The 115,343-nt window shown below is 69.0% G+C and carries 74 protein-coding genes and 1 pseudogene (1 of these 75 running past the window's edge); 41 read left to right on the top strand and 34 right to left on the bottom strand.

All coding sequences use genetic code 11. From position 1 onward, the window contains the following. Positions 1 to 1,528: the 3' portion of a DASS family sodium-coupled anion symporter gene (locus ACQ4L4_RS07645; RefSeq protein WP_431103637.1), read on the top strand. Its footprint begins 11 nt before the window's first position; the window shows 1,528 of its 1,539 coding nt (coding positions 12-1,539); its start codon lies beyond the left edge, outside the window; the stop codon is at positions 1,526 to 1,528. Between the two features lie 3 nt (positions 1,529 to 1,531). Continuing rightward, positions 1,532 to 2,629 carry an Ldh family oxidoreductase gene (locus ACQ4L4_RS07640; RefSeq protein ID WP_431103636.1) on the top strand — a complete coding sequence of 366 codons (1,098 nt, stop codon included), beginning with the start codon at positions 1,532 to 1,534 and terminating at the stop codon, positions 2,627 to 2,629. Positions 2,630 to 2,745: 116 nt separating this feature from the next. Here the strand turns inward: ACQ4L4_RS07640 and ACQ4L4_RS07635 are convergent, their stop codons facing one another. From ACQ4L4_RS07635 to ACQ4L4_RS07590, 10 genes are all read right to left on the bottom strand, one after another. Further along, complete coding sequence (locus ACQ4L4_RS07635) at positions 2,746 to 3,696, bottom strand: LysR family transcriptional regulator (RefSeq protein ID WP_431103635.1); 951 nt, start codon at positions 3,694 to 3,696, stop codon at positions 2,746 to 2,748. A gap of 15 nt (positions 3,697 to 3,711) precedes the next feature. Next, a complete protein-coding gene (locus ACQ4L4_RS07630) occupies positions 3,712 to 4,473 on the bottom strand; it encodes a FadR/GntR family transcriptional regulator (RefSeq protein WP_431103633.1) in 762 nt (253 codons plus the stop codon). Between the two features lie 75 nt (positions 4,474 to 4,548). Further along, the gene (locus tag ACQ4L4_RS07625) at positions 4,549 to 5,502 is read right to left on the bottom strand and encodes a glycoside hydrolase family 43 protein (RefSeq protein WP_431103632.1); all 954 of its coding nucleotides are present in this window, start codon (positions 5,500 to 5,502) and stop codon (positions 4,549 to 4,551) included. 99 nt (positions 5,503 to 5,601) lie between these two features. After that, complete coding sequence (locus ACQ4L4_RS07620) at positions 5,602 to 6,978, bottom strand: extracellular solute-binding protein (protein ID WP_431103631.1); 1,377 nt, start codon at positions 6,976 to 6,978, stop codon at positions 5,602 to 5,604. Further along, positions 6,978 to 7,814, bottom strand: coding sequence for a carbohydrate ABC transporter permease (locus tag ACQ4L4_RS07615; RefSeq protein ID WP_377155035.1), 837 nt, complete (start codon positions 7,812 to 7,814; stop codon positions 6,978 to 6,980). Before ACQ4L4_RS07615 ends, ACQ4L4_RS07620 begins: the two co-directional genes overlap by 1 nt. Continuing rightward, a complete protein-coding gene (locus tag ACQ4L4_RS07610; RefSeq protein ID WP_431103630.1) occupies positions 7,811 to 8,716 on the bottom strand; it encodes a carbohydrate ABC transporter permease in 906 nt (301 codons plus the stop codon). Before ACQ4L4_RS07610 ends, ACQ4L4_RS07615 begins: the two co-directional genes overlap by 4 nt. Then, complete coding sequence (locus tag ACQ4L4_RS07605) at positions 8,713 to 9,834, bottom strand: ABC transporter ATP-binding protein (RefSeq protein ID WP_431103629.1); 1,122 nt, start codon at positions 9,832 to 9,834, stop codon at positions 8,713 to 8,715. The genes ACQ4L4_RS07610 and ACQ4L4_RS07605 overlap by 4 nt, the downstream gene beginning before the upstream one ends. A 75-nt stretch (positions 9,835 to 9,909) precedes the next feature. Then, complete coding sequence (locus ACQ4L4_RS07600) at positions 9,910 to 10,923, bottom strand: arabinan endo-1,5-alpha-L-arabinosidase (protein ID WP_431103628.1); 1,014 nt, start codon at positions 10,921 to 10,923, stop codon at positions 9,910 to 9,912. Between the two features lie 16 nt (positions 10,924 to 10,939). Beyond that, entirely contained in the window at positions 10,940 to 12,388 is a 1,449-nt protein-coding gene (locus tag ACQ4L4_RS07595) for an aldehyde dehydrogenase family protein (RefSeq protein ID WP_431103627.1), read from the bottom strand. 68 nt (positions 12,389 to 12,456) lie between these two features. Then, on the bottom strand, positions 12,457 to 13,386 hold the full coding sequence (locus tag ACQ4L4_RS07590) for a dihydrodipicolinate synthase family protein (RefSeq protein WP_431103626.1): 930 nt from the start codon (positions 13,384 to 13,386) through the stop codon (positions 12,457 to 12,459). Between the two features lie 215 nt (positions 13,387 to 13,601). On the opposite strand from ACQ4L4_RS07590, the gene ACQ4L4_RS07585 reads away from it, so the two are divergent. The 3 genes from ACQ4L4_RS07585 to ACQ4L4_RS07575 are packed head-to-tail and all read left to right on the top strand — an operon-like array spanning position 13,602 to position 16,413. Beyond that, a complete protein-coding gene (locus tag ACQ4L4_RS07585) occupies positions 13,602 to 14,354 on the top strand; it encodes an SDR family NAD(P)-dependent oxidoreductase (RefSeq protein WP_431103625.1) in 753 nt (250 codons plus the stop codon). Beyond that, positions 14,351 to 15,298: an SMP-30/gluconolactonase/LRE family protein gene (locus ACQ4L4_RS07580; protein ID WP_431103624.1), complete on the top strand. Its 948-nt coding sequence runs from the start codon at positions 14,351 to 14,353 to the stop codon at positions 15,296 to 15,298. The genes ACQ4L4_RS07585 and ACQ4L4_RS07580 overlap by 4 nt, the downstream gene beginning before the upstream one ends. Next, complete coding sequence (locus tag ACQ4L4_RS07575) at positions 15,295 to 16,413, top strand: aldose epimerase family protein (RefSeq protein WP_431103623.1); 1,119 nt, start codon at positions 15,295 to 15,297, stop codon at positions 16,411 to 16,413. Before ACQ4L4_RS07580 ends, ACQ4L4_RS07575 begins: the two co-directional genes overlap by 4 nt. 123 nt (positions 16,414 to 16,536) lie before the next feature. On the opposite strand, the gene ACQ4L4_RS07570 is transcribed toward ACQ4L4_RS07575, so the two are convergent. After that, positions 16,537 to 17,172: a TetR/AcrR family transcriptional regulator C-terminal domain-containing protein gene (locus tag ACQ4L4_RS07570; RefSeq protein ID WP_431103622.1), complete on the bottom strand. Its 636-nt coding sequence runs from the start codon at positions 17,170 to 17,172 to the stop codon at positions 16,537 to 16,539. 137 nt (positions 17,173 to 17,309) lie between these two features. Here ACQ4L4_RS07570 and ACQ4L4_RS07565 point away from each other — a divergent pair, with 137 nt between their 5' ends. The 5 genes from ACQ4L4_RS07565 (at position 17,310) to ACQ4L4_RS07545 (ending at position 27,212) form a co-directional block, all read left to right on the top strand. Beyond that, positions 17,310 to 18,506 carry an efflux RND transporter periplasmic adaptor subunit gene (locus ACQ4L4_RS07565; protein ID WP_431103621.1) on the top strand — a complete coding sequence of 399 codons (1,197 nt, stop codon included), beginning with the start codon at positions 17,310 to 17,312 and terminating at the stop codon, positions 18,504 to 18,506. Positions 18,507 to 18,526: 20 nt separating this feature from the next. Next, positions 18,527 to 21,694 (top strand): efflux RND transporter permease subunit, encoded by a 3,168-nt coding sequence (locus ACQ4L4_RS07560; RefSeq protein ID WP_431103620.1) that lies wholly within the window; start codon positions 18,527 to 18,529, stop codon positions 21,692 to 21,694. 1 nt (position 21,695) lies between these two features. Then, entirely contained in the window at positions 21,696 to 23,132 is a 1,437-nt protein-coding gene (gene adeC / locus ACQ4L4_RS07555; RefSeq protein ID WP_431103618.1) for an AdeC/AdeK/OprM family multidrug efflux complex outer membrane factor, read from the top strand. Positions 23,133 to 23,421: 289 nt separating this feature from the next. Further along, a complete protein-coding gene (locus ACQ4L4_RS07550; RefSeq protein WP_431103616.1) occupies positions 23,422 to 24,780 on the top strand; it encodes a patatin-like phospholipase family protein in 1,359 nt (452 codons plus the stop codon). 329 nt (positions 24,781 to 25,109) lie between these two features. After that, entirely contained in the window at positions 25,110 to 27,212 is a 2,103-nt protein-coding gene (locus ACQ4L4_RS07545; protein ID WP_431103615.1) for a LamG-like jellyroll fold domain-containing protein, read from the top strand. A 104-nt stretch (positions 27,213 to 27,316) separates the two neighbouring features. Here ACQ4L4_RS07545 and ACQ4L4_RS07540 read toward each other — a convergent pair whose 3' ends face one another. Genes ACQ4L4_RS07540 through ACQ4L4_RS07530 form a run of 3 tightly spaced genes read right to left on the bottom strand, consistent with a single transcriptional unit; the run spans position 27,317 to position 30,228 of the window. Further along, positions 27,317 to 28,045, bottom strand: coding sequence for an IclR family transcriptional regulator (locus tag ACQ4L4_RS07540; RefSeq protein ID WP_431103614.1), 729 nt, complete (start codon positions 28,043 to 28,045; stop codon positions 27,317 to 27,319). A 60-nt stretch (positions 28,046 to 28,105) separates the two neighbouring features. Then, entirely contained in the window at positions 28,106 to 29,317 is a 1,212-nt protein-coding gene (locus ACQ4L4_RS07535) for a mandelate racemase/muconate lactonizing enzyme family protein (protein WP_431103612.1), read from the bottom strand. After that, complete coding sequence (locus ACQ4L4_RS07530; protein WP_431103610.1) at positions 29,314 to 30,228, bottom strand: dihydrodipicolinate synthase family protein; 915 nt, start codon at positions 30,226 to 30,228, stop codon at positions 29,314 to 29,316. Before ACQ4L4_RS07530 ends, ACQ4L4_RS07535 begins: the two co-directional genes overlap by 4 nt. A gap of 348 nt (positions 30,229 to 30,576) precedes the next feature. Between ACQ4L4_RS07530 and ACQ4L4_RS07525 the strand changes: the two genes are divergently transcribed. From ACQ4L4_RS07525 to ACQ4L4_RS07495, 7 genes are all read left to right on the top strand, one after another. Further along, on the top strand, positions 30,577 to 33,384 hold the full coding sequence (locus ACQ4L4_RS07525) for a TonB-dependent receptor (protein ID WP_431103609.1): 2,808 nt from the start codon (positions 30,577 to 30,579) through the stop codon (positions 33,382 to 33,384). 13 nt (positions 33,385 to 33,397) lie between these two features. Next, on the top strand, positions 33,398 to 34,144 hold the full coding sequence (locus ACQ4L4_RS07520; RefSeq protein WP_431103608.1) for an SDR family NAD(P)-dependent oxidoreductase: 747 nt from the start codon (positions 33,398 to 33,400) through the stop codon (positions 34,142 to 34,144). Next, positions 34,128 to 35,117, top strand: coding sequence for a 2-dehydro-3-deoxygalactonokinase (locus tag ACQ4L4_RS07515; protein WP_431103607.1), 990 nt, complete (start codon positions 34,128 to 34,130; stop codon positions 35,115 to 35,117). The genes ACQ4L4_RS07520 and ACQ4L4_RS07515 overlap by 17 nt, the downstream gene beginning before the upstream one ends. A 7-nt stretch (positions 35,118 to 35,124) precedes the next feature. Then, on the top strand, positions 35,125 to 36,462 hold the full coding sequence (locus ACQ4L4_RS07510) for a mandelate racemase/muconate lactonizing enzyme family protein (protein ID WP_431103606.1): 1,338 nt from the start codon (positions 35,125 to 35,127) through the stop codon (positions 36,460 to 36,462). 5 nt (positions 36,463 to 36,467) lie between these two features. Then, positions 36,468 to 37,730: an MFS transporter gene (locus ACQ4L4_RS07505; protein ID WP_431103605.1), complete on the top strand. Its 1,263-nt coding sequence runs from the start codon at positions 36,468 to 36,470 to the stop codon at positions 37,728 to 37,730. Positions 37,731 to 37,837: 107 nt separating this feature from the next. Continuing rightward, a complete protein-coding gene (locus ACQ4L4_RS07500) occupies positions 37,838 to 39,394 on the top strand; it encodes a 2-dehydro-3-deoxy-6-phosphogalactonate aldolase (protein WP_431103604.1) in 1,557 nt (518 codons plus the stop codon). Positions 39,395 to 39,512: 118 nt separating this feature from the next. Next, positions 39,513 to 40,517 (top strand): alpha/beta hydrolase, encoded by a 1,005-nt coding sequence (locus ACQ4L4_RS07495; protein WP_431103603.1) that lies wholly within the window; start codon positions 39,513 to 39,515, stop codon positions 40,515 to 40,517. On the opposite strand, the gene ACQ4L4_RS07490 is transcribed toward ACQ4L4_RS07495, so the two are convergent. Further along, positions 40,483 to 41,100 carry a mechanosensitive ion channel domain-containing protein gene (locus ACQ4L4_RS07490; RefSeq protein WP_431103602.1) on the bottom strand — a complete coding sequence of 206 codons (618 nt, stop codon included), beginning with the start codon at positions 41,098 to 41,100 and terminating at the stop codon, positions 40,483 to 40,485. The two genes, ACQ4L4_RS07495 and ACQ4L4_RS07490, sit on opposite strands and share 35 nt — an antisense overlap. A 233-nt stretch (positions 41,101 to 41,333) precedes the next feature. Here ACQ4L4_RS07490 and ACQ4L4_RS07485 point away from each other — a divergent pair, with 233 nt between their 5' ends. Beyond that, entirely contained in the window at positions 41,334 to 41,627 is a 294-nt protein-coding gene (locus ACQ4L4_RS07485; RefSeq protein ID WP_377155051.1) for a hypothetical protein, read from the top strand. A gap of 89 nt (positions 41,628 to 41,716) precedes the next feature. Here the strand turns inward: ACQ4L4_RS07485 and ACQ4L4_RS07480 are convergent, their stop codons facing one another. The 3 genes from ACQ4L4_RS07480 to ACQ4L4_RS07470 all read right to left on the bottom strand — a co-directional run bounded on the left by ACQ4L4_RS07480 (position 41,717) and on the right by ACQ4L4_RS07470 (position 44,792). Then, on the bottom strand, positions 41,717 to 43,456 hold the full coding sequence (locus ACQ4L4_RS07480) for a cyclic peptide export ABC transporter (protein ID WP_431103601.1): 1,740 nt from the start codon (positions 43,454 to 43,456) through the stop codon (positions 41,717 to 41,719). A 104-nt stretch (positions 43,457 to 43,560) separates the two neighbouring features. Next, positions 43,561 to 43,875: a contact-dependent growth inhibition system immunity protein gene (locus ACQ4L4_RS07475; RefSeq protein WP_431103600.1), complete on the bottom strand. Its 315-nt coding sequence runs from the start codon at positions 43,873 to 43,875 to the stop codon at positions 43,561 to 43,563. A gap of 2 nt (positions 43,876 to 43,877) precedes the next feature. After that, the gene (locus ACQ4L4_RS07470) at positions 43,878 to 44,792 is read right to left on the bottom strand and encodes an RNase A-like domain-containing protein (RefSeq protein WP_377155053.1); all 915 of its coding nucleotides are present in this window, start codon (positions 44,790 to 44,792) and stop codon (positions 43,878 to 43,880) included. A gap of 281 nt (positions 44,793 to 45,073) precedes the next feature. Between ACQ4L4_RS07470 and ACQ4L4_RS07465 the strand changes: the two genes are divergently transcribed. From ACQ4L4_RS07465 to ACQ4L4_RS07440, 6 genes are all read left to right on the top strand, one after another. Beyond that, on the top strand, positions 45,074 to 46,012 hold the full coding sequence (locus ACQ4L4_RS07465) for an alpha/beta hydrolase (protein ID WP_431103598.1): 939 nt from the start codon (positions 45,074 to 45,076) through the stop codon (positions 46,010 to 46,012). Positions 46,013 to 46,120: 108 nt separating this feature from the next. Continuing rightward, positions 46,121 to 47,317 (top strand): GNAT family N-acetyltransferase, encoded by a 1,197-nt coding sequence (locus ACQ4L4_RS07460; RefSeq protein WP_431103597.1) that lies wholly within the window; start codon positions 46,121 to 46,123, stop codon positions 47,315 to 47,317. Positions 47,318 to 47,324: 7 nt separating this feature from the next. Further along, entirely contained in the window at positions 47,325 to 48,632 is a 1,308-nt protein-coding gene (locus ACQ4L4_RS07455; RefSeq protein WP_431103596.1) for a lysine N(6)-hydroxylase/L-ornithine N(5)-oxygenase family protein, read from the top strand. A gap of 210 nt (positions 48,633 to 48,842) precedes the next feature. Then, entirely contained in the window at positions 48,843 to 51,179 is a 2,337-nt protein-coding gene (locus tag ACQ4L4_RS07450) for a TonB-dependent siderophore receptor (RefSeq protein ID WP_431103595.1), read from the top strand. A gap of 259 nt (positions 51,180 to 51,438) precedes the next feature. Next, on the top strand, positions 51,439 to 51,624 hold the full coding sequence (locus ACQ4L4_RS07445; protein ID WP_431103594.1) for a hypothetical protein: 186 nt from the start codon (positions 51,439 to 51,441) through the stop codon (positions 51,622 to 51,624). 100 nt (positions 51,625 to 51,724) lie between these two features. Continuing rightward, positions 51,725 to 52,039: a hypothetical protein gene (locus ACQ4L4_RS07440; protein ID WP_431103592.1), complete on the top strand. Its 315-nt coding sequence runs from the start codon at positions 51,725 to 51,727 to the stop codon at positions 52,037 to 52,039. Between the two features lie 311 nt (positions 52,040 to 52,350). Here ACQ4L4_RS07440 and ACQ4L4_RS07435 read toward each other — a convergent pair whose 3' ends face one another. The 3 genes from ACQ4L4_RS07435 to ACQ4L4_RS07425 all read right to left on the bottom strand — a co-directional run bounded on the left by ACQ4L4_RS07435 (position 52,351) and on the right by ACQ4L4_RS07425 (position 57,758). After that, positions 52,351 to 55,317 carry a KAP family NTPase gene (locus ACQ4L4_RS07435; RefSeq protein ID WP_431103591.1) on the bottom strand — a complete coding sequence of 989 codons (2,967 nt, stop codon included), beginning with the start codon at positions 55,315 to 55,317 and terminating at the stop codon, positions 52,351 to 52,353. 927 nt (positions 55,318 to 56,244) lie between these two features. Beyond that, the gene (locus ACQ4L4_RS07430) at positions 56,245 to 56,799 is read right to left on the bottom strand and encodes a DUF6933 domain-containing protein (RefSeq protein WP_431103589.1); all 555 of its coding nucleotides are present in this window, start codon (positions 56,797 to 56,799) and stop codon (positions 56,245 to 56,247) included. A gap of 41 nt (positions 56,800 to 56,840) precedes the next feature. Next, the gene (locus ACQ4L4_RS07425; protein ID WP_377155064.1) at positions 56,841 to 57,758 is read right to left on the bottom strand and encodes a LysR family transcriptional regulator; all 918 of its coding nucleotides are present in this window, start codon (positions 57,756 to 57,758) and stop codon (positions 56,841 to 56,843) included. A 189-nt stretch (positions 57,759 to 57,947) separates the two neighbouring features. Here ACQ4L4_RS07425 and ACQ4L4_RS07420 point away from each other — a divergent pair, with 189 nt between their 5' ends. The 8 genes from ACQ4L4_RS07420 to ACQ4L4_RS07385 all read left to right on the top strand — a co-directional run bounded on the left by ACQ4L4_RS07420 (position 57,948) and on the right by ACQ4L4_RS07385 (position 65,879). Then, the gene (locus ACQ4L4_RS07420) at positions 57,948 to 58,871 is read left to right on the top strand and encodes a dihydrodipicolinate synthase family protein (protein ID WP_431103588.1); all 924 of its coding nucleotides are present in this window, start codon (positions 57,948 to 57,950) and stop codon (positions 58,869 to 58,871) included. Between the two features lie 167 nt (positions 58,872 to 59,038). Continuing rightward, positions 59,039 to 60,142: a porin gene (locus ACQ4L4_RS07415; protein ID WP_431103587.1), complete on the top strand. Its 1,104-nt coding sequence runs from the start codon at positions 59,039 to 59,041 to the stop codon at positions 60,140 to 60,142. A gap of 108 nt (positions 60,143 to 60,250) precedes the next feature. After that, on the top strand, positions 60,251 to 61,222 hold the full coding sequence (locus ACQ4L4_RS07410) for a Bug family tripartite tricarboxylate transporter substrate binding protein (protein WP_431103585.1): 972 nt from the start codon (positions 60,251 to 60,253) through the stop codon (positions 61,220 to 61,222). 649 nt (positions 61,223 to 61,871) lie between these two features. Beyond that, complete coding sequence (locus ACQ4L4_RS07405) at positions 61,872 to 63,065, top strand: elongation factor Tu (protein ID WP_431103583.1); 1,194 nt, start codon at positions 61,872 to 61,874, stop codon at positions 63,063 to 63,065. Between the two features lie 188 nt (positions 63,066 to 63,253). Further along, a complete protein-coding gene (locus ACQ4L4_RS07400) occupies positions 63,254 to 64,135 on the top strand; it encodes a hypothetical protein (RefSeq protein WP_431103582.1) in 882 nt (293 codons plus the stop codon). Positions 64,136 to 64,340: 205 nt separating this feature from the next. Continuing rightward, positions 64,341 to 64,823 carry a GreA/GreB family elongation factor gene (locus tag ACQ4L4_RS07395; protein WP_431103580.1) on the top strand — a complete coding sequence of 161 codons (483 nt, stop codon included), beginning with the start codon at positions 64,341 to 64,343 and terminating at the stop codon, positions 64,821 to 64,823. Beyond that, entirely contained in the window at positions 64,823 to 65,500 is a 678-nt protein-coding gene (locus ACQ4L4_RS07390; protein WP_431103579.1) for a glutathione S-transferase, read from the top strand. Before ACQ4L4_RS07395 ends, ACQ4L4_RS07390 begins: the two co-directional genes overlap by 1 nt. Continuing rightward, positions 65,475 to 65,879: a suppressor of fused domain protein gene (locus ACQ4L4_RS07385; RefSeq protein ID WP_431103578.1), complete on the top strand. Its 405-nt coding sequence runs from the start codon at positions 65,475 to 65,477 to the stop codon at positions 65,877 to 65,879. The genes ACQ4L4_RS07390 and ACQ4L4_RS07385 overlap by 26 nt, the downstream gene beginning before the upstream one ends. A 231-nt stretch (positions 65,880 to 66,110) precedes the next feature. On the opposite strand, the gene ACQ4L4_RS07380 is transcribed toward ACQ4L4_RS07385, so the two are convergent. Then, positions 66,111 to 67,559, bottom strand: a complete 1,449-nt coding sequence (locus ACQ4L4_RS07380; protein WP_431103577.1) for an IS1182 family transposase — start codon at positions 67,557 to 67,559, stop codon at positions 66,111 to 66,113. Positions 67,560 to 67,831: 272 nt separating this feature from the next. Further along, positions 67,832 to 68,047, bottom strand: coding sequence for a WYL domain-containing protein (locus tag ACQ4L4_RS07375; RefSeq protein ID WP_431103576.1), 216 nt, complete (start codon positions 68,045 to 68,047; stop codon positions 67,832 to 67,834). 155 nt (positions 68,048 to 68,202) lie between these two features. Here ACQ4L4_RS07375 and ACQ4L4_RS07370 point away from each other — a divergent pair. Continuing rightward, positions 68,203 to 68,295 (top strand): annotated as a pseudogene (locus tag ACQ4L4_RS07370) (integrase); the annotation flags it as partial. Positions 68,296 to 68,483: 188 nt separating this feature from the next. On the opposite strand, the gene ACQ4L4_RS07365 reads toward ACQ4L4_RS07370, so the two are convergent. Then, positions 68,484 to 68,939, bottom strand: a complete 456-nt coding sequence (locus tag ACQ4L4_RS07365) for a hypothetical protein (protein WP_431105040.1) — start codon at positions 68,937 to 68,939, stop codon at positions 68,484 to 68,486. Between the two features lie 6 nt (positions 68,940 to 68,945). Further along, positions 68,946 to 69,488: a hypothetical protein gene (locus tag ACQ4L4_RS07360; RefSeq protein WP_431103575.1), complete on the bottom strand. Its 543-nt coding sequence runs from the start codon at positions 69,486 to 69,488 to the stop codon at positions 68,946 to 68,948. A gap of 139 nt (positions 69,489 to 69,627) precedes the next feature. On the opposite strand from ACQ4L4_RS07360, the gene ACQ4L4_RS07355 reads away from it, so the two are divergent. After that, complete coding sequence (locus ACQ4L4_RS07355; protein ID WP_431103574.1) at positions 69,628 to 70,221, top strand: hypothetical protein; 594 nt, start codon at positions 69,628 to 69,630, stop codon at positions 70,219 to 70,221. 39 nt (positions 70,222 to 70,260) lie between these two features. On the opposite strand, the gene ACQ4L4_RS07350 is transcribed toward ACQ4L4_RS07355, so the two are convergent. The 9 genes from ACQ4L4_RS07350 to ACQ4L4_RS07310 all read right to left on the bottom strand — a co-directional run bounded on the left by ACQ4L4_RS07350 (position 70,261) and on the right by ACQ4L4_RS07310 (position 108,040). Continuing rightward, the gene (locus tag ACQ4L4_RS07350; protein WP_431103573.1) at positions 70,261 to 70,476 is read right to left on the bottom strand and encodes a putative motility protein; all 216 of its coding nucleotides are present in this window, start codon (positions 70,474 to 70,476) and stop codon (positions 70,261 to 70,263) included. A 43-nt stretch (positions 70,477 to 70,519) separates the two neighbouring features. Beyond that, complete coding sequence (locus ACQ4L4_RS07345; RefSeq protein ID WP_431103572.1) at positions 70,520 to 82,822, bottom strand: amino acid adenylation domain-containing protein; 12,303 nt, start codon at positions 82,820 to 82,822, stop codon at positions 70,520 to 70,522. Beyond that, positions 82,823 to 96,910, bottom strand: coding sequence for an amino acid adenylation domain-containing protein (locus ACQ4L4_RS07340; protein ID WP_431103571.1), 14,088 nt, complete (start codon positions 96,908 to 96,910; stop codon positions 82,823 to 82,825). A 25-nt stretch (positions 96,911 to 96,935) separates the two neighbouring features. Further along, complete coding sequence (locus ACQ4L4_RS07335; RefSeq protein WP_431103570.1) at positions 96,936 to 100,568, bottom strand: AMP-binding protein; 3,633 nt, start codon at positions 100,566 to 100,568, stop codon at positions 96,936 to 96,938. Between the two features lie 4 nt (positions 100,569 to 100,572). After that, positions 100,573 to 105,759 carry a condensation domain-containing protein gene (locus ACQ4L4_RS07330; protein ID WP_431103569.1) on the bottom strand — a complete coding sequence of 1,729 codons (5,187 nt, stop codon included), beginning with the start codon at positions 105,757 to 105,759 and terminating at the stop codon, positions 100,573 to 100,575. 62 nt (positions 105,760 to 105,821) lie between these two features. Beyond that, positions 105,822 to 106,574 carry a thioesterase II family protein gene (locus ACQ4L4_RS07325; RefSeq protein WP_431103568.1) on the bottom strand — a complete coding sequence of 251 codons (753 nt, stop codon included), beginning with the start codon at positions 106,572 to 106,574 and terminating at the stop codon, positions 105,822 to 105,824. 14 nt (positions 106,575 to 106,588) lie between these two features. Beyond that, positions 106,589 to 106,837 (bottom strand): MbtH family protein, encoded by a 249-nt coding sequence (locus tag ACQ4L4_RS07320; RefSeq protein WP_431103567.1) that lies wholly within the window; start codon positions 106,835 to 106,837, stop codon positions 106,589 to 106,591. Positions 106,838 to 107,089: 252 nt separating this feature from the next. Continuing rightward, positions 107,090 to 107,353, bottom strand: coding sequence for a DUF4880 domain-containing protein (locus ACQ4L4_RS07315; protein ID WP_431103565.1), 264 nt, complete (start codon positions 107,351 to 107,353; stop codon positions 107,090 to 107,092). Positions 107,354 to 107,515: 162 nt separating this feature from the next. Further along, a complete protein-coding gene (locus ACQ4L4_RS07310) occupies positions 107,516 to 108,040 on the bottom strand; it encodes a sigma-70 family RNA polymerase sigma factor (protein ID WP_377155081.1) in 525 nt (174 codons plus the stop codon). Between the two features lie 115 nt (positions 108,041 to 108,155). Between ACQ4L4_RS07310 and ACQ4L4_RS07305 the strand changes: the two genes are divergently transcribed. From ACQ4L4_RS07305 to ACQ4L4_RS07275, 7 genes are all read left to right on the top strand, one after another. After that, positions 108,156 to 108,968 (top strand): 4'-phosphopantetheinyl transferase family protein, encoded by an 813-nt coding sequence (locus ACQ4L4_RS07305; RefSeq protein WP_431103564.1) that lies wholly within the window; start codon positions 108,156 to 108,158, stop codon positions 108,966 to 108,968. Positions 108,969 to 109,155: 187 nt separating this feature from the next. Beyond that, on the top strand, positions 109,156 to 109,446 hold the full coding sequence (locus tag ACQ4L4_RS07300; protein ID WP_431103563.1) for a hypothetical protein: 291 nt from the start codon (positions 109,156 to 109,158) through the stop codon (positions 109,444 to 109,446). Then, positions 109,436 to 109,708: a hypothetical protein gene (locus tag ACQ4L4_RS07295; protein WP_377155084.1), complete on the top strand. Its 273-nt coding sequence runs from the start codon at positions 109,436 to 109,438 to the stop codon at positions 109,706 to 109,708. Before ACQ4L4_RS07300 ends, ACQ4L4_RS07295 begins: the two co-directional genes overlap by 11 nt. Then, entirely contained in the window at positions 109,705 to 111,276 is a 1,572-nt protein-coding gene (locus ACQ4L4_RS07290) for a PepSY-associated TM helix domain-containing protein (protein WP_431103562.1), read from the top strand. Before ACQ4L4_RS07295 ends, ACQ4L4_RS07290 begins: the two co-directional genes overlap by 4 nt. A gap of 38 nt (positions 111,277 to 111,314) precedes the next feature. Further along, the gene (locus ACQ4L4_RS07285) at positions 111,315 to 111,620 is read left to right on the top strand and encodes an NIPSNAP family protein (protein ID WP_431103561.1); all 306 of its coding nucleotides are present in this window, start codon (positions 111,315 to 111,317) and stop codon (positions 111,618 to 111,620) included. A gap of 256 nt (positions 111,621 to 111,876) precedes the next feature. Then, positions 111,877 to 113,523: a lectin gene (locus ACQ4L4_RS07280; RefSeq protein WP_431103560.1), complete on the top strand. Its 1,647-nt coding sequence runs from the start codon at positions 111,877 to 111,879 to the stop codon at positions 113,521 to 113,523. A 126-nt stretch (positions 113,524 to 113,649) separates the two neighbouring features. Next, positions 113,650 to 115,323: a hypothetical protein gene (locus tag ACQ4L4_RS07275; protein ID WP_431103559.1), complete on the top strand. Its 1,674-nt coding sequence runs from the start codon at positions 113,650 to 113,652 to the stop codon at positions 115,321 to 115,323. Positions 115,324 to 115,343 lie beyond the last annotated feature (20 nt).

The following is a 115,343-nucleotide window of genomic DNA, read 5'->3' as shown; positions in this document are numbered from 1 at the left end:
GGTCAATTCACTTCCAACGGCTTCCGACGCTGGCGCGCCCCCGCCACCTTGGTTCAAGCGGGCGATCAAGCCGCTTGGACTGGTTGTCGCACCGCTTGCATTGGCGGCAGTGCTGTTGATGCCCGCGCCGGCTGGTCTGCCAATGGCAGGCCAGATCATGTTGGCGATCCTGGCTTTCGCGGTCCTTGTGTGGATGACGGAGGCCCTGGACTACGCGGTGAGCGCTGTCGTGATCGGCGCGTTGATGGTTCTCCTCCTTTCTCTGGCACCGGATGTCACCAGACCGGCCGCCGCGGCGATGGGAACAGGCGCCTCGCTCGCGTTGGCCCTGTCCGGGTTCTCCAATGGCGCAGTGGCCCTGGTGGCAGCAGCCTGTTTCATCGCCGCGGCCATGACCGTGACAGGCCTGGATCGGCGCATCGCACTGATCGTGCTGTCCAAGGTAGATGCCAAGACCAACCACGTGGTGATCGGCGCAATGGTCGTGGGATTCCTGCTGTCGTTCATCGTTCCAAGCACCACAGCACGCGTGGCGTGCCTCGTGCCGATCATGACCGGGTTCATCCTTGCGTTCAAAGTCGACAAGAGAAGTCGCTTCGCAGGACTGCTCGTCATGACGGCGGCGCAGACGGCCAGCGTATGGAATGTTGGCATCAAGACCGCGGCGGCGCAGAACATGGTCGCCGTTGGCTTCATTGAAAGGCAATTCCAGACGACGATCACCTGGACGGAGTGGTTCATCGCCGGTGCGCCGTTTTCAGCTCTTTTGAGCATCGCGGTGTACTTCATCATGACCCGCATGATGAAGCCGGAGCTTCAGGAGATCGTCGGCGGGCGCGCGACAATCCGTGCGCAGCTCGACAGCATCGGACCGATGACCGTCAAGGAATGGAAGCTCCTGGCGATCGTGTTGACCCTGGTTGGTCTCTGGTCCACCGAGAAGGTGCTTCACGAGATCGACACTGCGTCGACCACGATTGCCGCGATCGCTCTGATGATGATGCCGCCGCTCGGTGTCATGACTTGGAAGGAGTCGCAACGTGGTTTCCCTTGGGGCACGGTCGTCCTGTTCGCCGTCGGCATCAGTGTCGGGACGGCCTTGCTGCGTACGGAGGCAGCAGGATGGCTGGCCGATCTGATCGTGCAGGGCCTTGGGCTGCAGGCCGCGACACCGTTCGTCATCTTGATGTTGATGTCGCTTTTCCTGATCGTCATCCATCTGGGTTTCGCGAGTGCTACGGCTCTGGCGTCGACGATGATTCCGATCATCCTCAGCGTACTGCTCGCGATACAGACCCCCGGCATGAATGTCATCGGCATGACGATGCTGCTGCAGTTCGTGATCAGCTTTGGATTCATTCTCCCGGTCAACGCGCCTCAGAACATATTTGCGTATGGCACGGAGACCTTCGAGGCACGAGATTTCATCAGGACGGGCTTGGCCATCACCGTGGCGGCGCTCTCTCTGCTGGCCTTGTTCGGACTGACCTACTGGCGGTGGATGGGCTACATGACCCTCGGGAGCTGATCGATGACTCGAATCCTTGTTCACGCCAGCGAATCACTCGCGAAGGAGATCCTCGCGATGCGGGGTGCCACGGAGGCAATCGCTGCGGACGTCGCTGAACATCTGATCCTTGCGGAGCGATCTGGACATGCCAGTCATGGCCTGTCCATCCTGCCGAGCTACATCAAGGCCATCGAGGCCGGCACGCTGAGCCCTGCGGCCTCCCCGACCCGGATCCATGAAGACCAGATGCTGTTGGCCTTCGAGGGCCACCGGGGATATGGACAGCATGCTGCGAAGGTCGCAGTGAAGGCCGCGATCGAGAAGGCATCAAGAGCGGGCTCGTGCTTCTTGACATTGCGGGACAGCTATCACCTCGGACGCGCCGGCCACTACGGGGAGATGGCAGCCAAGGCGGGACTGATCTATCTTTCCTTCGTCAACATCGTGGGCCGCCCGCCCACGGTTGCGCCATACGGCGGGGCCGATGCCAGGCTCAGTACCAATCCCATCTGTTTTGCCGCACCCATCGCCGACGGGCGCTCGCCATTCCTGCTTGATTACGCGACCAGCGGCATCGCGGCGAACAAGGTCCGCCTGATGGCGGCCAACGATGAGCCGGTGCCGCCAGGCTTGCTGATCGATGGCAGGGGGGCACCGACGCGGGATGCATCGGCCTTGTTCGCGGACCCGCCAGGCGCGCTTCTGCCGTTTGGTGGTCATAAAGGATATGCGCTAGGTTTCTTGGCTGAGTTGCTTGCCGGAGTCCTGAGCGGCGGTGGGACCATCGCGCCGAGAAACGTGAGGGACGGTGGACTGCGCAACAATCTCTTCGCCATCCTGTTCGACCCGACAGCGTTTGGCGACAGGGGGTGGCAGATGACGGAAGCCGCCGCATTTTCTGATTACGCGATCGAGGGACCACGGGCCGAATCCTGTAGCGAACTTCTGGTTCCGGGCGCTCCGGAATCCGAGGCTCAGCGCAATAGCCACAGGCTTGTCGTCATGACAACGGCTGCGTGGGAGTTGTTTGCCTCCTGCGCTCGAGATGCCGGCCTTGACCCTGGAACATGCTTGGCGCCGCCGGATCCAGTCGGCCAAAGTCCCATGGCTGCCGAATGAGGGGCGGTTTCACGTTTGAACCGCAACACCTGGGCGGAGTCGAGGCCGATAGGGCTCGCCATCTGGCGCCGCCCCTGACGAGGTGCCGCCGGCATCACGCATTGCCTTGGCGCTGATCAGAGGCCGTAGAGCTCCTTCGCCACGCCCTGCACCTCCCGCAGCAGCGCCCGCGCGCCCGGCGACAGCAGGTGCCCCTCGCGGGTGATGATGCCGAACGGGTCCATGCTGCACGGCAGCTCGATCGGCAGGATCGCCAGCGCCCCCAGGGACGCGTAGTAGCGCGCGACCTCGGCCGGCATCACGTGCAGCGAGTCCGTCTGCTGCAGCAGCGCGGTGATCACCAGCAGCGCCGTCGTGTCGACGGCGTTGGCCGGCGGATCGATGGCCGCGCGACGGAACATCTGCTCCCAGCGGTGGCGCAGCACGCTGCCCGGCGGCGGCAGGATCCACGCCTGCGTCGCGAGGTCCGACAGGGTCAGGTCGTCGCGGCTCAGCAGCGGGTGTCCCAGGCGCGCCACCGCGCAGGCGGGCTCGCCGCTGAGTTCCTCGTACTGCAGGCCGGGGCCGCTGTCTTCCTCCAGGATGCGCCCGATCATGAAGTCCAGCGTGCCGCGCTGCAGCTGATCGAGCAGCACCTTGCTCGTCTCCAGCTGCACGCCGATGCGCAGCAGCGGCGCGCTGGCCTTCACGCGCGCGATCGCGCGCGGCAGCAGCGACATGCCCGGCGTCATGATGACGCCGACCTCGACCTGGCCGGTCAGGCCTTTCTTCAGCGCGACGATGTCTTCGTGCGCGGCCGCCAGGCTGGTCAGCGCCATGCGGGCATGACGGATCATGGTCTCGCCGAACAGCGTGGGCTCCATGCCGCGGGGCAGGCGTTCGAAGAGCCGGACCTCGAGCATGTCCTCCAGGTCCTTGAGCTGCTTGGACGCCGCGGGCTGGGTCATGCACAGCGCCTCGGAGGCGCGGTGGATGTTGCGGTGCTCGTCCAGCGCGATGAGCAGCAGCAGCTGCCGCGTCTTCAGCCGCGCGCGCAGGAACCAGTTGGGATTGGGGGCGTCGTCCATCGGGTCCAGGTTCGCTCAGGCGAGATCCACGATGCCCTTGGCGGACAGCACGTTGCTCAGGTCGTCGCCGGTCTCCTGCAACTGGACCAGCGTCGCCTGTCGCGCGCCCAGCGGGTCGCGGTTGCGGATCGCCGTCAGGATCGCCTCGTGGCGGGGCAGCGACAAGGCGTGCGTGTTGGGCAGCTGGCTGCTCAGCAGGATCGACTCCCGCAGCGCGAGCGACAGCATGTTGCCGATGTAGGCCATCAGGTCGTTGTTGGTGGCCTCGGCGATGTGGCGGTGGAAGGCCAGGTCGGGCTCGAGCAGCTGCTCGGTGTCGGTCGCCGCGGCCATGCCGTCGAACGCCTCCTCGATGCGGTGCAGCTGGTCGGAGGTCGCGGCCTTGGCGGCCAGCGCGGCGGCCGCCGGCTCGAAGACGCGCCTCACCTCCATGAGGGTGTTCAGGAACTCCTGCTGGGGCTTGGACTGGATCAGCCAGTACAGGACGTCCGGATCGAGCAGGTGCCACTCGTTGCGCGGCCGCACGATCGCGCCGGCGCGCTGGCGCGAGACGACCAATCCCTTGGCCACCAGCACGCGCACCGCCTCGCGCAGCACGGGACGGCTGATCTCGTAGCGGTCGAGCAGTTGCTGCTCGCCGGGCAGCCGGTCGCCGGGCTGGAGTCCGCCCGAGACGATGGCCAGCCCGAGCTCGCTGACGATGCGACCGTGCTGGCTCTTGCCCTCGGCGCGGCGGGCGCGGGGGCTGTAGGTCGAATGGTCGGCGCGGGTCTTCATATCGGGCGGCAGGCTATCACGGGCGGTCGAGCCCGGAACTTGCGACAAATCCCCCCCTCGCGGGCAGCCGGGTCCTCATGCGTTCTCCCACGGTACCGGTCCGTCCGGCAGCGGCTGATCGAAGTCCGGCAGGCCGTCCGCGCGCCAGCGGAAGGGCTGCACGCGCGCGTGCCGATTGGGATCGTGCAGGGGATCGCCGACGATGTCGCGGTAGTTGCGGGCGTGATAGACGAGCAGGTCCGTCTGCCCGTCGGGGGTCGTGGTGAAACTGTTGTGCCCCGGTCCGTACTGCCCGTTGGCGCTGGCGAAGACCGGCGTCGGCGACTTGTGCCAGACCGAAGGATCCAGCAGGTCCGCCACTGCATCGGCCCACAGCAGACCCATGCAGTAGTTCGCGTCGGTCGCGGCCGCGGAGTAGGTGATGAGCACGCGGCCATGCCGCTGCAGCACCGCCGGTCCCTCGTTGACCGAGAAGCCGATGCGCTCCCAGGGCAGCAGCGGCTCGCTGATCCGAGTCGGCGCGCTCTTCAGCGTCCAGGCATCCGCCAGCGTCGCCAGGTAGAGGTTGGTCTTGCCGTCCCGGGCCGTGTCCGCCTCGGCCCAGCACAGGTACTGCTCGCCGGCGTGGCGGAAGGTGGTCGCATCGAGCGCGAAATCGTCCAGCGGCGTGCGGATCTGTCCCCGTTCGACCCATTCGCCGCGCGTCGGATCGTCGTGGAGGTTCTCCAGCACATGCATGCGGATCTTCCAGATGTCGTCGCGCTCGCCGCCGGCGAAGTAGATCAGCCAGCGGCCGTCGACGCGATGCAGCTCCGGCGCCCAGATGTGCCAGCTCGCCGGGCCGTGCGCATGGCGCGTCCAGACGATCTTCGGTTCGGCGTGCGGGAGGTCGCCGATGCGCGCGGCGCCGCGCAGCTCGATCGCATCGAAGCCGGGCACCGACGCGGTGAACCAGTAGCGGCCGTCGTGCAGCGACAGGTGCGGATCGGCGCGTTGGGGAATGAGCGGGTTGGACCAGTTCAGCGACATGGCATCGGCGCGCGCGGCGCGGTCAGGAGGGAGGAAGGACGATCACGTTCCGGGACACCGGCGGGCGACTCATCTGGCGACTCATCTCGGCGCTTCATCTCAGCGCCTCACCTTCTTCAGCGCCTTGTTCACCTGCTTCTCGACGTCGGCCTGCACCTCGGCGACCGGCTTGCCGGAGATCAGCAGGTTGCTGACGTCCTCGCCGATCAGCAGCTCGATCGCGCGCTGCGTGGGCACGTTGCCGGGCATCGCGGCGCCGGTGCGCGTGATCTCGGTGAGGTTCTCGCGGAAGGGCAAGGCGCGGAAGGCCTCGCTCTGCGCAACCGAACGCCGCACCGGCAGATGCCCCGTGCGCGCCCACTCGGCGCTGTGCGTCCAGATGAAGCGCAGCAGCTTCAACGCGGCCGCGTGCTGTTCCGGCGTCGCGGCGCCGCCCTTGAGCAGCGCCCAGCTGTGCCCGTCGGCGAAGACCGCCGGCCGCTGGTACAGCTGCGGGAACGGCACGACCGTGTAGCCGCCCCGCAGCGCCGATCCGGGGCGCTTCGCCTCGCGCAGGAACTGGTCGATCGTCCAGGTGCCGACCACCACCACGCCCGCCTCGCCGTTCAGGAAGGCCTGGTTGGCCGCGCCGTAGTCGAGATCGGGCTTCACGTGGCCCTCGGCGTACAGCCGCTGCATCAGCGTCAGCGCATTGACGACCTGCGGCTGATGCATGTCGATGCGGCGGCCGTCGTCGCTGAAGAGCCGCGTGTCCTGCTGCGCGATCAGCGTCTGGAAGGTACGGTTGGTCGCCGCCGTCTCCTTCACGATCGCCCAGGCGAAGAACGGCTTGCCGGTCCGCTGCTTGAATTGCCGGGCCATCGCCAGCAGCTCGTCCGGGGAATGCGGCAACCGGGGTCTGCCGTCCGCGCCCATCAATCCCGCCTGGCCCATCAGCGTCGTGTTGACGTGCCACAGCCAGGCCCAGGTGTCGAACGGCAGCGCGTAGATCTGGCCGTTCAGCGTCACGCCGCGGCGGGCGTGATCGGTGAAGTCGTTCACGTCGATGCCCAGCCCGGGCAACTCGGCGTCCAGGGGCTCGACCAGCCGCCGGCGCACGTAGTCGCCCAGCGCCGATTCGTGCATCACCGCCACCGTCGGGATGTCCTTGGCGACCAGGCGGGCCGTCAACTGGTCGTAGTACGGCGCCCATTCCGCCACCTGCGTCTTCACCCGGATGCCATCGGTGTTGGTCGCGTTGAATTCGTTGATCAGCGCGGTGACGATCCCGCATTCGCCGACACCCTGGCTCGTTTCCTTGACCGCGCCGAACTTCGCGTCGCAGCTGCCGAAGAAGCGCATCAAGGTGATCTCGGTCCTGGGCGGGACGGGGGCCTCGGCGTCGTGCTTGCCGCATGCGGCGAGCAGCGTCGCGCAGGTCGCGAGCGCCGTGAGCGCCTTGAGCACCTTGAGCCCGATGAGCAGGGACTTGTTCATCACGAGCGCCCCGTGCCGGCCACGGCGGTGACCAGATGCTTCTGGAAGAAGAGATAGATCATGAGCACCGGCGCGCCGGCGAAGACCGCCTGCGCCATCAGGAAGCCCAGTCCCTCGGACTGCGCGAAGTTGGTCTGCGTCGACGCCAGCCCGCGCGTCAGCGTGTACATCTCGGGCTGGGTCGCGATGACCAGCGGCCAGAGGTAGTCGTTCCAGCAGGCCAGGAAGGTGAAGATGCCCAGCGTCGCCTGCGCCGGCAGCGTCAGCGGCAGCACGACGCGCAGGAAGGTCTTGAAGCGCGAGGCGTTGTCGAGCAGCGCGGCCTCCTCCAGGTCGATCGGCACGGCCTTGAAGTACTGCGTCATCAGGAACACCCCGAACGGGGCCGCCAGGCCCGGCAGCGCGAGCCCGGCGATGCTGTTCTGCAGGCCCCAGTCGGAGAACAGCCGGTGCAGCGGTATGAAGACGCTCTGCGACGGCACGGCCAGGCCGAACAGGACCAGCGCGAACAGCGCGCGGCGGCCCGGGAACTCGCAGCGCGCGAAGCCGTAGCCCGCCAGCGACGACAGCACCAGCACGCCCAGCGTCTGCAGCGCGGCCACCAGCGCGCTGTTGCCGAGCCAGCGGAACACCTGCGAGGTCTGCAGGATGTCCGCGTAGTTGGCGAGCGTGTACGGCGGCGCCAGGAAGACGTCGGTGCGGACCATCAGCAGCTCGTTGGGCTTGAACGACAAGGCCAGCACCCACAACAGCGGCAGCATCCACAACGCGGCCAGCAGGACCAGGGCGGCCATGACCGCGCGGTCGAACCAGCCCTTGCGCAGCATCGGGGTCATCGGCCGCCTCCCTGCACGGCGTCGCGCCGTTCCAGCCACATCTGCACGGAGACTCCCACCAGCATGACCCCCAGCAGCACCTGGGACGCCGCCGTCGCATAGCCCAGCGAGAGCTGCATGAAGGCCTGCTCGTAGATGAACTGCACGATCGGCCGCGTCGTGTTGTTGGGGCCGCCGTTGGTCATCAGCATGATCTGCGGGAAGACCTGGAACTGGCGGATCACCTCGATCACCGCGACCAGGGCCACGGTGCGCCGCAGCGCCGGCAGGGTCACGTGCGTCAGCGTGCGCCAGCGGCCGGCGTTGTCCAGCGCGGCCGCCTCGTAGACGTCCGACGGGATCTGCTGCAGCGCCGACAGGAACAGCATCATCGGCAGGCCGACGATCCACCACACGGTCACCAGCGCCAGCGTCGGCAGCGCGAGCGCCTCGCTGGTCAGCCACGGCAGGGACGGCAGGCCGATCGCGGCGCTGCCCTGCGCGACGAGGCCGCGCTCCGGCATCAGCGCGAGCTGCCACACCAGCGTGATCAGCGTCACCGAGAACACGCTCGCGCAGAAGAACACCGCGCGCAGGAAGGCCGCCAGCCGGCCCGGCCGGTTCAGGGCCAGCGCCAGCATCAGCGACAGGACGACGAAGACCGGCACGCTGATCAGCACGAAGCGGATCGTGTTCCAGACGACCTGGTGGAAGACGTCGTCCTCGATCAGCTCGCGGTAGTTCTGCCAGCCGATGAAGAAGCTGTCGTTGGACAGCAGGTCATGGTCGTGGAAGCTGATGAACCAGCCCTTGGCCAGCGGCCAGAGGAGCAGCAGCACGTAGACCGCGACGAAGGGCAGCACGAACAGCGCATGCGCCGGACGCGACGCGCGCCATCCGACGGACGGGGACGCGGTGCTCATGCCGGGGTTCCCTGTGGCGCGGACGCTTCCGCGCGGGGCGTCGCATGGTGGGCGCGGCCCTGTGCGTCGAAGAGATGGGCCTCCTCCATCGCCAGCGACAGCTGGACGGACTCGCCCACGGCGGGCGACACGCCCGCGACGGTCGCCACGGTCGCGATCGCCCGCGAGCCGTCGACCAGCCGCACGTGCGCCAGCGTGCGCTCGCCGAGGAACTCGACCATCTCCACCTGCGCCGCCAGCGGGCCGCGCGCCGCGGTGACCAGGTGCTCCGGCCGCACGCCCAGCGTCAGCTCGCTGCCGGGCACGGCGTCGGCGACCTGCGTCACGACCTCGTGACCGCCGGGCAGTTCGACGACGGCCCGGCCCTGCCGATCGGCCAGGCGGCGCACCGGCACGAAGTTCATGCCCGGCGTGCCGATGAAGCCGGCGACGAAACGCGTCGCCGGGCGACGGTACAACTCCGACGGCGACGCGACCTGCTCGATGCGTCCGGCGTTCATGACCACGATGCGCGTGGCCAGCGTCATCGCCTCGATCTGGTCGTGCGTGACGAAGATCATCGTCGCGCCCAGCCGGCGGTGCAGTTGCGCCAGCTCCAGCCGCGTGCGTCCGCGCAGCGCGGCATCGAGGTTGGACAGCGGTTCGTCGAAGAGGAAGATCGCCGGTTCCTTGACGACCGCGCGGCCGATCGCGACGCGCTGCCGCTGGCCGCCGGACAGCTGGCCCGGCTTGCGCGCCAGCAGCGTGTCGAGCTCCAGCATCCGCGCCGCCTCCTGGATGCGCCGGCCGATCTCGTCCTCGGGCAGCCGGATGTTGCGCAGGCCGAAGGCCAGGTTCTCGCGCACCGTCATGTGCGGATACAGCGCGTAGTGTTGGAACACCATCGCCAGCCGGCGCTGACCCGGCGCGGCGTGGGTGACGTCCTGGCCGCCGATCCGGATGCGGCCGGCGGTGACCTCCTCCAGCCCGGCGATCATGCGCAGCAGGCTGGTCTTGCCGCAACCGGACGGGCCGAGGAAAACGATGAACTCGCCCGGCGCCACGTCGAGCGACAGGTCGGGGATGACCTGCACCGCGCCATAGCGCTTGCCGATCTGCTCCAGCGTGAGAGCTGCCAAGGGAATGTCTCCTGATGCTTCTGGGTTCGCCGGGGATCTTCTCGGATCTTCTCCGGCGGCGGTGGCGGCGCGGGTCTACAGGCCCGGCCAGCCGTCCTCGGTCCAGCGGAGTTCGCCGAACCGCAACTTGGGCTTGCCGCCGTCCTCCGCGTCATAGGCGTGCCGGACGATCCAGCGGCCGACCACGTCCTGGTGCCCGGGCCCGATCCAGCGGCCCGCGCCCTGCTCCACCGGCGTGCCGCCGCCGACCATCAGGTCGCGCCCATCGCGGTCCAGGAACGGCCCTTGCGCCGATCGCGCCCGGCCGACGCGGATGTTGTACGTGCTGGCCAGGCCGCGGCAGCAGAAGTCGTGCGAGACGAACAGGTAGACCCAGTCGCCGTGCCGCACGAGGGTCGGCGCCTCGATCGGCCCTCCGGCGCCGGCGCCGGCCTTGACGGGACCGCGGGCGATGAAGCGCGTCGGTCCGGTCGGGCGCATCGTCGCGGGATCGAACTCGACGACACGGATCCCGCCCCAGAACGAGCCGTAGCTGAGCCACAGCCGACCGTCGCCGCCGGCGTCCGCGACATCGATGAACAGATCGGGATCGATCGCGTTGAAGTCGTCGCGCTCGACGCTCGCGACGACGAGGCCGTCGTCGCGCCACGGCCCGTCGAGCGACGCGCTGCTCGTCAGCCCGATCGCCGAGCGGTTCCTGCCGAAGGTCGAGATCGAGTACAGCAGCCAGTACCGCCCCTTCAACGCGAAGACCTTGGGCGCCCAGACGTCCAGTCCGCGATGCGCGGGCACCGCCTCGGCCCACCAGGCCGGGGCTTGCGTCAGCACTGGCGCGAGGCGTCGCCAGCGGCGGCCATCCTCGGAGCGCAGGTGCTGGATGCCCTGGCCCGTCGCGAAGACGTGGAAGACACCGTCGCGCTCGATCAGCGTCGGATCGTGCGCGCCCGCGGGATCTTCCATCGCCGCCGCGGCGTCCGCCGGGGACGGGCCGGGCGGCACGGCGTTCGAACACGCCGCCGCCAGGGCGACGAGCCAGGCCGCGCCGGCCGACAGGGCCAGGCGCGCGAGGCGATGCGGGATCGGCGTCATCGCGAGCTCGGCGCCATCAGCCGGGGAAGGTGTAGGCGGTCTTGACCGTCGTGTAGAACTCGCGGGCATGGCTGCCCTGCTCGCGCGGGCCGTAGCTCGATCCCTTCGTGCCGCCGAAGGGCACGTGGTAGTCGACGCCCGCCGTGGGCAGGTTGACCATCACCATCCCGGCCTGCGCATGCAGCTTGAAGTGGGCCGCGTGTTTCAGCGAGCGGGTGCAGAGGCCGGCGGACAGGCCGAACTCGGTGTCGTTGGCCAGCGCCAGCGCCTCGTCGTAGTCGCGCGCGCGGACCACGTTGGCGACCGGGCCGAACACCTCCTCTCGGTTGATCGTCATGGCGTTCGTCGTGCCGGTGATCAGCGCGGGCACCTGATAGAAGCCGGGGGTCTCGCGCTCGACGACCTCGCCGCCGAAGGCGAGCGTGCCGCCTTCCTGCTTCGCGATGGCGACGTAGCGCAGGTTCTGGTCGAGCTGGCGCTGGTCGACGACCGGTCCGATGTCGGTGCCGGCCTTCAGCGCATGGTCGACCTTGAGCGTCTTCATCTTCGCCACGACGGCCTCGACGAAACGGTCGTGGATGCCGTCGGTGACGATGAGGCGGCTCGACGCGGTGCAGCGCTGACCGGTCGAGAAGAAGGCGCTCTGCACGGCCGCGTTGACGGCCACGTCGAGCTCCGCGTCGTCGAGCACGATCAGCGGGTTCTTGCCGCCCATCTCGGCCTGCACCTTGGCCTGGCGCGCGGCGCAGGCGGCGATGAGGCGGCGGCCGGTGGCGACCGAGCCGGTGAAGCTCAGCGCCCTGACGCGGGGCGAATCGACCAGCGTCTGCCCGACCTGCGAGCCCGCGCCCATCACCAGGTTGAAGGCGCCCCGGGGCAGCGCGGTGCGCGACAGGATCTCGGCGAGGGTCCAGGCGCAGCCCGGGACCAGCTCGGCCGGCTTGAAGACGACCGTGTTGCCGTAGGCCAGCGCGGGCGCGATCTTCCAGGCGGGAATCGCGATCGGGAAATTCCACGGCGCGATCAGGCCCACGACGCCGACCGGCTGGCGGAGCACGTCCACCGACACGCCGGGTCGCACCGACGGCAGCGTCTCGCCGCCGCAGCGCAGCGCCTCGGCGGCGAAGAACTTGAAGATCATCGCGGCGCGATGCGTCTCGCCCAGGCCCTCGGCCAGGGTCTTGCCTTCCTCGCGGGACAGCAGGCGGCCGATCTCGTCGCGCCGGGCGAGCAGTTCGTTGCCGACCGCGTCCAGCACATCGAAGCGCTGCTGCGGCGTGGTGGACGCCCAGGCGGGGAACGCCGCCTGCGCGGCGGCGATCGCCGCCTCGGTCTGCGCCGCATCGGCTTGCGCGTACAGGCCGATCACGTCACCGGTGTCGGACGGGTTGATGTTGGGACGCTGGTCGACACCGGCGACCCATTCGCCGCCGATGTAGTTCTGGAATTGGGGGATCTGGCTCATGACGGGCCTCGGGGGTTGGAGTCGGAGCCGACTCGGGAGCGGACTCGGGGTGGGACTGCGGAACGGACTCAGCGCGCCCAGCGCAGCACCAGCGGATCGAGGCGCCGGGCCGCGTCCAGCAGACCGGCGCGGACATGCGGGTTCATCGTCGGGAACGGATGACGCGGCAGGTCGCAGGCGATCACGCCGCCCTCCTTCATCATCGCCTTCGCGGTCAGGATGCCGCCCTGGCGGTTCTCGTAGTTGATCAGCGGCAGCCAGCGGCCGTATTCGGCCACGGCGGTCTCGCGATCGCCCGCGGCGTAGGCATCGACGATGCGGCGGATGCCGTCGGGGAAGGCGCCACCCGTCATCGCGCCGGTCGCTCCGGCGTCCAGGTCGGCCAGCAGCGTGATGGCTTCCTCGCCGTCCCACGGGCCTTCGATCGTGTCGCCGCCCAGCGCGATCAGTTCGCGCAGCTTGCTGGCGGCGCCGGCGGTCTCGATCTTGAAGTAGCGGACCTGCTCGATCTCCCGGGCCATCCTCGCCAGGAAGGGCGCGGGCAGCGGCGTGCCCGACATCGGCGCGTCCTGGATCATCACCGGGATGTCGATCGCATCGGAGAGGCGCGCGTAGAACTCGTGGATGCCGGCCTCGCCCACGCGCAGCGTCGCGCCGTGGTACGGCGGCATCACCATCACCATCGCCGCGCCCATCTCCTGCGCCATCCGGCTGCGCTCGGCGCAGATCTGGGTGCTGTAGTGCGTGGTCGTGACGATGACCGGCACGCGGCCGGCCACATGCTCGAGGATGGTCCGCGCCAGCACCGCGCGCTCGTCGTCGCCCAGCACGAACTGTTCCGAGAAATTGGCCAGGATGCACAGCCCCGTCGAGCCGGCGTCGATCATGAAGTCGACGCAACGCTTCTGGCTCTCCAGGTCGAGGCCGCCCTGCTCGTTGAACGTCGTGGGCACGACCGGGAACACGCCCTTGTAAGGTCGGGGAAAGCTCAGGCTCATGTTGTCTCCAGGAGGCTTCGTGTTTCTTGTGGATCGAATTAAAGTATTACTTTATTTGGAGTCATATTCGTGCAAACCCGCACCGTCCCGAGATTGACTTGGCAAATAGTCAGACTTATAGAATTGACTCCCTTGCCGCCGGGAGACCAGGACGGACGACCGGCGGCACCGACACGAAGAGGCGCGACACTCGCGCCCGCATCCACGGAGACGACATGACCAGCGCCATCTATCCCAGCCTGCGCGACCAGCGCGTGCTCATCACCGGCGGGGCGACCGGCATCGGCGCGACGCTGGTGGAGCGCTTCGCCGCGCAGGGCGCGCGGGTGGGCTTCATCGACATCGCGGCGGACGCCGGCCGGGCGCTGGCGGCAAAGCTGCCGGGCAGCGCCTTCGTCGCCGCCGACCTGACCGACATCGCGCAACTGCGCGCCGCGATCGCGACGCTGCGGGAGCAGCTCGGCGGTCCGTTCAAGGCGCTGCTGAACAACGCCGCCAACGACAAGCGCCATGCGCTGGAGGACGTCACGCCGGAGTTCTGGGACCAGGCGATCGCCGTCAACATCCGGCACCAGTTCTTCGCCGCGCAGGCGGTGGCGCCGGACATGAAGGCACTGGGCGGTGGATCGATCATCAATTTCGGCTCGTTCAGCTGGATGCTCATGCAGGGCGGCATGGCGGCGTACACGACCTCCAAGGCCGGGGTGCAGGGGCTGACCCGCTCGCTGGCGCGCGACCTGGGGCCCTTCAACATCCGCGTCAACACGCTGGTGCCGGGCTGGGTGATGACCGAGAAGCAGCTCAAGCTGTGGGTCAATGACGAGACGAAGCAGGAGATCGACGCCAACCAGTGCCTGAAGCAGCCGCTGATGCCGGACCACGTCGCGGCGATGGCGCTGTTCCTCGCGGCGGACGACAGCGCGATGTGCAGCGCGCAGGACTACATCGTCGACGGAGGCTGGGCGTGAGCGCGCCGGCGTCGTTGGCGTCCACGACCACGACCGCGACCGCGACCGTGACGTCCACCGCCAAGGTCCACGTCGACTGCCGGGACCGGCTCGGCGAATGCGCGCTCTGGTGCGACCGCGAGCAGGCGCTGTACTGGACCGACATCGACAGTCACCGCCTGTCGCGCTGGCAGGCGAGCGCGTCGCCGACGGGCGACGTCACGCAGTGGTCGATGCCGGAGGCGCTGGGCAGCTTCGCGCTGTGCGAGGCCCCGGGCCGGCTGCTGCTCGGGCTGGCGTCCGGCGTGGCGCTGTTCGACCTCGCCACCGGCGAGATCGGCCCGCTCACGCCGGTCGAGGCGGACGAGCCGCGCACCCGCATCAACGACGGCCGCTGCGATCCGCAGGGGCGCTTCGTGTTCGGCATGTTCAATCCGCACGGCGCCGCGGTCGGCGGGTATTACCGCGCGGAGACGGCCGGCGTCGGCATCGGGCGGGGGCTGAAGGTCGAGCGGCTGCCGTTGCCGCCGGGGATCGTCGGCAACTCGCTGAGCTTCAGCCCGGACGGCGGCACGCTGTACTACACCGACTCGCCGACGCGCACGATCTGGGCCCTGCCCTATCACGCCGACGGCCGGCTGGGCGAGCGGCGCGTCTTCGCGCAGTGGCCGATGGACGGCGGCGAACCGGACGGCGCGGCGGTCGATTCGGACGGCGGGCTGTGGTCCGCCGCCTGGGGCGACGGCGTCGTGGTCCGCTGCGATGCGCAAGGGCGCGAGACGCTGCGGCTGGCCTTGCCCGCGTCGCAGCCGACCTGCCCGGTCTTCGGCGGTCCGGCGCTGGACCGGCTGTTCGTCACCACCGCGCGCAAAGACTGCGAGCATGAGCCGCTGGCCGGCGCGGTCTTCGAGCTCGATGCGCACGGCCATCGCGGCCGCGCGCCCTACCGGTTCCGCACGCCATGACAGCGATGCAACGCAAGGTCTACGGTCACCTGCCCGACGGGCGCCCGGTTCACGAGTACACGATGGACAACGGCCGCGGACTGCGGCTGTCGGCGATCACCTATGGCGGGATCGTCACACGGCTGGAGGTCCCCGATGCCCGCGGTCAACTCGCCAACGTCGTGCTGGGGCTGCCGACGCTCGAGGACTACGTGCTGCGCAATCCGCATTTCGGCGTGATCGTGGGCCGCTATGGCAACCGGATCGCGAATGCGGCCTTCAGGATCGATGGCGAACGGCATGCGCTGCCGGCCAACGACGGCGCCAATTGCCTGCACGGCGGGCCGCGCGGCTTCGGGCTGCAGTTGTGGCGCGCGGAGGCGGAGAGCGACGACTGCCTGCGTTTCGAGCTGGACAGCCCGGACGGCGATCAAGGCTTTCCGGGACGGCTGCGTGCGGTGGTGCGGTACCGGCTGGTCGAGGACATGGGCTGGCAAGTCGAGTACGAGGCGACGACCGACCGGCCGACGGTGGTGAACCTGACACACCACGACTACTTCAACCTCGCGGGCCATGGGTCGGCGCTCGAGCACGAGCTGCAGATCGCCGGCAGCCGCTATTGCGAGATCGACGCCGCGTCGATTCCGACGTCGATCGCGCCGGTGGCCGGCACGCCCTTCGACTTCCGGGAATCGCAGACCATCGCGTCGCGCCTGCGTCAGGGGCATCCGCAGTTGCGCCACGGGAAGGGCTACGACCACCACTGGGTACTCGATGGCCCTGTCGACGGCCCTGTCGACGGCCTTGTCGACGCTCCTGTCGACGCCAGTGCCGACAGCCGTGCCGACGGCCAGGCTCATCTGGCGGCGCGACTGCGCGATCCGGTGTCGGGGCGTTGGATGGAAGTCCTGACGACCGAGCCCGGCGTGCAGTTCTATTCGGGCAACTTCCTCGACGGCAGTCTGCTCGGCAGCGGCGGGGAGTTCATCCGGCAGGGAGACGGGCTCTGCCTCGAAACCCAGCACGCCCCCGATTCGCCCAACCGCGCGGTCAGCGCGGAGTGGCCGTCGACGGTCCTGCGGCCGGGCGAGGTCTACCGGAGCCGGACCTTGCATCGCTTCGGCGCGACTCCGTAGTCAATCGCCGGCGCGCCGTCCGGCTTGGCGTTTCAGCCGCCGGAGCGGTTGGCGCTCCGGCCCGCCGGCCAGAGGTCAGCGCTTCGACGTGCCGGCAGACATCAGCGTTCCGGCCTGCCGGCATCAGCGTTCTGGCCTGCCGGCCAGCAGCACGTCCGTGGCGTAGGCCCGGAGAAACGCGTCCACCGCGCGTTGGGCGGAACGCTTGATCTGCGCCCGACTCAGCGGCGGCAGATCGCGGTGAAACCAGCGGTGATACTGCTCCGCGTTGACCAGCCCGCCGAACTGCTGGGCCAGGATCGCCGGATCCTCGCGGCGCAGTTCGCCGAGCGCCACCGCCTGCCGGAACATGTCCGTCACCACCGCCAGGCCGCGCTTCGGGCCGGCCTCGTAGAACAGCCGGCCGATGTCGGAGTGTCCCGCCGCGCCCAGCACCATGCGGTGCGCCGCCACCGACTCGTCGCTGGTCAGGAAGCCCACCAGCTTCTCCGCGAACCGCAGCAGCGTCGCCTCGAGATCCCCGCCGCGGTACTCGGCGATCTCGGCCAGCGCCGCGGCCATGTGCCGGTCGCCCGTCGCCGCGGTCACGGCGAGGAACAGCTCCTCCTTCGACGCGAAGTAGCCGTAGATCGTCGACTTCGATCCGCCGATGCGCTTGACGATCTCCGCCATCGAGGCGCGCTCGTACCCGAACTCCAGGAACACCTGCGAGGCCGTCTCCAGGATCGCCTCGCGGCGGGCTTCTGTGCGCACTTTCACGACAACTCCTTAACCGTACCAAGCGGTCTATTTTTCCTTGACACCCATGAACTGTCAAACCAATAATCCGCCCGTCAATACCGAACCGTTCGGTACATTTTCAAGAACACCGCCCTTGCTCGACCTGGAGTCCCGTCATGCGCATCCGCCCTGATCCCTTCCTGCCCACGGCGCTGCTGGCCGCCGCCGCGGCGCTGGCCCTCACCGCCTGCGGCGAGCCTCCCGGCCGGCCCGCCATGGGCGCGGGCGGGCCCCCGCAGGTCAGCGTCACGACCGTGACGACGCAGCGCCTGGCGCTGACGACCGAGCTGCCCGGCCGCGTCACGGCGGCGCTCGTCGCCGAGGTGCGGCCGCAGGTCGGCGGCCTGGTGCAGGAGCGCCGCTTCAAGGAAGGCGGCGAGGTCAAGGCCGGCGAGCTGCTCTACCAGATCGACCCGGCGACCTACCGCGCCAGCGTCGACAACGCGCAGGCCACGCTGGACAAGGCGGAAGCCACGCTCGTGTCGGCGCGGCTGAAGGCCGGCCGCTACAAGGAGCTGTCCGCGATCAAGGCCGTCAGCCAGCAGGACGCCGACGACGCCGAAGCCAGCCTGCTGCAGGCGCAGGCCGACGTCGGCGCGGCCCGCGCAGCGCTGCAGACGCAGCGCATCAACCTGGCCTACACCCGCATCACCGCGCCGATCGGCGGCCGCATCGGCCGCTCCACGGTGACGCCGGGCGCGCTGGTCACCGCCAACCAGGCCGCCGCGATGGCCACGGTGCAGCAGCTCGACCCGATCTACGTCGACGTCACCCAGTCCAGCGGCGCGCTGCTGGCGCTCAAGCGCTCGCTCGAGAACGGCCGCCTCAAGAGCGGCACGGCCGCCGTGCGCCTGGTGCTCGAGGACGGCAGCGTCTATCCGCAGGCCGGCACGCTGCAGTTCTCCGAGGTGACGGTGGACCCGAACACCGCCGCCGTGACGCTGCGCGCGTCGTTCCCGAACCCGCGCGGCGACCTGCTGCCCGGCATGTACGCCAAGGCAGTGATCGAGGAAGGCGTGATCGACCAGGCCGTGCTGGTGCCGCAGCCGGCCGTCAGCCGCGACAGCACCGGCAAGCCGGTCGCCTTCGTCGTGGACGGCAACGGCCGGCTCGCGCAGCGCGCGCTGACGACGGAACGGGCCATCGGCGACCAGTGGCTGGTCGGCAGCGGCCTGAAGGCCGGCGACCGGCTGGTCGTCGAAGGCCAGCAGAAGGCGCGCCCCGGTGAGCCGGTCGAGGTCAGGACCGCGACCGCTCCCACCGCGCCCACCGTCAAGACCGCCTCGGCCAGCGCCGCCGCGGGCGCGAACTGAGCATCGGACGGAGACCCTTCATGGCTCGCTTTTTCATCGACCGGCCGATCTTCGCCTGGGTCCTGGCCATCATCACGATGCTGGCCGGCACCGTGGCGGTGCTGACCCTGCCCATCGCCCAGTACCCCTCCATCGCCCCGCCCGCCATCGCCATCACGGCCAACTACCCCGGCGCCTCGTCCAGGACGCTCGAGGACACCGTGACGCAGGTCATCGAGCAGAAGATGAAGGGACTGGACCGCCTGTCCTACATCGCCTCGACCAGCGAGTCCACCGGCAGCGTGACGATCACGCTGACCTTCGAGACCGGCACCGATCCCGACACCGCGCAGGTGCAGGTCCAGAACAAGCTGGCCCTGGCGACGCCGCTGCTGCCGCAGGAGGTGCAGCAGCAAGGCCTGCAGGTCGCCAAGTCGGCCAACAACTTCCTCAACGTGCTGGCCTTCATCTCCGAGGACGGCAGGCTCAACGGCTCGGACCTGTCCGACTATGTCGCCGCCAACGTGCAGGACCCGATCAGCCGGGTCGAGGGCGTCGGCGACACGACGCTGTTCGGCTCGCAATACGCGATGCGGATCTGGCTGGACCCGGACAAGCTCAACAGCTTCAAGCTGACGCCGCTGGACGTGAAGACCGCGGTGCAGGCGCAGAACGCGCAGGTCTCGGCCGGCCAACTGGGCGGCCTGCCCGCGGTGCCGGGCCAGCAGCTCAACGCCACCATCACCGCGCAGACGCGGCTGAAGACGGCCGAGGAGTTCGAGGCCATCCTGCTGCGCACGCAGACCGACGGCTCCGCGGTGCGGCTGCGCGACGTCGCCCGCGTCGAACTCGGCAGCGAGAGCTATGCGACCGTGGCGCGCTTCAACGGCAAGCCGGCCGCCGGTCTGGCGATCAAGCTGGCCACGGGCGCCAACGCGCTGGACACGGTCAAGGGCATCGACGCGCGGCTGGAGGAACTGAGCCGGTTCTTCCCGCCCGGCGTGAAGGTCATCAAGCCCTACGACACCACGCCCTTCGTGCGCATCTCCATCGAGGAAGTGATCAAGACCCTGATCGAGGCCGTGGTGCTGGTCTTCCTGGTGATGTACCTGTTCCTGCAGAACTTCCGCGCCACGCTGATCCCCACGATCGCGGTGCCGGTGGTGCTGATGGGGACCTTCGGCGTGCTGGCGGTGTTCGGCTACTCGCTCAACACGCTGACGATGCTGGCGATGGTGCTGGCGATCGGCCTGCTGGTGGACGACGCCATCGTCGTGGTCGAGAACGTCGAGCGCGTGATGAGCGAGGAAGGCCTCTCGCCGCTGGAGGCGACGCGCAAGTCCATGGGCCAGATCACCGGCGCGCTGGTCGGCGTGGCGCTGGTGCTGGCGGCGGTGTTCGTGCCGATGGCCTTCTTCGGCGGCTCCACCGGCGTGATCTACCGCCAGTTCACGGTGACCATCGTGTCGGCGATGACGCTGTCGGTGCTGGTGGCGATGATCCTGACGCCGGCGCTGTGCGCGACGCTGCTCAAGCCCGCGGCCAAGGGCCATGCGCTGGCCACGACCGGCTTCTTCGGCGCATTCAACCGCGCCTTCGATCGCGGCAACCGCCGTTACCAGGGCATCGTGCACCACATGCTGGGCCGCGGCTGGCGCTACATGGCGGGCTACGCGGTGCTGGTGGTCGTCGTGGGCGTCGTCTTCAGCAAGATCCCGGCCGGCTTCCTGCCCGATGAGGACCAGGGCACGCTGTTCACGCTGGTGCAGCTGCCCCCCGGCGCCACGCAGGCCAAGACCCTGGAGGTGCTGCAGCAGGTCGACCACCACTTCCTGGTCGAGCAGAAGGACGCGGTCGACTCGATCTTCTCGGTGGCGGGCTTCAGCTTCGCGGGCAGCGGCCAGAACGCGGGCTTCGCCTTCGTCAAGCTCAAGCCCTGGGGTGAGCGCGTGCGGCCGGAACTGAAGGCCGCGGCGGTGGCCAACCGCGCGATGGCGACGCTGTCGCGGATCCGCAATGCCACGGTCTTCGCGATCGTGCCGCCGGCGGTGTCGGAGCTCGGCAACGCCAGCGGTTTCGACCTGATGCTGCAGGACCGGGCCAACCTCGGCCACGCGGCGCTGATGCAGGCGCGCAACCAGCTGCTGGGCGCGTTGTCCAAGGAACCCGGCCTGGTGGCGGTGCGGCCCAACGGCATGGAGGACACGCCGGAGTTCCGGCTCGACATCGACGAACACAAGGTCGGCGCGCTCGGCCTGTCGATGAGCGACGTCAACGCGACCTTCTCCACCGCCTGGGGCAGCAACTACGTCAACGACTTCCTCGACCGCGGCCGCGTGAAGAAGGTCTTCCTGCAATCAGACGCGCCGTTCCGGATGCTGCCCGGCGACATCGACCACTGGTTCGTTCGCAACGCCGGCGGGACGATGGTGCCGTTCAGCGCGTTCGCCACCGCCGGCTGGACTTCCGGTTCACCGCGCCTGGAGCGCTACAACGGCGTGCCCTCGGTCGAGATCCTGGGCATGGCGCTGCCCGGCACGCTGTCCAGCGGCCAGGCGCTGGCGCTGGTCGAGCGCCACGCCGCCGAACTGCCCGCGGGCATCGGCTACGAGTGGACCGGCGTGTCGCGGCAGGAGCGCGAGGCCGGCGGCCACGCGACGCTGCTGTACGCGGTGTCGATCCTGGTGGTCTTCCTCTGCCTGGCGGCGCTGTACGAGAGCTGGTCCATCCCGTTCTCGGTGATCCTGGTCGTGCCGCTGGGCGTGCTGGGCACGCTGATCGGCGCGGTGCTGACGTGGAAGATGAACGACGTCTACTTCCAGGTGGGCCTGCTGACCACGGTGGGCCTGGCGTCGAAGAACGCGATCCTGATCGTCGAATTCGCCAGGGAGCTGCACGCCAAGGGCCTGTCCGCGCTCGACGCCGCGATCACCGCGGCCCGCATGCGGCTGCGTCCGATCCTGATGACCTCGCTGGCCTTCATCCTCGGCGTGCTGCCGCTGATGATCAGCAAGGGCGCCGGCGCCGGCGCGCAGAACGCGCTGGGCACCGCCGTCGTCGGCGGCATGGTGTCCGGCACGGTGCTGGCGATCTTCTTCGTGCCGCTGTTCTTCGTCGTCGTGCAAAGGCTGTCGGAGCGCGGGAAGCCCCGAACGTCCCCCGCCGCCGCGACCGCCGACACCCCTCCCCTGTTGAACGAGGGCCACTGACATGTCCCGCTTGATCTCTCCTTCCTCGCGGCCTTCCCTGGCCGACCTCGCGGCAGTGACCGCGGCATTGACCGCGGCCCTGCTCCTCGCCGGCTGCGTCAACCTGGCGCCGCGCTACGAGCGGCCCGCCGCGCCGGTGCCCGAGCGCTTCCCGCAGGCGCCGGCGGACGGCGCTCCGGCTGCCGACGTCGGCTGGCGGACCTTCTTCGCCGACGCGAAGCTGCGGGACCTGATCGGGCTCGCGCTCGACAACAACCGGGATCTGCGCGTCGCGGTGCTCAACATCACGCAGGCCCGCGCGCAGTACCGCATCCAGGACGCGGCCACGCTGCCCGCCGTGACCGCGAACGGCAGCGGCACGGCCACCCGCACGCCGGCCGCCCTTTCCGGCACCGGCGCGGCATTGACCAGCCATCAGTACAGCGCGACGCTGGGCGTCAGCGCCTACGAGCTGGACCTGTTCGGCCGCGTGCGCAACCTGAGCACGCAGGCGCTGGAGCAGTACCTGTCCACCGAAGAGGCGCGGCGAAGCACGCAGATCTCGCTGGTGGCGGAGGTGGCCACCGCCTACCTGACCTGGGCCGCCGACCTGGAGCGCCTGGCGCTGGCGCAAGAGACGCTGCGCAGCCAGAGCGACACCTATGCGCTGACGCGGCGGCGCTTCGAGCTCGGCAGCGCGTCGGCGCTGACGCTGCGGCAGGTGCAGACCAGCGTCGACAGCGCCCGCGTCGACGTGGCGCGCTACGCCGGACAGATCGCCCAGGACCGTAACGCGCTGGCGCTGCTGCTGGGCACGCCGGTGCCCGACGCGCTGGCCCCGGGTGCGCTGGGGGACGCGCTCAACGCGCTGCCCGAGCTGCCCGCCGGGCTGCCGTCGGACCTGATGCTGCGCCGGCCCGACCTGCTGCAGTCCGAGCACCAGCTCAAGGCGGCCACGGCCAACATCGGCGCCGCGCGGGCCGCCTTCTATCCGCGGATCAGCCTGACGGCCTCGGCGGGCAGCGGCAGCGCCGACCTGTCGGGCCTGTTCAAGGGCGGCTCGGGCACCTGGACCTTTTTGCCGCAGATCAGCCTGCCGATCTTCGACGCGGGCAGCAACCGGGCCTCGCTCGACAGCGCCGTCGCCGGACGCGACATCGCGGTGGCGCAGTACGAGCAGGCGATCCAATCGGCCTTCCGCGAGGTCGCCGACGCGCTGGTGCAGCGCGACGCGCTGAGCGGCCAACTGGAGGCCCAGCAGTCGCTGGTCGAGGCCAGCGGCGAAGCGCTGAAGCTGTCCGACGCCCGCTTCGTCCGAGGCGTCGACAGCTACCTGGACGTGCTGGATGCGCAGCGCACCTGGTACGGCGCGCGGCAGACGCTGATCGGCACGCGGCTGTCCCGCCTGACCAACGGCGTGACGCTTTACAAGGCGCTGGGCGGCGGCTGGAACGGTTGAGCGATCGAGGAAGCGGCGGTCTGGAAAGAGGCGCTCCGGAACATGGGAGACTGCGCCGCGTGGTGACGCCTGCCGCGCTCCCGACCGGGGGCGTGACGGCGCGAATGGGCGTCTGGCAGGGGCGTCTGGATCTTGGCGGTTGGACACCGCGTCAAGGATGCACGGGGTGGGGAGTCGACGATTGAAAAGATTGAAGCAGCTGTTTGCGCGGTCCACGGGTCATCGGCATTCCGGCCGGTTCCGGGACCACGAGCCGGGACGGCGAAAGGCCGGTCTCCTGGCCGCCTTGATGACCGTCGCGGCGCTGGCGGGTTGTTCGACTTATCGCCCGTGGATCAACGCGGGCCTGCCCCCGGCGGCGGACGGCGCGTTGCCCGTCGCGCGGCCCTCGCCGAGCCGCCCCGTGGCGCCGGTGGTGGCCGCGGTCACGCTGTCGGGCGGCGGCGCGCGGGCGGCCGCCTTCGGCCTGGGTGTCCTGCGCGAGCTGAAGGCCACGTCGTTCCGCATCGACGGTGAACCGACCACGCTGCTGGACCAGGTCGCGCTGGTCAGCGGCGTCTCCGGCGGCAGCATCCTGGCCGCGCACTTCGCGGCCTTCGGCGACGAGACGCTGACGCGCTTCGAGCCCGACTTCCTGATGGTGCCCTTCGAGGCGGGGCTGATCCGCCAGGCCTTCGCGCCGACGCGGCTGTATCACCTCACCTCGCCGTGGTACGGCCGCAGCCACATCCTGGCGCAGCGGCTCGACGAGCTCTATCGCGGCCGCACCTTCGGCGACCTGAAATCGCGCCCCGGCGCGCCGGACCTGATGGTGACCGCCACCGACCTCACCACCGGCGCGCCCTTCGACTTCACGCCGGAGCAATTCGGCCTGATCTGCTCCGACCTGGATCGCACGCCGCTGTCGTTCGCGGTCGCGGCCTCGTCGGCGGTGCCCCTCCTGCTCTCGCCGATCACCTTGCAGAACCACGCCGGCGACTGCGCGCCCGGGCCGCTGCCGCCGCGGGGCTCGACGATGGTCGACAACGACTACCGCACCCGGTTGCTGGCGCTCAGCGCGCAGAGCTATCGCGACGCCAAGGAGCGGCCCTTCATCCACCTGGTGGACGGCGGCGTCTCGGACAACACCGGCGCGCGGCTGATGCTGGACCGTCTGCTGGCCGGCGGCTCCATCGCGTCGTCCTTCCCGGACGCGCCGCCCGGCTCGATCCACCGGATGATCCTGATCACGGTGAACTCGGAACGCGACCTGGCCGAGCGCATCGACGCCAGCGACCGCATCCCCTCGACCGGGCAGGTCATCGAGACGCTGGTCTTCGGCGCCGGCGCGCGGGAGACGCAGGTCACGCTGGCCATGCTCAACGACGACGACCGCCGCTGGCGGGCCGAACTGATGCGCACGCGCGGCACGCCGGGCAGCCCCTTCGCGGCGGACGCGGAACTCCACATCATCAGCGTGAGCCTGCATGACGTGCCGGACGACAAGATCCGGCACAGCCTGCTGCGCGTGCCCACGGCGTTCACGATCGAGGGGCGCGACGTGCAGGAGCTGCAGAAGGCGGGCGCCGAGGCGCTGCGGTCGACGCCCGCGTTCAGGCGCCTGAAGGACAGCCTGGATCGCCTGTCGCAGCGCGCGGCGCCCGGTTGAGCCGCACGCCGCCGGCGTCGTGGCACACGCCGGAGATGTCGAGGCGTCCTCGCGGGGACAGGTGTTGCGCGGTGCCGACGCGAACGGTCACAGAGTGAAACCGCCCGCGAGCTGACAACGATGTCAAGCCAAGATGAGGCACGTGCCCATGGGCACTCTCTTCGAAGCAACTTCTCGTCGACGCAGGCATTTCCATCGTGATGAATCTCGACCTTGACGCGTGGCTCGCGTCGACCAGCTCCCGCCGCCAATGGATACAGCGGGCCCTTGTGACCGGCGGATCGGCGCTCGGTTTGAGCGCTTGCGGCTCAGGCGGTTCCGAGGAGTCCATGGCGTCGACCGGCACCAACACCGGCAGCGGCACGGGCGCGACCGGCGGTATCGGCGGTACCGGCGGTACCGGCTCGACGAGCACCGGGACGACAGCCACCCCGCGCGTGTTCACGCATCCGGGCCTGCTCAACACCGAGGCCGACTTCAGCCGCATGAGGACGCAGCTCGCGGCGGGGCGCGAACCGTGGGTGGGCGGCCTTCGGGCGCTGACCTCGAGCAGTCGCGCGCAACTGGGCCGCGACCCGCAGCCGGTCGCCACCGCCATCCGCGGCGGCGACGGCGAGAACTTCCGCGCGATGGTGGAGGATGTCCAGCGCGCCTACCAGCTGGCGCTGCGCTGGAAGGTCACGGGCGATACCGCCTATGCCGACCAGGCCGCGCGCTACGTCAACGCATGGGTCTCGACGATGACCTCGCTGACCGGCAACGGCGACCGCTTCCTCGCCGCCGGGATCTACGGCTACCAGTGGGCCAACGCCGCCGAGATCCTGCGCACCTACGGTGGCTGGAGCGCCGTGGACCGCGCCGCCTGCCAGCAGTGGCTGCTGACCCATTTCTATCCGCTGACCAGCAGCTTCCTGAAGGACCACAACGGCTCGAACGTCACCAACCACTGGGCCAACTGGGACCTCGTGTGCCTGGTCGGCATGCTGGCCATCGGGGTCTTCGCGGACCGCGCGGACGTCTACCAGGAGGCGCTCGACTACTTCAACCGCGGACGCGGCAACGGCGCGTCGCAGCACATGGTCTACGCACGCCATCCCGGCCACCTGGGGCAATGGCAGGAAAGCGGCCGGGACCAGGGGCACGCGACGCTGAGCCTGGGCATGGCCGGCTACCTGTGCGAGATGGCCTGGAACCAGGGCGACGATCTGTACGGCATGGACGACAACCGCCTGCTCGCCGGCGCGGAGTACGTCGCGAAGTCCAACCTGAAGGACGCCGCGGGCGCGTTCTACACGCTGCCGTTCTACGTCTACAGCAACCGCCAGGGGACCTTCACCGCCGTCTCCGACGGGGGGCGGCCGAACGGCCGGCCGTGCTGGGAACCGATCTTCAACCACTACGTCAAGCGCAAGGGTCTCGCGGCACCGTGGGTCAGCGCGCTGGCGGCGCAATTGCGCCCGGAAGGCAACACCTGGCTCGGCGACGACCTCAGCTTCGGCACGCTGACGTTCTCGCGGGACGCGGAGGTGTCGCGCGTCCAGCCCACCGGGGTGCAGGCGATCGTGCGCGGCGGCGCGGCGCAGTTGTCCTGGTGGGGCAGCGCGGACGCGGCGTCGCACGCGGTCCTGCGCGCGGCCGTCGGGGCCAGCGCGTTCACGGAGCTCGGCCGTATCCAGGCCGGCGACCTGAACACGTGGACCGACACCGCCGTGACCCAGGGCCGGTGGCAGTATCAGATCCGCGCGCTGGACGGCGCCGGAGCGACCTTGTCGACCTCGGCCCCCTCGATCGTCGACCTGGACGCCCCGCTGCTGTTGAGCTTGCCGCTGGACGACGGCCAGGGCACGGTCGCCCGCGACGTCGGCGAACGCCAGTTGGCCGGCGCCCTCAAGGGCGGCGCGTCCTGGGGCGACGGCCGCAAGACCGGCACCCAGGCGTTGGCGCTGGATGGCGCCTCCGGTCACCTGGAGCTGCCCGCGGGCGTGCTGGCCGGTGTGGGCGACCTCACGATCGCCGGCTGGGTCTGGTGGAACGGCGTGAACAAGGGGAACGCGCGCGTCTTCGACTTCGGCTCGACCGACATCACCTATCTGGCGCTCCTGGTGAGCGCCGACGCGATGCGGGTCAGCGTGACCAACACCAGCTACTTCGGCGAACAGACCGTGTCGACGGGGCCGCTCGCCAAGGGCCGCTGGGTCCACCTGGCCATGACGCTCAAGGACAGGACCTGCACGCTCCACGTCGACGGCGCCGCGGCGGCCTCGATCGCGACGATGGATCTCGCGCCCTACCAGCTCGGCAGGACGACGCAGAACTGGCTGGGGCGCGCGCAGTACGGGCAGGATCCCTACTTCAACGGGCGGCTGCAGGACTTCAGGATCTTCGGCGGCGCGCTCACTGCGGAACAGGTGCGGACGATCGCGCAGGGATGATCCGGGTGCGCGGGCCATCCGGCGGCTGAGCCGCCGAGCTCGATCAAGCGGCTGAGCCGCCGAGCGCGGTCCGGCCGCTCAGACGCCGAGCTCAGACGCCGAGCTCAACCGCCGAGCTCGGTCGCGGCCTGCCGCAGCGCCTCGACCAGCGGCGGCGTCGAGCCGTCCGGGATCCAGCCCGACAGCGCGATGCCCACGTGCGCCGGATCCCCCGAGGTGACGGCAACCACGTGGTGGTCGCGGTCGTCGGCGACATGCACGCGCGCATACCCCTGCGCACGGGTCTCGCCGATCTTCTCCATCAGCTGCGGCAGACCGCCGGGGAAGTTGGGGATCTCGGCGACCTCGGCATAGATCTCGGCGATGCGCTCGTCGTCCAGCTCGGACAACAGCACCATGCCGATGCCGCTGATCGACGCCGGCAGCAGGCCGATCCGGCCCAGCCCCCGCGAGGCCTCGATGCCGGGCGGCGCATGGAACAGGTAGCTGACGCTGTCGTTCCACAACACCCCCAGCGCCACCGTGTGGCCGAAGCGTCGCAGCCCCTCCAGCAGCGGCAGCGCGCGGCGCATCAGGCCCGACGCGAACAGGCTCTGCGCCGCCAGCACATGCATGCCGGGGCCCGACGTGTACTTGCGGTTGGAGGTCTGCCGCGCGATGCCCAGGTAGGTCAGCGTCTTCAGCAGCCGGTTGACCTTGGTCGGGTCCAGCCCGATGCGGCGGGCCAGCTCGCGGCAGCCCACCGGCTCCGGCGCGGTGGCCAGCGCCTGCAGCGTGGCGATGCCGTCGATGAGGCTCTGGTTCGGCTGTGCGCCAAGTAGCGACGATTGCATACGGTGATCGGAGTTCCGGGTCGAGGACGGCTGGAGAGACTGCGCAAAGGGCGGGCGGTGTCAGGTCACGAGCTCGGCATGCGCCATGAACGCCGGTGACGGCGACACGCCCAGCCCCGGCCCCGACGGCGGCCAATAGCGGCCGTCATGGTAGGTCATGTCGGTCGTGAGCAGCCGCAGGCAGCGTTCGAAGATGGAGTGCTGCCACTCATGCTTCCAGAACCGTCCCGCCACGCAGGACGCGTGCAGGCTCGCCGCCAGGAAGATGCCCACGCCGATCGTGGCATGCGGGGCCAGCTCCGCCCCGCCCGCCTCCCCCATCGCGGCGATGCGCAGGAACTGCGTGACGCCCGTGTGTCCCATCTCCGGCTGGAGATAACGCACCGACGCGGGCTCGAGCCGATGCCGCGCCTCGTAGGCGGTGCCCCACTCCTCGCCCGCGGCCACCGGCACCGGGCTCGCGGCGCACACCGCGCGCAGGCCGGCGATGTCCTCGGGCTTCACCGGCGCCTCGATGAACCGCGGCCGGCAGGGCGCCAGACGCTCCGCGAGCGCGATCGCCTCCGGCGCGTCGAACTTCCAGTGGAGATCCACCATCAGGTCCACGTCGTCGCCGAGCGCCTCGCGCAAGGCGTTGAACTCCTCGGCGATGCCCTCGTGGCTGACCACCCCCGCGAACTTGAACGACCGCACGCCGCGGCGATGCCAGTCCAGCGCCATGGCGACACGGGCCTCGATCGTCGCGCCGGGCAGGCCCGACAGGTAGCCCGGCACCTCCTCGCGCCGCACCGGGCCGAGCAGCGCGCGCAGCGGCACGCCGCGCGCCTGCGCGCGCAGGTCCCACAGCGCGATGTCCAGCGCCGCGATCGCGTCGACGTAGTGCCCGCCGAAACTGCCGCGCACGCGCATCAGTCCGTAGAGCTCGTCCCACAGCGCCTCGACGTCCTCCGGGTCGCGTCCGTCGAGCACCGGCGCCAGCAGGTCGTTGACGATCTCGCAGGTCGCGCGCGGCGCGCAGATGCCGTAGGTCTCGCCCCAGCCGACGCAGCCGTTGGCGGCCGTCACCTTGACCACCACCGAGCGGTCCACCGTCGGGTAGATCGCGCCGTTGCCGCGCCGCACGATGTAGCCGCGCGCGTTGACCGATTCGCCGGGACCCAGGGGCCCGAGGTAGGGCGTCGTGCGCGGCACGGTGACGATGTAGGTCTCGACGCGCGCGACGCGCCAGTCGCCGCGCGCCGGCTGCCCGCCCGCTTCGACCGCGACGCTCATGCGTGCCTCGCGAAATCGATGAGCCCGGCGTCCTGCAGCCGGGCCAGCAACGCGTCGAGCTCCAGATGGTCGTGGCGATCCATGCCCGGCCCCGGCGCCCGCACATGCGCCGATTCGATCAGGCCGCGCCGCCGCAGCACCGCCTTCGTCAGGTGCCAGCGGAAGTTGGCCTGCATGCTGAGCAGCGGCAGGGTGTGCTCGAACAGATCGCGGGCCTGGCGGACCTCGCCGGCATTGAAGTGACGGACCATGGCGACGTGCAGCTCGGTGATTTCGCTGGCGGGCATCGTGCCACGGCTGCCGCGCGCCAGCTCGTCGATCACATAGCGCGCGCCCGCGCCGCCGAAGACCGCGTCCAGCGCATCCCCGGCCAGTTCGCCCAGCTGCGTGATGCGCTGGCCCGAGGGCGCCGCCTCCTCCTTCACGTAGCGGATGCCGTCGACCTCGCGCGCCAGCTGCGCGACCTGGGGCAAGGGCAGCCCGATGCCCATCGGCGCCGGCGCGTTCTGCACCATGATGTCCAGCCCCGAGGCCTCATGCACGTCGCGGTAGAAGCGCGCCATGCCGCCCAGGTCGTCCGCGAGCGCCTTGGGCGTCAGGATCATCGCGGCCACCGCGCCTGCCTTCGCGCCGGCCTGCGCATACGCCATCGCGTCCTCCGTCGAGGCCGCGCTCGCGCCGATCACCAGCGGCCGCCGGCCGCCCATCCACTCGCCCAGCCGCGCGGTCATGTGCAGCCGCTCCTCCCGGCTCAGCAGGTCGTACTCGCTGGCCAGGCCGGGGAAGACCACCGCCGCGGCGCCGGCGTCGATGACGTAGTCCAGCACGCGCCGCGTGCCGGGCTCGTCGATCGCGCCGGTGTCGGAAAAGATGGTCGGAAGGATGGGCATCACGCCCTGCAGTTCGGTCATGTCGTCTCCTGGAGGCCTTGTCGCCGTCTCCGCGGCCCGCCCCCTTGGCTCGGCCGCGAACGCGAACAGTTGTTGCTGTATCAGCATAACAAGTGTTGCTACCAAAGCATCATCAAGCGCCGACATTTCATGGAAATCCCCAAGGTCCCCCAATGAGAATCAGGCATCCGCTCGGGGTAAACGCCATCTCGTGCGCATTGCGATCGCTATTTTGTTGCTTTAATATACACATCAACAGAGACGGCGCAGCGCGATCTGCCCGCCTGTCACCGCCCCGGATCCGCACGCCGCCGACAGGCCGCGTGTCGCCGGGAGCGACACAACAACGGAGACATGAAAGGATCGAACATGGCAAAGCGAGTCATTCGAGGGCTGCTGGCATCCACCGTGCTGACCACCGGCGCCGTGCTGCCGGTGATCGCCCAGGAGAACGCACCGCCGGTGCCGCCGACCGCGACGGCCGCGGCGGCCGCGAAGGTCGCGGCGAACCAGGCGGCCGACGATGCCGCGGAACAGGCGAAGCCCGACGGCAAGGACGACGGCAAGGACGGCGGGAAGGACGGCGGGAAGAAGACCGACGGCGGGACCAAGCCCGCCGAGGCCGGCGTGGCGCTGGACCGTGTCGAGATCACCGGCATCCGCAAGAGCCTGGAATCGGCGCGCAACCAGAAGCGCCACGCCACGCAGTTCGTCGACTCGATCGTGGCCGACGACATCGGCAAGCTGCCCGACCGCAACCTGGCCGAATCGCTGTCGCGCGTCTCCGGCATCCAGGTGGACCGCGGCGTCGGCGAAGGCACCAACATCTCGATCCGCGGGCTGCGCCAGAACGTCACGCTGTTCAACGGCCGCGAGATCGTCGACGCCACCGGCCGCGGCGGCACCGGGCTGGACCAGCTCGGCACCACGACCTACGGGATCATGGCGCTCGTGCCCTCGGAGCTGATCGCCAACCTCGAGGTCACCAAGCTCGCCGGCGCGGACCAGGTGTCCGGCGGCCTGGGCGGCATCGTCGACATCCGCTCGCGCCTGCCGCTGGACGACGGCAACCAGCTCGTCGGCAAGGCGGGCCTGACCTACGACCAGTTGCCCGGCAAGTACGGCCGCGAGTTCTTCGGCCTGGTCTCGCGCAAGCTCTCGCCGCAACTCGGCGTCCTCGCGTCGATCTCGCACGACGTGCGCCGCCTGTCGCAGCAGGGGCTGGACACCTTCTCGGGCTACAAGCAGTTCATCGACCTGTCGAGGTCGGCGACCGTGCCGGTCTTCGGCAGCCAGGACCTGCGCGCCTCGGACATCCAGGAGCATCGCAGGAAGACCGGCTTCAACGCCGCGGTGCAGTGGCGTCCGAAACCCGGCTTCGAGCTGGTGGCCGACACCTTCGCGTCCAGGCTCGAGTCCGCGCGGGACCGCTACTGGATCGCGTTCAATGCCACCTCGGGCCTGAGCAACGCGACCTATTCGGCCAACAACATCCTGCTGTCCGGCCGCGCGGTCACGCCGGTGCTCGCCAACACGGAGTTCGCCGACGTGGACGCGACGATCGTCTCGTCGGCGCTGCGCGCCAAGTACGTGATCAGCGACACGCTGAGCGGTTCGGCCGAGGTCTCGACCGGCCGCTCGGCGTCGAGCTATCACCAGCGCTACATGCGCCTGCAGCCCCGCGCCGGGCTGAGCAGCAGCGTCGATTTCGACCTGACGCAGGGCCCCTTCGGCGCCTTCTCGATCAACGGCGTCGACCTGGCCGATCCGACGCAGATGTCGCAGTCGATCATGTTCGACAGCGACTTCTCCGCGGTGACCGGGAACAAGGCGGCCCGCCTGGACTTCAGGAAGAAGCTGGAGATGGGCTGGCTGGACGCCGCGGACTTCGGCGGCCGCGTGTCGCGCCTGCGCTCGGAGCAGAACCCGCTGGTGGCCGACATCCGCCCCGCCGGCGGCGTGCCGGCGACGCAGCTGTCGGGCTTCCTGACGACCTACTCGAATCCGGACTTCGCCTCGGGCCACTTCGACGGCCTGCCGCGCAGCTACCTGGCGCCGTCGCGCGACGCGTTCACCGGCTGCAAGGCCTTCACCGCGATCCCGGGGATCTCGCAGAGCGGCCCCTGCCTGAATCCGCAGAGCACGCTGACCTCGATCGCGAGCACCTTCACGATCAAGGAGACGATCACCGAGGGCTACGGCAAGCTGAACTTCGACGGCGAGCTGTTCGGCCGCGGGCTGACCGGCAACGTGGGCCTGCGCGCGGTCAAGCGCAGGCTGAGCTCCATCGGCAACCTGATCAATCCCGACGGCAGCACCTCGCCCAACACCGCCGACCGCACCGACAAGGAGTGGCTGCCCTCGGCGGTCGCGCGCTACGAGCTGACGCCGGACACCGTCCTGCGCCTGGGCGCGGCCAAGGTGGTGTCCTTCCCCAACACCGCCGACCTCAACAACGGCGTGCGGCTGTTCGCGCCGGTCATCACCGGCGGCGTGATCACGCAGCCCGGCACCGGCACCGGCGGGTCGCCGCAGCTGCAGGCCTTCAAGGCCACGCAGTTCGACCTGTCCATCGAGAAGTACTTCGGCCGGCAGGCGGTGGCCTCGCTCGGCGTGTTCGACAAGGACATCTCGACCTACATCATCCAGAAGCAGATCTCGGAGAACTACGGCGGCGTCGACTATCTGGTCAACCGCAAGGTCAACGGCGAGGGCGCCAAGGTGCGCGGCGCGGAGCTGCTGCTCCAGCTGCCCTTCTACTTCCTGCCCGAGCCCTTCAGCGGCTTCGGCACGATGGCGACCTACTCCTACATCGACTCCAAGACCCCGGTGCGCGACGCCGCCGGCCGCCAGCTGACCTTCCCCGGCCTGTCTACCAACAACGTCAACCTGATCGGCTACTACGAGCAGGGCCCGCTGAGCGTGCGGCTGGCGATGAACTGGCGCGACAAGTACCTGGTCAGCCTGTCGTCCGCCAACACCGGCATCTACAACGACAGCTACACCGACCTGTCGGCGACGCTGCGCTACGACTTCTCCAGGCAGGTGTCGCTGGGCCTGGAGGCCAACAACCTGCGCAACAGCCGGCAGCGCACGCATGACGGATCGGTCGAGGGACTGCGCACCAACGCGATGTTCGGACGTATCTTCAAGGCCAACGTGACCATGAAGTACTGATCCAGGAGCAGCGATGAATCCCGCATCCCATGAACTCCATGGCCGGCGCGCGCTCGTCACCGGCGCCGCCAGCGGCATCGGCGCGGCGATCGTGCGGCGGCTGCAGGCCGCCGGCGCGACCGTCGCCGGCCTGGACATCGTCCCCGAGATCGCGTCGGACTGCGACCTGATCGTCGACCTGCGCAACGGCGCGACGCTCGAGCAGGCGCTCGCCCAGATGAACCGTCGCATCGGCATGCCCGACATCGTCGTGCACGCCGCGGCGATCACGGCGATGGGGGGCGTGCTCGAGGTCGACCCGGAGCGCTGGCTCGAGATCTACGACGTCAACGTGGTCGGCGCCGTGCGGCTGCTGCGCCACTGCACCGGCGCGATGAAGCAGCGCGGCGGCGGCGCGGTGGTGCTGATGTCGTCGATCAACGCCGACTTCGCCACGCCCACGCAGGCCGCCTACGCGGCCTCCAAGGGCGCGCTGAACAACCTCATGAAGACGGCGGCGCTGGAGTTCGCCCCGGCCGGCATCCGCGTCAACGCGATCGCGCCGGCCTCGGTCGACACGCCGGCGATGCGCGCCTCGATGGCGCGCGCCGCCGACCCCGACAAGGCCGCGCGCGTCAACATGCGCCGGCATCCGCTCGAACGCTGGGGCACGGCCGAGGAAGTCGCCGAGCTCACGCTGTTCCTCGTCTCCGACCGCGCCGCCTGGATCACGGGCGCGGTCCATCGCATCGACGGAGGCGCCAGTGTCACGCGACGTTGAAGACCGGGCAGGCTCGCCGGCCTCATCCACCGCGTCCATCGCGTCCTCCGCGCCCGCGCCGGGCCCGACCGACACCGTCGGCATCAACTGGGGCTCGACCAACTTCCGCGCCTGCCGCATCGCGCCCTCGGGCGAGGTGTCCGCCGAGTGGTCCAGGCCGGCCGGCGTGACCGGTCTGGGCCGCGACGGCATGGCCGCCACCATCGCCGCGCTGCGCGCGCAGTGGCCCGACCTGGACACGCTGCGGGTGTACGCGTCCGGGATGATCGGCTCCAACATCGGCTGGGCGGAGGCGCCCTACGCCGCCGCCCCGGCGACCCTGGCCGACATCGCCGCCCGCCTGGTCCCGGCGCGCATCGGCACGACGGACCTGCGCATCGTGCCCGGCGTGTGCTGCCGCCGCGTCTTCGACGACGGCCCCGACGTGATGCGCGGCGAGGAGATGGAGCTGTTCGGCTTCGCCGCCGCGAACCCGCGCTGGAGCGGCCTGATCGCCCTGCCCGGCACGCACACGAAGTGGGCGCGTTTCGAGTCCGGCCGCATCGTCGACTTCTTCACCAGCATGTCGGGCGAGATGTTCGACCGGCTGACCACGGCCGGGCTGCTGGCCTCGATCGTGGACGGTCCCGCGGTGGACGGGCCGGCCTTCCACGAAGGCGTGGCCACCGGGCGGCGCCGTCAGCTGGGCCTGTCGACGGCGCTGTTCGGCGCGCGGGCCCGCGTGATGCAGGCGCGGCTGTCCAAGGCGGACGCCGCGTCCTACCTGCGCGGGCTGCTGATCGGGTCGGAGATCGCCGATGCGCTGGCGGTCCTGCCCGACCTGCGCGCCGCGGTGGTGCCGCTGGTGGGCAACGGCCCGCTGTGCCAGCTCTATGCCGCGGCGCTGCGCGCCGAGGACATCGAGAGCCGCTTCGTCGACTCCCGTCACGCCTGCGTCAGCGGGTTCCTGCATCTGCGCGCTTCCGAGGAGTGAGGTCGCCGTGACACCGCCGCCCGCCATCCCCGCCATCCCCGCTTTCCCCGCCTCCCCCGGCGTGCCGACCTCCGCCACGTCCGCCACCTCCGCCACGGGCACCCCCGCCGGCCACCGCATCGCCCATGTCGAGGCCATCGCGCTCCGCGTGGCGCGACCGTTGACGTCCCACATGGGCCATCCGCTGCAGCCCAGCGAGCGCGGCTACCTGATCGATCCGGACAACGGCACGATCTACCCGGCCGACGACCGCACGCTGCTGCTGCGCGTGACCTGCGAGGACGGCACCGTCGGCTGGGGCGAGACCTACGGCATCGTCGCGGCGGGCGCGGTGCAGGCGCTGGTCGAGGACGTGATCGCGCCCTTCCTGCGCGGCCAGGATCCGCTGGACGTGCAGCTGCTGTGGCAGCGCCTCTACGACATGATGCGCGTGCGCGGCTACACGACGGGCTTCTGGCTGGACGCGCTGGCCGCGGTGGACATCGCGCTGTGGGACCTGTGCGGCAAGCGCCTCGGGCTGCCGGTGCGCAAGCTGCTGGGCGGCGGCGCGCGCGACCGCCTGCCGGCCTACATCACCCACATCCCGGGCACGGACCCGGCCGCGAAGCTGGAGGCGGTGGGGGCGTTGCGGGCCGAGGGCTACCGGGCGTTCAAGGTGCATGCCTCGTCGGCCTTCGATCCGGTGGCGCTGATCCACGCGATGCGGGCGCATTTCCCCGACATCGAGATCATGCTGGACCTGCACTGGCACCACACGGCGGGCGAGGCGATCAACATCGCGCGGGCCATCGAGTCCTGCCGCATCGCCTTCCTCGAGGCGCCGGTCCACACCGAAGACATCGACGGACTGGCGCGGCTGGCGGCCGTCACGCGCATCCCGATCGCCGTGGGCGAGGAATGGCGCACCGTCTTCGACGCGCACCTGCGGCTCAAGACCGGCGCGCTGTCGGTGATCCAGCCGGAGATGGGCCGCACCGGCATCACGCAGTTCCTGCGCATCTGCCAGCTGGCGGACGTGTTTCACGTGCGGGTCGCGCCGCACGCCACGATCGGCTTCGGCGTGTTCATGGCGGCGAGCCTGCACGCCTCGGCCGCCGCCGCGATGTTCAGCGTCCACGAGGTGCAGAACCACTTCGTGCACCGCTACCTCGACCACTTCGACACGACGATGCGCTGCGAGGACGGCCGGTACACGCTGCCGGAAGGGCCGGGCCTGGGCATCGCGCCGAAGGCGTCGCTGATGCGGTACGTCGTCGATCCGCGCGGGGGCGCCGCATCCGCTGCATCCGGCACATCCGCCGCATCCGGCCTGTCCGCCTCGCGCGACCTGCCGCCGGGAGCCTGACCGCCATGATCCGCTCGCGCTGGATCCCGCTGGCCGTGATGGCGCTGCTGTCCCTGTCCACCTTCCTCAACTACCTTGACCGCCAGGTGCTGGCGCTGTTGGCCCGGCCGGTGCAGCAGGCCCTGGCGATGGACGATCGCGGCTACGCGGCCGTCGTCACCGCGTTCATGATCGCGTACACGCTGGGCAACCTGAGCTCGGGCTGGCTGCTGGACCGGCTCGGTCCGGTGCGTGCGATGCCCTTCTTCGTCGGCGCGTGGTCGATCGCGGGCTGCCTGAGCGGTCTGGCGCACAACACGCCGCAGCTCGCGGCGAGCCGCTTCTTCCTGGGCCTGTTCGAGACCGGCAACTTCATCGCCGCGCCGGTGATCGTCGCCTTGTTCCTGCCGGCCCGTCACAAGGCCATGGGGATCGGCGTGTACACGGCGGCCGCGATGTTCGGCGCGGCCGTGTCGCCGCCGCTGGTCACCGCGATCGACGCCGCCGTCGGCTGGCGCATGGCCTTCCTGCTGCTCGGCGTGGCGGGGCTGTGCTGGGTCGCGCTGTGGTGGCTGCTGCCGCTGCGCGCCGCGCAGGCGGAGATCGCCGCGCAGGAGGCCGCCGACCCCGGCCACGCCCGCGTCGCCGCGCCGATCGCCGACCCCGGCACCTGGCGCGAGGTGCTGACCGAACCCAAGGTCTGGGCCTTCGGCTTCGGGCAGATGCTGAGCTTCCCGGTCTGGTTCTTCTACCTGAACTGGTTCCCGAAGTACCTCACCGACGAGCGCGGCCTGAGCACCCTCGAGATGGGCCGTCGGGCCTGGGCGGTCTACCTGGCGGCGGCGCTGGGCTCGCTGTCGGCGGGCTGGGTGATCGCCGGGCTGATGCGCCGCGGGCTGGCGCCGATTCAGGCGCGGCTGGTCACGCTCGGCGCCATCGCGGTGATCGCGCCGCTGGGCGCGGTCAACTACTTCGAACCGTCGATCGAGGTCAGCATCGCCTCGGCCTCCGCCGTCGCCTTCCTGCATCTGATCTGGCAGGTGACGATCACGTCGATCCCGCTGGAGATCTTCAACCCGCGTCGCATGGGCAAGGTGCTCGCGGTGATCGGCGTGACCAGCGGCACCGGCGGCATCGTCAGCACCTGGCTGATCGGCAGCCTGGTCGGCACCGTCACCTACCGGCCGATGTTCGTCGTCATGGCGGGTGCCTACGCGGTCGCCCTGACGGTCGTGCTGCTGCTGTCGCGCCGCGGGCGTGCGCCGGCCGCGCCGCTGCAGCAGACGTGAGACGCGACATGGCCGCCTTCATGGACGCTCCCGAGCGCCGTCACGAAAACAGTCACGAGAACCGTCAGACGACCCGATCGCTCCCCGCCCTGCTCCGCCCCCCACTGATGACCACCGCCACCACCTCCGCCCTGCCGCCGCACACCGCCTTCGAACGCCTCGACCTCGCCCTGGCGCGGCTGCCCCTGATCGCGATCCTGCGCGGCCTGACGACGGACGCGGCCGAGGGCGTCGTCGGCGCGCTCTTCGACGCGGGATTGCGCGTCGCCGAGGTGCCGCTGAATTCGCCCGACGCCTTCGAGACCATCGCGCGGCTGGTGCGCGCCTTCGGGGACCGCATGGTCATCGGCGCGGGCACGGTGACGGATGTCGCGTCGGTGCGCCGGCTGGCCGCCACCGGCGCCGTGCTCTGCGTCGCGCCGAACACCGACACCGCGGTCATCCGCGCCGCGGTCGAGGCGGGTCTGGTCCCGGTGCCCGGCTACATGACGCCGACGGAGGCCTTCGCCGCGATCGACGCCGGCGCGCGGCACCTGAAGCTCTTCCCCGCCGCGGGCCGCGAGGCGGACCTCGCCGCGCTGCGGACGGTGCTGCCGCGCGGCGTGAAGCTGCTCGCCGTCGGCGGCGCGACGCCGGTCGATCTCGAGGCGCTGCTCGCGGGCGGCGCCGACGGCGTGGGGATCGGGTCGAGCCTGTACCGGCCCGGCGACGACGTGGCCCGGGTCGCGCAGCGCGCGCGGGCCTGGCGCGAGGCGTACGAGGCCACGCGTCAAGCGCCCGTGGTCGAGCGCTGCTGGCATCCCTCGGCCGTCATCGGCGAAGGCCCGGCCACGCGCGCCGACGGCGGCGTGTGCTGGGTCGATCCGGTGCGGCATCGGCTGTTGCGCTGGAACGGTCGCATCGACGAGGGGCAGGTGTTGACGCTTGACGAAGGCCCGGTGTATTCGCTGGCGACGATGCCGGGCGGCCTGGGCGCGCTGTCGGGTACGTTGGCCGGGACGTCGTCCGGGACCGTGTCGGGCGCGTTGGCCGGCGTGCTGGACGACAGCCTGTGCCTCGTCGACGAACGCACCGGCGCCGTCGAGCGCCGTGCCCGCGTGCGGCTGGATGCGGGGTGCCGCTTCAACGACATGACGGTCGACTCGCACGGCGGCCTCTGGATCGGCGCGATGCACAAGGGCCTGCTGGCCTCGCGCGGCGCGCTGTACCACGCGCCCACCCTGGACGGACCGATCCGTCGCGTGGCCGACGGCCTGGGCGTGCCCAACGGCATGGCCTTCGACACGGACGAGCGCACGCTGTTCGTCATCGACACGCTGTCGCGGCATCTGCTGGCGTTTCCGGTGGACGCGGTCCTCGGGCAGCTCGGCCAGCCGACGATCGTGACCGACTTCCTGGACGTGCCCGGCAAACCCGACGGCATGACGATCACGCCCGACGGCGCCCTGTGGGTCGCGATGTGGGGCGGCGGCTGCGTGCTGCGGGTCGGGCGCAACGGCGCGATCGAGCAGACGGTGCGCCTGCCCGCGCTGCACGTGAGCAGCGTGTGCATCGACGCGCCGGGCACGGGGCTCTGGGTCACGACCTCGCGCGCGCGCCAGACCGAGGCGCAACTCGCCGAGACGCCGCATGCCGGCGCGCTGTTCCGGATCGCCTGGCGCTGAGCCGTCGGCCACGCGCGTCGGACCTGGCGGGTCGTTGGTCCCCCACAGGATCGCAACGCCCGGCGTGATTCAATCGGGGCATCATTCCCCCGCGAAACACCGCGAGCCCTGGAGCCCCATGCACCGACATCCCGACACGCCCGCCGGTTCCGTCCATCGGCTGATGCTCGACAGCGAGGTGCTCGCCGGCAACCTGGTCGGCGCCCCCACCCGACGCCTCGTGGACGTCTACATCCCGCACGGCCATGACGGCCGAGGCCTGCCGCTGCTCGTGGACATCGTGGGCTTCACCGCCGGCGGCCCCGCGCACACGAACTGGAAGAACTTCGGCGAGAACCTGCCCGAGCGGCTCGACCGCTTGATCGCCGCCGGCGAGTTGCCGCCGGTCGTCGTCGCCTTCCCGGATTGCTTCACCCGGCTGGGCGGCAACCAGTACGTCAACTCGGTCGCCATGGGCCGCTGGGACGACTTCCTCCGTGACGAGGTCGTGCCCTTCGTCGAGGGACGTTTCGACTGCGGCGGCAACGGCCGTCGCGGCCTGTTCGGCAAGTCCAGCGGCGGCTACGGCGCCATGGTCCACGCCCTGCTGCATCCGGACTTCTGGGCCGCGGCGGCCGTGCATTCCGGCGACATGGGTTTCGAGCTGCTTTATCGCCACGAGTTCGTCCCGGTGCTGCGCGCACTGGCCAAGGAGCCCGATGTCGGCCGATGGGTGGACGCCTTCTGGGCTGCGAAGAAACCCAAGGACAGCGACGTCCACATCCTGATGATGCTCGCGCAGGCCGCGAGCTTCGACCCCGATCCCTCGGCGCCTTACGGCGTGCGGCTGCCGGTGACCGCCGACACCTGCGAGCTGATCCCCGACCGCTGGGCCAACTGGCTGGCCTGGGACCCGCTGACGCTGGTCGAATCGCATGGCCGCGGCCTGGGCGCGCTCAAGGCGCTCTACATCGACTGCGGGGACGTCGACCAGTACAACCTGGTCTATGGCGCCCGTCGCATGCACAAGCGGCTGACTGCGATGGGCGTGACCCATGTCTATGAGGAGTTCGCCGACGATCACACGGCCGTCGACTACCGGATGGACGTCAGCCTGCCGATTCTGGCAAAGGCGCTTTCATGAGGGCCACTTCCGCCGACGTCCCATTCCAGCGCCTCAGCGCCCTCTGGAAGAACAGGCTGTTGGGTAGTTGCAGCATCGTGCCGTTCTGCGCGTCGCCGCTCTCCAGCAGCGTGGTGTAGACCAGGTTGATGTCCACCACCCGGCCCTTGACGCCGGGCCGGTCGCCCGCTTCCAGCAGCTCCACGACGTCGCCGATCCGGAACGCATGCGTGATGTAGATCAGCAGCGTGCAGAACAGGTTCGAGAGCACGCTCCAGGCCGCGAAGAACGCGACCGCGCCCACCGCGGCGAAGCCGGTGAACGCCGTCCACAGCACCGATCCCGACACGCCCAGGCGCTCCAGCGACCACAGCACGGCGCCGCCGTAGACCAGCACGCCGATGCTGCGCAGGAACAGCGACGCGACCTTGACGGGGAAGCCATAGCGGGTCGTCAGCCGGCGGGAGACGAGCCCCGCCACGCGCATCAGCAGCCAGGCGCCGAAGCCGATGATCACCACCTCGATCACGGGGACGAAGATGTCCAGCCATTCGGCCAGCCACAGGGGAAGACGGTCGTGCAGGGATTGGTAGAGCTTGTTCATGGCGCAGCAGATTACACGTCGATGGCGTCGCCACTGCTTGCGGGGGCGTGAGCGTTGCAGCTCATGATCGAAGCGACCGGTGGTTACAAACTTTGATCACCGCCCCTTCGCCTTGCGCGCGGGGTCTTTACGCGGTTTCGCCGCCACAAGGATCGCTTTTTGCTGGAACCCCTTGCTCGCAGGCCGGCGACCCTCGTCGCCGTTCACATTCTTTTCAAGACAAGGAGATTCCCATGAAGCGTTCCCTGTTGATGGTGGCCACGGCCACGGTGCTCTCCCTGGGTGTTGCGGCCGGTCCGGCCATGGCTCAGGCCTCCAGCCCGACCTCGGGCAGCGTCGATCAGGCCAAGGCGCTGAAGAAGCAGGCCGATGCCGATTACAAGGCCGCCAAGAAGGCCTGCAACGCCATGAAGGGCGATGCCGAGAAGCAATGCGAAAAGGACGCCAAGGCCACGCACGAGAAGGCCGAGGCGGACGCCAAGGCCATGAAGGAAAAGGCTGAGGCCGACAAGAAGGCGATGAAGTAAGCGGCGGCGCCTGCCGCGGCGCTTCGGCGCGGCGGCAGGCGTCCGGCCTCGGCCCGCGCCTGCGCGACCTGCTCAGGCGCGGGCCGGACTCAGCTCACCGTCAGTTCCCGCTCAGCCCGCGCGTCGTCGACCGCGGGCTGATCTGCCGTGCCGGCGTCGCCGAGGATCTTCCCGTTGCCCATCCGGATCACGCGATCCGCCAGATGGAAGTAGCGGTCGTCGTGCGACACCACGATCACCAGGTGGCCCTTGTCGCGCAACTCCGGCAGCAACTCCGTATAGAAGAGATGCCGGAAGGTCGGATCCTGATCCGCCGCCCATTCGTCGAAGACCAGCACGGGGCGGCCCTCGAGGTAGGCGTGCACCAGCGCCAGCCGCTTGCGCTGCCCGGTCGACAGGTCGACGGTGCTGAAGGAGCCATCCTTCACCGACACCTTGTGCGCGATCTCCAGCCGCTGCAGGTAGGGCAGCGCCCGCTCGGGGAGGCTGCCGCCCTGCCCGGCTTCGGCGGCCAGGTCCTCGAACAGGTAGAAGTCCGAGAACACCGTCGTGTAGAGCTGACGGTAATGATCACGCGTCTCGTCCGTCACCGGCGCGCCGTCTGCCAAGACCTGACCCTGCTGCGGCGCATACAGCCCCAGCAGCAACTTCACCAGCGTCGTCTTGCCCGAGCCGTTGTCGCCGACGATGAACACCATCTCCCCGCGCTTGAGCCTCAGGTCCAGCGGCCCGAGCACGAAGGCCTCGCCGCCGTCCGGTTTCGCGAAACCGTAGCGCACGCCGCGCAGCTCGATCGCGTCGGCCAGCGCGGCCGGCTCGCCCGGCTTGTCGAGGTCGAGGAAGGGTTCCGGCGTCGCGAAGCGCGCCGACATGTCCGCGATCCGCTGGAACGCCACCCGCGCCCGGCCGATGCCCGGCACCGCCGCGGCGATCTGGTCCAGCGGCCCCTTGAGGAACAGCAGCACCAGCACGAAGCCGCTCAGCACCGCGGGCTCCATGGTCCGGAACGCCGCCCAGCCCAGGATCAGCGCGATCAGCAGGAAGAACAGCGCCGAGCCGAAGGCCGTCGCCAGCACGTAGGTGTTGATCGCGCGCCAGTTGATCTCGCGGATGCGGTCGACCGTGCCTTCGATCTGGCCGCCATACATGCCCGCGCGGCGGGCGCGGTGCATGCGCAGTTCCTTGGCGCCATCGCTGATCGCGCGGTAGGCCTTGTGCAACTGCTCTTCGGCGTCGCGAGCCTTGTGGAAGCCGCGGATGCCGCGGGCCTGCGCCCAGGTCTGAACGCCCACGCCGATCACCAGGGCCACCAGCAGCAGCCCGAACAGCGGCGGCGACAGCCACGCCAGGTAGCCGAGGCAGCCCAGCGTGATCGCCAGCGCGATCACCGCCGAGGACAGCACGAAGGCGGCGTCGCTGATCATGTCCACGTCGCCGGTCAGCACCGGCATCAGCCGGTGCGTGCGGTAGCGCTCCAGCGCGTCGATCGGCGCGGCGAGGATCTTGCGCGCCAGGCTCTTGCGCACCTGGGCCACCAGCCGCTGGCCGACCAGGTTCGTGCACATGCTCGAGGCCGCGCGTCCCACCAGCGCCACCGCGCACAGCGCGACGAAGGTCAGCAGCAGCCCGCCGGCCATGCCACCCGGGCGGTTCAACACCTCGTTGATCGTGCCGAGCAGAGCCACCGTCGCCGCGCCGGCGGCGATGCCGGTCACCGCCGACACGAGCAGCCACGGCAGGAAGGGCTTCAGGAGCGTGGAGACTTCGCCGGCCTTGCCGGGAGCGGGGCGAGGCGGAGCGCCCGCCTGGGTGCCAGGAGCAGTGTTCATCAGCGTGGTCTTTCAGCCGCCGGCGCGAGGGCGCGGCGGACGGGGTGAGGTCCTACCCCGTAGACGTTCCAGCGGCGCGGATGTTCACGGCGCCAGTGGCAGCGTCATGGACTGTTGCTCAGCGAGGATCGGAGGGTCAGGAGAAAGTCCCGCGTCGTCGGGCAGAACGCCGACGGAATGATGTCGGGCTCGAAATACGCTTGAAACCGCTCGTCCATGCCGTCGTCTCCGGTCTCGAGAAATCCGTCGATGTCAGCGACCAGCTGTTGCACGAGCTGTGCTGTCGCCTCTTTGCGGAAGGCGCCCACGATGTCCTCGATCGAGTCGCCCTCGATGTCGAAATCCTGGTGGAACCACGCCCCCATGAAGGAAGCCAGATCTGGGAACTGCTGCTGACCCTTGAGTGTGTAGCTGGGCATGGTCAAGGCACCGGGTAGGCCGTGAGAACGAAATAGACCCGATTCTGCTGCTGCACGCGTCGAAGCACGACCACCATTCGATTCATCTGTTGCATCGCGCCTGTTGCCCGCACAACCCCCTCTCCCACCGACGAGCTCGCCTGGTAGCGGAAAACCTCTCTGCCGCTTGCCGACGAGGACTTCGCCCAGGTTTCGATGGCGGATCGATTCGCGCGCAGCGCGGCTGCCACATGGCGCTCGGCATCCGCGAGGCTGCGGAAAGTGGTGGCCGCCGGAATGCGTGGCTCGCGCAGCAGGCGCGCCCGCAACTGCGGTTCGGTCTGGCCGACATGCTTCAGGATGGTGTGACCGCCAGCGGCCTCCTCGGCCGCAAGACTGACGGCCCCGCGCCTGACCGCGATAACGCGTAAAGCGCCGACACCGCCCGCCAGGAGCGGGATGGCAATGTCAGCCCCGAGGCCGATCATCTCCGCGGTTGCCGGATCCGCGCCGAGCGCTGTGGATGCGGACCTGGCCGCTTCGGCGGTGAGCGTTCGCGTGTCCCGACCCGACGTGATCTGCCGAATTGCAGCTGCCGAGGTATCGGCGCCGTGGACACCAAGCGCACCGCCGGCGACCTTGGTCAGCGCTGTGGGCTCGGGAACGAGCAGCAGGCCTGCCGCGCCGACCAGCTCGAGCGCCCCTGCGACCAGTTTGCCAACACCCCAGAGTCGATTAGCCAGCGTGGGCCCTTCGTCCAGGCTCTCGCCCGCGAGCACGGCGGCCAACTGAATGGGCGTGAGGACGACTTGCAGCCCGTCCATGGAGTCAACGTCGCATTGAACCGACGTGACGTGATCATCGAGACCGTGCGCTCCTGGCGGCAAGGAGCGATGCAGGCAAAGCGTTCCGTCGTCGATTGGCTCGGCGTAGGTCATACCGAGCGGGCCGGGAGGTCTGGAGCTTGCCATGTTCTCGTTTGGCAGATGAGGGCGTTGGTCAGACCGCTCCGATGAGTGCTCTTCAGCGCGGTCGAATCAGCGGGGATTCTGAACTCGCAGGAGCCATTGCACGTGATCACCAAAGTCACGGAACTTTTCCACGACACCAGCTTCGAGTCATCCCGGACTTCAGCCATGCCGTGAACAAACGCGGCGCCAGGACGTCTCTCTTCGGACACCACCGAACCGGCATCGCCGCCGATGCCGCGCCCCGATCCATGCCCTTGCATCCCGACCTTGAGGCCTTCCTGGAGCTGGTCAACGACGCCAATGCCGACGGCCCGGCGCTCCATGAGATGACGCCCGCGCAGGCCCGCGCTGCCTACGACCGCTCGACGCTGGCGCTGGACGAGCCCGGCCCAGAGCTCCTCTGTGAGACGCTCGCTCTGCCCGCCCGCGACGGCCACGGGCTGCCCGCGCGCCTGTACCGCGGCGGCACGGAACCGCGCTCGCCGGTGCTGCTGTTCTTCCACGGCGGCGGCTATGTGCTGGGCGGACTGGACTCGCACGACTCGCTGTGCCGCGACCTCGCGGCACGCGCCGCCTGCGCGGTGCTGGCCGTCGACTACCGGCGCGCGCCGGAGCACCGCTTCCCCACCGCCTTCGAAGACGCCGAGGACGCCGCCGCCTGGCTGCGCGGCCATGCCGGCTCGCTGGGACTGGATCCGGCCCGCATCGCCGTCGGCGGCGACAGCGTCGGCGGCACGCTCGCCACCGCGCTGACGCTCGCGGCGCGCGATGCCGGGCTGCCGCAGCCCGTCCTGCAGCTGCTGCTCTACCCCTGCACCAGCGCCCGCCAGGACACGCCGTCGCACAAGCGGTTGGCCACCGGCTTTCTGCTGGAGGAACGCAACCTGCAATGGATGTTCGGCCAGTACCTGCGCGACGACGCGGACCGCCTCGACTGGCGCTTCGCGCCGCTGCAGGCGGCGACCCTGCAAGACCTGGCCCCCGCCCACCTGGCGCTGGCGGAATTCGATCCCCTGCTGGACGAAGGCCTCGCCTACGCGGATGCCTTGCGGGCCGCCGGCGTCCGCGTCACGGCCGAGGTCTACGCGGGCATGGTCCATGACTTCGCGCGGCTCGGCAACGTCGTCGAGGAGGCGGCCACGCTGCGCGCCGAGCTCGCCGCCGTGCTGGCCCAGGCCTTCTGCTGAGCGCCTGCGCGCCGCCCCGACCTGCCGTCGTGAACAAATCGGCGCGGCCAACGTCTTTACCGGAGACGGCGGCGCGTTGAGCGCCGCCCCCACCTTCAAGGCAGTCCCATGTCCATCGCTTCGCCGGCGCAGACCGCCGGCTCCGACCGTCAGGATCCCATCACCGGTGCCGCCGGCCGCATCCGGAGCCAGGTCGCGGGTCAGCCCTTCGAGACGACCATGGACGGCCCCCACCTCACGGTGACGCCGCTCGACGGCGCCCCGGCCAGCACCTGGATGCTGGAAGCCGGCACGCCCCTGCCCTCGCTGCAGTCCCGCGACGGCCTCGGCACGGGTGTCGCGGCGCTGGCGGACCGCCACCTGCCCGCCGCGCTCGAGGCCCTCTTCGCGCTGCGCCCCGGGCTGCCGTCGGTCGTGCTCGGCGACACGCTGCCGGCGGATGCCGCGCTGATCACCGCCGGGATCGCCCTTCCGACTCTTCAATCCCTCACGACCGGCCGCAGCGGCTCCAGCTCTACGATCGATCGGAGCGGCCAGCCGCCCGCCCTTGCGCCTGCGTCCATCACCGTCTCGCGGGAGCTGTTCTGGCAATGGGACCGTCTCTGGCTGGCGGACCGCCGCGAGCCCGCGCCGATCCAGCAGGTCTTCAGCAAGGACGGCCGTCGCCATCCGCGCCGCCCGGCCAAGCCCACGGGCACCGTCTACCGCCGCCACATCCCGTGGCTGGACAAGACCTTCAGCCTGCGCGCGCTGGACGTCGAGCGCGACCTCGCCACCGTCAACCGCTGGATGAACGAGCCCGCCGTCGCGCACTTCTGGCAGGAAACCGGCGACCTGGCGCACCACCGGCGCTATCTCTCCGGCATCGCCGCAGACCCGCACACCCTCGGCCTGATCGGCTGCTTCGACGACCAGCCCTTCAGCTACTTCGAGGCCTACTGGGCCAAGGAAGACCGCATCGCGCCCTTCTACGACGCCGCCGACCACGACCGCGGCTGGCACGTGCTGGTCGGCGAACCGGCGCTGCGCGGCCGCGAGTTCCTGACCGCGTGGATGCCGGGCATCTCCCATTACCTGTTCCTCGACGACTGCCGCACGCAGCGCATCGTCATCGAGCCGCGCATCGACAACCGCCGGATGGTCCACAGCCTGAACCGCTGCGGCTACGCCTCGCTCAAGGAGATCCAGTTCCCGCACAAGCGCGCCGTGCTCGGCCTGCTGATGCGCGAGCGCTTCTTCGACGACGCGCTCTGGATCCCGCGCGGCGATTCCCCCTTCGACCTCCCCGCAGTCCCGCAATCCTGAGGCACCCATGCACATCCATGACCTGATCGGCATCGGCTTCGGCCCGTCCAACATCGCCCTGGCCATCGCCCTTGAGGAAGGCCGCGAGGCGCGTCCCCAGGACCGGCCGTTGGACGCGCTGTTCGTGGAACGCCAGCCCGGCTTCGTCTGGCACAAGAACATGCTGCTGGACCACGCGCACATGCAGATCTCCTTCCTGAAGGACCTGGCGACGCTGCGCAACCCGTCCAGCCGCTTCACCTTCCTGAACTACCTGCACGAGAAGGAGCGGCTGCAGGACTTCATCAACCTGAAGACCTTCTTCCCCAGCCGCCATGAGTTCAACGACTACCTGGGCTGGGCGGCGGCCCAGTTCGAGGACCGCTGTGCCTACGGCGAGGACGTCTTCGAGGTGCTGCCCGAGCCGCGCGCCGGCGAGGTGAAGCTGCTGCGCGTGCGCTCGCGCGACGCCGCGGGCACCGTCCACGAGCGCCTGACGCGCCACCTGGTCGTCGGCGTGGGCGGCATGCCGCGCATCCCGGCCGAGTTCAAGGCCTTCAAGGACGATCCGCGCGTCTTCCACTCCAGCAATTACCTGCAGGCGATCGCCGGCAACGGCGCGGCCCAGCGCATCGCCGTCGTGGGCGCCGGCCAGAGCGCGGCGGAGATCTTCATGGACCTGCACGGCCGGCCGCAACGCCCGCACGTGGACCTGGTGATGCGGGCGCGCTCGATCAAGCCCTCGGACGACAGCCCCTTCGTCAACGAGATCTTCAACGCCGACTTCACCGACTTCGTCTTCAGCCGCACCGGCAGCGAGCGCGAGGAGCTGCTCAACGAGTACTGGCACACCAACTACGCCGCGCCCGACCTGGCGCTGATCCAGCAGATCTTCGACGTGTTCTATCGCCAGCGCGTCAGCGGCGAGGAACGTCACCGCTTCCTGCGCCGCCACGAGGTCGCCGGCGCGCAGGCCGCCGACGACGGCCTGCGCCTGACGCTGCGCGACCTGAACCACGACCGCACGACGACGCAGCGCTACGACGCGATCGTGCTGGCGACCGGCTACGAGCGCGACCGGCATCGCACGCTGCTGTCCTCGCTGGCGCCCTACCTGGGCAACTTCGAGGTCGACCGCCACTACCGCCTGCGCGGCAGTCCCAACTTCCATCCGAGCGTCTTCCTGCAGGGCGCCTGCGAGCTGACCCACGGCCTGAGCGACACGCTGCTGTCGGTCACCGCGATCCGCTCCGGCGAGATCCGCAGCGCGCTGCACGGCGCCGCCGGCATCGATCACGCGACGGTCCGGCAGGAAAGCTCGCGTCAGGCCGCATGACGACCTCGATGCCTCGCGACCGGCCGCCCCGGAGGCAGCCGGGACCGCGCTCAGTGCCTCCGGATCGTTGAGCGAGGAGCCGCCGACGACCACCGCTTCGTTCTCCGCGACGCGCGCCGCCACACGGGATCCGTGGCGGCGCGCTTTTTCATGTTCCGGGCTCCCTCTTACCTCTCCACCACAACCATGAATCCTCAGAAGGATCGCGCCATGTTCCCGTCCTCCTCGCTCACGTCGTTCACCTCGTCCCCGTCGGTTTCGTCCCAATCGCAATCGCCGTCGCCTTCGTCATCGCTGCCGCCTCGGCCCCGCCGGCTCTCGCTGGCCCTGGCCTCCGCCTTCGGCACCGTCGCGCTGGCGGGCGTCCCGTCCGTCTGGGCACAGGCCGCCGCGGACGCGACCGCCGCCGAGGCGGCCGCGGGCCCCGCCTCCCCCGCCTCCGCCGCCTCGGGCGCGGCCGGCTCCGCGCTGCCCACCGTGTCCGTGAGCGGCCGTTCCGCGCCGAGCGAGGGCACCGGCTCCTACACCGTGCGCAGCACCGGCGCGGGCACGCGCATGCCGCTGTCGCCGCGCGAGACGCCGCAGTCGCTGACGGTGATCGGCCGCCAGCAGATGGACGAGCAGAACCTGGACACGCTCAACGAGGTGATGCGCCAGACGCCCGGCATCGTCGTCAACCGCCGCGACGAGCGCGTCGATTTCACCTCGCGCGGTTTCTCGATGAGCCAGATGGTCGACGGCATCCCGACGCTGGCCTTCAACAACGTCTCGGCCGAGGCGAGCATGACCAGCATGGCCATGTACGACCGCGTCGAGGTCATCCGCGGTCCGGCGGGCCTGCTCAACGGCGTCGGCCAGCCGGGCGGCTCGATCAATCTGGTGCGCAAGCGCCCGACGAAGAACTTCGAAGGCAGCGTGACCGTCGGCGCCGGCAACTGGAGCCGATACCTGACGCAGGCGGACGTGGGCGGCAGCCTGACGGCGGGCGGCGGCGTGCGCGGGCGCGTGGTCGCGTCGTACTCGGGCGGCGACACCTTCATCGACAACAAGAGCCGCAAGGACAGCCTGCTGTACGCGATCGTCGAGACCGACCTGGGCGCCCGCACCGTGCTGGCCGGCGGCTTCGAGTACCAGAAGAACGACATCGATGGCGCCAACTTCGGCAACATCCCGCCGTACTACGGCAACGGCACGCGGCTGGTGGTGCCGCGCTCCTACTCGTTCAGCACGCCGTGGAGCGTCTGGAACATGGAGACTAAGCGCGCCTTCGTCAACCTGCAGCACGCGTTCGACAACGGCTGGCTGGTGAAGGCCGAGCTGGCGCAGGTCAAGAACAAGCGCGAGCGCTACAGCGGCGACCTGCAGAGCACGCTGCCGACCTTCCCGATCAACGCGGCGACCAACGTCGGCGTGGTCTCGCTGAGCGACAACCCGGCGGAGGGCACGAACAAGTCGCTGGACGTGTACGCGTCGGGGCCGTTCCGGCTGTTCGGCCGCACGCACCAGGCGGTGATCGGCTTCAACGTCAACAAGCTCGAGAACGAGATCGCCAACAACAGCGCGCTCAACACCGGCACGCGACTGGACCGCCGACCGGGGTCGGTCTTCGACCTCGGCGCGATCGCCAAGCCGGACTTCCAGTACCCGCGCCTGCGCCAGTACGGCGACACGCAGGAGCGCGCGATCTACGGGTCCACGCGGCTGCAGGCGACGGACGCGCTGTCGGTGATCCTGGGGTCGCGCGTGACCTGGTACGAGAACACGGCCTACCAGCGCTCCTGGGCCGGCACGGCCAACGGCGCGCGCGTCGACGGCGCGCCGGTGAAGGAGGACGGCGTGTTCACGCCCTACGCCGGCGTGGTCTACGACCTGACGCCGCAGTTCTCCGTCTACGGCAGCTTCACGCAGATCTTCCAGCCCAACACGTCCAAGGATGTGAACGGCAACGTGATCGATCCGCAGCGCGGCAGCAACGTCGAATTCGGCGTGAAGGGCGAGCACTTCGGCGGCCGTCTCACGACCGCGGTCGCCGTGTACCGGACCAAGCAGGACCATGTGCCGGTCGCGACGGGCACGCTGCAGCCGGACGGCACGGCGGCCTTCCGCGGCGAGCGCGGCACGGTGACCGAGGGCTATGAGTTCAGCCTCGCCGGCGAGGTGCTGACCGGCTGGCAACTGCAGGCCGGCTATGCCTACGGTACGCCGACCAAGGCGGACGGCTCGGCGCTGTCGCCGCACCTGGCCACGCGCACGTTCAACCTCGCGACCAGCTATCGCCTGCCGGGGGTGCTCAACAAGCTGACGGTGGGCGGCAACGTGAGCTACCAGAACCGCACGTCGATGGACGTGATCTCCAAGCCGGCGCTGACGCAGGGCGGCTACACGCTGCTGGGCCTGCTGGCGCGGTATGACGTGACGCGGCAGTTGAACGTGTCGCTCAACGTCGAGAACGTGACCGACAAGACCTACATCTGGATGAGCGGGCAGTCGGGGTACATGTTCGGGACGCCGCGGAGCACGTGGGTCAGGGCGAACTACAAGTTCTGACGGGCAAGGACTGACCCTCGGGTGGCGATCGACACGGGGCGCCGGGAGGTGCCTCGTGGTCAACTCTTCATTCGATGGGCGAGCGCTGCCAGGGAGAATCAGTCGAGCTGGATCTTTGGGGCGCCGCGCAGCACGTGGGTGCGGACGAATTGCAAGTTCTGAGCCGCGCGCTCAATGGCACCGAGGCTGGAGGCAGTTCGGCGGGCTTGTATCTCAATTGCCCGGCATGGGAGAACTTCAGTTGAAGAAGCTTGCGCTCATGCTGCTATCCATCGCGTTGCCCCCCGCGTTCGCGTTCGCGGGAATAATCCTGTTCCTTCTCGCCAATCCCGATGCCAACATTGAGCGCGAGAGCTGGATTCTGGGCTGGTCGGGAATCGGCATAGGACTCGTTGCGGGACTCGTGGTCGTCTGGATGTTCTGGCGATGTCGCGCTCGAGACTGAGCTCTCGCGGCAAGGCGACATCGCGGCGATCTTGGCCCGAGTTCGTCGTCGTGCTCGCGAACGCGCACGGTCGGGCTGTTCAAATCCTGGAGGATGTGTCATGTCCAAACCTTCGAATGGCTTCTTTGCCGGCACAACACCGCCCCTGCGACTGGGATGCCTCGGATTCCTGATTGCTGCGATGGGAGCGGCACTTGGATTCGCGGTCGACTACGGCCCTGGCAATCCTCTCGCCTATGTGGCGTTTACTGTTGTCGCCACTGGCGTCGCCATCGGTTTTATTGCTATCGCTTGGGGATGGATCGATGTTCTGCGATCGGCGCTGGGCCGGGCGCAGATTCCTGGGCGATCAGCTCAGCCAACGCCCAGTCCGAAGGATCCCAAAGTACCCCTCTCCGGCCCCGGAGGCCTGTAGGTGCGAATCTCGGGGGTTGCTGAACACCCGGTTCGGTTGCTGCGACGCAGGCAGAGCGGCACTGCGCGCACAGGCACCAAGCCGTGTCCAAGGCGCGCTCGAGGCTGGGTTTGGTCTTTCGTTAAGCGCCGATGAGCATCGGCGATCGACCCGAAGCGGACCTTCGCTGTTTTGAATACGCAGCGCTGGAGCGGCCGTCCAATCGGCGTGCCGAAGCACCCCTTGATCGACGATCGGACCCGCGGCGTCATCGCAGGGGGCAGCCTCGCAATCACCTTCGAGGAGCGCTCGACAACCTGCCGCCGGCTTCACTATCCAGCAGGGTTTGGAGTTGCTTCCTCAGCCAGCTCATCCAGCACAGCAAAGACCCCATCAAGATCGTCACGATAGAAGGCTGTGTAACTAGGCATAAAGACGCATCGCCCGCTGTCTTTGAGGGCCAGCCCCCGAATGTGATCGCCATGCGTCAGCCAATACCTTCCCACAGCCTTCGGATCCAACCCGCCTGGTAGTCCAGACTTGGTTGCGACATAGCCTTCTTCGTCTCTCCCCGTATGGAACGGGCTGCTCAAGTGGGCGAGGCAATGGTCAATGAACAGCAGCGCGTTGTTAACGTCGACGGCCGGGTTTAAGCAGAAGCCAAAGACGTACTCGTTCATCAACATGGAGATGCCGCCGCCGTCTTCGGCACCGCTTTCATCGTAGTAACCGCATCCAACACCAGAGCCATTCGGGGGCAGCGAATTGCCGAGCTGATAGATGACGAACGACGCGGCAGAGGACCGTGCGGCCGCAACTCGACGGGCAATCGTTGTATCGCTTTGCTCGGATGCGGGGTCGAGCGAAGCCTGCTCATGAAGATGCACAAATGCCTGGCCGAGGAACGCATCGACAGAAACTTCACGCGCTTCAGCGAAGAAGTTCCGTCCACTCTCAATGTAAGTGCGCTTGAAGTGCGCGAAGACCTGCTGAGACAACGTCCTCATCCCCATCAGCGCCAACTGACTGACCAACCCGGACCTTGGAGCAGACATGTCCTGGTGGACGATGAGCGCAGCGTGCAGGTTGTACAACTGGCCACCGCGATCCGCTGAGCACTGCAACCTGAAGAGCATAAGGTCGTTCCAACCCAGAACGCCGCGGTCTGGGCCAGCAAGCCGCTCCAGCAGGCCTCTTCCAACGAAGGTGTGCTCGCCAAAGATGCGCCACGCGATCTCGATGACGTTCTCCGGACTGTTCACGCGTCGCCGGCCCGCAGTACGGCCCCAGCCCGCGCGATCCAATAGCCGCAATAGCGAGTAGATCGACCTCGGCCGCAGTCCACGGTCATCGTTGTCAAACGACGAGTAGCGTGGCAGGTACTCAACGAGCGTTTCGATGGCGTCTTCTGCGGTCGGGCTGGTGAAGTCGTGGGCCTGATTGACCAGTACCCGCCAGAATTGGTCGTGTGCGGTCTCTGCTCGCTCCAGGACAAACTCAGCCTCCGCGAGAACCGAGGCAATCGACCGACCCTTGCGAACCCGATCCACCGCTGTTTGGTAGAGAACAAAGGTCTCCTGCGGATCCGGCGTGGCAAAGCGAACGATGAGCTTCAGAAAGCCCTCCAGGTTTCTGGTGTCGCCCTTGTTGAAGCACGCCCGAGACCGAAGAACGGACTCTTCAATGTTGCGCCCGTCGCCCAGGTCCAAAACCTCCACGTCAAACAACTGCTCCAGCAAGAACGTGGGAGAACCTGGGTGCTCTGCCTTGACCTCTGCAAAACCATCGGCGTTCTTGAAATCTGGTTCGTCGTACTTGCGCCGAATCGAGAAAGTACCACTTCGCCCCTGTGTCTCCTCGGCGTATATGCGCCTGAACAACCCTGGATAGTTCAGGTGCAACAGCATCAAATTGATGAGGTCACGCTTGTTGAAGTCGGTCCGGCCCAGATTGGTCTTCTCAATCTGCATGAGCAAGATCGCGTTGATGAAGCGCTTGACCTTGCGCAGATCACCGAGCAAAGGCAGGTACTTGGCGGCAAGATCACCGCTCAAGATTTCCGCTAGCTCATTTAGAACGGCACCAAGCTTCAACATCGTGTCCGATGGCACGGACCCGAGCTGGCTTTCGCTCTTTTCCCAGTCGCGTTGCAAGAAGTTGCGGATGCTGGAGCTGTCCACGAACAAGCTCAATTTGACTGTCACAAACTTCTCAAGGAACTCACGCGCTCTGGATCCTTCCTCTTTGCCACCGGCCAGTACCTCGGTGTCATAGCAAAGGACGTAGGTCGCTTGCGACAGCTTGAAGGTGCGTCGCGTTGCGAATAGGACGTTGTTGACGGTCTTCGCGTCCAGACGATCCAGGTCGTCGATGACTACGATCACACGTCGACCGATACGTCGAAGGACCTCGTCAATGTCGTCGAGCAACTCATCGACCGTTTCCTGGGAAGGCTCCAGCGAGAGCTTGAAGCCCAGGAACGAAACGTCAGCCTTACCCTTGATGAGGCGAGAGTATCGGGAGGCCGCAGGACGGAACTCGGGTGCAAAGACCTTACTCTGAATCGCGGCGGACAGGTCGCGAATCAAGCGATCAGCGAGATCTGGCTCGGATGCGTATCGAAGGGGCTCAAACCGACAAACAATCACCTTGTCCGCGGCTTGTTCCCAGTAGCGTTCGGCAAGATTGATGAAGCTTGTCTTGCCTACGCCCCAGGGTCCATCCACACCGAACACCAATCCTGCGTGAGCGCCGCTCGCGAGGACGGTTTCCGCGAACGACTTCGCTTGTGACTCGTTGGAGAGCAAGTCGTCCGTCTCGCGCCCGATTTCCTCGTCCGCAAGGAATTGGAGCTGCGAGGCGGTCTGCCGTTTCCTCGGCCAATGACGTTGAACCAGCGGCGACAACAGCACCGTGGATAGCAGCAGAAGAGCAACTGGCGCCCAATGCGGATTTGCAGCCTTCAAGGCAGCGTGAAACTTGGAAAGCCAAGGCATGGTCAACTCGTTCGCCCAAGCCCCAAGACAAACTGCTATGAGTAGGTCGAGACGGATGCTCCGACCCATTTGTACGGCGGCAGTGTGTGCGCCACGATTCACCGCGTAGACCACACAGATCGCCAGTCCGGCGAGAACCGCGCTGCCTCTTGCCCAGACATCCAGATCAGCCACTGCCGGCGCGAATGCGGTCCCCAGGTAGTAGGCCGCCCTGCCGACCTCAGCGCCAACCAAGCCAACGACGAACATCCTGGCGAAGACCAGGAGTTCGGGCATCTTCATCGTTGGCTTGGTATCCGCCATTCACATTTCCTTCCTATGCAGCGTGCACGCTGTAACCAACCTGCCATGTCGAGGCGCGTTCTGCGCCCCCTATTTACTCAGTGACTACCTAGCCTAAGTCCCGCGGCAAGCAGCAACGCGTTCAATCTGAGTCGCGACCCCTGCCGCTGCGACTAGTGCCGAGGTTTGGGCGCGGCGGCACCGTGACTGATGTAGGTGCTCATCCAGAAAGTCGACCCATAGGTTCTCCAGGGCGTCCCTTATGAGGTGCCCGACCGCTTCTATGGGTTCTCGCGCTGCATGCTTTCGCCTCGGTTGGCGCTTCATGTGGCTTCATACCCATAACAACTCTGCTCGGCCAGCATGCCGCTTGCGCGTCGATTGACGAAAGTTTACGTTCTGTCGGAGGCAATGGCTGTAGCACGCTTCCGCCAGCGCATGGGGGAGCAGACTCGACCGGATTGCGATAGCGACAGGACGTGCCGTAGCTGCCGCTCGTCAGTGGCCGTCAATGGCCGATTCAGGTCCGTCACGCGTTGCCTGCCAATGTCCGCTCCCGCATGCCGGACCGTGGCTGCACACGTTGCCGAACGCGACTTGCAATCGAGCCTATATGCGCGTCCTGAGCAACTGGAGCAACGCCGCCGCGATGCCTCAAGGCGATGGGGCTCGTCGCAGGACCTCCGCCAGTTGAGCGCCCTCCCCCTCTGGCGGATAGTGGTACCACGCCTCATGCGGCGACAACTTGCCGCAGGCGATGCACTGCGTCTTCTCCCACTGATGACCGCAGCCGGGACATAGTCCACGCGTCCAGAACGTGTTCCAGACCGTGCCGCATGAAGGCACGCACGTCCACTGATCCTCCGGTCGTGGCCGCCACTGGCACTCGGGACAAAAGATCTCGGCTTTGTCCTTCATGCGTCGCTCCGATCCAGGTTGTTTGTTGTCTCAGTGATCACGGCTGCTTGCCGCAAGGAGCACGCGATGGGCGACGAACGCCGCGACGGTCGCCCGATCCGGGCCTTCGTACTCGATGAGTTTCAAGGGCGTACATGCCAGCGCGAGAGATTGCTCCAGCAGCGATCGATCTGCAAAGTCGGCCCTCTCGAATTGAAGCTGATACGCCAAGTCGTTGATCGACCCCAGGACGCGCCGGCTTGCCGACAACCCATTGCTGCATGGCGTCGAGCTCGGCGACCACTGCGTCGGCGGGCCCCCCACGGACACGAGCACGGGCTCCAGCGCCCCGATGAACCTCTGAACGATGGACCGGCCCTCCCGTGCGGGCAATACGACGGGCAGCAAGGTTCGCTCGCTGACGGCGAGCACGATCTGGACCTGCCCGACGTGGACTAGGTGGGCGTACCAATCGCCGAGGACCGTCTGCGGCGAAACAGGCTCCGGCTTGGGCTCAACCTTGATCCTGTCGAGAAGGTTCCGGGTGCAGCGGAATGTGAACACGGCACTGGTGCGGCGGTTGAAGTGGCCGGAGGTATCGGGCATCGATTCGCAAGGGCGACTCGTGATGTCGGAGAGAGGCCGCCTCATCCAGGCTCGGAGAGCTGGTTCCTCCAGGACTTCACCAGCGCCTGGATGGTCTGCGCGACCACCTTGCAGGCCGGCGTGAGCTTGCCGTGCCGGGGCGTGGCCAGCGTCACGTGTCGCATGAGGTCCGGACGGACCAGCTTTGTCGCATGCACCTTCCCGGCCCGCAGGTCCTCCGCGAAGGCGTAGGGGCCGAGGATGGAGTACAGCCCCGGCTGGTTGGCCACCAGCGTCCGTTGAACGGTGAGCGAGTCGGCCTCCGCCACGGGCGCCAGCTGGAAGCCGAGGCCTCGGGCGGTCTCATCGAGCGCGTTTCGCCAGTGGCTCGGCCGTCGCGGAAGCACCAGGCGCAGCCCCTTCAGACGCGAGAAGGGCAGCGTTGGCTGCTGGGTGAGCGGGTCGCCAGGCGCGCTGACCAGGTAGGTGCTGACGCTCGACAGGAGCTTCTCATCCCGCCCGGAAGGCTTGCTGAAGCGGAACAACACGGCGAGGTCCAGTGAGCGGCTGTCCAGCAGCGCATCCAGCTCCGTTCCCTGCGCTTCCACCAGGTCCAGGGAAATGCCCGGATGCTCGCGCTGCAGCTGCTCGAACAAGCGGGTGGTGAGCGGGTGAGCGGCCGTGGGAATGATGCCCAAGGTCACCCGGCCCACGATGCGGCCAGCGTCGGACTTCAGCTCCAGCTCCATCTGCTCGGTCTCCTGAAGCCAGGGACGCAGCCGGGCAGCGACGCGTGCGCCGAGCTCGGTGACCGCGACGCCACGGCCAGTCCGCCGAAACAGCGGCCCGCCGTAGCCGGACTCGAAGTCCGTGATCTGGCGGCTGATGTGCGACTGGGCCGTCTGCCGATGCGCCGCCACCTTGCTCAGGCTGCCGGCCTCCACCACCTCGAGGAAGAGCCGTACCGCTGCGATGTTCATGCGCGTCTCCGTGAGATATGCCAATTCTGGCATGTCTGATTCATCTGATCTGTGGCTATGCGGATGGTCGCCGGATTTCTACATTCACTCCCACCGACCCGTACCCCGCTGCCGGCGCGAAGCCGGCGAGAGTGACAAGACGGCCAGGTTCATCACCCACCCTCGGCACTGCGACATCAGGAGACATCCATGCAAGCCCCCGACCTCCGCGGCCTCGTGCCCGCACCCGTCACCCCCTTCACCCGCGACGGCGCCGTCGACTACGCGGCCATCCAGCGCCTGGGCAGCTGGCTGGGCGGCATCGAAGGCGTCAAGGGCCTGACCGTCCTCGGTCACGCCGGCGAAGGCACGTTCCTGGAGCGTGACGAGCAACTGCGCGTCATCACCGCCTTCCGCGAATCCGTGGGCGACCGCCTGCCCATCATTGCCGGCATCACGCTGGAAGGGACGAGCGTCGCGGCCGAAGAAGCCAAGCGCGCGGTCAAGGCCGGCGCCTCGGCCGGCCTGGTGTACCCGTCGCATGGCTGGCTGCGCTTCGGCTACCAGGACGGCGCTCCGCAGGACCGCTACAAGGCCATCCACGAGGCCAGCGGCCTGCCGCTGATCCTGTTCCAGTACCCGGATGCCACCAAGGCCACCTACAACCTGAAGACGCAGCTGGAAATCGCCGCGCTGCCGGGTGTCTTCGCGATGAAGAACGGCGTCCGCAACATGAAGCGCTGGGACACCGAGATCCCTGTCATCCGCAAGGAGCGCCCGGACCTGCAGATCCTGACCTGCCACGACGAGTACCTGCTGCACACCATGTTCGACGTGGACGGCGCGCTGGTCGGCTACGGCGGTCTGACGCCGGAACCGCTGATTGAACTGATCGCCGCTGGCAAGGCCAAGGACTACGCCAAGGCGCGTGCCATCCACGACCGCCTGCTGCCCGTGACCAAGAACGTGTACCACCGCGGCAGTCACATGGAAGGCACCGTGGCGCTGAAGCACGGCCTGGTGGCCCGCGGCATCCTCGAACACGCCACGGTGCGCAGCCCGCTGCTGCCGCTGGCGGAAGGCGCCGGCGAGGAGATCGCCGCGGCCCTGCGCTCGGCCGGCCTGGCCAAGTAGGGGCAAGTCCTGGCACCGCGGGGAGCGGCTCCGCCCTTCCCCGCCGTGCCGTCGGTGGCTCATCACCGGCATCCGTGGCGCGCCGGCGCTCCGTGGCACGAAGAAGACTTCGGTCACCCGGCATCCCCTAGACGTCCGGCGAACAACGCCGGCAGAGGAGACAAGACATGTTCCGATTCCCCGTCGCCGCATGGGCGGCCGTGGCTGGGATCGTCGGTGGGCAGTGCCATGCGCAGACCTCGGTCGCGTTGTCTGGCACGGTCGACGTCGGCGTCCGCCACGTGAAGAATGGCCGGCTGGGCAGCATCGACTCCGAAGTGAGCGGCGCCAACACCACCAGCAAACTGGTCGTCCAGGTAAGAGAAGCGCTCGGCGATGGACTGAGCGCCGGCATCTATCTCGACAGCACCCTCCTCGGCGACACCGGCGCCGTGAACACACCGTTCTGGGACCGGCGAGCCACCGTCAGCCTCGCGCACGACCGCCTGGGCGAGATCCGCCTGGGCCGCGACTGGGCGCCTACGCACATCCTCTGGTCCGACATGGACCCCTTCATCACCCTGGGCATCGCGGGCGCCAACAGCTTCCGCTCTGTCTTCGCGTCGCGCGCCCTCGGCCAGGCCTTCGGCGTGAGCGCCGATGCCAACCAGCTCAACCCGACCCTCCGCATCGCCAACACCGCGCAGTACTTCCTGCCGACCGGTCTGGGCGGCCTCTACGGCTCGCTGCTGGTGAGCGCTGGTGAAGGCGGTGCCGCCGGCGCCGGTTCCGCGAAGACCGATGGCGGACGCCTGGCCTGGCGCGGCGAGCAACTGATGGTCGGTGTCGCGCAGGTCACGACCCGCAACGCCAACGCCGGCCGCGACTTCACCGACCGTGTCTGGGGCGCGTCCTACGACTTCAAGGTCTTGAAGGTGAGCCTGGGCCAGCGCCAGTGGCGCTACGGAACGGACAAGACCACGAACACGCTCGTGGCCGCGCTGGTTCCCCTCGGCTTCGGCGACCTGAAGTTCTCCGTGCTTCGCGCGGACCAGACGGGGGCGACGGCGGCACAGAGCTCCAACGATGCGACCTTGATCGGTGCCGGCTACGTGCACCATCTGTCCAAGCGCACGGCGGTGTACGCGCATGCCTCACGCATCGCCAACAAGGGCGGAGCCTCGTTCGCCGTCACCGGCGGTCCCGCGGTGAGCGGCGTCGCCACGGCGGCCAACTACTTCGGAGGCCAGAAGTCGACGGCCTTCGAAAGCGGCATCCGGCACAACTTCTGAAGTCCGCCCCATGGCGAGAACGATGATCGAGACGACCGACCAGGCGCCAGATCACCTCTCGCCCTGAACTGCGGCGACTCCCAGAGCAGAGAAAAGCAAGGAGACACCATGAACTTCGTCAAAGTGCTGGCCACCCTGATGGCCAGCGCCGTGATTCCCCTGACGGCGCACGCACAGGCCTTTCCGGAGAAAGGCAGCACGCTGCGCATCATCGTTCCGTTTGCAGCAGGAGGCGGCGTGGACAACGCGGCCCGTCTGCTGGCCGAGCAACTGCGCAAGCAGCTCGGTACTCCCGTCATCGTGGAGAACAAGGCCGGTGCGAGCGGCACCCTCGGTGGCAAAGCAGTTCAGACAGCGCCGGCCGACGGCTACACGATGCTGTTCTCCGCGGCCACGCATGTCCTGGCCAAGCAGGTGATGGCGACGCCGCCCTACGACCCGCAGACCGACTTCGTCCCTGTGGCGCGTGTTGGCGAAGCGCCGCTCATGCTGGTCATCGCACCGGGGCTCGAACCCAAAACGCTGGCCCAGATGATCGGCGCCGCCAAGGCCAAGCCCGACGACTGGATGGCGGCCATTCCCGCGGCCGGTGCGCCGAGCCATCTGGCGACGCTCCTCTTCGCGAAGCAGGCGGGCCTGAAGCTCACCTACGTGCCATACAAGGGAACCCAACCGGCGCTGGTCGATGTCGGCGGCAACCACGTGAGCCTTCTGATGGACTCCATGGTGTCGCTGCTGCCGCTCGCGAAGTCCGGAAGGGTGCGGCCTCTGGCCATCACCGCGGAGAAGCGAAGCCCGCTGGCGCCGGACGTGCCGACGATGCAGGAAGGCGGCCTCAAGGCATTCAAGTACGCGTCCTGGTACGGCGTCTGGGTCCCGAAGGGAACGCCCGAGGACCGCGTCGCCAAACTGAGCGCGGCCGTGACGCAAGCGTCGACGGAGCTGGGACGCAATGGCGCCTACGCGGCGATTGGCATCGATGCGATCGCTGAAGGCAGCGCGCAGTTCAAGAAGTTCATCGCCGCCGACGTGGCGCTGGGCGCGGAACTGCTGAAGAGCTCAGGGTTCAAGCCTGAGTGACGGGGCGGACGAGCACAGCGGTTAGCGCAGCCTCCACCTGGACAGCGCCCCCGGGCGCGCATGAACCGCACCACGCCGACTGCTGCGCACGCACAACGCCTCCGTTGCTTCCCGCCCATCACGGTGTTAGCCTCGCGGCCCTATGCAGCAGTTCCTGACCTTCCAACGCGCACAAGCCGCAGCCGAGACCCGCACATTCGCGGTGGATTCGCTGTGCGCGGCGTATGACGCAGCACTGCTTCCCTAGAGCCATTCCATCCGGAGGCTCGGCCTCCTGAGTTCAATGAAACCCGGTAGGCCACAAGCCACCGGGTTTTGTTTTTTCCGTCCTCCGTTGGAGACCCAGGCCATGAGCCCCGATCGAGATTCGTCCTCATTCTTCGCCGCACGCGCTGCAAGCAGCGCCGTGCTGTGCGTCCCCTTCGTGGAGTGGTTCGTGTAGACCTCTCCGGGCCTGCGTGTGCCTGGAGGTCCATCCTTCAGGCGAGATGAAAAGCCTGCCGGGTGGCCCACACCCCGCAGGCTTTTTTCTTTCGTCCGCGCAAGCGGGCACCCAGGTCTGGCGCGCGCGCCGACAACCCCGCCGACAGGTCCACCTGGCCAGTGGACCGAACCGGCTTTTCACTCATCAACGAACTGGAGAAACATCATGACCACCAAGGTCCACGTCAACGTCGGCACGATCGGTCACGTCGATCACGGCAAGACGACGCTGACGGCCGCCCTCACCGCCGTGCAGGCCGCACGCTTTGGCGGCCGCGCCCTGTCCTACGGACAGATCGACAACGCCAAGGAAGAGCGCGAGCGCGGCATCACGATCAACACCTCGCACGTCGAGTACGAGTCGGACAGGCGCCACTACGCGCACATCGACTGCCCGGGTCACGCCGACTACATCAAGAACATGATCACCGGTGCCTCGCAGATGGACGGTGCCATCCTGCTGGTGGACGGCACCGAAGGCGCCGCCCGGCAGACCATCGAACACGTGCTGCTGGCGCGCCAGGTGAACGTGAGCCACATGGTGGTGTTCGTGAACAAGATGGACCTGGTGCCCGAGAGCGACCGCACCGACATTGCCGAGCTGATCGAGATGGAGATCGGCGCCCTGCTGGCCACCCATGGTTATCTGGAGCCCGCCTTCGTCTTCGGCAGCGCCATGAAGGCGCTGGCTGCGGCCGAGCGCGGCGAGCTGGATGGCCCGGACGTGCAATGCATCGTCGAGCTGGTGAACGCCCTGGACGCGCGCATCCCTGACCCGGTGCGCGACTACGCCAGCCCGTTCATGATGCCCGTCGAGGCGGTGCACACCATCGCGGGCCGCGGCACGGTCATCAGCGGCCGTGTCGAGCGCGGCGTGATCCGCGTGGGCGACGCTCTGGAGATCGTCGGCCTCAGCTCGTCCGGCGACGACCCTGTCGTCGTCACCGGCGTGCAGTCCTTCCACAAGGACGTGGCCGAAGGTCGTGCCGGCATGAACGTGGGCCTGCTGCTGCGCGGCGTCAAGCGCGATGACGTCGTGCGCGGCCAGGTCGTGGTGAAGCCCGGTGCGCTGAAGCCCTACCGCGCGGGGCGTGCCCAGATCTTCGTCCTCAGCAAGGAAGAAGGTGGCCGCCACACGCCGTTCGGCTCGGGCTACCAGCCGCAGTTCTTCTTCGGTCCGACCGACGTGACCGGTGTCATCAGCGTCGACGCCGAAGCCGGCGTTGTCGAACCCGGCGCGCAGGCCTTGATCAGCTTCGAGCTGAACAAGCCCGTCGCGATCGAGAACGGCATGCGCTTCGCCATGCGCGAGGGCGGCAAGACCGTCGGCGCTGGCATCGTGACTGAAGTGCTCAGCTGAAAGGATCAGCTGAAGGGCTGACCACTCCCCGCCCCTGTTGCTTGCTTGTCAGGCAGCAGGGGCTTTTTTCTTCGGCCGCTACTCGACACCTTGCTGAGCGCCCTCTGCTAGAACAGGCATAGGCGCCGCCTTCCTGAAGAGCCTCGGATAGAGTGCTTCATTCCATGAAGGTTGGCGAAGGAGATCCAGTGACTGACACCCCCATGGCACTTCCTGAACGATTCGAAGTGCAACGATCCGAACGATGGGTGTTTCTTGCCGCGCCTTGGCTGTTCATCGCCTTGGCAGCGTTCTTCGTCGCCATGCCCTTCCTTCCCGGCGATGGGAAGCCGCGCAATGAAGCTTTCGTGTTGGGCTTCGCTGTCGTCGGTTGTCTCGCCTTCAGCGTCTGTGCGTGGTACTCCCGGCAGCTCGTTCGACAGCTGGTCGAATCCGCTGTCTCGGTCGATGAACACGGGCTGTGGCCGTCGGCAAAGAACAGGAATGACGCCTTGGTTCCCTGGAGCGCGATCGTCCGCTTGCGGGAGCGCGAGATCTTGCAGCGCCTCGACGCGATCGACACATCGGGAAAGACTGTTGCCAGGCTGGAGTACCAGCTCAAGGACTTCGATCGTCTGCGGGCCATCGTGCTGGAGCGGGCAAACCTGCGCGGCACGGCGCCATCGTCCGACACGTACAAGCGGCCGTGGAGCCACCACCTGCTTGCCATCGGTGGCGTGCTCGGTTTCGCGCTTCTGGGCTGGTACCTCGGTCCCACCGAGCCACTGCTCGGCTACGTTGCGATGACCTTCGTCGTCGGGCTCGTCGCTTGGGAGTACTGGACCACGCCATTCCACCTGCGCATCACACCAGGCGCTCTCGAGATCAGCCTGCCCGGCCGTCTCCGCCGCGTCCCGCGCGAGCACATCACGAGTGTCGAGATTCAGGATGAACAGGTGAACTACACCAAGCAACCAGCCGTGATGTTGCAGCTGGTCGGAGGCGGAAAGCCTGTGAAGCTCAAGGCGCTCGGCGTGCAGACCGTGGAACTGCATCAGGCGCTTCAGGCTTGGCACCGGGGCAACGCCTGACCCTCCCAGGTGCCGTGGAATGCCTCCACGAGCACCGCTGCCACTGCCCAGCAGCGCTTGCAGCAGCGATGCTTCGCTTTTCCCCGAAGACCTATCATCAACTCGCTCACGCTCGGTGACACGAAGCGGTCATCGGCTCAGCTGACTGGGCCGTGGCATTCACACTCAAGAGGCCTCCGCTTGTTCGAGATGCCTACCTTTCATCATGGATAAATTCTTGCTGCAGCAGCAGGTGCTGGAACGGCTCGCCGAAGACCTGCTGCAAGCCGAACAGGCTGCACGCGTGGCGCATGAAACGGCGACTCACGAAGAAAACATCGCCGAGAACAAGTACGACACCTTGGGTCTCGAAGCCGCCTACCTGGCCACCGGCCAGGCTCGTCGCGCCGAAGCCATCCGCCAGGCGATGGCCAATTGGCGCCAGTTCCGCCCGCCCTCCTACGACGCCAGGTTGGGCATCCAGATCGGCGCGCTGGTCTGCCTGGTCGATGCCGACGACAAGCAGCAACAGCTCTTTCTCGGCCCGGATGGCGGCAGCATGAAGTTGGTGAGCGGCGCTCAGCTCGTGCAGGTCATCAGCAGCGAAGCCCCGTTGGGCAGGGCCATGCTGGGCAAATGTGAAGGTGACGAGGTGTCGATCCAGGTCGGTTCAATCCGACAGCAGTTTGAGGTGATGTGGGTTCATTGATGCTGACACCGCACGCGCCACTCGCCACCCCAGTTCCGCAGTTGCCGCGGCTCTACACCTTTCGCCGCTGCCCCTACGCCATGCGCGCACGGATGGCTCTGCTGCAGGCCGGGCGGGCCTTCGAGGCGGTGGAGGTCAGCTTGCGCGACAAGCCGGCAAGCCTGCTGGCCTTGTCTCCCAAGGCGACGGTACCCGTGCTGCAGTTGCCCGATGGCGGCGTGATCGAGGAGAGCTGGGACATCATGCGCTGGGCACTGGCTGCGCCCGATGCGCAGGGCTGGTGGGCGCGGGCGCAGTCGCCTGCGAACCTCGACCTGGTACAGCGAAACGACGGCGACTTCAAGCATCACCTCGACCGCTGGAAGTACTCCCAGCGCTACGCGAGTGAGACCCTCACGCCAGACGCACACCGCGACAGGGCGCTGGATGTGCTTCTGCGACCGCTGGAGGCACGGCTGCACAGCGCGCCCTTCCTGGGCGGCGCCACGCCATGCGCCACCGACTTGGCCGTGTTCCCCTTCGTCCGCCAGTTCGCCGCAGTGGAGCCGGAATGGTTTGCAACGCTGGACTTGCCATCCGTACGGTCATGGCTGAACGGCTGGCTAGATAGCCCGCTATTCGTCATGTGCATGTACAAGTTGCCCGCGGAAGGTGCGAATCGCTTTCCGCCGCTCTAACGCCTGCTTGGCTGTCGATCAGATTTCGATCTGGAGACCGAGGGCAGATTGGAGGTGTGGCCGATCAACCTGCAGCAGAACCTGGCCCGCTGCGTCTTCAGTTCACACAACGTCTTCGGCGACGTGCATTGGACCGGCCAACGGCCCGATCAAGAACGACGCCGACGCGGATATTGTCGGATTGCTCTTCGTTACCGATCCCGAACGCGGCTCGATCGATACACCCCATGGCCTCGTCGATTTGTTGCAGATGGTCGGCATCACCTCCGCCGAGGTGGAGGACCTGAAGGCGAATCGCCGTACCGCGCGCGCGATCGCAGCCGAACTTGCGGCAAGCAACCCACCGTTGATCACGAACCTGGACCGAAGCTCACGCTGACCGTTTCGCTCCATCGCCGATAGGTCTCGGAGCGGCCGTTCGTGTTGCTAGCACAGGAGGTCAGCTCTCGGCTGAGGCTGTGTGGAAACGCTGTTTGACTTGAGGCGTCCCCCGACCACGGACACACGCGAGTCCTGAGAAGCGCCAATGCGCTCTCCGAGGACTGTTTGCGGGCTTGAGGAATGCTATGAGTCGTCCGCGTCGCGTCGCGATGCGAGGCTCAAAAGGCGCTTACGCGCCCACCATTCTCATCGCCTGCGCTGCCTTCTTGATGCCCAAGATCTGCATCACCCGTTTGAGGTTGTAGGCCAGGACCTGCAGGCTCATCTCGGTGCTGACGTTGCCAAGCCTGCGCGTCAGGAAGTGCGTGCTGCCCATCCAGTGTTTGAGCGTGCCGAAGACATGCTCCACTGTCCTTCGTCGGATCATCATCGCGTCGGTGTTTCGGTCCAAACGCCGCTGCATGGCATCAAGCACGCCCTGGTGCTCCCATCGCGAGATGCGGCGGTGCTTGGAGGGCGTGCACTGCGTCTTCATCGGGCATGCGGGGCACGCGCTGCTCCAATAGCGACGGATCTGCAGCCCGTCTTCATCGCGCGTGAAGCGATAGGCGGCCCGCTCGCCCGCTGGACATCGGTACTCGTCGTCCTTGGCGATGTAGATGAAGTCGGTCTTGTCGAAGCGACCCTCGGCCTTCGCGCTCGAGGTCATCGGCTTGGGCACGAAGGGCCTCATGCCGTTGTCCGCGCAACGCTTGATCTGCGGGGCGTTGAAGTAGCCCCGGTCGGCGTAGACCTTCAGATTGGGCTTGCCCATCGCCTCCTGCGCCGCGAGCGCCATGCCGCTGAGCTGTGCTCTGTCGCTGCCGATGTTGGTGACCTCGTGCGCCACGACCAGGTGGTGCTTGGTATCGACAGCTGCCTGCACGTTGTAGCCCACGACGCCGCTGCCCGCGGCCTGGGTCGCCATCGCGCGCGCATCCGGATCCGTGAGGGATACCTGCTTGTCTGGCTGCTTTAGGAGGTGCTGCTCCATCTCGTCTAACCGCTGCATCTGCTCACGCAGACCATCCAGCTTGTGGCTGAGCTGGGCATACCTTGGACCGAACTCCATGAGCGGCAATGTCCTGTCCGCGGTGTCGAGCGCTGCGAGGTAGCGCTGGATGCTCTCCTCGATCTGCTGGCGCCGCTTCTCGATCTTGGTGACGGTGAAGTTCTGGTCACGGCTGTTGACTGCCTTGAACTTGCTGCCGTCGACCGCCACGCCGTCACCGCTCAGCAGCTTCAGCTGCCGGCACAGTTCGACGAAGCGACGGCAGACGTTGCGGATGCCCTGTCCGTTGTCACGGCGGAAATCGGCGATGGTCTTGAAGTCCGGGGCCAGGCGCTCGGTCAGCCACATCAGCTCGATGTTGCGCTGTGCCTCGCGCTCGAGCCTCCGGCTCGACTGGACACGGTTGAGGTAGCCGTAGATGTAGATCTTGAGCAGGACCGCCGGGTGGTAGGCCGGTCGGCCCGTCGTCGCTGGCGTGGCGCCAGCGAAGCCAAACGCTTCGAGATCAAGCTCTTCAACATAGGCATCGATGACGCGGACAGGATTGTCTTCAGCGATGAAGTCATCCAGGCACTCTGGCAGCAGCGTCACTTGATGCCGCCCCTGACCTTCGACGAATCGCGCCATCGTCACCTCCACCATGTCTGATCGGCACGACGAATCTAGACAGCGTCCATCAGATCGCCAGGAGGGTTTTCACACAGCCTCGGCCACAGGCTGCCGTCCAAAAACTGCGCCGAGCGACCGGCACTGGTCGAACTGCGGTCGCCTGTGCTGTCAACGGATCGACTTCGCAACGAAGAGCTCAGCCGCCGAGACTTTGGCCCTAGCGAAGCCTTCGTCTGTCAGTTGGATAGCCTGGGATGAATTCTTGAGCCTCTACTGGCTCAAATCGTGAGCTATTGAGCTGGCAAAAACGAGTTTTTTTCAGCGGCGGCCTGCAGCGTGGTCACGAGCTTCTTCCTGAGCTCTGCCGGCTCAAGAACTTCGACCTCTGGGCTATGCCGCATGAGGTCCATGACCAGCTCTTGGTCATTTGAGTACGGCACCTCAGCCTTCTCGTCCTTGATGACATAGCCGCGCAGGCTGCGGTCCCACTCAACCGGACAACCCATACCATTTGAGTTGCGTGGCGACCTCAGTGGGAAATCTTTTTCTCGTCATGGCGCCGGATGGTAGACGCGTTAGCCGTTGCATACACGAACGGTCTTTCTGAGCTGGCCGCTTGATTCCCCGGACTCCGTCTATCGCTTATCCGCACCGTGCAGGCCTGCTGGGTCATTCAGATGTGAGCACCACCATGATCTACACCCACATCCTGAAAGTCGGCAGCGGTGGCGTGCAAAATCCCATGGATTTGCTGGCTGACCTGCCGGGCCAATGGCTCAGCGTGCGCATATCGAGACCGGCTTGTCGCCTCGTACGACCGACCGCATCTGAAATCGAAGCAGCCGTTGGCCCGTGCAACGCCAAGGACCGCAACGGGTCCAGAACCGTCGGCCGAACGAGTCACCGCGACCGACGGCACTCGGCCCAAAGCATGACGGAAAGTCAGGCGAGTCGAAGCTCTTCCGCGCGCGAGATGAGCGCAGCTTCGAACTTCTGGAGATGCCCTGCCCAGCTATGCACGGACTCAGAGTAGGCGATGGAGACCATGGCGTTGTGCTGAGCCCTTGACTCATGACCCGTGGCCAATAGCCACGGCGCCATCGCCACGTGCGCCACTGAAAAGCCGGAGGCGCGCTGAATATCCCCCGGCGGCAGGTCGCACGAGGACACGGTTCGGTACGCAAGCTCCGCGGTCGCCTTTGCGGCAGGCGGCAACTGCCCAGAAGTACAAAACATATCCACGGCCTCGATCGCAGAGAGAAGTGGGGCTTGCTTGTCCTTCTCGGGAAAGGCCTGCTGCCAATATGAAAAGGCCATTCGCGCCGCAACCAGCGCGAGGGCAATGCGGGCCTGCGTGGAAAGCCCATCCAGTACGTTCATGGAAAAAGTGCCGGCCATTTGAGATCAAGGGTGTTGCCCGCTCAGATAGGCGCCGACGAGACTCTTCGCGATGTCGCTCGCCACCAGGCGGTCCAGGGTCTCCTTCGTCAACGGGTCCGCCTGCTCCTTCTTGAACGTCTCCTGACCAATCGCGTAGCTGGTTCCCGCCGAGGATTCCCGCTTCTCAGCGGTGACCGGATTGACCCGAAGCGTGCTCATGAACTGATGCGTCTGCTGATCCGCGTACATGGAGGCGCTGACGATCAGATCGCAGCCTTCCTGTTGCGCCCTTTTCAGGAGGCGATTCGTGTTGGCAGCCATGTCGGTCGCCTCTACGGGATGGGGCATCTCGATCACCTTTCTGCCGGCGCCCTTGAACTCCGCGGACACGAACTGACCGAAGCTGTTGTTCAGTTGATTCCACATCCGATTGACCTGCGGATCGCTGGAGGACATGTTCTTCCCTCGGCTGAAGACGACCACGCATTTGGATTCGGAAGCTTCTTGCGCGTGTGTGGCGCCGGATGCCAATGCCAGAAGGATGCTCAGCGAGAAAGTGAAGCGCATGGTGGTCGGTGTGAGACGGGGCGGACCGGATCCTAGCCGACGCGGCGGAGCGACAACCCGTGGTGATCGGGGCACACTGCGTGACCTCGCGAATCGCACTGGTCCGGTTCGCGGCATCCCTTCCTCGTGGACCACGCAGATGCAACACCTGACCCGATGCATGGCGTCCTTGCTCATCGCGGGATATGCCGCCGCTTCTTTCGCGCAGTCCGCGGCCCCGCAGGATAGCCAGGTCGCGTCAGCCAGCGACCCCATCGACTGCGCGACGAAGTACAAGGAAGTCGGTCCGGTGGCGATCAAGCTGCCGTATTGGGAGTTCGACCAGACCGAGAAAGGCTGGCGCTCGCTGGGCAACTGCTATCCGGAACAGACGCAACTGCTCAAGCGCTACATCAAGCGCCAGGAGTACGAAATGCGCGGTGTGCGCTGGCACCTCGCGCAGACGCTGGCGATGACCGGCGACAACGTTGCGGCCGCCGAGCAGGCCTTGCTGTCGGTCAATCCGGACGAAGCCACCCAGACGCCTGGTTTCAGCTGGAACACCTACGTGCTGGCGACGGCGGCCTTCCTTCGCAAGGACCGGATCGCGTTCGACGTGCAGTACGAGGCCCACCGCCGCGCGACCGAGGCCAACACCGAGAACGCGACCAACCTGAAGGTGTTGGCGGGACTGGCGGCGTGCTTCGACAAGCCGTACCGGGAGCCCTACGGCAAGTGCCGACCCCGGGATTGACCCGGCTTCCCACCCGCTTCGTGTGGCGAGGCGGCCGGGTCAGGCGTAGGTGTTGATGTTCCGGCCGAGACTGCCTTCGGTGGCCAGGGCGGTCGGCTGCGGCAGCGCCGCCAGCAGCGCGGCGGCGCCGGCTTCCTGGACGTCCATGGCCTTGCGGAGCACCAGCAGGCCGGCCGCGTTGCCGACCGTGCCTGGCGTGCCGTTGGATGCATTGCTGACCGCCGCGGCGACGCTTGGGGAATTGGTGATGACCATCCCTGCAATATCGGCGATTCCGGCGCGAGCTTGAGCACAGATCTCACGAGACCACGGCGCCGATGGGGTGAGCCCCGCAGTGCCCGATCAGCTCGACCAGCTGCGCCCGGAAGCCCTGCGCCAACCCCTCCATCGTCTCCGGCCTGAACATCCGATCGCTGTAGGACCAGTTCATCGTCAACACGCCGTCCATCACCTGGCCGATCACCTCGATCCAGTTCGGCAGCGGGCCGTTCTCGTCGCGCGCCATGCCGCCGGAATCGCGGGCGCGCTGGAAGCCGGTGCCCTCCTTCAAGGTCTGGTCGAACTGCCCCAGGTAGTTGAACGCGATGCCCGGCCGCACCGCCGCCAGCGAGTCGCGCACCGCCGCGTCGGCGTGCAGGTAGCGCAGCGCGCCGAAACCGACGCCTCGGTTCGGTACCGCGCGCAGATGCGCGGACACCGCCGGGATCGCCTCTGCCCACGGCTGGCCGTGTCCGGTCAGGCGCACGGGATAGGCGCTCGTGAACCAACCCACCGTGCGGCTCAGGTCAAGGTCCGCGGCGTCGCCCTCGCGGCCGTGGCCCTCAAGCAGCACAAGCGCCTCCGGATGCCCGGTCCACGCGGACAGCGTGCGTCCCAGCGCGGTCAGCAGCAGCGCATCGATGCCGCTGTCGTAGGCGGCAGGCGCGACGCGGAGGAGTTGCTGCGTGAGCGCCGCGTCAAGCGACATCGACGCCGTGCGCCGGTCCTTGATCCAGCCGAGCGCCTCCGGGTCGTCGCGCGGGAGGTCAGGGATCGCGGCGATCTCGCGTTGCCAATGCGGCAGCTCGGCAGCCAACGCTTCTGACCTCGCCCACTGCTGCAGGTGCTCCGCCCACGCCTTGAACGGCGCGCTGCGGACCGGCAGCGTCGGCTCCGTGCCGGCCGCCAACGCCAGGTACAGCGACTGCAGATCCTCCAGCAGCACGCGCCAGGACACGCCGTCGATCGTCAGGTGATGCACCGCGATCAGCAGCCGTGCGCTGCCGTCAGCATGTCGCAGGTGAAGCATCCGCCAGAGCGGGCCCTGCGCAAGGTCCAAGCTGCGCTGCGCGAGGTCCGCCTCACGTCGGATGTCGTCCGGGCTGGCCACATCGCGTGTCCACAGGACCTCCACGGCATCCGCCGCCGAAGCATCCTCGTAGCGTTGCGTCCAGGTGCCATCCGCGTCCTGCTGGAAGCGCAGGCGCAGTCCGTCGTGATGCCGCGCGAGCAGCGTGATCACGCGCCGCAGCCGGTCCTCGTCGAGCCAGACCGGCGCCTGCAGCATCACCGATTGGTTGTAGTGGTGGCGTGCGGGAATGGGCTCGTCGAAGAACCAGCGCTGGATCGGCGTCAACGGGACGAGGCCTTCCGCAACGGCGTCGTCGGCCACGGCGGTGGCGGAGGCGGAACCCGCCTGCGTCAGCGACGCTCTGTCCGCCGTTGCCGTCGTTGCTGTTGCTGCTGCCGTTGCGGACGCCGAGGCCGTGGCTGCCGCCACCGCGACGGCGGCACTCAGCCCCTCGATCGTCTGGTGGCGGATCAGGTCGCGCAGTCGCAGTTCGAAGCCGAGCTTGGCGTTGCGCACCCGCGAGATCACCTGCAGGCTCAGGATGGAGTCGCCGCCCAGTTCAAAGAAGTTGTCGCCGATGCCGACCTGCTCGAGGCCCAGCACCTCCTGCCAGATCGCCGCCAGCCGGCGTTCGACCTCGTTGCGCGGAGCGCGATGGGCGCCGTCGGTGCTCGCGATCGGATCGGGCAGCGCGCTGCGGTCCAGCTTGCCGCTGATGAGTCGCGGCAGGCGCGGCAGGACCACCAGATGCGCCGGCGCCATGTGCTCCGGCAACTGCTCGGCGATCCGCTGGCGGATGCGCGGCAGCAGCGCCGCCTCTGTGACATCGGGCAGCGCGACGACGTAGGCCACGAGCTGCTTCCCGGAGGGGCTCTCGCGCGCGACGACCGCCGCCTCGAGCACGCCCGGCACCTCGCACAGGCAGGTCTCGATCTCGCCCAGCTCGATGCGGAAACCGCGGATCTTGACCTGGTGGTCGGCGCGGCCGATGTATTCGATGTTGCCGTCCGCCATCCAGCGGACCAGGTCACCGGTGCGGTACAGCCGGCCGCCGGAGGCGTCGAACGGATCGGCGACGAAGCGCTGCGCCGTCAGGCCCGCGCGGCCCAGGTAGCCGCGCGCCAGGCCGTAGCCGCCGATGTAGAGCTCGCCGACGACGCCCGCCGGAACCGGCTGCAGATCGGTGTCGAGCACATGGATCGCGCGGTCGCCCACCGGCCTGCCGATCGGGGCGTAGGCGCAGTCGAAGCTCTCGGTGGCGGCGGACTTCCAGATCAGCGGCGTGATCACGCACTCGGTCGGGCCGTAGCCGTTGATCATCGTGCGCGGGCGCAGGTGGCGGCAGACCTTGTCGTAGGCGGCCTTGGGCATGGCCTCGCCGCCGAAGACGTACAGCTCCACCGGTGGCGCGTCGCCCCGCATGCCGGCCCAATCGGCGATCTGGCCGAGGTAGGCCGGCGGGAACGCGGCGTTCGTCACCTCGTAGCGGTACATCGCCTCGCTGGTCTGCTCGGCGGTCCAGAGTTCGTTGTCGCGCAGCGCCAGGCCCGCGCCGATGCACAGCGGCGTCAGCCAGCGCTCATGCGCGCCGTCGAACGAGAACGACATGAAGTGCAGCTCGCACGAATCGGCACTCATGCCGTAGATCTCCGCCGTGGCCAGGCAGTGCATGGCCAGCGGACCGTGCGTCACCGCCACGCCTTTGGGCAGGCCGGTGGAGCCGGAGGTGTAGATCACATAGGCCAGGTGATCGGGATGGTCCGGCAGGTCGAGATTGGCGCTGTCGCCATCGGCGTCGCCATCCGCGTCGCAGGCAAGGCGCGCGCCATCGCGGCCCGGGAGGCCGGCCAGATCCTCCGGCGCATGGCCCTCCTCTTCCATCGTGACGACGGCCAGTCCGTCGATGACCGGCAGACGCGATCGCAGCGCACGCTGCGTCAGCAGCAGCGACGCGCCGCTGTCCCGCAGCATGAACGCCAGGCGGTCGGCGGGATAGGCCGGATCGAGCGGGACATAGGCCGCGCCGGCCTTCAGCACCGCGAGCAGGCCGACGATGCTGTCCAGCGAGCGCTCCAGCGCCACGCCGACACGCGCGTCGCGTGGCACGCCCAGGCGCACGAGGCGGCGCGCCAGCCGATTCGCGCGGGCATTGAGTTGCGCGTAGCTCAGTTCGTCGTCGCCGAACAGCAGCGCGATCGCTTCGCCGCGTTCTGCGGCCTGGCGCTCGATCAGGCGGTGCACCGGGACCGGACGCGGCGCGGCCAGACCGTCGCGGCTCCGCCCGAGTTCACACACCGTCGCGGTCGCGGTGTCGTCCAGCCAACTCAGCTCGCCGAGCGGCGCGGATGCGTCGGCGCTCATGCGGGCGAGCAGCGTCTCCATCTGCGCGCGCAGTTCCTCGACGAAGGCATCGTCGAAATCGCGGCGGCTGTAGCAGTACTCGATGACCAGCCGGTCGCCGGCCACCACCTGCAGGTCCATCGCATAACCGGTGAGGCCCTCGCCGCCGATCTCTGCGAACGCCAGGCCGTACTGGCTCAGCTGGCGCAAGGCGCGGTCGATCGGGGCGTTCTCGAAGACGATGATGCTGTCGAACAGTGGCCGGCCCGACGAACCCGCCCAGCGCTGCACGTCGGCCAGCGCGGCGTGCTCGTGGTCGCGCAACTGCAGGTTGGTGTCCTGCACCGCGCGCAGGTAGTCGCCGACGCGCTGGCCGGCGTCCCAGCGCACGGGCACCGGCACCGTGTTGATGAACAGGCCCAGCATCTCCTCGGCGCCCGGCAAGGTGGCGGGTCGGCCGGCCACGGTCGCGCCGAAGACGACGCGGTCGCGGCCCGTGTGCCGATGCAGCAGCACGGCCCATGCGGCTTGCACCAGCGTGTTCACGGTCACGCGCTCGCGCTGCGCGAAAGCCTGCAGCGATGCGGTGCCGTCGATGTCGAAGCGCGTGTACAACTTCTGGAAACCGGAACGGCCAGGCTCGGCGCGGGTGGACTCGGCCAGCAGCGTGGGCCCGTCCAGGTGCGCCAGCGCCGAGGTCCAGAACGCCTCGGGCGCGCCGGCGTCCTGGCGCTGCAGCCAGCGGACGAAGTCGCCGTACCGGGGCGGCTCGGCGGGCAGCGTCTCGCCGGCGTAGCAGCGCAGCCACTCGGCCATCAGGCGCGAATCGCTCCAGCCATCCGACAGCAGGTGATGGCGCGTCCACACCAGTTGATGACGGTCCTCGTCCAGCCGGAGCACGGCGACACGCGACAGCGGCGGGCGCAGCCAGTCGATGGGGCGCACGAGCTCAGCTCGGGCGAAGTCGGCGATGCGACGGGCCACCGCGGCCGGATCGCCTGAGCCGCCTGAGCCGGCCGAAGTGTCCGGTGCGGCCGGTGCGGCCGGTGCGGCTGATGAGTCGAGATCGCGCCAGTCGAGCCGTTCCATCACGGCCGACGCCTCGCGCAGCACCAACTGCAGCGGGCGCGCCATGCCGGGTTGCCAGAGAACCGCCGCGCGCAGCATCGCGTGACGGGCCACCATCACGCGCCAGGCGGCTTCAAGGCGATCAGGATCCAGATGGCGGACCTCGACGTTCAGCTGATTGACGTAGAGGCCGGAGTCCGGCGCCTCCACGGAATGCAGGAGCATGCCTTCCTGGGTCGGCACCAGCGGGTAAACGTCCTCGATCATCGAGGCGTCGATGCCAAGCGCGGCGATGGCCGCGTCGTCGAGGAAGTCGCTCAAGTGGCCGCGCGCGGCGGGCGCATCGGCGGTATGGCTGTTGCCACTGCCCGACGTGTCTTCCTCGACCAGACGCTCGGCCACCTCGCCCAGTCGCGCGACGGTCTGCAGCTCGAAGACCTGACGCGGCGTGATCCGCCAGCCCGCACGCCGCAGGCGCGAGATGATCTGCAGGCTGAGGATCGAATCGCCGCCCACTTCGAAGAAGTTGTCGTGACGGCCTACGCGCGTCACGTCCAGTACCTCCGCCCAGATGGCCGCGATGGCGAGTTCGACCTCGCCCTGCGGCGCTTCGTACTCGATGGCGGACGCGGCCTCCGGCTGCGGCAACGCCTTGCGGTCGACCTTGCCGCTGGGGTTCAGCGGCAGCGTGTCCAGCACGACGAAAACGGCGGGGACCATGTACTCGGGCAGCGCGCGGCCCAGCGCGTCGCGCAGGGTCGACACGTCGATCGAGCCGACGGCGCCAGCAATGCCAGCGGCGCCAGCGGCGCTATCAACGCTACCGACACCGGAAATGCCGGAGATCTCGACGCTTGCCGCATCGCCCATTCCGGGCGCGATCGTGGGCTTCGCGTGCGCTGACACGTACGCAATGAGCCGAGCACCCGTCGCTGCCGGCTGCGCGACGACCACGGCCTCGCGGATGCCCGGCTGAGCGAGCAACTGCGCTTCGATCTCGCCGAGCTCGATGCGGAAGCCGCGGATCTTGACCTGATGGTCGATACGGCCGAGGTAGTCGAGCTGACCGTCCGCGTTCCAACGCACCAGGTCGCCTGTGCGGTAGAGACGGCTTCCCGCCGAAGCACCCAGCACCCCACGAACACCACCCGTACCACGCATGCCATGCGTGACACCACACATGACATCGTCCGCGGTGTCGTTGGCCACCGTGGCCATCGGGTTGGCTACGAATCGTTCGGACGTCAGCGCAGCGCGACCGTGATAACCACGAGCCAAGCCGATGCCACCGAGGTAGAGCTCGCCCGGGACGCCGGGCGGGACCGGGTTGAGATCGCCGTCCAGCACCCACGTCGAGATGCCGGCGATCGGCGCGCCGATCGGCACCTGGCTGCGGCCGTCATCGCGGCACGTCCAATGCGTGACGTCGATGGCGGCCTCGGTGGGCCCGTAGAGATTGAACAGACCCGCCTGCGGAAGTCGCCGGAACACGCCAGCCTGCGCTTCCGCCGGCAGCGCTTCACCGCTGCACACGATGCGGCGCAGCGAGGTGCAGACCTCGACGCCGTCATGCGCCAGGAACGCTTGCAGCATCGAGGGGACGAAGTGGATCGTCGTGACCTGGTGTGCCTCGATCAGCGCCACCAGGCGTGCCGGATCGCGATGATCGCCCGGGCCTGCGATGGCCAGCCGGGCACCTTCGGCCAACGCCCAGAAGAGCTCCCACACCGATACGTCGAAGCTCAACGGCGTCTTCTGCAGCACCGTGTCCGAAGCATCGAGCGCATACGCCTGCTGCATCCACGCCAGGCGGTTGTGCAAAGCCACGTGGCGGTTCGCCGCGCCCTTCGGACGCCCCGTCGATCCGGACGTGTAGATCACGTAGGCGAGGTTCTCGCCGTGCAGCTCGACATCGGGGTTCACGGCTGACTGTTCCGAGACATCGATGGTGTCGATGTCGACGAAGCGGCGCCCTCCCCCGTCCGGCAACCGTGAGCGCAAGTGCGACTGGGTCAGCACCAGAGACACATCACTGTCCTCGAGCATGTAGGCCAGCCGGTCCGTCGGCAGCTCGGGATCGAGCGGCACGTAGGCGCCGCCGGCCTTCAGGATGGCCAGCACGCCGATCATCATGTCGAGCGAGCGCTCCACCGCCAGACCCACGCGCGCGTCGGCACGCACGCCCAGGGCGATCAGGCGATGCGCGAGCCGATTCGCGCGCAGGTTGAGCTCGCCGCGCGTCAACGCGGCGTCGCCGGACACCAGTGCCGGCGCATCGGGATCGATCGCCGCCTGACGCTCGATGAGGCGATGCATCGTCATCGCCCCCGAGAAGCCACCGTCAGCGTCGGTGTCGGTGTCGGCGTCGGCGTCGGCGTCGGCGTGATCGCAGCCAGAGCCAGAGCCAGAGCCAGAGCCAGAGCCAGAGCTGACCATGGCAACAGCCTTCGAGCCTTCGCTCCATCGCGCCAACGTCGCCATCTCGGCATCACCGAGCAACGGCAGCGCATGCAACGGTCGATCGCCGCCGGTCGCCAGCGCGTCGACGATCCCGCGCACGGCGGCCTCCAGGTAGCCGGCCATGCGCTCGGCGCGCACCGAGCGCTCGACCTGGAGCACCAGCTCGAAGACCTCACCGCGGTCGTTGACCGACAGCGTGAACGGATAGTTGGTGCGCTCCTTCGCCCCGACCAGCGTCATGCCCTCCCAGGTCGTCTCCGCGCCCACCGCGTCGTTTGCGTCGCTCGCGTCGTTTGCCTCATGCGTTCCATGCGCTTCATGCACGCCCCCGGAGCTTTCATCGCCTCGACGCGGGCCGCTGTGGCGATAGTTCAGCAGGCTGGAGAACAACGGCGTGCCACCCGGCAGCCCACTGCAGCGCTGCGCCAGCGACAGCGGCGCGTGCTCGTGATGCAGCAGGCCGGTCAGGCGCTCATGCGTCTCGCGCAGGCCTTGCGCGACGCTGCGGCCGCCGAGCCGCACCCGCAGCGGCAGCGTGTTGATGAACATCCCCATCGCGCGGTGCGCGTCCTCGCCGCCCTGCATGCGGCCGAAGAGCACCGTGCCGAAAACGACGTCGTCGCGCCCGGCGGTGCGCGCCAGCACCAGCGCCCACGCAAGGTGGAACAGCGTCGCCGCACTGACGCCCTGGCGCCGCGCCTGCTCACGCAGTGCCGTCGACAGCGTCGCGGGCAGCGTCAGTCGCGACTCCTCGTTGGCGCTGCCGTCCAGCCGCGCGTCCGCGAGCCCGAAGGGCGCGGTCAACTCGTCCACGTCGCCCAGTTGCGCGCGGAAGAAGGCCTCATGCGCGGCCGTGTCGATACCGCCTCGCGCCTGCGCGACGTAGCGGCGGTACGGAACCGGTTCAGGCAGTTCGGCCTGCCGGCCCTGGAGGATCAGCGCGATCTCCTCGATCATCAGCTTCTCAGCCGTGTGGTCGAGCGCCAGATGGTGGCTCGGCAACTGCAGCAGCCATTGCCCGGCCGGCGCATCGTGCACGGCGATCGCGCGCACCAGCGGCGCGCGGCGGACGTCGATGCGGAAGCTGCGGCGATCCACGTGCGCCGCCAGCCGCTCGGCCGCGAGACCCGCGGCGCGATCCGCCTCGTCGATCTCCAGCCACTCGAGCCGCAGCGGCGCCTCGCGGCAGACCACCTGGACCGGCGTCCGCAAGCCTTCCCACAGGACGGCGGTGCGCAGGATGTCGTGGCGCGCGATGACCTGATTCAAGGCGTCGATGAAGCGCAGCAGTCGCGGCTGCGAATCGAATCGCAGCAGCAGCGAAATGACGTAGGCGTCGCCCTGCTCCTGCATCAGGTGATGGAACAGCATCCCTTCCTGCAGCGGCGCGAGCGGATAGAGATCCTGGATGTTGCCGGCCCCACCGGGGATGGCGGATTCGATACGACGCAGTTCGTCCACGTCGAGGTCGATCAGCGGCAGCATGCCGGGCTCGATCGCGGCGCAGCCGGGAGGGATGGTGGCGGCGCTGTCGTCGATCGGCACGGTGTCCGACGACGACGCGCGGGCCGTCGCCACTGCGGCAGCGGCTGCGAAATCCGCCAGGCGCGGATGCAGGAACAGCTCGCGCATCTCGGAGTGCCAGCCGGCCTGCCGCATCCGCGCCTGCAGCTGGATCGCCAGCAGCGAATGACCGCCGAGTTCGAAGAAATTGTCCTGGCGACCGACGCGCTCGACGGCCAACAGGTCCGTCCAGATCGCGGCGATGGCGAGCTCGGCGTCACCTTGCGGCGCCTCATACTCGGCCGATGACGCGGCCTCCAGCTGCGGCAGCGCCTTGCGATCGACCTTGCCGCTGGGGTTCAGCGGCAGCGTGTCCAGCACGACGATGACGGCGGGGACCATGTACTCGGGCAGCGCGCGGGCCAGCGCCTCGCGCAGGATTGCCACGTCGATCCGCGCTTCAACCGGCTCTTCGAACGGCGCCGCGACCAGCGCCTCCACGGACTCGTCGGTCGACCCGGTGTGGCCAGCGGTCGTCGCATGCGCCGACACGTACGCGACGAGTCTTGCGCCCGCCGGCGCTTGCTGCGCCACGACGACGGCCTTGCGAACGCTCGGCTGCGCGAGCAACTGCGCTTCGATTTCGCCGAGCTCGATGCGGAAGCCGCGGATCTTGACCTGATGGTCGATGCGGCCGAGGTAGTCGAGTTGGCCGTCGGTGTTCCAGCGCACGAGGTCGCCTGTGCGATAGAGCCGGCTTCCTGCCGATGCACCCAGAACACCACGAGCACCACCCGCGCCACCCATGCCATGCGTAACACCACACATGCCCTCGTCCGCGGTGTCGTTGACCGCCGTGGCCATCGGGTTGGCGACGAATCGCTCGGACGTCAGGCCGGCGCGATCGTGATAGCCGCGCGCAAGCCCGATGCCGCCGAGGTACAGCTCGCCCGGGACGCCGGGCGGGACCGGGTTGAGGTCTCCATCCAGCACCCAGGTCGAGATGCCCGTGATCGGCGCGCCAATCGGCACCTGGCTGCGACCGTCGTCGCGGCACGTCCAATGCGTGACGTCGATGGCGGCCTCAGTCGGTCCGTACAGGTTGTAGAGGCTCGCCTTCGGAAGCCGCCGGAACACGCCGGCTTGCGCCTCCGCCGGCAGCGCTTCGCCGCTGCACACGATGCGGCGCAGCGAGGTGCAGACCTCGACGCCGTCGTGCGCCAGGAACGCCTGCAGCATCGACGGCACGAAGTGGATCGTCGTGACCTGATGGGCCTCGATGAGCGCCACCAGGCGCGCCGGGTCGCGATGATCGCCCGGGCCTGCGATGGCGAGGCGCGCGCCTTCGGCGAGCGCCCAGAACAGCTCCCACACCGACACGTCGAAGCTCAACGGGGTCTTCTGAAGCACGGTGTCCGAGGCATCGAGCGCGTACGCCTCCTGCATCCACGCCAGGCGGTTGTGCAGCGCCGCGTGGCGGTTGGCCGCGCCCTTCGGACGGCCGGTCGATCCCGACGTATAGATCACGTACGCGAGGTTCTCGCCGTGCAGCTCGACATCCGGATTCGCGTCAGCTCTCGTGTCTCGGTCTGCGTCCGGCCGGGCACTTAGTTCGATCGTGTCGATGTCGACGACGCTGAGTTCTTGCCCGACCGGCAGCCGTGAGCGCAGATGCGACTGCGTCAGCACCAGCGCCACGCCGCTGTCCTCGAGCATGTAGGCCAGCCGGTCCGCCGGCAGCTCGGGATCGAGCGGCACGTACGCGCCACCGGCCTTCAGGATGGCCAGCACGCCGACCATCATGTCGAGCGAGCGCTCCACCGCCAGCCCCACGCGCGAGTCCGGGCGAACGCCCAGCGCGATGAGGCGATGCGCCAGACGGTTCGCGCGGACATTGAGCTCACCGCGCGTCAACGACGAGGTTGCCGCCGACGCCGACGCCGATGCCGATGCCGATGCCGATGCCGATGATTTCGCGTCGCCGAACACCAGCGCGGGCGCCGTGGGATCCGCCGCAGCCAACCGCTCGATGCGCCGATGCACCGGCTCCGCCGCCGCGATCGGCGCGGTATTGACGCTGAGTTGCGCGAGCCGTTCTGCTTCCTCCGTCGACATCAGCGCGACATCGCCGACCGCGATCTCCGGCGTGTCGGCGATCGCCGCCAGCATCGCGGCGAAGTGGCCCGCCATGCGGTCGATGGCCGCGGGCTCGAAAAGCTCCGCCGCGTAGCTGAAGCTCGCGCGCACCGTGCCGTCGGCGTTCTCGGTGGTCGTCAGCATCAGCTCGAACTGCGCGGCCTGCTCGCCGGAGGCATACGGCGTGACCCTCAGCCCCGGCAGCACCGCCTCGCCCCGGGCCCCACCGCGGCCGTGGTTGAACATCACCTGGAACAGCGGATGCACGCCGAGCGAGCGCTCGGGCTGCAGCGCATCGACCAGTTGCTCGAACGGCAGGTCCTGATGCGCCTGCGCGCCGAGCGCGGCCTCCCGGGCCTGATCGAGCATCTGCCCCACCGTTCGGCGCCCCTCCACGCGATTGCTGAGCACCTGCGTGTTGACGAAGAAGCCGACGACCCCTTCGGTCTCCGGCCGCTGGCGATTGGCCACGGGCACGCCGACGCGGATGTCCGCCTGTCCGGCATGGCGGGCCAGCACCGCCTGGTAGCCGGCCAGCAGCGCCATGAACAGCGTGGCGCCGTGCTCCAGCGCCCGCTGTCGCAGCGCGCCCACCAGCGGCGCGGGCAGCGTCATCACATGCAGGGCGGCGCGATACCGCCCATCCGATCGTCGGGGGTGATCCACCGGGAGCTGCAGCACCGGCTGCTCGCCGCCCAGCCGGTCCTTCCAGTAGGTCAACTGCCGGTCCTTCTCGCCGGCCTCCAGCCAGTGGCGCTGCCATGCGGCGTAGTCCGCGTACTGGATCGGCAAGGCCGGCGCCGACGGCGTCTCGCCGCGCACCCGAGCACCGTACTGCGCGACGAATTCGTCGACGATCACCTTCATCGACCAGCCGTCCGACACGATGTGATGCATCACGACGACGAGGATGTGGCGCTCCGCGCTCTGCCGCAGCAAGGCCACGCGCAGCAGCGGTCCCGCGCCGAGGTCGAACGGGCGGTCCGCCAGACGCCGCGCCATCGCCCGCGTGCGCGCTTCCACGTGACCATCGACGTTGTTGCCATCGACGTCATTGCCACCAGCGCCGTTGCGATCGGCGCCGTTGGGTTCAGCCTTAGCGGCATCGGTTTCGACGCTATCGGCCTCAGCGCCGGCACTGGCACTGGCACTGGCACGGACATCGATCGTCTCGACGTGGAAACCAGTCTTCCCGGCTCCATGCACCCGCTGAGCCACCTGCCCCCGCTCATCCGCATGGAAGGTCGTGCGGAGCGACTCATGGCGCTCGATCAGCGCCTCGAAGCTGGCGCGCAACGCCGCCTCGTCGAGTGTTCCCTGCAGGATCAACGCGCCCGACAGGTGATACGCCGTGCTGCTCGGATCCAGCGTCCACAGGAACCACTGGCGCAACTGGGCGTGCGAGAGCGGCCGCGCGTCGAGGCGAGCAGCCTGGTCATCGCCGGAGGTCTCCATCACCGAAGATGCGTCCGCGACCATGGCACCGGCCGCCACGCGCGGCGCGGGCACGATCGGCAGCATCGCGAAGTCGATGCCCTGCGCCTTCAGCGCCTGCAGGAACCCGCGCTGCTTGTCCGCGGGAAGACGCGCGAAGCGCTCCGCCAGCGCCCGCTTGGGATCGGCGGGAGATGCGACCGCCGGGGCGGTCGCGCCTGAGGTCGATGGCGAGACCGCTGCCGGGCTCGACGATGCCGCCGCCGCTGGGGTCGACGGCGAGACCGCCGATGCGGTCGACGAGGCGTCGTTCTTGTCGATGATGCTCATTCAGTTCTCCCAGGTATCCAGCAGTGCCGCCATGCGATCCAGATCGCCGCGCTGCGCCGACGCCGTCGCGTCGACCTCGCGCTGCACCGCCGCGGCCGCGTCGGCCAGCGTCGGGCTCTCGAAGTACGCGCGCAGCGGCAGCTGCACGCCAAAGCGCCGCTGCACCTTCATCTGCAGTTTCAGCAGGGCCAGCGAATGCCCGCCCAGTTCAAAGAAGTTGTCGTCGCGACCGACGCGTTCCACGGCCAGCGTCTCCGCCCACAGCGCGGCCAGCGCCGTCTCGGTCTCGCCGCGCGGCGGCTCGTGCGCGCGGTCGATGTCGGCCTCGGGCGCCGGCAGCGCCTTGCGGTCGACCTTGCCGTTGGGGTTCAGCGGCAGCGCGTCCAGCACGATGAACAGCCCCGGCACCATGTGGTCCGGCAACACGCGCGCGAGGCCTTCCCGCAACGCGCGCGGCGCCAGGGCATGACCGGGCAGCGGCGACACATAGGCCACCAGCCGGGCGCCGGCCGCGCCGTCGGCGGCGACCGCCACCGCCTCGCGCACGCCGGGTTGCAGGCGCAGCTGCGATTCCACCTCGCCGAGCTCGATGCGGAAGCCGCGCACCTTCACCTGATGGTCGATGCGGCCGAGGTACTCGAGCTCGCCGCGCGCGTTCCAGCGCACCAGGTCGCCGGTGCGGTACATGCGCCCTCCGGTGCCAACGGACCGCTTGCCGATTCGATCGCCGAATGAAGCGTCGAATGGAACGACTGTTGGATCGCCGAATACATCGGCGAACGGATCGGCGACGAAGCGCTCGGCGCTCGCATCGGGCCGTCCGAGGTAGCCGCGCGCCAGACCGCCCGCCAGGTACAGTTCGCCCGGCACGCCGGGCGGGCACAGGTTCAGGTCGCCATCGAGCACGTAGGCGCTGCGGTCGCCCACCGGCTTGCCGATCGGCATGTAGGACGCGTCGGAGCGCTCGCCGGCCAGCGCGATTCCCACCGTCGGCGTGATCACCGTCTCGGTCGGACCGTAGCCGTTGATGATGCGCGGCGGCTTCAGCACGGCCTGCACGAGATCGAGGTTCGCGCGGGACATGGCCTCGCCGCCGACGGTGTAGGACCGGATCGGCAGCCGGCTCGCCGACTCGCCGAGCAGTTCGGCCATCTGCGTCAGGTAGCCCGGCGTGAAGCAGGCGATCGTGATGCCGTGGCGTTCGATCTCGGCGGCGGTCCGCTCCGCGGGCCACAGTTCCTGGTCGCGCGGCATCAGCGCCGCGCCGAAGGCCAGCGGCACCCAGGTGCGTTCATGCGCGCCGTCGAATGCGATCGACGCGAACTGCAGCTCGCGGTCCTCCGGCGTCATGCCGTAGACCTCCCCGATCGATTGCACGTGCATCGCCAGCGGCCCGTGCGTGACGGCCACGCCCTTCGGCCGCCCCGTGGAGCCCGACGTGTAGATCACGTAGGCCAGGTGCTCCGGGTGGAGTTCGACGGCGGGATCCGTGTCCGCGCCGGTGAAGGCGTCGCCGCCGTCCAGCGTCAGCACCTCAAGTCCGTCGTGGACCGGCAGCCGCGATGCGATCGTCTCCTGCGTCAGCAGCAGGCGCAGGCCGCTGTCCTCGACCATGTAGGCCAGACGCTCGGCCGGATAGCTCGGATCCAGCGGCACGTACGCGGCGCCGGCCTTCAGGATCGCCAGCAGGGCGACCACCATGTCCATCGACCGCTGCACCGCCAGACCGATGCGGTCCTCCGGTTGAACGCCCAGCGCGATCAGCCGATGCGCGAGGCGATTGGCCCGGGCGTTGAACTGCGCGTAGCTGAGCTGTTGATCGCCGGAGATCAAGGCGACCGCGTCGGGCCGTTCCGCGGCCTGGCGTTCGACCAGACGGGGCACCGGCGGCGTCCGGCCGTAGCGATGCTCGTTGAGGCCCCAGTCCTTCAACCGGGCGAGAGAGGCGGGATCCATCACGTCCAGCTCGCTCAACGTCTTCGCGGGACGGTGCGCCAGCGCGTCCACCAGGCTGCCTACCGCGGCCTGGATCAGCCTGCAGACATGGTCCGCATCCAGCGATTCGTGCACCTGCGCGACCAGGCCGAAGCCTTGTCCATCGTCGTCCACCGAGAGGCCGAACGGGTAGTTCGACCGCTCCTGGGCGGCGCCGATCTCCATGCCTTCCCAGGCGATCGAGGACGCATCGCGTCGGCGGCCCGCATGCCGGTAGTTGAGCAGCGCGGAGAACAAGGGCGTTCCGCCCGACATCCCGCTGCAGCGTTGCGCGAGCGACAGGCTCGCATGCTCGTGACGGAGCAGCGCGGAGAGCGCCGCATGGGCGTCGCGCAGACCATCCGCGACGGACTGCGTACCGACGCGCAGGCGCAGCGGCAGCGTGTTGATCGAAAGCCCCAGGGCGCGCTCAGCGCCGCCTTCGGCGCGCAGGCGGCCCAGCAGCACGGTGCCGAAGACGACGTCGGTGCGGCCCGTCGTGCGGCCCAGCACCAGCGCCCACGCGAGGTGGAACAGCGAGGCGACGCCGACGCCATGCCGGCGCGCCTGCCGACGGGCCTCGGCCGCCAGCGGAGCTGGAAGCGCATGACGTGCCTGCCGCAGGCGCGAGCCGTCACCGCGGACGTCGGCCACGCCGAACGGCGCGGTGGGCTCGGTGACATCGCGCAGCATGGCGTTGAAGAAGGCCTCGTGCTCGGCGCGGCTGATACCGAGGCGGGCCTGCGCCACGAAGCGGCGGAACGGCACCGGCTCCGGCAGCTCGGCTGTCCGGCCCTGCTGGATCAGCGTGATCTCCTCGACGACACCGGCCAGCGTGCTGTGGTCCGTCACCAGGTGATGGCTGGGGAGTTGCAGCAGCCAGCGTCCCTGCGCCGCGTCGAAGCCCGCGATCGCGCGGAGCAGCGGCGCGCGCCGCACGTCGATGCGGCAGCGGCCGGGGCGACCCATGGCCTCGAGCCGCACGGCCACCGCACCGTCCTCGGGCGACAGCCACTCGATGTCGAGACGCGCCTCGCGGCACACGACCTGCACCGGCTCCTCGAGACCTTCCCACAATACGGCGGTGCGCAGGATGTCGTGACGCTCGATGACGCGATTGAAGCTGTCGACGAAACGTCGCAGTCGCGCCTCGCTGTCGAAGCTGATCAGGTGGGCGGTGACGTAGGCGTCGGCGTCGGGTTGCAGCAGGTGGTGGAAGAGGATGCCTTCCTGCAGCGGAGCGAGCGGGTAGACGTCCTGGATGTTGGCGGCGCCGCCGGGGATGGCGGCTTCGATGCGGCGGGTCTCGTCGGGAGTCAAGGCGATCAGCGCCGCCCCGTCATCGATGGAGGCCGAAGTCGAAGTCGAAGTCGATGGGAAATCCGACTCCGACTCCGACTCCGACTCCGACGTCGACGTCGACGTCGATTGAGCCGACGTCGACACCGGTGACGCCGACTTCGGTGACGCCGACGACGCGATCGATTCGGCGAATGCCGCGAGTTCCGCGTGCAGGAAGATCTGACGGACCTCGGTGCGATGTCCCCGTGCGCGCAGGCGCTCCAGCACGCGCAGTGCCAGCAGCGAGTGGCCGCCCAGCGCGAAGAAGTTGTCGCGACGGCCGACGCGTTCGACGCCGAGGACCTCGGCCCAGATCGCGGCGACCGTCTCCTCGATCTCACCGCGCGGCGCTTCGTACTCGATGTCGGACACGGCCTCCGGCTGCGGCAGCGCCTTGCGATCGACCTTGCCGCTGGGGTTCAGCGGCAGCGTGTCCAGCACGACGATGACGGCGGGGACCATGTACTCGGGCAGCGCGCGGCCCAGCGCCTCGCGCAGGATCGACACGTCGATCGAGTCAGCGATGCCAGAGATGCCCGTGACGCCGGTGTTCTCGGCGCCAGCCCCATGGCCCATTCCGGGCGTGGTCGTGACCCTGGCGTGCGCCGACACGTACGCGACGAGTCTTGCGCCCGCCGGCGCTTGCTGCGCCACGACGACGGCCTCGCGAACGCCCGGCTGCGCGAGGAGCTGCGCCTCGATCTCGCCGAGCTCGATGCGGAAGCCACGGATCTTGACCTGATGGTCGATGCGGCCGAGGTAGTCGAGTTGACCGTCGGCGTTCCAGCGCACGAGGTCGCCTGTGCGGTAGAGACGGCTGCCTGCCGATGCACCCAGAACACCACGAGCACCACCCGCGCCACCCATGCCATGCGTGACACCACACATGCCATCGTCCGCGGTGTCGTTGGCCGCCGTGGCCATCGGGTTGGCGACGAATCGCTCGGACGTCAGGCCGGCGCGATCGTGATAGCCGCGCGCAAGCCCGATGCCGCCGAGGTACAGCTCGCCCGGGACGCCGGGCGGGACCGGGTTGAGGTCTCCATCCAGCACCCAGGTCGAGATGCCCGTGATCGGCGCGCCAATCGGCACCTGGCTGCGACCGTCGTCGCGACACGTCCAATGTGTGACGTCGATGGCGGCCTCGGTCGGGCCGTACAGGTTGTAGAGGCTCGCATTCGGAAGCCGCCTGAACACGCCGGCTTGCGCCTCCGCCGGCAGCGCTTCGCCGCTGCACACGATGCGCCGAAGCGAGGTGCAGACCTCAACGCCGTCGTGCGCCAGGAACGCCTGCAGCATCGACGGCACGAAGTGGATCGTCGTGACCTCGTGGGCTTCGATGAGCGCCACCAGGCGCGCCGGCTCGCGATGATCGCCCGGGCCTGCGATGGCGAGGCGCGCGCCTTCGGCCAACGCCCAGAAGAGCTCCCACACCGACACGTCGAAGCTCAACGGGGTCTTCTGAAGCACGGTGTCGGAGGCATCGAGCGCGTACGCCTCCTGCATCCACGCCAGGCGGTTGTGCAGCGCCGCGTGTCGGTTGGCCGCGCCCTTCGGACGGCCGGTCGATCCCGACGTGTAGATCACGTAAGCCAGGTTCTCGCCGTGCAGCTCGACGTCCGGATTCGCGTCAGCTCTCGTGTCTCGGTCTGCGTCCGGCCGGGCACTTAGTTCGATCGTGTCGATGTCGACGACGCTGAGTTCTTGCCCGACCGGCAGCCGTGAGCGCAGATGCGACTGCGTCAGCACCAGCGCCACGCCGCTGTCCTCGAGCATGTAGGCCAGCCGGTCCGCCGGCAGCTCGGGATCGAGCGGCACGTACGCGCCACCGGCCTTCAGGATGGCGAGCACGCCGACCATCATGTCGAGCGAGCGCTCCACCGCCAGACCCACGCGCGAGTCCGGGCGAACGCCCAGCGCGATGAGGCGATGCGCCAGACGGTTCGCGCGGACGTTGAGTTCACCGCGCGTCAACGACGATGTTTCAGCCGACGCCGATGACACCGATGACACCGATGTCGATGGGGTCGCCGATGACGATGACGATGACGATGACGATGACGATGACGACGACGACGACGACGAGGCCGCGTCGCCGAAAACCAGCGCGGGCGCCGTGGGATCCGCCGCAGCCAACCGCTCGATGCGCCGATGTACGGGCTCCGCCGCGGCGACCGGCTCGGTGTTGACGCTGAGCTGCGCGAGCCAGTCCGATTCGACCGTCGACATCAACGCCACATCGCCGACGGCGATCTGCGGCGTGTCGGCGATCGCCGTCAGCATCGCGGCGAAGTGGCCCGCCATGCGCTCGATGGCCGCGGGCTCGAACAGCTCCGCCGCGTAGCTGAAGCTCGCGCGGACGCTGCCGTCCTCCAGCTCCGTCGTGTGCAGCGCAAGCTCGAACTGCGCCGCGCGTTCCGCGACTTCCACCGGCTCGATAGCCAGTCCGGACAATTGCCGCGCAGACAGATCCTGGCCGCGCTGGTGGTTGAACAGCACCTGGAACAGCGGATGAACCCCCAACGAGCGCTCCGGCTGGAGCGCCTCGACCAGTTGCTCGAAGGGCAGATCGGGATTCGCCTGCGCGCCGATCGCCGCCTCGCGCGCCTGCGCCAGCACCTGCGTGAGCGGCAGCCGCGTGGCGATGCGGTTGTCCAGCACCTGCGTGTTGACGAAGAAGCCCACCACCGGCGCGATCTCGGGCCGGTCGCGGTTGGCGATGGGCACGCCGACGCGGATGTCCGTCTGGCCCGTCCACCGGGCCAGGACGGCCTGGAAGCCGGCCAGCAGCACCATGAACGGCGTCGCGCCCGCGTCCCGCGCGCTCTGTCGCAGACGCCCCGCCAATGCCGGCGGCAGCGCGAGCGTGTGCCGCGCCGCGCGGTACCGGCCGTCGGCGCGGCGCGGATGATCGGTCGGCATCTGCAGCACCGGCTGCTCGCCGCCGAGCCTTCCCAACCAGTGATCGAGCTGCCGCTGCTGCTCGCCGTCGACCATGCGATGACGCTGCCACGCGGCGTAGTCCGCGTACTGGATCGGCCACGGGACCAGCATCGACTGCTCGCCGCGCAGCGCGGCCTCGTAGTCGGCCAGGACTTCGTCCACGACGATGCGCATCGATCCGCCATCGGACACGATGTGGTGCATCACCACCACCAGCAGATGGCGGTCCGCGTCCTGCCGCTGCAGCCCGACGCGGATCAGCGGTCCCGCGCTGAGGTCGAACGGCGTGTCGACAAGCCGCCGCGCCTGCGCATCGTCCGAGAGCTCCGTCAGCGCAATCACTGCTTCGCCCGGACCTCGGACGCGTTGCATCACCGCGCCGTCCGGCGATGCGTGGAAGGTCGTCCGCAGCGATTCATGCCGGCGGACGAGCGCCTCGAAGCTCGCGCGCAGGGCCGACACGTCCAGCAAGCCGCGCAGCGTCAGCGCGCCGGCGATGTGATACGCGGTGCTCGTGGGATCGAGCTGCCAGAGGAACCACTGACGCTCCTGCGCGAAGGAAGCCAGCATCGCGGCAGACCGATCGGCGGCCGACAGCGCCGTGATGGCCCGGCGCGAAGCCAGCCCGTTGCCGCTGCGCGCCTGACCGTCCATCTCCGCTCGGGTGCCAGCGTCCGTTCCCGCTTCTCGCACTGCCTCAGCCTCAGCCGCCGCCACCGCCTCTTCGCCGGCCTCGGCCACCGCCAGCAGGTCCACGATTCGCGCAAGCGCGGCCGCGGTCGGGTGCTCGAACACCTCCCGCGGCGACAGCCGCCAGCCCCGACGGTGAGCCAGCGAGATCAGCTTCAAGCTCAGGATCGAATCCCCGCCGAGCGCGAAGAAGTGATCGTCGCGCCCGACTCGCGACACGCCGAGAACGTCGGCGAAGAGCGCCGCGACGGCCGCTTCGGTGTCGCCGCGAGGTGCCTCGTAGGCACCCACCGAGTCGAGCTCGGGGTCGGGCAGCGCGCGCCGGTCGACCTTGCCGTTCGGGTTGAGCGGCAACGCGTCCAGCACGACCACCAAGCTCGGCACCATGTAGTCAGGCAGTACCGCGGCCGCTCGCTCGCGCACGCTTTCCATGTTTTCAGCGTCGAGCACGTGGCCGGCCCGTGCCACGACGTAGGCCACCAGCCGTGTGCCGGACGGTCCCGGCGCGGCGACGGCCACCGCCTCGCGCACGGCGGGCTGCGAGGTCAATGCGGCCTCGACCTCGCCGAGCTCGATGCGGAAGCCGCGCACCTTGACCTGATGGTCGACGCGGCCGAGGTACTCGAGCTCGCCGTCGGCACTCCAGCGCACCAGATCGCCGGTGCGGTACATGCGGGCGCCCGGTGCGCCGAACGGATCGGCGACGAAGCGCTCGGCGGTCTGGCCGCCGCGATCGAGGTAGCCGCGCGCCAGACCGGTGCCGCCGAGGTAGAGCTCGCCCGGCACGCCGGGCGGGCAAGGCGACAGGTGGCTGTCGAGCACCCAGGCGGCGCGATCACCGACGGGATGGCCGATCGGCGCGACCGGCCGGTCGCCCAGGCGTGCGATGTCGGCCGCGGGGACGCGCCACGCGCACGGCGTGATGACGGCCTCCGTCGGTCCGTAGGAGTTCACCAGCCGCTGCGGCACGAAGGCATCACGCGCCGCGCGCAGGTCGGCGGCGGGCCAGGCCTCGCCGCCGGCGATGCACAGCCGCACGGGCAGACCGCCGCCCGCGTGCTCGGCCGCCAGTTGGCGCAGGTAGGCCGGCGGCAGGTGGATGGCGGTCACGCCGTCGCGACGGATCGTGCGCGCGACCTCGGCGGTCGACCAACCGTCCTGCGGCAGCAGCACGACCGCCGCGCCCTGGATCAGCGGCGCCATCCACTGCGAACCGGCCGCGTCGAAACTGATCGACGCGAACTGCAGCATGCGGTCGTCCGCCTGGAGACCGAAGCGCTCCACCACCGCTTGCAGGTGCATGGCGAGCGGTCCGTGCGCCACCGCCACGCCCTTGGGTCGGCCGGTCGATCCGGACGTGTAGATCACATAGGCCAGATGGTCGGGCGACAGCGTCACCCGGGGCGGCGAGGTCCACGCCGACGCCGCCGGGTCGACGTGCGTGGAGTCGACCCGCGTGGAGTCGATGCGCGCCGGGTCGATGCGCGCCGACTTCGCCTCCGGATGGAGCGCCGGATCGAGACTCGACAGGCGCTCGAGCGTGCCGTCAGGCGCCGACTCGATCGCTTCGATGCGCAGCGCCGTGAGACCGTCGCGCAACGGCAGGCGCGCCGCCGTCGCATCGCTGGTGAGCAGCAGCGTGATCCCGCTGTCCGCCATCATGTGCTGCAGTCGCTCGGCCGGATACGCAGGATCCAAGGGCACGTAGGCGCCGCCGGCCTTGAGGATTGCGAGCAGTCCCACCACCATCTCCACCGACCTCGGGACGGCGAGCCCGACTCGAGATTCGGGCCGGACACCGTGTGCGATGAGTTGATGCGCCAGGCGATTCGCCCGCGCGTCCAACCGGGCGTAGCTGATCCGCTGTCCGTCGGCGATCAGCGCGATCGCACCGGGCCGTTCGGCCGCGCGGCGCTCGAAGAGCCTTGGCATCGGCAGCCGCTCTGGATGCAGGCCGAACCGGCCTTCTGTCGCATCCGAGCTGTCGCTCGCGTCAATGCCAACACCCGCACCCGCACCCGCACCCGCATCCGCATCCGCATCCGCATCCGCACCCGTGCCCGCACCTGTGCCCGTGCCCGCACCTGTGCCCGTGCCCGTGCCTGTGCCCGTGCCCGTGCCTGTGGCGGTGCCTGTGGCGGTGCCCATCGCAATGCCACCGGCCCCCGTGGCCCACGCGCGCCATTGCGCGAGCGCTGCCGGCTCGATGCCGCCGAGCTCGCACAGCGGCCGTTCCGGCTGCTCCGCGAGCGCACGCGTGATGTCCTCGACTGCCGCCAGCACGGACGCGGCGATGCGGTCCGGATCCAGCGACCGATGCACCTGCGCCACCAGCCCGAAGCCGTCGCCGAAGTCGTCGACGGACAGCGCGAACGGGTAGTTCGTGCGCTCCTCGCCGTCGAGCAGCCGCACGCCTTCGCCCAGCTGTGCGCCGACCGGCAGCCGGCGGCTGTGACGATAGTTCAACAGCGCAGAGAACAACGGCGTCCCGCCCGGCAGTCCGCTGCAGCGCTGCGCCAGCGACAGCGGCGCGTGCTCGTGCCGGAGCAGGTCCGCCAGCGCGGCGTGCGCGCGGCGCAGGCTCGCGGCGACGCCATGCGCGCCCACACGCAGGCGCAGCGGCAGCGTGTTGATGAACAGACCCAGCGCGCGGCTCGCGTCCTGTCCGGCCTGCATGCGGCCCAGCAGCACGGTGCCGAAGACGACATCGTCGCGACCGGTCGCGCGTGCCAGCACCAGCGACCACGCGAGGTGGAACACGGCGGAAGCGCCGACGCCATGGCGCTGCGCCTGGCGCCGGACGGCGGCCGCCAGTTCATCCTCCAAATTCAGCCGAGACTCGCCCACGCCGGACCCGTCGCCCAACACGTCGACCAGCCCGTAGGGCGCCGTCGGTTCGACGACATCGCCCAGCAGGCCGGAGAAGAAGGCCTCGTGCTCGTCACGGCCAAGGCCGAGCCGCGCGCGGGCGACCAGGTTGCGGAACGGGATCGGCTCCGGCAGCTCGGCATCGGCACCGCGCTGCATCAGGCCGATCTCCTCGACGATCCGCTCTAGCGTCGTGTGATCGGACACCAGGTGGTGGCGCGACAGCTGCAGCAGCCAGGGGCCTCCACCGCTTGCGTCGAGCGCTGGCGTCCATTTCCCCGCAGCCGTCCCCGCAGCTGTGTCGGCTGCTGTGTCCACAAGCGCATCCTCGGGCGCACCCGCAGGCGCGTCCGCAGTCAAGGCCTGCACCGCCGTCGCGCGGATCATCGGCGCCGTGCGCACGTCGATGCGCAGGCGGCTGCGATGCACATGGTCCCGCAGCCGCTGGGCAGCGTGCGCCGTCGGCGCGGCGCCCTCCCCGTCCAGCCACTGCAGCGCGAGCGGCGCTGCGCGCTGCACGATCTGCACCGGGTCCCGCAGTCCTTCCCACGCGATCGATGTCCGCAGGATGTCGTGGCGTGCAATCACCGCGTCCAGATGCGCGACGAAGCGCTCCAGGCGCTCGCGGCTGTCGAAGGCTAGCCCGCGCGAGGTCACATAGGCATCGCCCTGCGCCTGCATCAGGTGGTGGAACAGGATGCCTTCCTGCAGCGGCGCCAGCGGATAGATGTCCTGGATGTTGGCGGCGCCGCCCGGCACCGCGGCCTCGATGCGCCGGAGCTCCTCCGGCGTGAGCGCCACCAGCGGCAGCATGGCCGGCTCGATGGCGGTGCAGCCGTCAGGAATGGCGTTCGGTGGAACGACGACCTCCGCCTCATCGGCGCTGCTCGCGATGGCGCGCGCGAAGTCGTCCAGGCGGGGATGCTCGAACACCTGACGCACCTGCGCGTGGTGCCCCTCGCGGCGCAGCCGTTCGATCAGGCGCAGCGCCAGCAGCGAATGGCCGCCCAGCTCGAAGAAGTGGTCGCGCCGGCCGATGCGCGCCGCGCCAAGTACTTCGGCCCAGGCCGCGGCGACCGCGGTCTCGACCGGACCGTCCGGCGGCTCGTGGTCGCCGGAACCGGCGGTCTCCACGTCCGGCAGCGCGCGGCGATCGACCTTGCCGTTGGGCGTGAGCGGCAGCGCGTCCATCACGACGAAGGCCGCGGGCAGCATCGCATCCGTCAGTACGCGGGAGAGGCGCTCGCGCAGCGCGGCGACATCGGGCGCGACGCCCTCGCGCCCGGTGACGTGCGCCACCAGCCGCGTGCCGCCCAGGCCCTCCTGGGCCGTGACGACGGCCTCGCCGATGGCGGGATCCGCACGCAACTGCGCCTCTACCTCGCCGAGCTCGACGCGGAAGCCGCGCACCTTCACCTGGTGGTCGACGCGCCCCAGATACTCCAGTTGACCGTCCGCCGTCCACCGCACCAGATCGCCGGTGCGGTACATCCGCCCGCCAAGGGCGTCGAACGGATCGGCGACGAAGCGCTCCGCCGTCTGGCCGGGCCGGTGGTGGTAACCGCGTGCCAGGCCGTGCCCCGCGACATACAGCTCGCCGGGCAGGCCGGGCGGCAGCGGCTGCAGGTCCGCGTCCAGCACGCGCATCGCGCTGCCCGGCAGCGGGCGACCGATCGGCAGCGTCGCCGCCGATCGGTCCGCCTGCGCCGCATCCTGCGTCAGCGTGCCGACGGTGGTTTCCGTCGGCCCGTAGTGGTTGAACACGCGCAGGTCCGGCCGCAGCGACCGGATGCGCTCCAGCAGCGCCCACGGCGTCGCCTCACCGCCCAGCACCAGCCGGCGACGAGGCAGAACCTCGGCCGCGTCCCGCGCGCCCATCAGCGCCTGCAGGTGGCTCGGGGTGATCTTCAGCACGTCGATCGCATGGCGCCGCATCAGGGCCGCGAAGCCGTCCGGATCGAAGGCCCGCGCCGCGGAGACCAGGTGCAGCGTCTTCCCGGCGCAGAGCGCGCCGAAGAGCACGGTGTGCCCCAGGTCCGCCGCGACGGTCGACACCATGGCCATGCTGGTCACGCCGCTGACGGCGCTCTGGGTGCAGGCTCGGGTGCCGGCCGCGGCTTCGGTCTTTCCGCCTGCCGTCAGCGCGCCGTCGTTGTCGCCCTGCGCCAGACTCTCGATGCCGAGGCGCTGCAGTACACCGTCCACGTAATTCGCCAGCGCGCCGTGGCTGACGACCACGCCCTTGGGGCGTCCTGTCGAACCGGAGGTGTAGATCAGGTACGCCGCCTGGCTCGCATGCACGGGCACGATGCGATCGGATTCACCGCGCTCGACGATGTTGTCGTTCGTATCGATCACATCGATCGCGTCGATCGCGTCATTCGCGTCATTCGCGTCGGCCGTGTCGATCGCCTCGACCTCATCCGCGGGAAGCGCCATGATCTCGACGCCGTCGGTCCACGCGGGATCGGCGTCGCCGATCACCAGCATCGCGCCGCTGTCGCGCAGCTGGAACGCACGCCGCTCCTCGGGCAGCGCCGGATCCAGCGGTACCACCGCCGCGCCGGCACGCATCACGCCGAGCATCGCGACCACCATCTCGATCGAGCGCTCGAAGGCCAGACCCACGCGCGCGTCGGCGCCGATGCCGCGCTCGCGCAGCAGTGAAGCCAATCGGTCGGCACGGCGATCCAGCGCAGACCAGGTCAGCGACGCTTCCTCATGAACCAATGCGATCTCATCGGGCTGGCGGCGCGCGTGTTGGCGCACCCGCTCGTGCACCGGCACGATGGCAGGCATGGGCGCACGTGCCGTCGCCATCGTGTCGCGGCGCTCACCCGTGCCCCAGTCGCTCAGCCGCCGCAGGTCGTCGGCGTCGGCCAGGCTGATCGATCCCACCACCCGGTCCGGCTCGCGCAGCACGGCCTCGAGCATCGCCACGCATCCGCGGATCAGGCGACGCGCGGTCGCAGGGCCGAACAGGTCCGTGTTGTAGGCCAGCCGGCCGCCGGTCCGCGCGGCGCCGACCTGGAAGTTCATCGACAGGTCGAACTTGGCGTTGACGTCGCCCTGCTCGACGAACTCGACGGCCACGCCGTCGAAGGACAGGGTCGGGAGATCGCCCATCTGGACGCCGAACAGCACCTGGAACAGCGGCGAGCGCGCCGGATCACGGCGCTCGCCGCGCTGGGCGAGCAGCAGGTCCAGCGGCAGGTCGGGATGGGACATCGCGGCCAGCGCGTCGCCGCGGATCTGGCGGCACAGCTGGCGCAGCGTCTGTCCGGACGACAGCCGGGCCCGATAGACATGGGTGTTGACGAAGAAGCCGATCAGGCCGAAGACGTCCTCGTCCTGGCGTCCCGCGTGCGGCACGCCGACGGCGAACTCGGACTGGCGCGCGAAACGCGCGAGCAGCAGTTGCCAGGCCGCGAACAGGGCGACGAAAGGCGTGCAGCGCTCGGCGCGGCAGAACTGCCGCAGTGCGGCGTCCAGCGCCGGTTCGAGATCGAAGGCGATCGACGTCCCCCGGAAGGTCGGCATCGCCGGTCGCGGGGCATCGGTCGGCAGCTCAAGGACCGGGACCTCGGGTCCGAGATGCGTGTTCCAGTGCGCGAGCGCGCGATCGAACGCGCCGCGCGCCATCGCGGCGCGCTGGCGCACCGCGTGGTCGGCGTACTGCAGCGGCAGTTCCGGCAGTCGGACCGGTCCGGATTGCTTCAGCGCCGGCGCGTAGGCGGTCGACAGGTCGGCGGCGAAGACCGGATTCGACCAGGCGTCCGACACGATGTGATGCAGGCACAGCGCGAGGACGTGCTCCTCGTCCCCGAGCCGGATCAGCCGCGCCACCATCGCCGGCGCCGCGCCCAGATCGAAGACGTGGTTCAGCGTGGCCTCGACTTCGCGCGCGAGCGCGGCCTCGCGGGCTGGTGCCGGCTCGCGCGACAGGTCCACCTGGTCGAGCAGGAACGGCACGCTGGCCTGCGCCACCGCCATCGGCACGCCGTCGCGCTCGAAGAAGCGCGTGCGCAGGATCGAGTGGCGGGCGATCACTGCGTCGAAGGCGCGCTGCAGCGCCTCGATGCGCAACGGCCCGCGGAGCCGCATCACGCGCGGCAGGTTGTAGGCGGTCATCCGCTCGCCGAGTCGCTGCAGGATCCACAGCGGCTCCTGCGTGAACGACAGCCGGACCGCGTCGCCGTCGGCCACGCGGAGGTGCTTGGAATGGGCGGACGCGCTCAGGTCGTCCCCGGCGGGCACGGGCGGAAGGGTCATGTCGTTCATCGGTCAGCCTGATGCGTCAATGGGGAACGGTCGCCGTTTCGGCGCTCTGCCAATCGGTGGCGGCCAGGCGCTCGAAGCCGGAGGTGTCCCAGGGGCCGGCGCGCAGCGCCGCGGCGAGCTCGGCCACGGTGGGGTGGTCGAAGACCAGGCCGGGTTCGATCTCGATGCCCAGCAGCTTGCGCAGCCGCGCCACCAGCCGGATCACCATCAGCGAGTGGCCACCGAGCTCGAAGAAGTCCTCGTCGATGCCGATCGGGCCGCGGCCCAGCAGCAGGCCCATGCCTTGCGACAGCACGCTCTCCAGCGCGTCGCGCGGCGCGCGCGGTGCGGCGGCATCGCCATCCCGCGACGATTCGATGGCCGATGCGGCGGCACCGGCCGCCAGCACAACGATCGCGGCACGATCGAGCTTGCCGTTCGCCAGTCGCGGGAAGGCGTCGAGCGCATGAAGGCGCGCCGGCACCATGTGCGACGGCAGCAAGGCCTTCAGCGCTTCGCGCAGGTGAAGCGCACGACCGGCTTGCCCCGCTTGATCCGCGCGATTCGTCGTGGCGCCGGTGGCGTCGCCGCCGGATGTTTCCAGCACCACGCACGCCACCAGTTCGACCTCTCCAGCCGCGCCCTGCTCCGCGAGGACGGCGGCCTGCCGGACCTCCGGCAAGGTCAGCAACGCGACCTCGATCTCCGCCGGATCAACGCGGAAGCCGCGCACCTTCACTTGATGGTCGGCGCGCCCCACCAGGCGAAGGCCGCCCTCGGCCAGGACCTGCGCGATATCGCCGGTGCGATACAGCCGTTCGCCGGGATGGAAGGGGTCATCGACGAAGGCGCTTGGCGTGCGACCGCTCGCGCCGTCCCTGCCGTTTCCGCTGCCATCGCTGCCATCGCTGCCATCGCTGCCATCGCCGCCATCGCCGCGTTGGCCGCCGAGGCCACTCAGCTCTTTCATCTGGCCCAGGTAGCCGCGGCAAACCTGAGGTCCGCCGACATGGACCTGCCCCTGCCCGCCCGCGGGCACGAGCCGCATCGCCTCGTCCAGCACGAGGACTCGGTTGTTGGCCAGCACCTGCGTCAGCGGGAGCGCGTCGCCGCCCTGCAGATCGGACGCGCGGACGCGATGCACGAGCACGCCGACCGTGGTTTCCGTCGGTCCGTAGTGGTTGTGGATCGCGGTGTCGGGCGCCAGGCGTCGCAGGCGCTCGATGAGCGCGCGCGGCGCCGCCTCGCCGCCCAGCACCAGCGTGCGCGGCACACGCGGCGCCTCGCCAGCCGCCTCGCCTTCAAGCAGCGCCTCCAGGTGCGACGGCACGATCTTCACCGCGTCGATGCCCGCGGTCTTGACGAAGCGCGCGAAGGCGGCCGGGCTCCGCGTGTCGTCCTCGCTGGCGACGATCAGGCAGGCGCCGTTGAAGAGCGCGCCGAACAGCGCCGTGTTGCCCAGGTCGGCGACGACCGAACTGGTCAGGCCCCAGCGCCGGCTGGCGGCGAGGTCCATCGCCGCGGTGCTCGCGACGACGTAGTTCAGCAGCTGGCCGTGCTCGATGGCCACGCCCTTGGGCTGGCCGGTCGATCCGGACGTGTAGAGCACATACGCCAGGTCGCTCAACCGAGGCTGAATGACCGGAAGAGAACCGTCCAGCTCGCGCAAGTCGATCGCGGCCTGGCCGGCGGACGTCAGGACATCGCCTGTCAGGGTCGCCGCGCGGAAGGACGGCTCGCTCGACTGCGGTGTCGCGGACAGGACCAGGGCGGGCGCGGCGTCCGACAGGAGCGTACGACGACGGGCCTCGGGCCAGCCCGGTTCCAGCGGCAGGTAGGCCGCGCCGGCTCGCCAGGCGGCCAGCATCGCGACGATGAGGTCCGCGCCGCGCGGCAGGTTCAGCGCGACCAGCGATCCCGGCGTTACGCCCAGTGTCGCCATCGCACGAGCGAGGCGGTTGGCGCGCTGGTTCAGTGCGCGGTAGTCCAGCACGACCCCGCCGGCCTCGAGCGCCGGGGCCTGCGGCGACAAGGCCGCCCATTCGGCCACATGCTGCGACACCGTCAGCGCGCCGACATGCCGGCGCTCGCCCTGCGCCCCGCGCAGCAGGGCCGCGCGCTCCTCGGCGCCGACGGGATCGAGCTCGCGCACCGTTGCGCGCGGCCGATCGAGCACCTGCCCGACGAGCGTTGTGAACTGGCCCAGCAGGCGTTCGACCGCCTGCTGAGAATGACGCAGGCCGTCGGCGTTCAGCACCAGCTCGACGCGCTCGCCCCAGTGCACCTCCAGCGTGAGCGCGGCGCGATCGCCAGCGGGATCACCGGTTCGATCACCGGCGTGATTGCCGGCGTGATTGCCGGACCGGATGCTTGGGTGATAACCGTTGCTGTTGTCAGCACCATCGCGAAGGCCATCGGTGACGCGCTTGCCGGCGCGCTCGATCAACGGGGCTGACCAGCCTGCTTCTGGCGCGGCCACAGTCCGCCAATGGAAAACCGTCCCCAGATGAACGCTTGCCGCGGACGGCTCATCCGTCCAGTACTCCTGCGCGTCGATGTGCGCGGAGACCGTGGCCGCACATCGCGCCAGCCAGTCCTCGACACGCGTGTCCCCGGTCAGCGTCACCGCCATCGGCAGCACCTTCTCGAAGACACCGACAGCGCCGCGCATCACCTCGTAGTCGTCGCGGCAGTCGTGGCGCCAGCCGGAGAGGAACCGCTCGAAGCCGTTCAGCCGTGCGAGCAGCAGCAGCCAGACGGCGTGCAGCAGCGGCTCGGCGCCCACCGTCGAAGCGACGATGCGGGCCGTCACCGCCGAGTCAAGCACGGTCCGCGCTTCGACACGGCCGGCGCGCGGCGCCAGGGGTTGCGGCAGTCGCGGGCCCTGCCAGTCGGTATCGAGGTCGCCCGGGACGACCGTCCCGGCGGTGCCAATGCCGAGATGCTCGCGCCAATAGGCCGCGCCGGTCCGGGCCTCCTCCCCGCTTGACAGTTCGGCGCGCCATTCGACGTACTGGCCGTACTGGAAGACCTCCTCGGCGTCGAAGCCGATCGCATCTCCGCGTTCTCCGCGCTCTCCGCGCTTTCCCCGTTCTCCGCGCGCTCCGACGCAGGCCGTCGCGATCCTTGCCAGCAGCGTGCGCAGGCTGCCTTCGTCCGCCACCAGCGCACTCGCGTGCAGCGCCAGCACATGCCGCGTGTCGGACACGCGTGCCAGACCTGCGCGCAAGACCTGCCCCTCGGCGATCGCCAGCGGCGCGGCCAATCGCGCGAGCCAGTCCTGCAACGCCGCCTCGTCCGTGCCCCGCAGATCGGCGCTCGACCAGTCGAGCGCCGGCCGCACCGGCAGCAGCCATTGGCGCAGCCCGCGATAGCCGTCGACCGGGCCGAAGGCGGTGCGCAGCATCTCGTGCGCGCCCACGGCCTGATCGACCGCGTGACGCAGCACGTCGCCATTGAACGCGCCATCCAGGCCAGCAAGGCCATCAAGAGCCCCATCGATCGTGACGCGCGCCGTCAGGCCGGGCACGGCCGCCAGGCGCGCCGCATCGATCCCCGCAGCGTCCAGGTGCGTCGCATCCAGGTGGCGGACCACCGCGCGCTGCTCGGGGCTCAATCCGCTGCTGACGATTTCCTCGGCAGGCAGGCCGGGGGTATGGATCGCATTCATCGGATCACGCCTCCCCGCCCAGCGCCGCGCGATCGAACATCGCGCCCATCGCCACGACGATCTTGCGCGGTCCCTCGTACGGGTCGCGCGCATGGGCCGCCAGCATGTTGTCCAGCATGATGATGTCGCCCTGCCGCCAATCGAGCCGCACCGCGCAGGCCTCATAGGCCTTGCCGACGATGGCCATCGTGGCGTCCGGGATGGCCGAGCCGTCCCCGAAGGTGACGTGCCGCGGCATGCGGTCCAGCCCGACCAGGCCGAGCAGGTCCTCGCGCACATCCGGCTCCAGGCAGCTGACGTGGTGCAGCTGCACCTGGTTGAAGAACACCCGCTCCCCGGTCAGTGGATGCTTGACCACCGCCGGGCAGCGGGTGCGGGTCTGCAGCGTGTCGGCGTCCAGCCATCGGAAGGCGGTTCCGGCCTGCGTCAGCCGAGCCTCGACCTCGCCGCGATCGGCGGTCTTGAAGAAGTCCTGCCACGACACGTCCAGCCGCGGCGTGAAGGTGCGGACGTAGAGCAGGCCCTTTCCTTCGAACTCGTCGACGAGGTCGGCGGGCAGCCGGCGCAGCATCTCGCGGCAATCGACGATCGGCGTCGCGCCGCCGACCGGCGACGGCAGCTCGCAGAAGAACCACTGCTTGCGCGGCCAGCGCTCCAGGTGGGCGCTTTCGTTGTGGAACAGGATCATCTGCCGCTCGGGATACGGCGTGGAGCGGTAGGTGTTGCGACCGCCCTCCTTCTTCGGCAGGTCACCGTAGCCGCCGAACAGCTCGGGCTCGATGGACTCGGCGAAGGCCTCGAACTCCTGCGGCGTCCTCAGCCCGAAGTTGCGGAACAACAGACCCGCGTGCGTGAGCAGCGAGGTCTCGACGACGTCGCGGTTGGCGCGCGCCCAGGCGACGGCGTCGAGGTCGGGGCGCGTGGCCTCGACGATCAGGGGGAAGGGGCGATCGTCCGCGAGCGTGGCCATGCGGACGGCGGGCGCCGGGGCCGCGGTCGTCGCCGAAGCGCCGATGGCGCCCGGTCCCGCGCGCTTGCCGAGCGCGGCCAGTTTGCCCAGCTTGTCGAGCTTGCCCGGCTTGTCGACGACGGGAGAAGGAAGGGAAGACATGGTCGGCTCCTGGTGAGGCGGAGGAGAAGAAGGTGGCGGGCCGGAGGACGGCTGGCTCGATGGCGATGGTCCGGAAGGCTCCAAGCCGTCCAGCAGCGTGTCGAGCGCCGTGTCCGGCTCGGCGGCGGCGCGGCGCATCAGCGTCCGCCAGTCCTGCGCGGCGGCTTCGACGGTGGCGCGCTCGTAGAGGGACGTCGCGAACACCCACTCGGCGCGGAGGCCGTCGGCGGTGTCGGTGACGAAGACGGCTAGGTCGAACTTCGAGGTGACCGGAGGACGCGACTCAAGGCGCACCGTCAGTCCCGGCAGATCGAAGCGCGCGGCGGGGGTGTTCTGAACCACGAACAAGGTCTGCACCAGCGGCCCGTGCCGGCGCGAGCGCGGCACGCCCGCCGCGTCGACGATCTGGTCGAACGGCATCGCGGCGTGCTCGAACGCCGTCAGGCCGAGCTCGCGCACGCGTGCCAGCCAATCGGTGAAGGTCTCGCCGCGCTTGTCATCGGGACGGTCCGCACCGTCCGCACGGTCTGCACCGTTAGCACTGTTGGTTCTGTCGGCACTGTGGGGGCCGTTACTGACGCTGTTGCGATCGACGCCGATCCGCCGCGAGCGCAGCGGCACGACGTTGACGAAGAATCCGATCAGCGGTTCGAGCGCGGGCAGGTCGCGGCCCGCGACGTCGGTGCCGACGACGAGATCGTCGCTGCCGGTACGCCGGTGCATCAGCGCCAGGAAGGCCGCCATCATCACCAGGAAGGGCGTGCTGCCTTGCGACCGGGCCAGTCGCGTGATCGCGTCGGCCTCCGCTCGCGACATCGTGATCGATACGGCATCGCCGGCCATTGATGCGACCGCCGGCCGCTCGCGATCAGGCGGCAGCGTGGACAGCGCGGGGGCGCCGCGCAAGGCCTCGCGCCAGAACGCGGCCAGCGCCGACTGCGTCGCGGCGAGCTGGCGCGTCTGCCATTGCGCATAGTCCGCGTACTGCACCGCCAGCGGCAACCAGGCCGGCGCCGTATCTCTCCGGATCGCCGCATAGGCGACGGTGAGATCACGGACGAACACGCCCACCGACCAGCCGTCGAAGGCAATGTGATGAACGCACAGCAACAGCACATGCCGGTCGGATGAGAGTCGCAGCAGCTCCGCACGCAACAGGGCATCGCCCGCCAGGTCGAAGGCGCGGCCTTCCTGCGCGGTCAGGGCCGCGTCGACTGCGGCGTTGCGTTGCGGCTCCGACAGCGCCGACAGATCGCGCAGCGGCAGATCGACGCGCGCGGCGGGCCGCGACACGGCGATCGGTTCGCCCTCGTCGTTCTCCGGATAGATGGTGCGCAGCACCTCGTGCCGGTCCACCAGCGCGTCGAGCGCGCCTTGCAGCGCCGCCACGTCGAGATCGCCGTCCAGATGCAGCGCGGCGGCCATGTTGTAGGCCGGATGAGCTTCACGTGCGGCGCGCGGCGTCAGGCGCTCGACGAGCCACAGGCGGCGCTGCGTCGGCGACAGGACCCGGTCTGCGGTTCGATCGATCGGAACCAGCGGAACCAGCGGAACCATCGGCACGTGGTGTGCGTGGTGTGCGTGGTGTGCGTGGGGCGCTCCCGCAAGAGCGCCAGGCGTCGCCGTGCCGGACATCGCGGCGGCGCGCCGCGCATCGATGCGCGCGGCGAGGTCGCCCAGCACCGGGCATTCGAAAAGATCGCGCAGGCCCAGCGTCACACCGAGCCTCGAGGACACGCGCGAGGCCACCTTCACGGCCGTCAACGAGTTGCCGCCAGCGGCGAAGAAATGGGTGTCGCGAGTCGGCAGCGCGGCGTCCGCGTCCGCGTCCGCGCCCATGCCCATGCCCATGCCCATGCCCATGCCCATGCCGATGCCGATGCCGGCGCGAACGCCAACCTCCCCGTCGAAGACGCTCGCGCTCTCGGCGCATTCGGCGCTCCCCGCGTTCCCCGCGCCACCGGGAGCCTCGATCGACTCGCGCCAGATCAGCGCAAGCATTCGTTCGGTGTCGGTGAGCGGTGCCAATGGCGCGCCCGCATTGCCGGCATCGGGGAAGCGCTCGGCAGGCTCGTCCGCGCCGAGCACGAAGCGTCCTTCCGCGTGGATCGCGAAGGCATCCAGCGTGCCATCGCGCCAGCCCTGCCGCGCCGCGGAGCGCTGGATCTTCCCGCTGGACGTCTTGGGCAGACCGCCCGGGTTGAGAAGGATCGTGACGCGCGGCGCCTCGCCGCAGTGTTCACCGACGACGGCACCGATCGCGGTCACCAGCGCCTGCGCCGTCATCGACTTGCGCGTGGCGCGCGACACCTCGGCCGCGACGCCGATGCCATCGCCTTCGCCTTCGCCGTCACGTCCCGGCACCGCGAACGCCGCCACGCGTCCCTGACGCACGAGATCGGGCTGGCGCTCGATCGCCGCCTCGATGTCCTGCGGATACACGTTGTGGCCGCGGAGGATGATCAGGTCCTTGATGCGACCGGTCACGTAGAGCTCGCCGTCGCGCAGGAAACCCAGGTCGCCGGTGCGAAGCCAGCGCTCTGGGCCTAGCTCGATGAAGGTCTCGGCGCTGACCTCCGGCCGTCCCCAGTAGCCCTGAGCGACGCTGGGCCCGCGCACGCGGATCTCGCCGACCTGCGCCTCGTCCAACGCGGCGCCGGTGGCCGGATCGACGATGCGCACCTCATGGTCGCGTGCGACCGCGCCGCAGCTGACCAGCCATTGAGCTCCGTCGGCCTTGGGCTCGGCGTTGGCCTTCGCAACAGCGTCGGCATTGACATCGGAAAGGACATCAGAAGGCGCATCGACAGGCGCGTCGACCTCGACGGCCACGGCCAGTTCCGCACGCTGCTGCTTCAACGCCTCGATGGAGAAGCGACGAGAGACTGCGCCGTCCGCACGTTGCCCGCCGGTCACGAAGAGCGTCGCCTCGGCCAGTCCGAAGCTCGGATAGATCGCGCCGGCGGGGAAGCCGCAAGGCGCGAAGGCCTCCTGGAAGGCGGCCACCGTGTCGGCCCGCACCGGCTCCGCGCCGGACAGCGCGATGCGCCACGCGCTCAGGTCCAACGCCGGGGTGGCGGTCCGACCTGCCCGCTTCATCCGCTCGGCGCAGAGCCGGTAGGCGAAGTCGGGGCCGGCGGTGATCGTGCCGCGATGGCGATGCATCGCCTCCAGCCAGCGCATCGGCCGGGCCAGGAAGAACGCCGTCGTCATCAGGATCAGCGTCCCGCCGGAAAACAGCGGCTGCAGCAGCCCGCCGATCAAGCCCATGTCGTGGAACGGCGGCAGCCAGGAGACATAGACGTCGCGCGCCGTGGTGCCGAGCGCCGCCTGGATCGCGCGCTCGTTGGCGATCAGGTTGCCGTGGCTCACCATCACGCCCTTGGGCGTGGACGTCGAGCCGGACGTGTACTGCAGGAAGGCGATGTCCGAAGGACGCGGAACGTGCGGCCTCCAGGCGTCGGCCAATGCGACGTCGATGTCGTCGACGGCGAGCGCCCGCATGCCATCGGGGTTGCCGATGGCATCAATGGCGCCGGTCGCTCCGACTGCCCCGATTCCGCCGAGCTCGCCGAACGAGCCGGCCTCGATGACGTCGCGCGTGCCGAGCACCGCGGCCGCGCCGGCATCGCGCGCGATCGCGGCGAAGCGCTCGAGATGCTGCGGCCGAGCGCTCTCCGGCGGGAACACCGGCACGGCGATCACGCCGGCGTATTGGCAGCCGAGGAAAGCGACGAGGTAGTCGTCCGTACCTTCGAGCGCGATCAGCACGCGCGATCCCGGCTGCAGACCGGCGGCCTGCAGCGCCGCAGCCAGCGCGCGCGAGCGGCGGCCGAGCGCCTCGTAGGTGACGGGCCGTTCGTGGCCGTCGCGTCCGGCATCGCGTCCGGCATCGCGTCCGGCGTCGCGTCCGGCGTCGCGTTCGCCGTCCATCCCGCCGTCCACCCCGCGGTCTCCGACCATGATCAGGGCGGTGTCCCCCGGCCTCGACGCGATGAGTCGGTCGAGGTGCTCAACGAGGGTCGATGCCGCGCCCTCGGGCGCCGGCAGGGACGAAGGAGTCGTCATCGCGGCAGGCATGTCGCGCTTCTTTCAGTGAAGGTCTCTGGGCAGCGGGGCCCGCGGCGCGTGGCGCCGCGCGGTCACGCGAAGGCGCCGGGTGCGGCGCGCGCGGCAGCGCCGACGGCGCTCAGGTGGCGGGCCAGCGCGGTCAGCACCGCGCCCTCCTGCTGCCGCACGAAGAAATGGCCGCCGTCGAACCAGTCCAGCGTCGCGGGCGCCTCGGACTCGAGCGACCAGGCGGCGAGCCGGTCGGGCGCGATCTCGTCCTGGCGCCCGGCGAAGACGTGCACCGGCACGGGCAGCGGCGGCCGCGGGACATGGCGATAGCTGTCGCACACGCGGTAGTCCGCGCCGAGCACGTCGAGCGTCAGGCGCAGCAGCTCCGCGTTGTCGAAGACCTCGTCCGGCGTGCCGCCCTGGCGGCGCAGGTCGGCGGCCAGGGCCTCGTCATCGCCGAGCGCCTGCCGCAGGCGCGACGTGTCGCGCCGCGACGGCGCCGCGCTGCCCGAGACGATCAGCGCGCGCGGCAGGCGATCGCCGCGCTCGCGCAGCCGTTGCGCCATGCCGTGCGCCAGCAGCGCGCCCATGCTGTGACCGAAGAGCGCGAAGGCCTGCGGCCCGCCCGACGATCCGCGCATGACCGCGGCCTGCTCGTCGCAGAGCCGGTCGGCCAGCGTCCCGAAGTCCTCGACGAAACGCTCGCCCAGGCGGCTGCCGCGGCCGGGCAGTTCCACCGGCACGATCTCGATCCAGCGCGGCAGCAGCCGGCGCCAGCGCAGGTACATCGTCGCGCTCGCGCCCGCGCACGGCAGGCACAGCAGCTTGAGGGCCATCGCCTCCATGGGCCTCAGCCCGCGGTCGTCGGCTGGCCGGCCTGCCCCTGCCCCGCCATCCAGTCGCGCAGCGACTTCGGGCGCATGTCGGTCCAGGTGCGATCGACGTAGGCGAGCACCGTCTTCTTGTCGCCGCGGACATCGGGCACCACGGACCAGCCGCCGGGAACGGCCTTCCAGTGCGGCCAGATCGAGTACTGGTCTTCGTGGTTGACGAGAACGATGAAGGTGTCGTCTTCGCGGTCGAAGCAGCTGGTGGACATGAGAACGCCTCTTGCAGGATGGGAATGTGGGTGTCCCCGCTCCCGGTGAGACCGGAGACGGGGCCCTGTCCTCTCAAGACGTTTCAGCGCGGCGGATGTTCACGCGGATCGCGCGAGGCAAGCATCGGTGATGCGACAGGGCCGAGCCAGCAGGCTGCGCGGTGGCGATGCGCGAAGGAAGCGCTAGTGATGCTCAGGATCGACCCTCCCGGGTCGGTCGCTGGCGCAGATCCTGGAGTCTGGTCGCGCCGCTCAGTCGCAGGGATCGGCGTCCCTCGATCGGCGTGCCGCCGGCCGTGTCGCGGGGTCGTCCGGATCCTGCGCGCGAGCCGGCACCTGGCCTGCAAGCGCCCACAAGCGCGTCGCCTGCTGATGCATCCGCACATGCTCGGGATCTTCGGCGAGCCAGCGCGCCAGCGCGAGCCGGGCGGGCTCGTCGAAGCGCTCGCGATCGAACTCGCGTTGCACCCACGTCCAGGCGGCTTGCCAGACGGGATCGTCCTGCTCTTGTGTCATGGGGGTTGGCGGCGGCGTGACCCGGAGTCGAAGTCGCAGAGGCCGGATGACCTCTGTGGCGGCAGCTTACTCCAGGCCCGTGCGGCGCTGCGCGAGGTCCGCGCGGGCGCGCGAGGATGCGCGGGAACGCAGGGGCGTCGGCGGTGCGCGCGCTGCGGCGCGTCAGTCGTCGGCCAGCAGGTGGCGGCACCCCGCGATCGCGCGCGCGGCGTCCGCGATCCAGGCGTTCACCAGCCCCAGCGCGCAGCCCATGCGCTGCGCGATCTCGCGCTGGGTCAGGCCTTCCAGCCGGTAGAGCTCGAAGGCCTGCCGCGTCTGCGCGGGCACGCAGGACAGCGCGCGGTCGATCGAGCAGATCACCTGCTTGTCGCGCATCGAGCGCTCAGGCGAAGCGGTGTCGGGGATGTCCAAATCGTCGGCCTCCACATCGAAGGAGCGGTAGTTCGCTTCCACACTGTGCTTGCGGCAGTGGTCGAGCGCCATGTTGCGGACCACGCGGCTGCAGTAGCCCAGCGGCCGGTCCGCCTGCCGGGGCGATTCCCCGTGGGCCAGCTTCAGGTAGGCGTCCTGCAGCACGTCGTCCGCCTGCTCCGGCGTCCGCACGATGCCTTGCGCGATGCGCCGCAGACGCGCCCGGTTCTCGATGAAGACGTGGGCGAGCCCCGGTTCGAGGTACTCGATGGTCATGACAGTGGTACTCCCTGTGACTTCGTGGTCACTTGAATGATAATGATTCTCAACAAGGCGCGACTCTACCGTCATCGCGCGACGAATCCCGCTATCCCGCCGACCGATCAGGGGCATGACACCAACGCTTCATATCGCAACAGTTGGCGACAACACGTGCCAGGCCGAGAACGCCGTGCCGGTGCGCGAATGGCTGCACCGCCTGGCCCCGGCGCGCCTGCGGGACATCGAGCGCCTGATGGCCCCTGCGCCGCATGTGCTGCCGGCGGAAGTCGTCGGACGCGGGATCGATCTGCAGGAGCTGGACCGGCTGACGCAAGACCTGACCCTGGACGGCCTGCCGACGGCGATCAGGCGGTCCAGCCGCTCGCGCCGGCTCGGCTACCTCGGTGGCCGGCTGTGCGCGGAGACGGCTCTGCTCGCCCTCTCGGGCCGGTGCGAGGCGATCGGCACCGGCGACGGCGGCGCACCGCGCTGGCCGGACGGCGTCGTCGGCTCGATCGCCCACACGCGCGATGGCGCCTGGGCGGCGGTCGCCGCCAGCGCCGAGTGGCTGCGGGTGGGAATCGACAGCGAATGCATCGTCGATGAGAGCGGCGGCCGCGACATCGTCGCGCTCTGCTGCACCCCGCGTGAACGTGCGAGATGGTTCCCGGCGGGCGCGGACCCGCTGCGGGCCACGCTGCTCTTCTCGGCCAAGGAGAGCGTCTACAAGGCCATCCATCCGCTCGTGAAGCGCTTCGTCGAATTCGACGAGATGGAGTGGATCGACGTCAGCGGGAACTGTGAGTCCGGCTTCGCGCCGCTCAGCCTGCGATTCCGCCCGACGCCGGACGGCCCGCTCGATGGGCGGGTCCATGAGTTGCTCGTGCAGGCCCGGGTGACGGGCGACGTGGTGCACACGTCGGTCGCCGAGCGCCGGGGCTGAGGCAAGGCCTGACACGGCCCGACCGGGCACAACCAGTACGACCTGGCACCTCGCCTCAGAGGCGCCCACGGCGGAGCGCCACCCCCGCCATCCGCCGCCGCCCTCACCGCGCAGTCGAGAATTCCTCGCATTTGCGAATTGCTTGCATTTACACTGCGCCGCTTCAACATTCGCACGACCTCGCCCGATGTCTCTGCTCTACCTCGCGCTGGCGGTTGCCGCGGCGATCGCCTTCTATCTGGGAAGCCGGCATCAGAGCCTGCGCGCGGTGGCCCGCCCGGGACGTCTGCGCACGGCGGGCTGGCTGCTGCTGGTCCTGGCCTGGGGCACGGCCTGGCGCGCGCTGGGCGTCTGGGGCGGCGGTTTCGCGATGCTGACGGCCTTCATGCTGGCCGCCGTTGCCCTGCCGTATGTCAACGCCTGGCTCAACCCCTGGCTGACGCGGCGCAAGGACGGGGAGGCGCGTCATGTGGGGTAAATCGCTCGCCGCCGCGCTGCTGGGCCTGCCGTTGACGGCCGCCGTGATCGGCCTCGTCACCCTGAGCTGGCCCGGCCGTTCCCAGGTCATCACCCTGCCCTGGCTGCTGATGTCGTTCCCGCTCTGGATCGGCGTGATGTCGGCGGCCTTCGCCGCGCGCAGCGGTCGCCGCGCCTGGGCGTGGCTGGGGGGACTCACGGTGCTCGGCTACGCGCTGCTGCACGGTCTCAAGCTGCTGGGCTGGATCCAGGTCGTCGCATGATGAAGATGAAGCTCAATCCCGCCACCCTGCGCAGCTTCCTGGCGCTGCACACCTGGGTGGGCCTGGCGGCCGGACTGCTCCTGTTCATCGCGTTCTACGCCGGCGCGATCACGGTGTTCACGCACGAGCTCGACGGCTGGCGCCGCCCCTCGGGCGAGGTGAACGAGGCCGACAAGCTCGCCCGGGCGCAGGTGCTGCTCGACAAGGTGCAGCTCGCGCATCCGCATTCGCACAACCTGAAGCTGCAGCTGGAGCCGGCCAACCCCGAGCTGGACTGGTACAACGAGAACTACTCCGAGCACCGCCGTTATGTGCTCGACGAGTCCGGGCAAGTCCTGACCCCGGCTGCCGCGCACGGCGGCTTCATCCAGCTGATCTACCAGTTGCACTACACGGCCGGACTGCCCGCGCCGTGGGGCACCTACCTCTTCGGCGTCGCCTGCGTGCTCTATGGGCTGGCCCTGGTGAGCGGCATCGTCATCCACGCGCCGTTGCTGTTGAAGGACCTCTTCGCCCTGCGCGCCGGACGCAACCTCAAGCGCCTGTGGCAGGACGCGCACAACGTGATCGGTCTGCTGTCGTTGCCCTTCCATGTGATCTTCGCGTGGAGCGGCGCGGTGCTCGCGATCGGTTACCTGATGCTGGCGCCGTTCCAGTTCTTCGTCTTCGAAGGCAAGCTGCTGAAGATCATCAAGCCGGATCTGCAGGTGGCGGCGCACGTGGAGGCGGAAGAGTCCCCGCGTCCCCTGCTCCCGCTGACCGAGCTGCTGCGCCGCGGTCAGGCGCAGGTGCCGGGCTTCCAGCCCGACGAGGTGTCGTTCCACGACCCGGGCGACGCCAACGCGCAGGTCACGCTGGTGGGCCTGGTGGACCAGAAGAGCCTCAGCCGCCGCGTGGCCGTGGCCTTGAACGGCGCCACGGGCGAGGTGCTCGGCGTCGATCAGCCGAGCAGCTACTCGCCGGGCAAGCGCTTCCTCAACGGGCTGACCTCGCTGCACTACGGCAACTTCGGCGACACGCTGCTGAAGTGGCTGTACTTCGTGCTGGGGCTGGCGGGGGCTTTCCTCTTCTACAGCGGCAACCTGCTGTACATCGAGTCGCGTCGCCGTCATCAGCAGACGGAGCAGGCGCGCGGTCCGCGGCTCATGGCGAAGTTGACGCTCGGCGTCTGCCTGGGCTGCATCGCGGGGGTGTCCGCGCTGTTCCTGTCCGGCGCGCTGTTGCGGGACCAGTGGGACCGGCCGGTCTACTTCGGCGTCTTCTTCGCGAGCATGGCCTGGGCCTTCCTTCGCGCGCCGGCGCGGGCGGGGCACGAGCTGCTGTGGCTCTGCGCGGTGCTGACCGCGGCCATTCCGGCCGCGGCGTGGGTGGCGACGGGCGTCTCGCCGTTGGCGGCGCTGCTGGACGGTCATTCGCACCGGCTCTTCGTGGACCTGATGGCCGTGCTGCTGGCCGCAGCGTTCGCGCGGATGGCGGGGGCGACGCTGAGGCGCGGGCTCAACGGGCCGGCGAACAGTGTCTGGGCGCTGGCGCCCCGGCGGGACGTGGTGCCGGTGGCCACCGCCTGAAGGCGGCGGTCCCCGCTGATCGCGGCCACAATCCGCCCATGATCACCTGCCACCTCCGCTACGTCCTCGACCCCTACAAGCTCAAGGAGTTCGAGCACTACGGCAAGCTGTGGATCCCGCTCGTGCGCAAGTTCGGCGGGGTGCACCACGGTTATCTGATGCCCTCGGAGGGCGCGAACAACATCGCGCTCGCGTCCTTCTCCTTCCCGTCGCTCGCCGCGTACGAGGACTACCGGATCAAGTCCTTCGACGATCCGGAGTGCCAGGCGGCCTTCCGCTACGCCGAGGACACGCGCTGCATCCTCAGCTACGAGCGCACGTTCTTCCGCCCAGTTTTCGAGTGAACGCACGGCCCGGTGCCAGGTCTTGCCGGGCAGTCGACCTTGGCCATCTCGACCGTCTCGACCGTCTCGACGGATGAGGCCGCGCCTGCCTCCTAAGAGGTAGCGCCCCACGCAACCCACGTTGCATCTCTGCAAGCATTGCAACCGGGGCGTCGCATCGGCGCCCGCACGACGCACCTCGACACAGCGCCCGGTCTCGCGTCCCTACAGTCCCTCCACCTCGACGCCCTGACGGCGCCGCTGCTGGAGAACTCCTGTGACATTGTCCCGTCGTACCTTCCTGGGCACCGCCGCCGCCGGCGTCGCCGCTTCCACGCTGCCGCTGTCCAGCACCATCGCCGCCAGTCCGGTCGGCGACGTGGTCGGCAAGATCACCGTGGGCTACCAGGGCTGGTTCGCCTGCGCCGGCGACAACGCGCCGATCAACGGTTGGTGGCACTGGGCGCAGGACTGGAGTCGCACGCCCTCCCCGACCAACCGCGCCATCATCTCGTGGCCCGACATGCGCGAGTACGCCTCCGGCTACCCCACCGCCTTCGCCGCGCTCGGCAACGGCGCGCCGGCGACGCTGTTCTCGTCCTACGACCAGTCCACCGTCGACACCCACTTCCGCTGGATGCAGCAGAACGGCTGCGACACCGCCGCGCTGCAACGCTTCAACCCCAACGGCGGTGAAGGCGCGACCCGCGACGCCATGGCCTTGAAGGTGCGCAGCGCCGCCGAATCCTACGGCCGCAAGTTCTACGTCATGTACGACGTGAGCGGCTGGCGCAACATGCAGCCTGAGATCAAGGCGGACTGGCTGAACAAGATGTCGGCGCTGGTGGCGTCCTCGGCCTATGCGCGGCAGAACGGCAAGCCGGTGGTGGGCGTCTGGGGCTTCGGCTTCAACGACGACAACCATCCCTGGTCCGCCGCCGCCTGCCTGGACGTCATCAACTGGTTCAAGGGCCAGGGCTGCTACGTGATGGGCGGCGTGCCGACCTACTGGCGCGAAGGCAAGAACGATTCGCGCGCCGGCTACCTCGACGTCTATCACGCGATGAACATGATCTCGCCGTGGATGGTCGGCCGCATCGGCGACGTGGCGGGGTCGGACTGGTTCTACCAGAACGTCAATCTGGCCGACCAAGCCAACTGCAATGCACGCGGCATCGACTACCAGCCCTGCGTGCTGCCCGGCGACCTGAGCGTGCGTCAGCGCGCGCATGGCGACTTCATGTGGCGCCAGTTCTACAACATGGTCCGGGTCGGCGCGCAGGGGATCTACATCTCGATGTTCGACGAGTTCAACGAGGGCAACCAGATCGCCAAGACCGCCGAGAGCGCGGCTTTCGTGCCCGCAGGCTCGGGCATCCTCGCGCTGGACGAGGACGGCACGGCCTGCTCGTCCGACTACTACCTGCGCCTGACCAACGACGGGGGCCGCATGCTGAAGGGCCAACTGCCGCTGACGCCGACGCGACCGACGCAGCCGGTGGTGGGCACCACGACGCCGACCACGCAAGTCGTGACCATGCGCGCCCGCGTGAACAACCGCTATGTGACAGCGGAGAACGCCGGCGGCGCGCCGCTGATCGCCAACCGCGACGCCATCGGCGGCTGGGAGCAGTTCGATCTGCTGGACGCCGGCAACGGCAACATCGCGCTGCGCGCGCGAGCGAACGGCAAGCTGGTCTGCGCCGAGAACGGCGGCGGATCAGCGCTGATCGCCAACCGGACCGCGATCGGTCCGTGGGAGTCGTTCAAGCTGATCCGCAACGGGAATGGTTCGGTCACGCTGCAGTCGATCGCCAACAGCCGCTATGTCACGGCGGAGAACGCCGGCGCGGCGTCGCTCATCGCGAACCGGACGGCGATCGGGCCGTGGGAGCAGTTCGACCTGATCACGGCGGCGCGCTGACGGCGCACTGCGGTTCCCGGAGTTCCGGCAGCGCAATGTCAGCCTTTCACTGATGGCGTCCGTCCCCGGCGATCCGTATGGTGATCGTCGAACGGCCTGATCGATCGCCGTCCGGGACTCTTGCGAATGGCCGACTCCACCCAGCACCGCGACGCTTCCGTCGAGACCCCTCGCCGACAGCCGGCGGCCGAGCCCGGCTCGACCGTCGTCCAGCATCGATCGACCGGGTCCGTCGACGCAGGCATCGCGGGATGGCAGGCGGCCGTCACCGGTTCGCCGCGCATGCTGGCGCAGCGCCGCGCCATCGACGCCGCCTTCGGCGTCGTGCAGGCCAAGGGAGCCGGCGGCGTGAAGATCGGATTTAGCTTCGAGAACGGCGACGAGAAGGAGCGGCCGGACGGCAAAGCCCTGGTGCAGAAGGTGTGGCGGGACGCCAAGGACGCCAGGCGTCACCGGAAAGCCACCTGGATGCAGGGCAACCTGGGCAAGGCCAACGGCCTGGCGGGAAAGTACGTCGCGGCGCTTGAAGGCGAGGAAGAAGAAAAGAGCCTCTTCCTGAAGCAACTGGAGTCGGCCCCGGCATTGAGCTACTCGGCGCCCACCGGCACGATCAGCTACAAGGCGGAGGGCATGGCGGACGCCTTGCCGATCGCGACGCTGGTGACCGGTGCGGACATCTACAAGGCCAAGCCGCTCAAGGAGGGCGCCGAGGCGCCTGCGCGGGCGCTCTTCGAGAAGGAGGGCCTGGCGGACAAGGAATACGTCAAGGACAAGCGCGGCACCTACACCCGGCGCTATGCCTACGTGGAGAAGAACTTCTACCAGATGATGGACTTCTTCAAGACGGGCACCATGACCGGCCGATTCCAGCAGGCGACGACCGCCGCGGGAGGCGCCGCCCCCGCGCAGCAGCCCACGCCCAAGGCGAACACGATCGTCAAGGGCCCGGCGCCCGTCACCTTGAGCACCGAGCAGATCGCCGTCGCGCACCAGTACATGGGCAGCAGCTCCGAGCAACGCGGGCTCAGCCTGACGTCGACCGAGAAGGTCGGCGGGACGGTCGGCAACGAGGGCAAGAATTTCCGCGAGAAGGACGGATTCCGACTCAAGATCGACCTGGCCCGCGTCCCCGACGATGTCCTGCTGATCAACCACTACAGCGACCAGGGCGTCATCTCCAAGGACCTCGGTGCGTCGAATATCAAGGGCATGACGACGGACACCGCCGCCAAGGGCCGGAACAAGTACAAGTACGGCGCCAGCGTGACCAAGAACCGGGAGTTGTTCCTGGAAAAGCTGCGTCCCGAATGGGTCGTCGAGGTCGAACATCACCCCGCCAGCGGCGGCTACGGCACGGGCGTCGGCACCGTGACGGCGCTTGCGAGCGGCTCGGCGTTCGGGGACCTCGGCGCCACCTATGCGGCGTACTGGGTAGCCTTCGACGCCACCCTGAAGGGTCAGCCGGCCGAGGCGGATGCAGTCTCGCAGAAGGGCAAGAACAGCGCGCTGCTCATGCAGGAGGGATACCTGGCCGGCGAAGCCGCCTTCAAGGCGAAGGAACCGGCGAAGGCACGGGAGGTCGAGGGGGCGGACAAGCGCCTGGCATTGACCGCCCACGGGGACCTGCAGGGCTTTGACGAAGCCGCCAAGGAGGCGGGTGAATCGGACAAGACCGGTTTCAGGAAACAAGGCTACGTCCAATGGCAGCTGGGCTACGTGCGGGGCCGCGCGGGGCTGCCGCTGTTCGCCGACTCCGCGGCCTACGCGAAGGCCATGTCGCAGTCCGACGGAGCGGTCTGATCCGGCCGGATCGCGCCCGC

Source organism: Roseateles noduli (assembly GCF_050626985.1).
Taxonomy (GTDB): Bacteria; Pseudomonadota; Gammaproteobacteria; order Burkholderiales; family Burkholderiaceae_C; genus Roseateles; species Roseateles noduli_A.
The sequence above is the reverse complement of the archived record's forward strand: the minus strand, read 5'-3'. Positions and strand labels throughout refer to the sequence as shown.

Bases quoted from the DNA above. Each gene is read 5' to 3' on its own strand.
- ACQ4L4_RS07640 (WP_431103636.1), top strand. From the start codon at position 1,532: ATGACTCGAATCCTTGTTCACGCCAGCGAATCACTCGCGAAGGAGATC.
- ACQ4L4_RS07635 (WP_431103635.1), bottom strand. From the start codon at position 3,696: ATGGACGACGCCCCCAATCCCAACTGGTTCCTGCGCGCGCGGCTGAAG.
- ACQ4L4_RS07630 (WP_431103633.1), bottom strand. From the start codon at position 4,473: ATGAAGACCCGCGCCGACCATTCGACCTACAGCCCCCGCGCCCGCCGC.
- ACQ4L4_RS07625 (WP_431103632.1), bottom strand. From the start codon at position 5,502: ATGTCGCTGAACTGGTCCAACCCGCTCATTCCCCAACGCGCCGATCCG.
- ACQ4L4_RS07620 (WP_431103631.1), bottom strand. From the start codon at position 6,978: ATGAACAAGTCCCTGCTCATCGGGCTCAAGGTGCTCAAGGCGCTCACG.
- ACQ4L4_RS07615 (WP_377155035.1), bottom strand. From the start codon at position 7,814: ATGACCCCGATGCTGCGCAAGGGCTGGTTCGACCGCGCGGTCATGGCC.
- ACQ4L4_RS07610 (WP_431103630.1), bottom strand. From the start codon at position 8,716: ATGAGCACCGCGTCCCCGTCCGTCGGATGGCGCGCGTCGCGTCCGGCG.
- ACQ4L4_RS07600 (WP_431103628.1), bottom strand. From the start codon at position 10,923: ATGACGCCGATCCCGCATCGCCTCGCGCGCCTGGCCCTGTCGGCCGGC.
- ACQ4L4_RS07595 (WP_431103627.1), bottom strand. From the start codon at position 12,388: ATGAGCCAGATCCCCCAATTCCAGAACTACATCGGCGGCGAATGGGTC.
- ACQ4L4_RS07590 (WP_431103626.1), bottom strand. From the start codon at position 13,386: ATGAGCCTGAGCTTTCCCCGACCTTACAAGGGCGTGTTCCCGGTCGTG.
- ACQ4L4_RS07585 (WP_431103625.1), top strand. From the start codon at position 13,602: ATGACCAGCGCCATCTATCCCAGCCTGCGCGACCAGCGCGTGCTCATC.
- ACQ4L4_RS07575 (WP_431103623.1), top strand. From the start codon at position 15,295: ATGACAGCGATGCAACGCAAGGTCTACGGTCACCTGCCCGACGGGCGC.
- ACQ4L4_RS07565 (WP_431103621.1), top strand. From the start codon at position 17,310: ATGCGCATCCGCCCTGATCCCTTCCTGCCCACGGCGCTGCTGGCCGCC.
- ACQ4L4_RS07560 (WP_431103620.1), top strand. From the start codon at position 18,527: ATGGCTCGCTTTTTCATCGACCGGCCGATCTTCGCCTGGGTCCTGGCC.
- adeC (WP_431103618.1), top strand. From the start codon at position 21,696: ATGTCCCGCTTGATCTCTCCTTCCTCGCGGCCTTCCCTGGCCGACCTC.
- ACQ4L4_RS07550 (WP_431103616.1), top strand. From the start codon at position 23,422: ATGACCGTCGCGGCGCTGGCGGGTTGTTCGACTTATCGCCCGTGGATC.
- ACQ4L4_RS07545 (WP_431103615.1), top strand. From the start codon at position 25,110: ATGGCGTCGACCGGCACCAACACCGGCAGCGGCACGGGCGCGACCGGC.
- ACQ4L4_RS07540 (WP_431103614.1), bottom strand. From the start codon at position 28,045: ATGCAATCGTCGCTACTTGGCGCACAGCCGAACCAGAGCCTCATCGAC.
- ACQ4L4_RS07535 (WP_431103612.1), bottom strand. From the start codon at position 29,317: ATGAGCGTCGCGGTCGAAGCGGGCGGGCAGCCGGCGCGCGGCGACTGG.
- ACQ4L4_RS07530 (WP_431103610.1), bottom strand. From the start codon at position 30,228: ATGACCGAACTGCAGGGCGTGATGCCCATCCTTCCGACCATCTTTTCC.
- ACQ4L4_RS07525 (WP_431103609.1), top strand. From the start codon at position 30,577: ATGGCAAAGCGAGTCATTCGAGGGCTGCTGGCATCCACCGTGCTGACC.
- ACQ4L4_RS07520 (WP_431103608.1), top strand. From the start codon at position 33,398: ATGAATCCCGCATCCCATGAACTCCATGGCCGGCGCGCGCTCGTCACC.
- ACQ4L4_RS07505 (WP_431103605.1), top strand. From the start codon at position 36,468: ATGATCCGCTCGCGCTGGATCCCGCTGGCCGTGATGGCGCTGCTGTCC.
- ACQ4L4_RS07500 (WP_431103604.1), top strand. From the start codon at position 37,838: ATGACCACCGCCACCACCTCCGCCCTGCCGCCGCACACCGCCTTCGAA.
- ACQ4L4_RS07495 (WP_431103603.1), top strand. From the start codon at position 39,513: ATGCACCGACATCCCGACACGCCCGCCGGTTCCGTCCATCGGCTGATG.
- ACQ4L4_RS07490 (WP_431103602.1), bottom strand. From the start codon at position 41,100: ATGAACAAGCTCTACCAATCCCTGCACGACCGTCTTCCCCTGTGGCTG.
- ACQ4L4_RS07485 (WP_377155051.1), top strand. From the start codon at position 41,334: ATGAAGCGTTCCCTGTTGATGGTGGCCACGGCCACGGTGCTCTCCCTG.
- ACQ4L4_RS07480 (WP_431103601.1), bottom strand. From the start codon at position 43,456: ATGAACACTGCTCCTGGCACCCAGGCGGGCGCTCCGCCTCGCCCCGCT.
- ACQ4L4_RS07475 (WP_431103600.1), bottom strand. From the start codon at position 43,875: ATGCCCAGCTACACACTCAAGGGTCAGCAGCAGTTCCCAGATCTGGCT.
- ACQ4L4_RS07470 (WP_377155053.1), bottom strand. From the start codon at position 44,792: ATGACCTACGCCGAGCCAATCGACGACGGAACGCTTTGCCTGCATCGC.
- ACQ4L4_RS07465 (WP_431103598.1), top strand. From the start codon at position 45,074: ATGCCCTTGCATCCCGACCTTGAGGCCTTCCTGGAGCTGGTCAACGAC.
- ACQ4L4_RS07460 (WP_431103597.1), top strand. From the start codon at position 46,121: ATGTCCATCGCTTCGCCGGCGCAGACCGCCGGCTCCGACCGTCAGGAT.
- ACQ4L4_RS07455 (WP_431103596.1), top strand. From the start codon at position 47,325: ATGCACATCCATGACCTGATCGGCATCGGCTTCGGCCCGTCCAACATC.
- ACQ4L4_RS07450 (WP_431103595.1), top strand. From the start codon at position 48,843: ATGTTCCCGTCCTCCTCGCTCACGTCGTTCACCTCGTCCCCGTCGGTT.
- ACQ4L4_RS07445 (WP_431103594.1), top strand. From the start codon at position 51,439: ATGCTGCTATCCATCGCGTTGCCCCCCGCGTTCGCGTTCGCGGGAATA.
- ACQ4L4_RS07440 (WP_431103592.1), top strand. From the start codon at position 51,725: ATGTCCAAACCTTCGAATGGCTTCTTTGCCGGCACAACACCGCCCCTG.
- ACQ4L4_RS07435 (WP_431103591.1), bottom strand. From the start codon at position 55,317: ATGGCGGATACCAAGCCAACGATGAAGATGCCCGAACTCCTGGTCTTC.
- ACQ4L4_RS07430 (WP_431103589.1), bottom strand. From the start codon at position 56,799: ATGCCCGATACCTCCGGCCACTTCAACCGCCGCACCAGTGCCGTGTTC.
- ACQ4L4_RS07425 (WP_377155064.1), bottom strand. From the start codon at position 57,758: ATGAACATCGCAGCGGTACGGCTCTTCCTCGAGGTGGTGGAGGCCGGC.
- ACQ4L4_RS07420 (WP_431103588.1), top strand. From the start codon at position 57,948: ATGCAAGCCCCCGACCTCCGCGGCCTCGTGCCCGCACCCGTCACCCCC.
- ACQ4L4_RS07415 (WP_431103587.1), top strand. From the start codon at position 59,039: ATGTTCCGATTCCCCGTCGCCGCATGGGCGGCCGTGGCTGGGATCGTC.
- ACQ4L4_RS07410 (WP_431103585.1), top strand. From the start codon at position 60,251: ATGAACTTCGTCAAAGTGCTGGCCACCCTGATGGCCAGCGCCGTGATT.
- ACQ4L4_RS07405 (WP_431103583.1), top strand. From the start codon at position 61,872: ATGACCACCAAGGTCCACGTCAACGTCGGCACGATCGGTCACGTCGAT.
- ACQ4L4_RS07395 (WP_431103580.1), top strand. From the start codon at position 64,341: ATGGATAAATTCTTGCTGCAGCAGCAGGTGCTGGAACGGCTCGCCGAA.
- ACQ4L4_RS07390 (WP_431103579.1), top strand. From the start codon at position 64,823: ATGCTGACACCGCACGCGCCACTCGCCACCCCAGTTCCGCAGTTGCCG.
- ACQ4L4_RS07380 (WP_431103577.1), bottom strand. From the start codon at position 67,559: ATGGCGCGATTCGTCGAAGGTCAGGGGCGGCATCAAGTGACGCTGCTG.
- ACQ4L4_RS07375 (WP_431103576.1), bottom strand. From the start codon at position 68,047: ATGGGTTGTCCGGTTGAGTGGGACCGCAGCCTGCGCGGCTATGTCATC.
- ACQ4L4_RS07365 (WP_431105040.1), bottom strand. From the start codon at position 68,939: ATGGCCGGCACTTTTTCCATGAACGTACTGGATGGGCTTTCCACGCAG.
- ACQ4L4_RS07360 (WP_431103575.1), bottom strand. From the start codon at position 69,488: ATGCGCTTCACTTTCTCGCTGAGCATCCTTCTGGCATTGGCATCCGGC.
- ACQ4L4_RS07355 (WP_431103574.1), top strand. From the start codon at position 69,628: ATGCAACACCTGACCCGATGCATGGCGTCCTTGCTCATCGCGGGATAT.
- ACQ4L4_RS07350 (WP_431103573.1), bottom strand. From the start codon at position 70,476: ATGGTCATCACCAATTCCCCAAGCGTCGCCGCGGCGGTCAGCAATGCA.
- ACQ4L4_RS07345 (WP_431103572.1), bottom strand. From the start codon at position 82,822: ATGAGCATCATCGACAAGAACGACGCCTCGTCGACCGCATCGGCGGTC.
- ACQ4L4_RS07340 (WP_431103571.1), bottom strand. From the start codon at position 96,910: ATGACCCTTCCGCCCGTGCCCGCCGGGGACGACCTGAGCGCGTCCGCC.
- ACQ4L4_RS07335 (WP_431103570.1), bottom strand. From the start codon at position 100,568: ATGAATGCGATCCATACCCCCGGCCTGCCTGCCGAGGAAATCGTCAGC.
- ACQ4L4_RS07330 (WP_431103569.1), bottom strand. From the start codon at position 105,759: ATGCCTGCCGCGATGACGACTCCTTCGTCCCTGCCGGCGCCCGAGGGC.
- ACQ4L4_RS07325 (WP_431103568.1), bottom strand. From the start codon at position 106,574: ATGGCCCTCAAGCTGCTGTGCCTGCCGTGCGCGGGCGCGAGCGCGACG.
- ACQ4L4_RS07320 (WP_431103567.1), bottom strand. From the start codon at position 106,837: ATGTCCACCAGCTGCTTCGACCGCGAAGACGACACCTTCATCGTTCTC.
- ACQ4L4_RS07315 (WP_431103565.1), bottom strand. From the start codon at position 107,353: ATGACACAAGAGCAGGACGATCCCGTCTGGCAAGCCGCCTGGACGTGG.
- ACQ4L4_RS07310 (WP_377155081.1), bottom strand. From the start codon at position 108,040: ATGACCATCGAGTACCTCGAACCGGGGCTCGCCCACGTCTTCATCGAG.
- ACQ4L4_RS07305 (WP_431103564.1), top strand. From the start codon at position 108,156: ATGACACCAACGCTTCATATCGCAACAGTTGGCGACAACACGTGCCAG.
- ACQ4L4_RS07300 (WP_431103563.1), top strand. From the start codon at position 109,156: ATGTCTCTGCTCTACCTCGCGCTGGCGGTTGCCGCGGCGATCGCCTTC.
- ACQ4L4_RS07295 (WP_377155084.1), top strand. From the start codon at position 109,436: ATGTGGGGTAAATCGCTCGCCGCCGCGCTGCTGGGCCTGCCGTTGACG.
- ACQ4L4_RS07290 (WP_431103562.1), top strand. From the start codon at position 109,705: ATGATGAAGATGAAGCTCAATCCCGCCACCCTGCGCAGCTTCCTGGCG.
- ACQ4L4_RS07285 (WP_431103561.1), top strand. From the start codon at position 111,315: ATGATCACCTGCCACCTCCGCTACGTCCTCGACCCCTACAAGCTCAAG.
- ACQ4L4_RS07275 (WP_431103559.1), top strand. From the start codon at position 113,650: ATGGCCGACTCCACCCAGCACCGCGACGCTTCCGTCGAGACCCCTCGC.